Origin of the sequence: Rhizobium sp. 10PS4 (genome assembly GCF_032464805.1) — a bacterium.
In the GTDB taxonomy this organism is placed as follows: Bacteria; Pseudomonadota; Alphaproteobacteria; order Rhizobiales; family Rhizobiaceae; genus Rhizobium; species Rhizobium laguerreae.
Genome location: NZ_JAWDIW010000002.1, coordinates 55,295 through 167,233, shown reverse-complemented (window position 1 = coordinate 167,233; position 111,939 = coordinate 55,295). Strand labels below are relative to the sequence as shown.

At 61.0% G+C, this 111,939-nt stretch carries 114 protein-coding genes, 1 tRNA gene and 1 pseudogene (2 of these 116 only partly in view); 47 read left to right on the top strand and 69 right to left on the bottom strand.

Annotated elements, in window-relative coordinates:
* The 3 genes from RWJ89_RS03760 to RWJ89_RS03750 all read right to left on the bottom strand — a co-directional run.
* A protein-coding gene (locus RWJ89_RS03760; RefSeq protein WP_131666314.1) for a glutamine synthetase family protein crosses the window boundary here: on the bottom strand, positions 1–911 show its 5' portion. Its footprint begins 454 nt before the window's first position; only the first 911 of its 1,365 coding nucleotides appear in the window; its start codon is at positions 909–911; its stop codon lies beyond the left edge, outside the window.
* A gap of 145 nt (positions 912–1,056) precedes the next feature.
* The gene (locus RWJ89_RS03755; protein WP_131666315.1) at positions 1,057–2,607 is read right to left on the bottom strand and encodes an amino acid permease; all 1,551 of its coding nucleotides are present in this window, start codon (positions 2,605–2,607) and stop codon (positions 1,057–1,059) included.
* Positions 2,608–2,726: 119 nt separating this feature from the next.
* Positions 2,727–3,497 carry an N-formylglutamate amidohydrolase gene (locus RWJ89_RS03750; RefSeq protein ID WP_316030686.1) on the bottom strand — a complete coding sequence of 257 codons (771 nt, stop codon included), beginning with the start codon at positions 3,495–3,497 and terminating at the stop codon, positions 2,727–2,729.
* Positions 3,498–3,675: 178 nt separating this feature from the next.
* Here RWJ89_RS03750 and RWJ89_RS03745 point away from each other — a divergent pair, with 178 nt between their 5' ends.
* The 6 genes from RWJ89_RS03745 (at position 3,676) to RWJ89_RS03720 (ending at position 9,168) form a co-directional block, all read left to right on the top strand.
* A complete protein-coding gene (locus RWJ89_RS03745; protein ID WP_017961343.1) occupies positions 3,676–4,548 on the top strand; it encodes a MurR/RpiR family transcriptional regulator in 873 nt (290 codons plus the stop codon).
* 191 nt (positions 4,549–4,739) lie between these two features.
* On the top strand, positions 4,740–5,843 hold the full coding sequence (locus tag RWJ89_RS03740; RefSeq protein WP_131666316.1) for an ABC transporter substrate-binding protein: 1,104 nt from the start codon (positions 4,740–4,742) through the stop codon (positions 5,841–5,843).
* A gap of 71 nt (positions 5,844–5,914) precedes the next feature.
* Positions 5,915–6,808, top strand: a complete 894-nt coding sequence (locus RWJ89_RS03735; protein WP_131639526.1) for an ABC transporter permease — start codon at positions 5,915–5,917, stop codon at positions 6,806–6,808.
* The gene (locus RWJ89_RS03730) at positions 6,805–7,593 is read left to right on the top strand and encodes an ABC transporter permease (RefSeq protein WP_131639527.1); all 789 of its coding nucleotides are present in this window, start codon (positions 6,805–6,807) and stop codon (positions 7,591–7,593) included. Before RWJ89_RS03735 ends, RWJ89_RS03730 begins: the two co-directional genes overlap by 4 nt.
* Positions 7,594–7,605: 12 nt before the next feature.
* Complete coding sequence (locus tag RWJ89_RS03725; protein ID WP_072637758.1) at positions 7,606–8,667, top strand: ABC transporter ATP-binding protein; 1,062 nt, start codon at positions 7,606–7,608, stop codon at positions 8,665–8,667.
* Between the two features lie 195 nt (positions 8,668–8,862).
* The gene (locus RWJ89_RS03720) at positions 8,863–9,168 is read left to right on the top strand and encodes an NIPSNAP family protein (RefSeq protein WP_131666318.1); all 306 of its coding nucleotides are present in this window, start codon (positions 8,863–8,865) and stop codon (positions 9,166–9,168) included.
* A 71-nt stretch (positions 9,169–9,239) separates the two neighbouring features.
* Here the strand turns inward: RWJ89_RS03720 and RWJ89_RS03715 are convergent, their stop codons facing one another.
* From RWJ89_RS03715 to RWJ89_RS03695, 5 genes are all read right to left on the bottom strand, one after another.
* Positions 9,240–10,241, bottom strand: a complete 1,002-nt coding sequence (locus RWJ89_RS03715; protein WP_131666319.1) for an ABC transporter ATP-binding protein — start codon at positions 10,239–10,241, stop codon at positions 9,240–9,242.
* Between the two features lie 10 nt (positions 10,242–10,251).
* Complete coding sequence (locus RWJ89_RS03710) at positions 10,252–11,310, bottom strand: Gfo/Idh/MocA family protein (protein WP_131666320.1); 1,059 nt, start codon at positions 11,308–11,310, stop codon at positions 10,252–10,254.
* The gene (locus RWJ89_RS03705) at positions 11,307–12,146 is read right to left on the bottom strand and encodes a carbohydrate ABC transporter permease (RefSeq protein WP_316030588.1); all 840 of its coding nucleotides are present in this window, start codon (positions 12,144–12,146) and stop codon (positions 11,307–11,309) included. The genes RWJ89_RS03710 and RWJ89_RS03705 overlap by 4 nt, the downstream gene beginning before the upstream one ends.
* A 9-nt stretch (positions 12,147–12,155) precedes the next feature.
* Positions 12,156–13,103, bottom strand: coding sequence for a carbohydrate ABC transporter permease (locus RWJ89_RS03700; RefSeq protein ID WP_027664208.1), 948 nt, complete (start codon positions 13,101–13,103; stop codon positions 12,156–12,158).
* A gap of 221 nt (positions 13,104–13,324) precedes the next feature.
* Positions 13,325–14,584 (bottom strand): ABC transporter substrate-binding protein, encoded by a 1,260-nt coding sequence (locus RWJ89_RS03695; protein ID WP_131666321.1) that lies wholly within the window; start codon positions 14,582–14,584, stop codon positions 13,325–13,327.
* Between the two features lie 527 nt (positions 14,585–15,111).
* Between RWJ89_RS03695 and RWJ89_RS03690 the strand changes: the two genes are divergently transcribed.
* Both RWJ89_RS03690 and RWJ89_RS03685 read left to right on the top strand, forming a co-directional pair.
* A complete protein-coding gene (locus RWJ89_RS03690; protein ID WP_221942396.1) occupies positions 15,112–15,996 on the top strand; it encodes an N-acetylglucosamine kinase in 885 nt (294 codons plus the stop codon).
* Positions 15,993–16,757: a GntR family transcriptional regulator gene (locus RWJ89_RS03685; protein ID WP_131666323.1), complete on the top strand. Its 765-nt coding sequence runs from the start codon at positions 15,993–15,995 to the stop codon at positions 16,755–16,757. The genes RWJ89_RS03690 and RWJ89_RS03685 overlap by 4 nt, the downstream gene beginning before the upstream one ends.
* A gap of 3 nt (positions 16,758–16,760) precedes the next feature.
* Here the strand turns inward: RWJ89_RS03685 and RWJ89_RS03680 are convergent, their stop codons facing one another.
* The 3 genes from RWJ89_RS03680 to metH all read right to left on the bottom strand — a co-directional run bounded on the left by RWJ89_RS03680 (position 16,761) and on the right by metH (position 21,474).
* The gene (locus tag RWJ89_RS03680; RefSeq protein ID WP_131666324.1) at positions 16,761–17,162 is read right to left on the bottom strand and encodes a type II toxin-antitoxin system VapC family toxin; all 402 of its coding nucleotides are present in this window, start codon (positions 17,160–17,162) and stop codon (positions 16,761–16,763) included.
* Positions 17,159–17,392: a type II toxin-antitoxin system Phd/YefM family antitoxin gene (locus tag RWJ89_RS03675; RefSeq protein WP_020050887.1), complete on the bottom strand. Its 234-nt coding sequence runs from the start codon at positions 17,390–17,392 to the stop codon at positions 17,159–17,161. The genes RWJ89_RS03680 and RWJ89_RS03675 overlap by 4 nt, the downstream gene beginning before the upstream one ends.
* 308 nt (positions 17,393–17,700) lie before the next feature.
* On the bottom strand, positions 17,701–21,474 hold the full coding sequence (metH, locus tag RWJ89_RS03670) for a methionine synthase (RefSeq protein WP_168284617.1): 3,774 nt from the start codon (positions 21,472–21,474) through the stop codon (positions 17,701–17,703).
* A 271-nt stretch (positions 21,475–21,745) separates the two neighbouring features.
* Between metH and RWJ89_RS03665 the strand changes: the two genes are divergently transcribed.
* On the top strand, positions 21,746–23,005 hold the full coding sequence (locus RWJ89_RS03665; RefSeq protein ID WP_131666326.1) for an AGE family epimerase/isomerase: 1,260 nt from the start codon (positions 21,746–21,748) through the stop codon (positions 23,003–23,005).
* A 111-nt stretch (positions 23,006–23,116) separates the two neighbouring features.
* On the opposite strand, the gene RWJ89_RS03660 is transcribed toward RWJ89_RS03665, so the two are convergent.
* The 7 genes from RWJ89_RS03660 to RWJ89_RS03630 all read right to left on the bottom strand — a co-directional run bounded on the left by RWJ89_RS03660 (position 23,117) and on the right by RWJ89_RS03630 (position 29,344).
* Entirely contained in the window at positions 23,117–23,503 is a 387-nt protein-coding gene (locus RWJ89_RS03660) for a hypothetical protein (protein WP_131666327.1), read from the bottom strand.
* A 1-nt stretch (position 23,504) separates the two neighbouring features.
* Positions 23,505–23,993 carry a heme-degrading domain-containing protein gene (locus tag RWJ89_RS03655; protein WP_131666328.1) on the bottom strand — a complete coding sequence of 163 codons (489 nt, stop codon included), beginning with the start codon at positions 23,991–23,993 and terminating at the stop codon, positions 23,505–23,507.
* A gap of 220 nt (positions 23,994–24,213) precedes the next feature.
* Entirely contained in the window at positions 24,214–24,948 is a 735-nt protein-coding gene (locus RWJ89_RS03650; protein WP_131666330.1) for an aspartate/glutamate racemase family protein, read from the bottom strand.
* Between the two features lies 1 nt (position 24,949).
* A complete protein-coding gene (locus RWJ89_RS03645) occupies positions 24,950–25,771 on the bottom strand; it encodes an ABC transporter permease (RefSeq protein ID WP_131666331.1) in 822 nt (273 codons plus the stop codon).
* Position 25,772: 1 nt separating this feature from the next.
* Entirely contained in the window at positions 25,773–26,687 is a 915-nt protein-coding gene (locus RWJ89_RS03640; protein ID WP_003561140.1) for an ABC transporter permease, read from the bottom strand.
* Positions 26,688–26,902: 215 nt separating this feature from the next.
* On the bottom strand, positions 26,903–28,201 hold the full coding sequence (locus tag RWJ89_RS03635; protein WP_131664658.1) for an ABC transporter substrate-binding protein: 1,299 nt from the start codon (positions 28,199–28,201) through the stop codon (positions 26,903–26,905).
* Between the two features lie 54 nt (positions 28,202–28,255).
* Positions 28,256–29,344 carry an ABC transporter ATP-binding protein gene (locus RWJ89_RS03630; protein WP_168284031.1) on the bottom strand — a complete coding sequence of 363 codons (1,089 nt, stop codon included), beginning with the start codon at positions 29,342–29,344 and terminating at the stop codon, positions 28,256–28,258.
* A 267-nt stretch (positions 29,345–29,611) separates the two neighbouring features.
* Here RWJ89_RS03630 and RWJ89_RS03625 point away from each other — a divergent pair, with 267 nt between their 5' ends.
* Positions 29,612–30,322 carry a GntR family transcriptional regulator gene (locus RWJ89_RS03625; protein ID WP_316030587.1) on the top strand — a complete coding sequence of 237 codons (711 nt, stop codon included), beginning with the start codon at positions 29,612–29,614 and terminating at the stop codon, positions 30,320–30,322.
* Positions 30,323–30,384: 62 nt separating this feature from the next.
* Here the strand turns inward: RWJ89_RS03625 and RWJ89_RS03620 are convergent, their stop codons facing one another.
* The gene (locus RWJ89_RS03620) at positions 30,385–30,798 is read right to left on the bottom strand and encodes a DUF4174 domain-containing protein (RefSeq protein WP_131664656.1); all 414 of its coding nucleotides are present in this window, start codon (positions 30,796–30,798) and stop codon (positions 30,385–30,387) included.
* 220 nt (positions 30,799–31,018) lie between these two features.
* Entirely contained in the window at positions 31,019–31,402 is a 384-nt protein-coding gene (locus tag RWJ89_RS03615; RefSeq protein WP_017988998.1) for a hypothetical protein, read from the bottom strand.
* Positions 31,403–31,760: 358 nt separating this feature from the next.
* On the opposite strand from RWJ89_RS03615, the gene RWJ89_RS03610 reads away from it, so the two are divergent.
* Complete coding sequence (locus tag RWJ89_RS03610) at positions 31,761–31,967, top strand: hypothetical protein (RefSeq protein WP_131664655.1); 207 nt, start codon at positions 31,761–31,763, stop codon at positions 31,965–31,967.
* A 24-nt stretch (positions 31,968–31,991) separates the two neighbouring features.
* Entirely contained in the window at positions 31,992–32,231 is a 240-nt protein-coding gene (locus RWJ89_RS03605) for a DUF2934 domain-containing protein (protein WP_025395376.1), read from the top strand.
* A gap of 18 nt (positions 32,232–32,249) precedes the next feature.
* On the opposite strand, the gene RWJ89_RS03600 is transcribed toward RWJ89_RS03605, so the two are convergent.
* Positions 32,250–34,175 (bottom strand): DUF5054 domain-containing protein, encoded by a 1,926-nt coding sequence (locus RWJ89_RS03600; RefSeq protein ID WP_168284030.1) that lies wholly within the window; start codon positions 34,173–34,175, stop codon positions 32,250–32,252.
* A 336-nt stretch (positions 34,176–34,511) separates the two neighbouring features.
* Positions 34,512–34,706, bottom strand: a complete 195-nt coding sequence (locus RWJ89_RS03595) for a hypothetical protein (RefSeq protein ID WP_131664654.1) — start codon at positions 34,704–34,706, stop codon at positions 34,512–34,514.
* Positions 34,707–34,829: 123 nt separating this feature from the next.
* Here RWJ89_RS03595 and RWJ89_RS03590 point away from each other — a divergent pair, with 123 nt between their 5' ends.
* From RWJ89_RS03590 to RWJ89_RS03580, 3 genes are all read left to right on the top strand, one after another.
* Entirely contained in the window at positions 34,830–35,555 is a 726-nt protein-coding gene (locus RWJ89_RS03590; protein ID WP_020050903.1) for a LuxR family transcriptional regulator, read from the top strand.
* A gap of 157 nt (positions 35,556–35,712) precedes the next feature.
* Positions 35,713–36,378: an acyl-homoserine-lactone synthase gene (locus RWJ89_RS03585; protein ID WP_003541559.1), complete on the top strand. Its 666-nt coding sequence runs from the start codon at positions 35,713–35,715 to the stop codon at positions 36,376–36,378.
* Positions 36,375–36,578 carry a hypothetical protein gene (locus tag RWJ89_RS03580; RefSeq protein ID WP_131664653.1) on the top strand — a complete coding sequence of 68 codons (204 nt, stop codon included), beginning with the start codon at positions 36,375–36,377 and terminating at the stop codon, positions 36,576–36,578. Before RWJ89_RS03585 ends, RWJ89_RS03580 begins: the two co-directional genes overlap by 4 nt.
* A gap of 100 nt (positions 36,579–36,678) precedes the next feature.
* Here the strand turns inward: RWJ89_RS03580 and RWJ89_RS03575 are convergent, their stop codons facing one another.
* Complete coding sequence (locus tag RWJ89_RS03575; RefSeq protein WP_131664652.1) at positions 36,679–37,047, bottom strand: response regulator; 369 nt, start codon at positions 37,045–37,047, stop codon at positions 36,679–36,681.
* A gap of 198 nt (positions 37,048–37,245) precedes the next feature.
* On the opposite strand from RWJ89_RS03575, the gene RWJ89_RS03570 reads away from it, so the two are divergent.
* Both RWJ89_RS03570 and RWJ89_RS03565 read left to right on the top strand, forming a co-directional pair.
* Positions 37,246–37,321, top strand: a tRNA-Ile gene (locus RWJ89_RS03570).
* Positions 37,322–37,903: 582 nt separating this feature from the next.
* Entirely contained in the window at positions 37,904–38,113 is a 210-nt protein-coding gene (locus RWJ89_RS03565; protein ID WP_012558428.1) for a hypothetical protein, read from the top strand.
* Between the two features lie 146 nt (positions 38,114–38,259).
* Here RWJ89_RS03565 and RWJ89_RS03560 read toward each other — a convergent pair whose 3' ends face one another.
* Positions 38,260–38,451 (bottom strand): hypothetical protein, encoded by a 192-nt coding sequence (locus RWJ89_RS03560; RefSeq protein ID WP_077978844.1) that lies wholly within the window; start codon positions 38,449–38,451, stop codon positions 38,260–38,262.
* 253 nt (positions 38,452–38,704) lie between these two features.
* Between RWJ89_RS03560 and RWJ89_RS03555 the strand changes: the two genes are divergently transcribed.
* The gene (locus tag RWJ89_RS03555; RefSeq protein WP_018242953.1) at positions 38,705–38,851 is read left to right on the top strand and encodes a hypothetical protein; all 147 of its coding nucleotides are present in this window, start codon (positions 38,705–38,707) and stop codon (positions 38,849–38,851) included.
* Positions 38,852–38,950: 99 nt separating this feature from the next.
* Here the strand turns inward: RWJ89_RS03555 and RWJ89_RS03550 are convergent, their stop codons facing one another.
* Entirely contained in the window at positions 38,951–39,397 is a 447-nt protein-coding gene (locus RWJ89_RS03550) for a GNAT family N-acetyltransferase (protein ID WP_131664651.1), read from the bottom strand.
* A gap of 196 nt (positions 39,398–39,593) precedes the next feature.
* On the opposite strand from RWJ89_RS03550, the gene RWJ89_RS03545 reads away from it, so the two are divergent.
* The gene (locus RWJ89_RS03545) at positions 39,594–40,334 is read left to right on the top strand and encodes an SIMPL domain-containing protein (RefSeq protein ID WP_316030586.1); all 741 of its coding nucleotides are present in this window, start codon (positions 39,594–39,596) and stop codon (positions 40,332–40,334) included.
* A gap of 145 nt (positions 40,335–40,479) precedes the next feature.
* Here the strand turns inward: RWJ89_RS03545 and RWJ89_RS03540 are convergent, their stop codons facing one another.
* From RWJ89_RS03540 to RWJ89_RS03520, 5 genes are all read right to left on the bottom strand, one after another.
* Entirely contained in the window at positions 40,480–40,827 is a 348-nt protein-coding gene (locus tag RWJ89_RS03540) for a hypothetical protein (RefSeq protein ID WP_011652868.1), read from the bottom strand.
* Between the two features lie 178 nt (positions 40,828–41,005).
* Positions 41,006–41,311, bottom strand: a complete 306-nt coding sequence (locus RWJ89_RS03535) for a hypothetical protein (RefSeq protein ID WP_003541573.1) — start codon at positions 41,309–41,311, stop codon at positions 41,006–41,008.
* Positions 41,312–41,434: 123 nt separating this feature from the next.
* Positions 41,435–41,857 (bottom strand): secondary thiamine-phosphate synthase enzyme YjbQ, encoded by a 423-nt coding sequence (locus RWJ89_RS03530; RefSeq protein WP_222010281.1) that lies wholly within the window; start codon positions 41,855–41,857, stop codon positions 41,435–41,437.
* A gap of 108 nt (positions 41,858–41,965) precedes the next feature.
* Complete coding sequence (locus RWJ89_RS03525; protein WP_168284028.1) at positions 41,966–42,715, bottom strand: carbonic anhydrase; 750 nt, start codon at positions 42,713–42,715, stop codon at positions 41,966–41,968.
* 176 nt (positions 42,716–42,891) lie between these two features.
* Complete coding sequence (locus RWJ89_RS03520; protein ID WP_130763676.1) at positions 42,892–43,245, bottom strand: DUF1428 domain-containing protein; 354 nt, start codon at positions 43,243–43,245, stop codon at positions 42,892–42,894.
* A gap of 189 nt (positions 43,246–43,434) precedes the next feature.
* Between RWJ89_RS03520 and RWJ89_RS03515 the strand changes: the two genes are divergently transcribed.
* Complete coding sequence (locus tag RWJ89_RS03515; protein WP_316029360.1) at positions 43,435–44,100, top strand: hypothetical protein; 666 nt, start codon at positions 43,435–43,437, stop codon at positions 44,098–44,100.
* Here RWJ89_RS03515 and RWJ89_RS03510 read toward each other — a convergent pair.
* From RWJ89_RS03510 to RWJ89_RS03500, 3 genes and pseudogenes are all read right to left on the bottom strand, one after another.
* On the bottom strand, positions 44,078–44,677 hold the full coding sequence (locus tag RWJ89_RS03510) for a DUF922 domain-containing Zn-dependent protease (protein WP_131664648.1): 600 nt from the start codon (positions 44,675–44,677) through the stop codon (positions 44,078–44,080). The genes RWJ89_RS03515 and RWJ89_RS03510 overlap by 23 nt on opposite strands.
* 74 nt (positions 44,678–44,751) lie before the next feature.
* Positions 44,752–44,911, bottom strand: a pseudogene (locus RWJ89_RS03505) (MFS transporter); the annotation flags it as partial.
* A 76-nt stretch (positions 44,912–44,987) separates the two neighbouring features.
* Positions 44,988–45,707, bottom strand: coding sequence for a Crp/Fnr family transcriptional regulator (locus RWJ89_RS03500; RefSeq protein WP_131664647.1), 720 nt, complete (start codon positions 45,705–45,707; stop codon positions 44,988–44,990).
* A gap of 295 nt (positions 45,708–46,002) precedes the next feature.
* On the opposite strand from RWJ89_RS03500, the gene RWJ89_RS03495 reads away from it, so the two are divergent.
* Positions 46,003–46,248 carry a DUF6894 family protein gene (locus tag RWJ89_RS03495; protein ID WP_131664646.1) on the top strand — a complete coding sequence of 82 codons (246 nt, stop codon included), beginning with the start codon at positions 46,003–46,005 and terminating at the stop codon, positions 46,246–46,248.
* Positions 46,249–46,417: 169 nt separating this feature from the next.
* Here RWJ89_RS03495 and RWJ89_RS03490 read toward each other — a convergent pair whose 3' ends face one another.
* From RWJ89_RS03490 to dnaG, 16 genes are all read right to left on the bottom strand, one after another.
* On the bottom strand, positions 46,418–46,651 hold the full coding sequence (locus RWJ89_RS03490) for a DUF6894 family protein (RefSeq protein ID WP_025395393.1): 234 nt from the start codon (positions 46,649–46,651) through the stop codon (positions 46,418–46,420).
* Positions 46,652–46,724: 73 nt separating this feature from the next.
* Positions 46,725–47,123, bottom strand: a complete 399-nt coding sequence (locus tag RWJ89_RS03485) for a DUF427 domain-containing protein (RefSeq protein WP_077978853.1) — start codon at positions 47,121–47,123, stop codon at positions 46,725–46,727.
* Between the two features lie 78 nt (positions 47,124–47,201).
* The gene (locus RWJ89_RS03480) at positions 47,202–47,918 is read right to left on the bottom strand and encodes a B3/B4 domain-containing protein (protein ID WP_316030585.1); all 717 of its coding nucleotides are present in this window, start codon (positions 47,916–47,918) and stop codon (positions 47,202–47,204) included.
* 3 nt (positions 47,919–47,921) lie between these two features.
* Positions 47,922–48,818 carry a DMT family transporter gene (locus RWJ89_RS03475; protein WP_132610244.1) on the bottom strand — a complete coding sequence of 299 codons (897 nt, stop codon included), beginning with the start codon at positions 48,816–48,818 and terminating at the stop codon, positions 47,922–47,924.
* A gap of 83 nt (positions 48,819–48,901) precedes the next feature.
* Positions 48,902–49,708, bottom strand: a complete 807-nt coding sequence (locus tag RWJ89_RS03470) for a helix-turn-helix transcriptional regulator (RefSeq protein WP_132610321.1) — start codon at positions 49,706–49,708, stop codon at positions 48,902–48,904.
* Positions 49,709–49,787: 79 nt separating this feature from the next.
* Complete coding sequence (locus RWJ89_RS03465; protein ID WP_316030584.1) at positions 49,788–50,585, bottom strand: APH(3') family aminoglycoside O-phosphotransferase; 798 nt, start codon at positions 50,583–50,585, stop codon at positions 49,788–49,790.
* Positions 50,586–50,690: 105 nt separating this feature from the next.
* Positions 50,691–50,852 (bottom strand): hypothetical protein, encoded by a 162-nt coding sequence (locus tag RWJ89_RS03460; RefSeq protein WP_164986508.1) that lies wholly within the window; start codon positions 50,850–50,852, stop codon positions 50,691–50,693.
* A gap of 101 nt (positions 50,853–50,953) precedes the next feature.
* Positions 50,954–52,078: a DUF930 domain-containing protein gene (locus RWJ89_RS03455; protein ID WP_316030583.1), complete on the bottom strand. Its 1,125-nt coding sequence runs from the start codon at positions 52,076–52,078 to the stop codon at positions 50,954–50,956.
* A gap of 84 nt (positions 52,079–52,162) precedes the next feature.
* Positions 52,163–52,456, bottom strand: a complete 294-nt coding sequence (locus tag RWJ89_RS03450) for a GYD domain-containing protein (RefSeq protein WP_017965212.1) — start codon at positions 52,454–52,456, stop codon at positions 52,163–52,165.
* Between the two features lie 322 nt (positions 52,457–52,778).
* Complete coding sequence (gene rpoD, locus RWJ89_RS03445) at positions 52,779–54,836, bottom strand: RNA polymerase sigma factor RpoD (RefSeq protein ID WP_131664637.1); 2,058 nt, start codon at positions 54,834–54,836, stop codon at positions 52,779–52,781.
* A gap of 222 nt (positions 54,837–55,058) precedes the next feature.
* Positions 55,059–55,319 (bottom strand): hypothetical protein, encoded by a 261-nt coding sequence (locus RWJ89_RS03440; RefSeq protein ID WP_316030582.1) that lies wholly within the window; start codon positions 55,317–55,319, stop codon positions 55,059–55,061.
* Positions 55,320–55,328: 9 nt separating this feature from the next.
* Positions 55,329–56,366 carry an L-threonine 3-dehydrogenase gene (gene tdh / locus RWJ89_RS03435; RefSeq protein ID WP_011652887.1) on the bottom strand — a complete coding sequence of 346 codons (1,038 nt, stop codon included), beginning with the start codon at positions 56,364–56,366 and terminating at the stop codon, positions 55,329–55,331.
* Between the two features lie 211 nt (positions 56,367–56,577).
* Positions 56,578–57,765, bottom strand: a complete 1,188-nt coding sequence (locus tag RWJ89_RS03430; RefSeq protein ID WP_131664636.1) for a glycine C-acetyltransferase — start codon at positions 57,763–57,765, stop codon at positions 56,578–56,580.
* Positions 57,766–57,831: 66 nt separating this feature from the next.
* On the bottom strand, positions 57,832–58,560 hold the full coding sequence (locus RWJ89_RS03425; RefSeq protein WP_131664635.1) for a class I SAM-dependent methyltransferase: 729 nt from the start codon (positions 58,558–58,560) through the stop codon (positions 57,832–57,834).
* Between the two features lie 20 nt (positions 58,561–58,580).
* Positions 58,581–60,449 carry a DNA helicase RecQ gene (gene recQ, locus RWJ89_RS03420; protein WP_316030581.1) on the bottom strand — a complete coding sequence of 623 codons (1,869 nt, stop codon included), beginning with the start codon at positions 60,447–60,449 and terminating at the stop codon, positions 58,581–58,583.
* A complete protein-coding gene (gene dnaG, locus RWJ89_RS03415; RefSeq protein ID WP_131664633.1) occupies positions 60,449–62,458 on the bottom strand; it encodes a DNA primase in 2,010 nt (669 codons plus the stop codon). The genes recQ and dnaG overlap by 1 nt, the downstream gene beginning before the upstream one ends.
* 670 nt (positions 62,459–63,128) lie before the next feature.
* Here dnaG and RWJ89_RS03410 point away from each other — a divergent pair.
* A complete protein-coding gene (locus RWJ89_RS03410; protein WP_316030580.1) occupies positions 63,129–64,019 on the top strand; it encodes a hypothetical protein in 891 nt (296 codons plus the stop codon).
* A gap of 3 nt (positions 64,020–64,022) precedes the next feature.
* Here the strand turns inward: RWJ89_RS03410 and RWJ89_RS03405 are convergent, their stop codons facing one another.
* Positions 64,023–64,478 carry a GatB/YqeY domain-containing protein gene (locus RWJ89_RS03405; RefSeq protein WP_316030579.1) on the bottom strand — a complete coding sequence of 152 codons (456 nt, stop codon included), beginning with the start codon at positions 64,476–64,478 and terminating at the stop codon, positions 64,023–64,025.
* A gap of 273 nt (positions 64,479–64,751) precedes the next feature.
* On the opposite strand from RWJ89_RS03405, the gene carA reads away from it, so the two are divergent.
* Together carA and RWJ89_RS03395 are read left to right on the top strand one after the other, a co-directional pair.
* Positions 64,752–65,957: a glutamine-hydrolyzing carbamoyl-phosphate synthase small subunit gene (gene carA / locus RWJ89_RS03400; protein WP_316030685.1), complete on the top strand. Its 1,206-nt coding sequence runs from the start codon at positions 64,752–64,754 to the stop codon at positions 65,955–65,957.
* Between the two features lie 279 nt (positions 65,958–66,236).
* Positions 66,237–66,557, top strand: coding sequence for an antibiotic biosynthesis monooxygenase family protein (locus RWJ89_RS03395; RefSeq protein ID WP_131664631.1), 321 nt, complete (start codon positions 66,237–66,239; stop codon positions 66,555–66,557).
* Between the two features lie 17 nt (positions 66,558–66,574).
* Here the strand turns inward: RWJ89_RS03395 and RWJ89_RS03390 are convergent, their stop codons facing one another.
* Both RWJ89_RS03390 and RWJ89_RS03385 read right to left on the bottom strand, forming a co-directional pair.
* A complete protein-coding gene (locus RWJ89_RS03390) occupies positions 66,575–67,978 on the bottom strand; it encodes an MATE family efflux transporter (RefSeq protein WP_221942419.1) in 1,404 nt (467 codons plus the stop codon).
* A 142-nt stretch (positions 67,979–68,120) separates the two neighbouring features.
* Entirely contained in the window at positions 68,121–69,365 is a 1,245-nt protein-coding gene (locus RWJ89_RS03385; protein ID WP_316030578.1) for a TCR/Tet family MFS transporter, read from the bottom strand.
* Positions 69,366–69,774: 409 nt separating this feature from the next.
* Between RWJ89_RS03385 and RWJ89_RS03380 the strand changes: the two genes are divergently transcribed.
* The gene (locus tag RWJ89_RS03380; protein ID WP_131664628.1) at positions 69,775–70,770 is read left to right on the top strand and encodes an aldo/keto reductase; all 996 of its coding nucleotides are present in this window, start codon (positions 69,775–69,777) and stop codon (positions 70,768–70,770) included.
* Between the two features lie 50 nt (positions 70,771–70,820).
* On the opposite strand, the gene ypfJ is transcribed toward RWJ89_RS03380, so the two are convergent.
* Both ypfJ and RWJ89_RS03370 read right to left on the bottom strand, forming a co-directional pair.
* A complete protein-coding gene (gene ypfJ / locus RWJ89_RS03375) occupies positions 70,821–71,741 on the bottom strand; it encodes a KPN_02809 family neutral zinc metallopeptidase (RefSeq protein WP_168329940.1) in 921 nt (306 codons plus the stop codon).
* Between the two features lie 76 nt (positions 71,742–71,817).
* Entirely contained in the window at positions 71,818–72,348 is a 531-nt protein-coding gene (locus RWJ89_RS03370; RefSeq protein WP_168322857.1) for a DUF2306 domain-containing protein, read from the bottom strand.
* A 47-nt stretch (positions 72,349–72,395) separates the two neighbouring features.
* Here RWJ89_RS03370 and RWJ89_RS03365 point away from each other — a divergent pair, with 47 nt between their 5' ends.
* Together RWJ89_RS03365 and carB are read left to right on the top strand one after the other, a co-directional pair.
* Positions 72,396–73,172, top strand: coding sequence for a LytTR family DNA-binding domain-containing protein (locus RWJ89_RS03365; RefSeq protein ID WP_316030577.1), 777 nt, complete (start codon positions 72,396–72,398; stop codon positions 73,170–73,172).
* A 269-nt stretch (positions 73,173–73,441) separates the two neighbouring features.
* Positions 73,442–76,930, top strand: coding sequence for a carbamoyl-phosphate synthase large subunit (carB, locus tag RWJ89_RS03360; RefSeq protein WP_316030576.1), 3,489 nt, complete (start codon positions 73,442–73,444; stop codon positions 76,928–76,930).
* Between the two features lie 76 nt (positions 76,931–77,006).
* Here carB and RWJ89_RS03355 read toward each other — a convergent pair whose 3' ends face one another.
* Together RWJ89_RS03355 and RWJ89_RS03350 are read right to left on the bottom strand one after the other, a co-directional pair.
* Positions 77,007–78,461: a UdgX family uracil-DNA binding protein gene (locus tag RWJ89_RS03355; protein WP_316030575.1), complete on the bottom strand. Its 1,455-nt coding sequence runs from the start codon at positions 78,459–78,461 to the stop codon at positions 77,007–77,009.
* On the bottom strand, positions 78,461–79,693 hold the full coding sequence (locus tag RWJ89_RS03350; protein ID WP_316030574.1) for a putative DNA modification/repair radical SAM protein: 1,233 nt from the start codon (positions 79,691–79,693) through the stop codon (positions 78,461–78,463). The genes RWJ89_RS03355 and RWJ89_RS03350 overlap by 1 nt, the downstream gene beginning before the upstream one ends.
* A 253-nt stretch (positions 79,694–79,946) precedes the next feature.
* On the opposite strand from RWJ89_RS03350, the gene greA reads away from it, so the two are divergent.
* Together greA and RWJ89_RS03340 are read left to right on the top strand one after the other, a co-directional pair.
* Positions 79,947–80,423 carry a transcription elongation factor GreA gene (gene greA / locus RWJ89_RS03345; protein ID WP_012758398.1) on the top strand — a complete coding sequence of 159 codons (477 nt, stop codon included), beginning with the start codon at positions 79,947–79,949 and terminating at the stop codon, positions 80,421–80,423.
* A 27-nt stretch (positions 80,424–80,450) separates the two neighbouring features.
* On the top strand, positions 80,451–81,509 hold the full coding sequence (locus RWJ89_RS03340) for a glycosyltransferase family 4 protein (RefSeq protein WP_316030573.1): 1,059 nt from the start codon (positions 80,451–80,453) through the stop codon (positions 81,507–81,509).
* 72 nt (positions 81,510–81,581) lie between these two features.
* Here the strand turns inward: RWJ89_RS03340 and RWJ89_RS03335 are convergent, their stop codons facing one another.
* Complete coding sequence (locus RWJ89_RS03335; protein ID WP_316030572.1) at positions 81,582–82,916, bottom strand: dicarboxylate/amino acid:cation symporter; 1,335 nt, start codon at positions 82,914–82,916, stop codon at positions 81,582–81,584.
* A 224-nt stretch (positions 82,917–83,140) separates the two neighbouring features.
* On the opposite strand from RWJ89_RS03335, the gene RWJ89_RS03330 reads away from it, so the two are divergent.
* Together RWJ89_RS03330 and RWJ89_RS03325 are read left to right on the top strand one after the other, a co-directional pair.
* Positions 83,141–85,009, top strand: a complete 1,869-nt coding sequence (locus tag RWJ89_RS03330; RefSeq protein WP_316030571.1) for an ATP-binding protein — start codon at positions 83,141–83,143, stop codon at positions 85,007–85,009.
* 4 nt (positions 85,010–85,013) lie between these two features.
* On the top strand, positions 85,014–86,360 hold the full coding sequence (locus RWJ89_RS03325) for a sigma-54-dependent transcriptional regulator (protein ID WP_077978871.1): 1,347 nt from the start codon (positions 85,014–85,016) through the stop codon (positions 86,358–86,360).
* 32 nt (positions 86,361–86,392) lie between these two features.
* On the opposite strand, the gene RWJ89_RS03320 is transcribed toward RWJ89_RS03325, so the two are convergent.
* Entirely contained in the window at positions 86,393–86,860 is a 468-nt protein-coding gene (locus RWJ89_RS03320) for an Lrp/AsnC family transcriptional regulator (RefSeq protein WP_003541645.1), read from the bottom strand.
* 229 nt (positions 86,861–87,089) lie between these two features.
* Here RWJ89_RS03320 and trxB point away from each other — a divergent pair, with 229 nt between their 5' ends.
* From trxB to RWJ89_RS03290, 6 genes are all read left to right on the top strand, one after another.
* Entirely contained in the window at positions 87,090–88,064 is a 975-nt protein-coding gene (gene trxB / locus RWJ89_RS03315) for a thioredoxin-disulfide reductase (protein WP_065280788.1), read from the top strand.
* Positions 88,065–88,086: 22 nt separating this feature from the next.
* A complete protein-coding gene (locus tag RWJ89_RS03310) occupies positions 88,087–88,983 on the top strand; it encodes a LysR family transcriptional regulator VtlR (protein ID WP_018446649.1) in 897 nt (298 codons plus the stop codon).
* Positions 88,984–89,539: 556 nt separating this feature from the next.
* Entirely contained in the window at positions 89,540–89,833 is a 294-nt protein-coding gene (locus RWJ89_RS03305) for an ArsR/SmtB family transcription factor (protein ID WP_168284013.1), read from the top strand.
* A gap of 1 nt (position 89,834) precedes the next feature.
* A complete protein-coding gene (locus RWJ89_RS03300) occupies positions 89,835–91,001 on the top strand; it encodes an MFS transporter (protein WP_168284012.1) in 1,167 nt (388 codons plus the stop codon).
* Between the two features lie 24 nt (positions 91,002–91,025).
* Entirely contained in the window at positions 91,026–92,150 is a 1,125-nt protein-coding gene (locus RWJ89_RS03295) for an alkene reductase (RefSeq protein WP_316030570.1), read from the top strand.
* A gap of 74 nt (positions 92,151–92,224) precedes the next feature.
* The gene (locus tag RWJ89_RS03290) at positions 92,225–93,025 is read left to right on the top strand and encodes an aminoglycoside phosphotransferase family protein (RefSeq protein ID WP_316029859.1); all 801 of its coding nucleotides are present in this window, start codon (positions 92,225–92,227) and stop codon (positions 93,023–93,025) included.
* Here the strand turns inward: RWJ89_RS03290 and RWJ89_RS03285 are convergent.
* On the bottom strand, positions 93,022–94,044 hold the full coding sequence (locus RWJ89_RS03285; RefSeq protein ID WP_316030569.1) for an NAD(P)H-binding protein: 1,023 nt from the start codon (positions 94,042–94,044) through the stop codon (positions 93,022–93,024). The genes RWJ89_RS03290 and RWJ89_RS03285 overlap by 4 nt on opposite strands.
* A 94-nt stretch (positions 94,045–94,138) precedes the next feature.
* Here RWJ89_RS03285 and RWJ89_RS03280 point away from each other — a divergent pair, with 94 nt between their 5' ends.
* Entirely contained in the window at positions 94,139–95,038 is a 900-nt protein-coding gene (locus RWJ89_RS03280) for a LysR family transcriptional regulator (RefSeq protein ID WP_316030568.1), read from the top strand.
* 106 nt (positions 95,039–95,144) lie between these two features.
* Positions 95,145–95,660 carry a GrpB family protein gene (locus RWJ89_RS03275; RefSeq protein WP_316030567.1) on the top strand — a complete coding sequence of 172 codons (516 nt, stop codon included), beginning with the start codon at positions 95,145–95,147 and terminating at the stop codon, positions 95,658–95,660.
* Here RWJ89_RS03275 and RWJ89_RS03270 read toward each other — a convergent pair.
* On the bottom strand, positions 95,657–95,944 hold the full coding sequence (locus RWJ89_RS03270; protein WP_077978879.1) for a DUF2188 domain-containing protein: 288 nt from the start codon (positions 95,942–95,944) through the stop codon (positions 95,657–95,659). The genes RWJ89_RS03275 and RWJ89_RS03270 overlap by 4 nt on opposite strands.
* Positions 95,945–96,175: 231 nt before the next feature.
* Between RWJ89_RS03270 and RWJ89_RS03265 the strand changes: the two genes are divergently transcribed.
* Positions 96,176–97,273 (top strand): calcium:proton antiporter, encoded by a 1,098-nt coding sequence (locus RWJ89_RS03265; protein ID WP_131639585.1) that lies wholly within the window; start codon positions 96,176–96,178, stop codon positions 97,271–97,273.
* A 106-nt stretch (positions 97,274–97,379) separates the two neighbouring features.
* Here the strand turns inward: RWJ89_RS03265 and RWJ89_RS03260 are convergent, their stop codons facing one another.
* From RWJ89_RS03260 to RWJ89_RS03240, 5 genes are all read right to left on the bottom strand, one after another.
* Positions 97,380–98,249, bottom strand: a complete 870-nt coding sequence (locus tag RWJ89_RS03260; protein ID WP_316030566.1) for a 3-deoxy-manno-octulosonate cytidylyltransferase — start codon at positions 98,247–98,249, stop codon at positions 97,380–97,382.
* A 46-nt stretch (positions 98,250–98,295) separates the two neighbouring features.
* Complete coding sequence (locus RWJ89_RS03255; protein WP_316030684.1) at positions 98,296–99,282, bottom strand: glycosyltransferase family 8 protein; 987 nt, start codon at positions 99,280–99,282, stop codon at positions 98,296–98,298.
* 100 nt (positions 99,283–99,382) lie between these two features.
* Positions 99,383–99,769, bottom strand: coding sequence for a type II toxin-antitoxin system VapC family toxin (locus RWJ89_RS03250; protein WP_077978882.1), 387 nt, complete (start codon positions 99,767–99,769; stop codon positions 99,383–99,385).
* A gap of 2 nt (positions 99,770–99,771) precedes the next feature.
* On the bottom strand, positions 99,772–100,032 hold the full coding sequence (locus RWJ89_RS03245) for a type II toxin-antitoxin system Phd/YefM family antitoxin (protein ID WP_011652922.1): 261 nt from the start codon (positions 100,030–100,032) through the stop codon (positions 99,772–99,774).
* 101 nt (positions 100,033–100,133) lie between these two features.
* Positions 100,134–101,336 (bottom strand): pyridoxal phosphate-dependent aminotransferase, encoded by a 1,203-nt coding sequence (locus RWJ89_RS03240; RefSeq protein WP_077978883.1) that lies wholly within the window; start codon positions 101,334–101,336, stop codon positions 100,134–100,136.
* 384 nt (positions 101,337–101,720) lie between these two features.
* On the opposite strand from RWJ89_RS03240, the gene RWJ89_RS03235 reads away from it, so the two are divergent.
* The 3 genes from RWJ89_RS03235 to RWJ89_RS03225 are packed head-to-tail and all read left to right on the top strand — an operon-like array spanning position 101,721 to position 106,073.
* Complete coding sequence (locus tag RWJ89_RS03235) at positions 101,721–104,108, top strand: marine proteobacterial sortase target protein (RefSeq protein WP_131664616.1); 2,388 nt, start codon at positions 101,721–101,723, stop codon at positions 104,106–104,108.
* The gene (locus RWJ89_RS03230) at positions 104,098–104,871 is read left to right on the top strand and encodes a class GN sortase (RefSeq protein ID WP_131664615.1); all 774 of its coding nucleotides are present in this window, start codon (positions 104,098–104,100) and stop codon (positions 104,869–104,871) included. Before RWJ89_RS03235 ends, RWJ89_RS03230 begins: the two co-directional genes overlap by 11 nt.
* Positions 104,872–104,930: 59 nt before the next feature.
* The gene (locus tag RWJ89_RS03225) at positions 104,931–106,073 is read left to right on the top strand and encodes a PQQ-dependent sugar dehydrogenase (RefSeq protein ID WP_131664614.1); all 1,143 of its coding nucleotides are present in this window, start codon (positions 104,931–104,933) and stop codon (positions 106,071–106,073) included.
* Between the two features lie 4 nt (positions 106,074–106,077).
* Here the strand turns inward: RWJ89_RS03225 and RWJ89_RS03220 are convergent, their stop codons facing one another.
* Positions 106,078–106,548 carry a DUF3052 domain-containing protein gene (locus tag RWJ89_RS03220; protein WP_131664613.1) on the bottom strand — a complete coding sequence of 157 codons (471 nt, stop codon included), beginning with the start codon at positions 106,546–106,548 and terminating at the stop codon, positions 106,078–106,080.
* 98 nt (positions 106,549–106,646) lie between these two features.
* On the opposite strand from RWJ89_RS03220, the gene RWJ89_RS03215 reads away from it, so the two are divergent.
* The 3 genes from RWJ89_RS03215 (at position 106,647) to RWJ89_RS03205 (ending at position 108,835) form a co-directional block, all read left to right on the top strand.
* Positions 106,647–107,537: a DMT family transporter gene (locus RWJ89_RS03215; RefSeq protein ID WP_316030565.1), complete on the top strand. Its 891-nt coding sequence runs from the start codon at positions 106,647–106,649 to the stop codon at positions 107,535–107,537.
* Positions 107,538–108,023: 486 nt separating this feature from the next.
* Complete coding sequence (locus RWJ89_RS03210; protein WP_003561293.1) at positions 108,024–108,239, top strand: cold-shock protein; 216 nt, start codon at positions 108,024–108,026, stop codon at positions 108,237–108,239.
* A gap of 140 nt (positions 108,240–108,379) precedes the next feature.
* Positions 108,380–108,835, top strand: coding sequence for a BA14K family protein (locus tag RWJ89_RS03205; protein ID WP_017961454.1), 456 nt, complete (start codon positions 108,380–108,382; stop codon positions 108,833–108,835).
* A gap of 60 nt (positions 108,836–108,895) precedes the next feature.
* Here RWJ89_RS03205 and RWJ89_RS03200 read toward each other — a convergent pair whose 3' ends face one another.
* Positions 108,896–109,768, bottom strand: coding sequence for an oxidoreductase (locus tag RWJ89_RS03200; RefSeq protein WP_316030564.1), 873 nt, complete (start codon positions 109,766–109,768; stop codon positions 108,896–108,898).
* Between the two features lie 34 nt (positions 109,769–109,802).
* Between RWJ89_RS03200 and RWJ89_RS03195 the strand changes: the two genes are divergently transcribed.
* Positions 109,803–110,261, top strand: a complete 459-nt coding sequence (locus RWJ89_RS03195) for a winged helix-turn-helix transcriptional regulator (protein ID WP_170268445.1) — start codon at positions 109,803–109,805, stop codon at positions 110,259–110,261.
* Here RWJ89_RS03195 and RWJ89_RS03190 read toward each other — a convergent pair.
* Both RWJ89_RS03190 and RWJ89_RS03185 read right to left on the bottom strand, forming a co-directional pair.
* Positions 110,258–111,634: an ATP-binding protein gene (locus RWJ89_RS03190; RefSeq protein WP_017961457.1), complete on the bottom strand. Its 1,377-nt coding sequence runs from the start codon at positions 111,632–111,634 to the stop codon at positions 110,258–110,260. The two genes, RWJ89_RS03195 and RWJ89_RS03190, sit on opposite strands and share 4 nt — an antisense overlap.
* 24 nt (positions 111,635–111,658) lie before the next feature.
* On the bottom strand, positions 111,659–111,939 hold the final stretch of the coding sequence (locus RWJ89_RS03185) for a response regulator (RefSeq protein WP_011652933.1). 421 nt of this gene lie beyond the right edge of the window; only the last 281 of its 702 coding nucleotides appear in the window; its start codon lies beyond the right edge, outside the window; it ends in the stop codon at positions 111,659–111,661.

Here is a 111,939-nt window from a genome sequence, read left to right as displayed (position 1 = left end):
TAGGTGATCTCGCTCGCATGGGCGAGAAGTCCGGCGACGTAATTGTGCATCAGCGGCGACATGCCGTATTTGCCGGTATGATCGAAGAATAGCGGCTTTTCCTCCAGGCTCCAGAGCGACTGGTGGATATGCGAGGAACTGCCAGCGGCATTGTAATTCCACTTGGCGAGGAATGTGATGGCCTTGCCCTTCGACCAGGCAATCTCCTTGCAGCCGTTCTTGATGATCGCGTGCCGGTCGGCCATGGCCAGCGCATCGGCGTAGCGCACGTTTATCTCCTCCTGGCCGGCCGAAGCCTCGCCCTTGGAGTTCTCGACCGGAATGCCGGCGCCCTGCAGCCCGGTGCGGATCGCCCGCATCACCTCTTCCTCCTTGGTGGTCTGGAAGATGTGGTAGTCCTCATTATAGGCGCTGGCGAGCTTAAGATTGCGGTAGCCAGAAGCCTGCGCCGACTCGTAGGTCTGGTCGAACAGGAAGAATTCGAGCTCGGAGGCCATATAGGCCTTCATGCCCATATCCTCGAGGCGCTTCACCTGCTTCTTCAGGATCGCGCGTGGAGAATGGGCGACCTCCTCATGCGTGTGATGATCGAGCATGTCGCACAGCACCAGCGCCGTGCCTTCGAGCCAGGGAATGCGACGCAACGTCGAAAGATCCGGCTTCATCGTGTAGTCGCCGTAACCCTTCTCCCAGCTCGTCGCCTTGTAGCCGGAAACGGTCTCCATCTCCATGTCGGTGGCGATCAGGTAGTTGCAGCTGTGCGTTTCCTTCCACGCACTCTCGACGAAATATTCCGCCTGGAAACGCTTGCCCATCAGCCGGCCCTGCATATCCACCTGGCAGGCCAGAACCGTGTCGATGCGCCCTTCGGCAACATCCTTTCTGAGATCGTCGATTGTGTAGCTGCTCATGATTGATCCGCCTGAACTGGGATTGAAAAATCGGGGCAACGAAATCGCATGCGCTCGGCCGGACTTTGCGGCCCGATGCCTTTTCGTTGAACCGGTGATGGGGCCGCAGGATGCGGCCCCGCCATTTGAGAGGGAAGCTTGTTTCTCAGGCTTCGCCGACCGCCGCTTCAGCCGCGGCGATTTCAGCCTGACGCTTCGCGATATCGGCGCCGATCGGCGGGCCCTTGAAGCGGCGGTTTTCAAATGCGAACCAGACGATGCCTGTCAGCACGAGGAAGCCGACGGTAATCTCCAGCGCCCAGTCGTTCGGCGGCTGGATACCGATATAAAAGATCAAGATCATCGAAATAATGGCAAGAACTGCGATCACCTTGTACAGCCCGATTCCCATATTCCACGGCCCCATCGTCGGCCATTTCGCCGTTCCGATCGAAACAAGGCCGAGCGCAATCGGCACCGCGAAGGACAGGAACAGGAAGATGACCGTGCACGACACGACGATCGAATAGGCCGGCGTGCCGGCAATGGTGATTGCCGAGGTGAACCAAACGAAGAGGACCGAAAGGATCGAGCCCGTCCAGATGGCGGCGACCGGCGTGCGGAAATTTGGGCTGACCTTGGCGAGGGCAGACGATGCCGGAAGGCCCTTGTCGCGCGAGAAGGCGAAGATCATGCGCGAAACCGAGGTGACGGTCGCAAGCCCGCAGAGGAACTGCGAGACGAAGATCAGGAAGTAGAGGATGCTCTTGATCGCCGGGTTCGTCTGCGCGTCCATCGCCCAGAAGAACACGTTCCAGCCCTGCTTTGCCGCATCGTCCATGTTCGGGATCATCAGCACGAAGGCGCACAACATGATGTAACCGAAAAGCGCCGACCAGAGTACCGCCGAAACCATGCCGCGCGGTACGGAGACGGCGGCCTTGACGGTCTCTTCCGAGGTATGCGCCGAGGCATCGTAGCCGGTGATGGTGTAGATCGGCAGCAGCAGGCCGAGCAGGAATGCCATGCCGGTCGAGACGGTGCCCGGCCAAACCAGCGATGCGCCTTCGGTGCCGGTATAATTAGCAAAGGTGAACAGGCGCGAAATATCCCAGCTAGGAGCAGCCGCCAGGCAGACGATCGTCAGCAGCAGCGCCGTCGCGAAGATCAGATACCCGGAAAAATCGGTGAGCTTGGCGGTGAGACCAATGCCGAAATGGTTGATGCCGGCCTGCAGCGCCGTGATGATCGCCACGAAGACGACTCGGTGAAGAAGCGTGTCCTCGATGCCAAACTGCGGACCGAAGGCGCCGAAGAAGAAGTAGAAAGTGCCGACATTGATGGCACCGAGCACGGTGACGAGACCGAGCAGGTTGAGCCAGGCAGACAGCCAGCCGGTGAAGCGATTGCCGAGGATCGAGCCCCAGTGATAAAGCCCGCCGGCCGTCGGATAAGCGGAGCCGATCTGTGCGAGGCCGAGGGCGAAGATGAACGATATTAGGCAGCCGAGCGGCCAGCCGATACCGATCGCAGCACCACCGGCGCCCGAAGTCGCCTGCCCGAGCGAATTGATGCCGCCGGAAAGGATGCAAATGATCGAAAACGAGATTGCGAAGTTCGAGAACGAGCTCATGCGTCGTTCGAGTTCCTGGGCATAACCCATGGAATGCAGGATGTGCACATCCTGCTTCTTGTCCAGTTCGGTATAGTCCGACATGACTTCCCCCTGTTCACGATCGGCCGCGGGATTGCGGGCCGATTCAGTGCCAATTGCCCGCGGCATTTGCGCCATGCAGACGTTCGCAGTTAAACTGCTCCCTCGGGTCTTCTTTTTCTTCAGCCGTCCAGACTTTGCTGGAGCAACCCTTTCAAATAATCGGCCATGACCCCTTGGCCGATATCGTCTGCGATGAGGTCGTTGCGGACCTCGATCATCACATTGCGCAAGCCATTCGAAAGCCCGTGCAGGATCAGCGTGTGGGTCACGCCGTCCTCGGGTCCGTAAGGCTCGTTGCGTTCCGTCCTGTAAAGCGGCGCCTTGGCCGCGACCTCCAGCATACGATCCGCGAGCCGGCTGTCCTCGTCGTGCAATATGCCGAGTTCGACGGCGCGTTCGCGGCCGTGATAGACCGCCGTGAAGCTGTGCATCGTCACGATGATGCTGTCCTGCCCCCTAGCCCGGCGATCACGGATCAGCCCGCGAATGGCGTCGTGGAAAGGCACGTAGAGCGAGTCGGTGCGCGCAAGCCGTTCTTCCGGGCTCAAATCCCTGTTGCCGGGAATGGCGTAGATCTCGCTGGTCTCCGGCATCGCGCCGGGTGAACTGGGCGGCCGGTTGCAGTCATAGATAAGCCGCGAGAACCGCTGGAAAACGAGCGTCGCGTCGAGCGCTTCCGATATGTTGCGGGCGACCGCAAGCGCGCCCGGGTCCCAGGCAATGTGACTGGAGAGCGCTTCGCTGGGCAGGCCGAGATCGCCGAAAACGGCTGGAAGCGCATTCGAAGCGTGCTCGCAGATCAGAAGCACCGAGCTCCGGCCTTGGGTGCGTTCGATCCCGACGCAGTCGCCGTCCGCTTCGCTGAGGATTTTCGGCCGGGCCAGCACCAAAGGCGCCACTCCTATCCCTTAACAAATTCTTGATGAAGAAAAGAATTCTTCAGGTTTCGGCCAGTGTCAAGCATGGACTGAAAATTTCTTTTCATGACAGCGGTTGACATGGATTGTGACAGCGTTGTTAACTTTGAGTGGGAAAGTGGCGCCAGACCATCCCGGGGAGCATAGTTACGTGACAGTTGCGTCGAAGACGGTTTCGGACGTCATACACTCGCATTTGGGGGTGTTGACGCGCGCCGAGAAGCAGTTGGCCGAAAGCCTGCTCGACAATTATCCGGTTTCCGGCCTCGGCAGCATCACAACGATCGCCGAAAACGCCGGCGTCTCGACGCCGACCGTCGTGCGCATGGTGCAGAAGCTTGGCTTTAAGGGCTATCCGGACTTTCAGGCGCATCTGCATCAGGAAGTCGAGGCGACGATCTCGAACCCGATCGCCAAGCACGACCGCTGGGCGCAGAACGCACCAGGCACCCATATTCTCAACCGTTTCGCCGATGCCATCATGGGCAATCTGCGCCAGACGCTGACCGATCTCGACACCGCGACGTTCGACAGCGTCGCCGCGTTGCTCTCCGACCGCAAGCGCGGCCTTTATTTCGTTGGCGGCCGCATCACCGGCGCGCTTGCCGAATATTTTTTCACGCATATGCAGGTGATCCGGCCGGCAACGACGCTGCTATCGTCGAATTCCAGCAGCTGGCCGCAATATGTCCTCAACATGAATGCCGGCGACATCCTGATCATCTTCGACATCCGCCGCTATGAGCAGGAGATGGTGAGCCTTGCGACCGCCGCCCGCAAGCGCGGCGCCGAAATCATCGTCTTCACCGACCAGTGGGGTTCGCCCGCGGCCAAGCTCGCCAGGCATGCCTTCCGCGTCCGGATCGAGGCGCCGTCGGCCTGGGATTCCTCCGTCGTCACCCTTTTCATCGTCGAAGCGCTGATCGAGGCCGTGCAGAATTCGACCTGGGACGAGACGAAGGAGCGCATGAAGACACTGGAAGGCCTGTTTGAGCAGACCAGGCTTTTCCGCAAACCGGGTTAGGAGGACAAGACTAAAACAGAAGAAAAACAATGACGGATTTTTCGCGGAAACAGACGGCGTTGTCGCAAATAAAGCATTTGTCGCAACCCTCGCTATTCACAGCAGAATTAACGTCACCGAACTGTCACACAAGCTTCATGTAATCTCATTAACAGCATCGCCAGACACTGAAAACCCGAAGGAGAACAACAGTGATCTCTAACATTTCTCGACTTCTGTCGCTTTCTACTGCGATGATCGTGGCCTCGACCGCGATTGCCGCCGCCGAGCCGAGCGCTGAACTTATCGCCGCCGCCAAAAAAGAAGGAAGCCTGACGACGATCGCTCTGCCGCACAGCTGGTGCGGCTATGGCGACGTCATTGCCGGCTTCAAGGCCAAGTACGGCCTCGAGGTCAACGAACTGAACCCGGATGCAAGTTCGGGCGACGAAATCGAAGCCATCAAGGCCAACAAGGGCAACACCGGCCCGCAGGCTCCTGACGTCATCGACGTCGGCCTCTCTTTCGGCCCGTCTGCCAAGAAAGACGGCCTGATCCAGCCTTATAAGGTCTCCACCTGGGATTCCATTCCGGATACCGCCAAGGATGCTGAAGGCTACTGGTACGGCGACTATTACGGCGTTCTCGCGCTCCTGGTGAACAAGGATCTCGTCAAGGAATCGCCGGCCGACTGGGCCGACCTGAAGAAGAGCGACTATGCAAACAGCGTCGCCCTCGCAGGCGATCCGCGCAGCGCCAACCAGGCTGTCCAGGGCGTCTACGCCGCTGGTCTTTCCGCATCCGGCGGCGACGCGGCCAAGGCAGCCGAGGAAGGCCTGAAATTCTTCGCCGAACTGAACAAGAGCGGCAATTTCGTGCCGGTCGTCGGCAAGGCTGCTCCCTTCGCGCAGGGCTCCACGCCGATCGTCATCGCCTGGGACTACAACGCCCTCTCGTGGGGCGAAGGCCTGAAGGGCAATCCTCCCTTCGAGGTCGTCGTTCCGAAGACCGGCGTCGTTGCGGGCGTCTACGTCCAGGCGATTTCCGCCTTCGCTCCGCACCCGAACGCTGCCAAGCTCTGGATGGAATATCTCTATTCCGACGAAGGTCAGCTCGGCTGGCTGAAGGGCTATTGCCACCCGATCCGCTTCAACGATCTTGCCAAGAACAACAAGATCCCGAAGGAACTGCTCGACAAGCTGCCGCCGGCAGCAGCCTATGAAAAGGCTGTCTTCCCGACGCTGGAAGAGCAGGCCGCCGGCAAGGAAACCATCACCAAGAACTGGGATTCCGTCGTCGGCGCCAACGTTCAGTAAAGTTTGATCCTGCCTCCCCGCTGCAAGGCGGGGAGGTTTTCTCACTCCGACGCCCCAGGATGAGCTTTTCCATGAGCACCGTTTCAACGCCGATGGCGAGCAGTGCCCCCTTGATCAACAAAGACCGCGTGATCGACTGGCTGGGCATCGCACCCTTCATTATTTTCTCCCTGCTATTCCTGATCATCCCCACGCTTTATCTCGTGGTGGGCGCGTTCCTGACGCCCGAGGGCGATGTCACGCTGAAGAATATCGGCGATCTTTTTACGCCATCGATCATGAGCGCTTACTGGATTAGTATCCGCATCTCGGTCGCCTCCGCCCTCGGCGGCGCGTTGATCGGCTTTTTCCTTGCCTGGGCCGTCGTGCTCGGCGGTCTGCCCGCCTCCGTGCGCTCGACACTGCTGACCTTCTCCGGCGTCGCCTCGAATTTCGCCGGCGTGCCGCTCGCCTTCGCCTTCCTCGCAACGCTGGGCCGCACCGGTCTTGTGACGATCTTCCTGCGCGAATGGTTCGGCTTCAATCTCTACGGCACTGGTTTCAATCTGCTGTCCTTCTTCGGCCTCACCATCACCTACATGTATTTCCAGATCCCGCTGATGGTGCTGATCCTGACGCCGGCCCTCGACGGCATGAAGAAGGAATGGCGCGAAGCATCGCAGATTCTCGGCGCCACCAACCGCCAATACTGGACGATGGTCGCGCTGCCGATCCTCTGGCCGAGCCTGCTCGGTACGACGCTGCTGCTTTTCGCCAATGCCTTCGGCGCCATCGCCACAGCCTTTGCGCTGACCGGCAGTTCGCTGAACATCGTGCCGATCCTGCTTTATGCGCAGATCCGCGGCGACGTTCTGCACAATGCCAACCTCGGTTACGCCATCGCGCTCGGCATGATCGTGATAACCGGCGTCTCCAACGTCCTTTACCTCCTGCTGCGCATGCGCGCCGAACGGTGGCAGAAATGAAAGCTCAACGTCTCGGAGCCTGGATCGCCGTCATTCTAGGTGCATCCTATTTCGTCATTCCGTTGATCGGCACCATCGAGTTTTCGCTGCGCATGCGCCGCGGCGAATACAGCCTCGACGCCTATCAATCGGTCTTCTCGGACATTCAGTTCCGCGAGACCTTCGGCTATTCCATGCTGATGGCGCTGCTGACCATCGTCTTCGGCATGCTGCTCGTCGTGCCAACGGCCTATTGGGTGCGGCTGCGATTGCCGCAGATGCGCCCCGTCGTCGAATTCATCACGCTGCTGCCGCTTGTCATTCCGGCGATCGTCATCGTCTTCGGTTACCTCAGGATGTACAATTCGTCGTCCTACCTGCCGCTGACGGGTTCAACGACTGGCACCAACATCCTGCTGGTCTTCTCCTATATCACCCTGTCCCTGCCCTACATGTACCGCGCCGTCGATACCGCCATGCGCGCCATCGACGTCCGCACCCTGACGGAGGCAGCCGAAAGTCTCGGCGCCAGCTGGACGACCATCATGTTCAAATGCATTTTCCCCAACGTCATGAGCGGCGTGCTTTCAGGCGCCTTTATCACGCTCGCGATCGTCATGGGCGAATTCACCTTCGCCGCACTGCTCAACCGTCCGGCCTTCGGTCCCTACCTGCAGCTCGTCGGTGCCAACAAGGCCTATGAGCCTTCGGCGCTCGCCGTCATCGCCTTCTCGATCACCTGGCTCAGCATGGGCCTGCTCAACATCGTTTCCCGCGTCGGCAAAGCCCGCCCGGCAAAGGCTTAAGGTATCTGGTTCATGTCTTTTCTCACGCTGACCAACATTCAGAAATCCTTCGGCCCGGTCCAGGTCGTCAAGAACTTCAACATGACGATCGAAAAGGGTGAGTTCGTCTCCTTTCTCGGCCCGTCAGGCTGCGGCAAGACGACCGTCCTGCGCATGATCGCCGGCTTCGAAACGCCGACCGGCGGCACGCTGACCATCAATGGCAAGGATCAGAGCTCGCTGAAGCCGAACCAGCGCAACATCGGCATGGTCTTCCAGGCCTACGCGCTGTTTCCCAATATGACCGTGCACGACAATGTCGCCTTCGGCCTCAAGGTCGCCGGCGCGCCGAAGCCCGAGATCGACGCCCGCGTCAAGGAAATGCTCGGCCTGATCAAACTCGATCATCTGGCCGACCGCTTCCCCTATCAACTATCGGGCGGCCAGCAGCAGCGTGTCGCCCTTGCCCGCGCGCTTGCCGTCAAGCCGCAGGTGCTGTTGCTCGACGAGCCGCTCTCCGCGCTCGACGCCAAGATCCGCGTCTCGCTGCGCGAGGAAATTCGCCAGATCCAGCAGCAGCTCGGCATCACCACGGTCTTCGTCACCCATGATCAGGAAGAAGCCCTGTCGATCTCCGACCGCATCGTCGTCATGAATGCCGGCAAGGCTGACCAGATAGGTTCGCCCTTCGAGATCTACAACACGCCGGCGACGCGCTTCGTCGCCTCCTTCGTCGGCACGCTGAACCTCATCGAAGCCACGGTCGTCGATCCCGACACCAACCGCATCCAGATCGGCGATCAGGGTATCACGCTGAAGCAGTCGGTCGCAGCTCACAAGACTGGCGAAACCATCTCGCTGGCCCTGCGTCCGGAAGCCGGCTCGCTCTCCGACAGCGTCAAGAGCGACACGGCGCTGACCGGCCAGGTCGTTTCGGCCCACTTCCTGGGGTCGGTCATTCGCACCCGCATGAATGTTGGGGGCAACGTCATCTCCTTCGACATGTTCAACAGCCCCGGCATCACCCCGCCGCAGGCCGGCGAAACCGTAACCCTGCGCTTCATGGCAGCCGACCTGCTGATCATCCGCGACTGATTTCGCCAATACTGCTGAGGCAAAGGCGCCGCGAAACGGCGCCTTTTTCATTTCAGGTGGTCCGACCCGTCAGCAATCGTGATGCAGCCATCACCATAAGGCACTTGAACTCTCCGAGGCCGGTGCCAGAAGTTGAGCGAACCAAATGAGCCGGGTAGCCCTCTGCTTGGCACTTTAAGAAAATGGGATATTTCAATGATTACCTGCCACCTGCGCTATGTGATCGATCCGTACAAGCTTGCCGAATTCGAGGAATATGCCCGGCTCTGGATTCCGATCGTCAACAGGATGGGCGGCACCCATCACGGTTATTTCCTGCCATCCGAAGGCGCCAACAATATTGCCATTGCACTGTTTTCCTTCCCGAGCCTTGCCGCCTACGAGGACTATCGCACACGCATGGCAAGCGATCCGGAATGTCAGGCGGCTTTCGAACTCGACAAACGTAACCGCAGTATCGTCAGCTATGAACGCAGCTTCTTGCGGCCCGTGCTCGGCTGATCAAACCCACACCCGACTGGAAACGAAAACCCCGTCGGGTTGGCTGGCGGGCTTTTCGTTCTGTCATGCGCTTAACGGATCGCCTGGTCGTCGGCGTCGAAACGATGGACGTGCGCCTGATCCGGCGTCGCATAGACGATCTCGTCCGGCTCGTACTGATGCTCGCCAAACAGACGTGCGGTCAGCAGGCCGCACTGGTCGGATTCCAGATAGATGATCGTGTCGGCGCCGAGATGCTCGACATGCACGACCTTCGCAGCCCAGGTCCCCTGTTCGCGCGACAACGTCAGGTGTTCGGGACGCACGCCGATCGTCTTGGCGCTGTGGTCGCCGACCTTCTCGGCTGCGATGAAATTCATCTGCGGCGAGCCGATGAAGCCGGCAACGAAGACATTGGCCGGTCGTTTGTAGAGTTCCATCGGCGAACCGATCTGCTCGATCGCGCCGGCATTCAGCACCACGATCTTGTCGGCGAGCGTCATCGCCTCGACCTGGTCGTGGGTGACATAGATCATCGTTGCCTTCAGGCTGCGGTGCAGCCGGGCGATTTCGAGGCGGGTCTGGACACGCAGCGCCGCATCTAGGTTCGACAGCGGCTCATCGAACAGGAAAAGTTCCGGTTCGCGCACGATGGCGCGGCCGATGGCGACGCGCTGGCGCTGGCCGCCGGAGAGCTCGGCCGGCCGGCGCGCCAGATAAGGTTCCAGCGAAAGCATGCCGGATGCCTTGCCGACACGCCTTTCGATCTCGTCCTTGGCGGTGCCGGCCTGCTTGAGACCAAGCCCCATATTGTCTTTGACCGTCAGATGCGGATAGAGCGCGTAGGACTGAAACACCATGGCGATGCCGCGCTTGGCCGGCGGCGTCAACGTCTCATCGCGGCCATTGATGACGACGGCGCCTGACGTGACGTCTTCGAGGCCTGCAATGCTGCGCAACAGCGTCGATTTCCCGCAGCCCGACGGCCCGACGAAGATGACGAATTCGCCGTCCTTGACCTCGAGGTCGATGCCTTTCAGCACTTCATGCGTGCCATAGGTCTTGCGGATGGATTTGAGTTGAAGCGATCCCACGGGTCTTTCCTTATAATCTGACCGGCTGGCCGGTGCGCACGCTCTCGTCGGCGGCAAGGCAGATGCGCAGCGACGCCACCGCATCCGCCATATGGCGGTCGAGGTCCAGATCCTCGCGGATCGCCCTCAGCATGAAGGCCTGTTCCAGGTCGCAGAGCGCCTGATGACCGGGCTCGCCCGTCATCGTCATATCCTGGTCAGGCCGGATGAACTTGCCGTCAGGCCCAGTCTCGGCCGTGTGCAGGCGGATCACCGAGGTCTTGGTGTGCGTGTCGATATCGTCGGACCTCGCGTTCGGATCCATGACGATCGACACCGCCCCCTTCGGCGACATCACATCTTTCACGAAGAAGGCTGTTTCCGAGATCATCGGGCCCCAGCCGGCCTCGTACCAGCCGACGGAACCGTCCTCGAACAGCACCTGCAGGTGACCGTAATTATACATGTCGGCAGCGATCTCGTCGGACATGCGCAGTCCCATGCCGCGTACCTCGACGGCCCTCGCATCGGTGATCTGGCACATGACGTCGACATAATGCACGCCGCAATCGACGATCGGCGAGGTCGTGCGCATCAGCGACTTGTGCGTCGCCCAGGTCGGGCCGCTGGACTGCTGGTTGAGGTTCATGCGGAAGACGTAAGGCGGGCCGAGCTTGCGCGCCTCCTCGATCAGCTTCATCCAGGAAGGATGATGGCGAAGGATATAACCGATCACCAGCTTGCGCCCCGCCTTCCTGGCTGCCGCGACGACGCGCTCGGCGTCGGCGACGGTGGTCGCCAGCGGCTTTTCCACGAAGACATCACAGCCCGCCTCGAAGGCGGCGACCGCATAATCGGCATGGCTGTCGGAATAAGTGTTGATCGAGCAGAGGTCCGGCTTCAGCTTGGCCAGCGCCGTCGTGAAGTCGGGATGGATCGTATAGTCCTGCAGCTCAGGCCCCAATTGCGGCGTCGAGCGGTTGACGAGACCGACGATCTCGAAGCCTGGATTGTTATGATAGGCGAGCGCATGGCTGCGGCCCATATTGCCGAGGCCGGCAACGAGCACGCGGATCGGTTTTTCGGTCACTTGACGGCTCCTGACGTGATGCCGCGGATCAGCTGCCGCGAGAAGATGACATAGAGGACGAGGATCGGCAGGATCGCCAGCGACAGCGCCGCCAGCACCGCATTCCAGTTGGTGACGAACTGGCCGATGAAGATCTGCGAGCCGAGCGTCACTGTCTTGGTCGCCTCGGAGGGCGCCAGGATCAGCGGGAACCAGAGATCGTTCCAGATCGGGATCATGGTGAACACCGCGACCGTCGCCATGGCCGGGCGCACCAGCGGCAGCACCAGGCGAAGGAAGATCGCATATTCGGAAAGCCCGTCGATGCGGCCGGCATTCTTCAGATCGTCCGAAACCGTGCGCATGAATTCCGACAGGATGAAGATCGCCAGCGGTATGCCCTGCGCGGTATAGACGAGGATCAGCGCCGTCAGCGTATTGACGAGGCCGGCCGCCACCATGCCCTGCAGGATCGCCACCGTGCCGAGACGGATCGGGATCATGATGCCGATCGCCATGTAGAGCCCGAGCAGCATATTGCCGCGGAAACGGTATTCGGAAAGCGCAAAGGCCGCCATGGCGCCGAAGAGCAACACCAGCAGGATCGAGACGATCGTGACGATAAAGCTGTTCTGGAAATAGGTGGCGAAATCGCCCTGCCCGAGCACCGTCTGATAGCCGACCAGACTGAAGGTCGACGGCGTCGGGATCATCAGCGGCTCGCGGAAGATCGAAGCACGATCCTTGAACGAGTTGACGATGGTCAGGAACACCGGAAACAACGCGACCAGCGTATAGGCGCTCAGCGCCAGATGTACGAGGCCGGTGCGGATGGGAGATGTGCGTGCCTTGGACATGCGCGCTCCTCAGAACTGGTAGCGACGCATGCGCCGCTGGATGACGAAGAGATAAAGCGAGACGCCGGCGAGGATGATGAGGAACATCACCGTGGCAATCGTCGCGCCCATCGAGCGGTCGCCGAGCTGAAGCTGGAAACCGAAGAAGGTGCGGTAGAGCAGCGTGCCGAGAATGTCGGTCGACATGTCAGGCCCGGCCAGCGCCCCCTGCACAGTATAGATCAGGTCGAAGGCGTTGAAATTGCCGACGAAGGTCAGGATCGAGATGATGCCGATCGCCGGCAGAATGAGCGGCAGCTTGATTTTCCAGAACTGGGCCCAACCGGTAATGCCGTCGCATTCGGCCGCCTCAATCACCTCTTCGGGGATGCTGAGCAGTGCGGCATAGATCAGCATCATCGGAATGCCGATATATTGCCAATTCGAGATCAGCGACACCGCGATCAGCGCCGAGCCGGACTTGCCGAGCCAGGGCGCGAACAGGAATTTCAAGCCGATGAGATCGAGCATCCAGGGCGCCACGCCCCAGATCGGCGAAAGGATGAGCTTCCAGATGAAGCCGACGATGACGAAGGACAAGAGCGTCGGCAGGAACATCGCCGTGCGGTAGAAGGCGACGCCGCGGAGCTTCGGCACCGAAAGCAGGGCGGCAAGCGCCACACCGATCGGGTTCTGCACGCACATGTGGATGGCAAAGAAGATCAGGTTGTTGACCAGCGCATTCCAGAAATCGCGCGCCCAGCGCGCATCGCCGAACAGCACCTTGAAATTCGCCAGTCCGACGAAGGCCGGCTGCCCGTCGACCGTATTGTAGAGCGAAAGCCTGAGCGTTTCGATGAGCGGCAGCACCATGACGGCAGAATAGACGATCAGGGCTGGCAGCATGAAGACGAAGATATGCCAGCGCACCGGGCGCCTGATCGGGACGATATCGACCGTGTTGTCGGTTTCGCTCATGGCTTTTGCCTGTTCTTGTCGACTGGCCGCAAGGTGCAGCGCAGATGGAAACATTGCGCCTCACCCCTGACCGTCTCTCCGGCTGCCGGGAGAAGGAACGTGCCCTGCTTTGATGCCAAGTCGGGCTGGGAGGTCGCTGCGAGTCTCCTTCTCCTCTGAAGTGGGAGAAGATGGCCGGCAGGCCGGATGAGGGGCGGCAAACGCCGCCCCTCCACACGCTATCACTTGGCCGGCTTGTACCAGCTGTCGAGGCCGTCCTGCAGCTTCTTGGCGGCAACCGCAGGCGTATCCGTGCCGTTGATCACGTTGGCCGATTCGACCCAGGTCTCGTTTTCGAGGTTCGGCGTGCCACGCGACAGGATCTGGTAGGTCGAGCGCACCGTCGACTTGTACGGGCCGCGCCAGGAAACGAATTCCTGAGCGAGCGGATCGGACATCTTGACCGGGGTGGAGTTCAGGCTGAAGAAGCCCGGCAGCGAGTTGGCGTAGATATCAGCGAACTCCGGCGAAGCGACCCAGCTGAGGAACTTCTTGGCTTCCTCGGCATGGGTGCTCTTTGCGTTCAGGGCAACACCGATATCCGGATGGTCGGAGATGTAGCCCGTGTCGCCTGCCTTCGGAACCGGAGGCGGGAAGGCGCCCATCTTGAACTGGGCCTGGCTGTTGAACAGCGCGATTTCCCACGAACCGGCCGGATAGATCGCTGCACGGCCGAGCGTGAACAGGTTCTGGCTGTCGGAGTAGGTCTGAGCTTCGAAACCGTCGCCGAGATAGGGCTTCCACTTGGCAAGCTCTTCATAGGGCTTGACCCACTCGGCATCGGTCAGCTTCTGCTTGCCGGCGATCAGGGCTTCGCGGCCCTCTTCACCCTTCCAGTAGTTCGGGCCGATGTTCTGGTAGCCCATGGTGGCGGCCTCCCAGAGGTCCTTCGTGCCCATGGCGAGCGGGATGTAGGTGCCGTCGGCCTTGATCTTGTCGAGCGCTGCGTAGAACTCGTCCTGCGTCTTCGGCACCGAGATGCCGAGCTTGTCGAAGGCGTCCTTGTTGTAGATGAAGCCGTGGATGACCGAAGCCATAGGCACGCAGAAGGTCGACTTGCCGTCGTCGGTGCTCCAGGCGGCCTTGGCGACCGGCGAGAAGTTCTCCATGCCAGGAAGGCTGGTGATGTCGGCGAGCTGCTTCTTGTTGAAGAGTTCGAGCGAGGCATCGAACGGACGGCAGGTGATGATATCGCCTGCGGAGCCGGCATCGAGCTTGGCGTTCAGCGAGGCGTTGTATTCGGTCGGCGCAGTCGGTGAGAAGACGATCTTGATGCCCGGGTTCTTCGCTTCGAAGGCCGGGATGATCTTTTCCTGCCAGATCTGCAAGTCGTCGTTACGCCAGCTTTCGACCGTCAGCGTGACGTCGGCGGCATGGACGAGGCCCACTGAAGTCAGCAGACTGGAGGCAAGCAGCAAGCTTTTCAGAGCAGTGTTTTTCATTTCCCTCTCCTGTTTTAAGCACCTGAAGGCGCTGTTTTCGATCTGAAACAAGCAGTTGGCGTGTTTGAGGTAACACCCAACGCCCCTTCGAGGACCGCCAGCAATGCCGGTCCCGAAAGCTCAACGGACACGAAGGCGGACGCCTGCGGCCGAACTGCGCGCCTTCCCGGCGTCTGCACCGGGAGCGGCGAAATGATGGGGAAAGCCGATGGATGCCTGACCTTCGCCACCAGCTTGACGGGCCGGCGGGTCGTCATCTCGATCATCCTCGAAGCGGTTCCGGCTTGGTTTAACTGCCGGTTTTCGTAGACCTCGAAGCGCTGTTCCCTTTTGCCGAATTAAGGCCAAAAAAATACCAATTGTCCAGCCGAATTTAACTTTTTGGCCGGCTAAAATTGATTAAAAAATTTTAGCTAATAAAATCAACATGATAAAAAGATGAATTTTCTCCATCATTCCCACTTGGTAAATGGTATTTTTTTGGTATTGTATTAAAAACCATGGGGAACGGCATATTCGGAGGCCCGATGACGGAGCTTGCAATCGGCATAGACGGCGGCGGAACGAGCTGCCGGGCCGCAGTCGCGGACAGGAACGGCAATGTCATCGGTCGCGGCAAATCAGGCCCTGCCAACATCCTGTCGGATCTCGAAAACTCTCTTCTCAACATCGTCGAATCCGCCCGGCAGGCGCTCCGCGATGCCGGGCTTGCCGCTGAAACCCTTTCCTCTGTCGCAGCGGTCGTCGGCGTCGCCGGGGCGAACGTCGGCGATTACGGCAGGCGAATCGAAAAGGCCCTGCCCTTTGCCGAAGGCCGCGTCATCACCGATGCGCTGATCGCCCTGCAGGGTGCGCTCGGCGATGCCGACGGCATCGTTGGCGCCTTCGGCACCGGCTCGGTCTATAATGCCCGCAAGAATGGCCGGCTGAACGGCATCGGCGGCTGGGGTTTCGTTGTCGGCGACCAGGCAAGCGGTGCCCGCCTCGGCCGCGATCTCCTGGAACGATCACTGCTTGCCCATGACGGGGTGCGTCCGGCATCGCCGATCACCGACGTGGTCATGACTGAATACGGCAATGATCCCGAGCGCATCGTCGAATTCGCCCATTCGGCAAGACCGAAGGATTTTGCCAGTTACGCCCCCACCGTCTTCGAACATGCGGCTAAGGGCGATGCCGTGGCAGTCGGCATCGTCACGGATGCGGCAGCGGCGATCGGCGAAAGTCTCGAAGCGCTGCTCTGGCCCGAATGCCCATCGATTTGCCTGCTCGGCGGTCTTGCTGAAGCTTATGAGCCGTGGCTTTCCGAGCGCTACAGGCCTTTGCTTGCCAGACCGAAAGGCGATGCCCTGCAGGGCGCGGTGGAACTTGCGGTCAAGCTCTTGAACGACAAGCAGAGAGGTGCGGCATGACCGACGACCTCGCCACCCTCCTTTCCCTGGAGCGCCTGCAGGCAGCCGGCACAGGTCCGCTCTACGTCAAGCTGCGCCGCACGCTCGAAGGAGCCGTGCGCACCGGCACGCTTGGGCACGGCGATGCGCTGCCGCCGGAACGCGACATCGCCGAATTCGCCGCCGTCAGCCGCGTCACCGTGCGCAAGGCGATCGACGAACTCGTCGCCGATGGCCTGTTGGTGCGCCGTCACGGTTCAGGCACCTTCGTCGCCAAGCCGGTCTCCAAGGTCGAGCAGCGCCTGTCGCAGCTCACCTCCTTCACCGAGGATATGGCGCGCCGCGGCATGTCCTCCCGCTCCGAATGGCTGCACAAGGGCGTCCACACCCCCTCGCCCGACGAGATGATGATCCTTGGCCTCGGTACCGACGTCAAGGTTTCGCGCCTTTCCCGCCTGCGCATCGCCGACGACCAGCCGCTGGCGATCGAGAATGCCAGCGTCTCCGGCGAATTCCTGCCCGATCCCTCGGCCGTCACCAATTCGCTCTATGCCGAACTCGAACGCCTCCAAGTCCGCCCGGTGCGCGCCGTGCAGCGCATCTCCGCCACCAATATGAAGGAAGCCGACGCCCAGCTTCTCGGCGTCTCCGCGGGTGCGGCCGGCCTGTCGATCGAGCGTATCTCCTATCTGGGCTCCGGCCGCGCCGTCGAATTCACCCGCTCGCTCTATCGCGGCGACGCCTATGACTTTGTCGCGGAGCTGACGATCGCAGTGGCGTAAGCCCTACCAGAAGCGGGCGATCCAAAGCTGATTTCCGACAAGATCATCGAAGATCGCATCGGCGGAGATAAGCGGTATCCCATTCTGCATGGCGGTCGCGGCAAGAAACCGGTCGAACGGATCGCGATGTGTCCAGTCCATCATGGCTGCGGTCAGACAGATTTCCGGTGTCAATGCCGCGGCAATGCCACCCTGCTCGTGCAGCAGTTCCGGCAGCCGGCCGATGAAAGGCTCCATCTCCGGCCATTTGCCGAGACGAACCTTCTGCCCGACTTCAAATAGGGATATTGGGCTGACGAAAATCGTCTCCGCCTTTTCGATCAGAGCGATCGCCTTGGCCGAGAGCCGCCCGTCGCCGGTCAGCGACCATGCCCACGCATGGGTGTCGAGCAAGAGCGAGTTCACTCGCCCCCTTCCCAAGCCGCAAGCTCGCCCTGATCCATGGGCTCAAAAAAGTCGGGTCCATTTCCAACAACTTGCCCTTTGAGCAACCCGATCTTGAAGGAAGACTGCACAATCGGAATGATCTTCACGACAGGCTTGCGCCCCTTGGCGATCACCACTTCCTCACCGGAAAGGGCAGCGTCGATCAATTTCGACAGATTGGTCTTTGCGACATGGATAGTAACTTGCATCGTCGCCCTCATTAGCTAACTTGGCTAAGCATACCACCTCATCGTCAATTCCGCTATCAAATTCAAACAGCCTGAATGCGGGCAATTATTGAGCCGAATCAAAATCATAAAGCCGGAAGGTGAACCCTTCCGGCTTTTCATTTATCGAATCAACCTCTGAGGACGCCGCTATAGAACAGGATGATTTTAGGCCGGGTCGGCCTAAAATCTGTATCCTATCCTAAATTAAATAGTGAGAGCATGATGTCGTCCGAAAACCGCTCACACTTTTCGGCATCATGCTCTAAGCGACCGCGAAGCCTCGGCAATCAGGCCGCGTCTTCGATCTGCTCGTCCGTCTTGCGCGGCACGTAGTTCAGCACCGGCCCGAGCCAGCGCTCGACTTCAGACACCGCCATCTGCTTGCGCGCCGCATAATCCTCGACTTGATCGCGCTCCACCTTGGCGACGCCGAAATAATAGGAGTCGGGATGGCCAATATAGAGGCCGGAGACCGAGGAACCGGGCCACATCGCATAACTCTCCGTCAGCTTCACGCCGGCCGCTTTTTCGGCATCGAGCAGTTTGAAAAGTGTTGCCTTTTCGGTGTGATCGGGCTGGGCGGGATAACCGGGTGCCGGGCGGATGCCGGCATAGGCTTCGGTGATGAGATCCTCCTTGCTGAGCGTCTCGTCCTTGGCATAGCCCCAGTATTCGCGCCGCACCTGCTCATGCATACGCTCGGCAAAAGCTTCGGCGAAGCGGTCGGCCAGCGCCTTGACGAGGATTGAGGAATAATCGTCGTTCGCCCGCTCGAAACGCTCGGCGATGGCGATTTCCTCGATGCCGGCCGTCACCACGAAGCCGCCGACATAATCCTGAACACCGCTTGAAACCGGCGCCACGAAATCGGAGAGCGCCACGTTCGGCCGCCCGTCCCGCTTCGAAAGCTGCTGGCGCAGCGTATAGAAGGTGGCAAGCTCGTGCTTCCGGCTCTCGTCCGTGAACAGCCGGATATCGTCGCCAACGGCGCCGGCGGGCCAGAAGCCGATGACGGCGCGCGGGCGGAACCACTTCTCGTCGATGATCTTCTTCAGCATCGCCTGCGCGTCGGCCCAGAGCGCGCGCGCCGCCTCGCCCTGCTTCTCGTCGTCGAGAATGGCGGGGTAGCGGCCGCGCAACTCCCAGGTCTGGAAGAACGGCGTCCAGTCGATATATTTGGCAAGCTCGGCCAGATCGTAATCCTCGAACACCCGCGTGCCGAAGAATTGCGGATTGGTCGGTTGGTGGGCAGACCAGTCGATCTTGTGGGCATTCTCGCGAGCCCGCGGCAACGGCAGGCGCACCTTCTCGGCCTCGCTGCGCGCATGGGCGGCCGCCACCTTGGCATATTCGGCTCTTACATCGTCGACATAGCTCTGCCGCGTTTCCGGCGACAGCAGTGCGGAGACGACGCCGACGGCGCGGCTCGCATCGGTCACGTAAACCGTCTGCCCCTTGTTGTAGCCGGGATGGATCTTCACGGCCGTATGCACGCGGCTGGTCGTCGCCCCGCCGATCAACAGCGGGATCTCGAAGCCCTGCCGCTCCATCTCGGCAGCAACATGCACCATCTCGTCGAGCGACGGCGTGATCAGGCCGGAGAGGCCGATGACGTCGACCTTCTCGGCAATGGCCGTTTCGAGGATCTTTGTCGCCGGCACCATGACGCCGAGGTCGACGATCTCGTAATTGTTGCAGGCAAGCACGACGCCGACGATGTTCTTGCCGATATCGTGCACGTCGCCCTTGACCGTCGCCATCAGGATCTTGCCGGCTGACCGACGCTGGTCGCCACCATTGAGGCGCTTTTCCTCTTCCATATACGGCAGCAACACGGCCACCGCCTGCTTCATCACCCGCGCCGACTTGACCACCTGCGGCAGGAACATCTTGCCCGAGCCGAACAGATCGCCGACGACGTTCATGCCGGCCATCAGCGGCCCTTCGATGACGTGCAGCGGCCGGGCGGCCTGCAGGCGCGCCTCTTCGGTATCGGCCTCGATATATTCGGTGATGCCGTTGACCAGCGCATGCTCGAGACGCTTCTCGACGCTCCATTCGCGCCAGGAAAGATCTTGGACGCGGCCTTCGCGTGCGGCGCCGCCACGGAATTTCTCCGCCACTTCGAGCAGCCGCTCGGTACCATCAGGACGACGGTTCAGCACCACGTCCTCGCAGGCCTCGCGCAGCTCGGGATCGATATTGTCGTAGACGGCAAGCTGGCCGGCATTGACGATGCCCATGTCCATGCCCGCCTGGATGGCGTGATAGAGGAACACGGCATGCATCGCCTCGCGCACCGGCTCGTTGCCGCGGAACGAGAAGGACAGGTTCGACACACCGCCCGAAATATGCACCAGCGGCATGCGCTCGCGGATCGTCCGCGTCGCCTCGATGAAATCGACACCGTAATTATTGTGCTCTTCGATGCCGGTCGCGACCGCGAAGATGTTCGGGTCGAAAATGATGTCCTCCGGCGGGTAGCCGATCTTTTCGGTCAGCAGCTTGTAGGCGCGCGTGCAGATTTCAACCTTGCGCTCATAACTGTCCGCCTGCCCCGTCTCGTCGAAGGCCATGACGACGACGGCCGCACCGTAATTGTGCAACAGCCGAGCCTGAGCGAGAAAATTCTCTTCGCCTTCCTTCAGCGAGATCGAGTTGACGATCGGCTTGCCCTGAACGCGCTTCAGGCCGGATTCGATGATCGAGAACTTCGACGAGTCGATCATCACAGGCACACGTGCGATGTCAGGCTCGGCGGCGATCAGGTTGAGGAACTCGACCATCGCCTTTTCGGAATCGATCAGGCCTTCGTCCATGTTGATGTCGATCACCTGCGCGCCGTTCTCGACCTGGTCGCGCGCCACATCGAGCGCAGCCGTGAAATCGCCGTTGGTGATCAGCTTGCGGAAGCGGGCCGAGCCGGTGACGTTGGTGCGCTCGCCGACATTGACGAAGGGGATGTCCTTGGTCAGCTCGAAGGGTTCGAGGCCCGACAGCGACATGAACGGGCGATGCTCGGGAATCGGACGTGGCTTGTATTTCGCAACGGTCTCGGCGATCGCCTTGATATGCTCCGGCGTCGAGCCGCAGCAGCCGCCGACGATGTTGACGAGGCCCTCGCGAGCGAAGCCGTCGATCTGCGCCGCCATCAGCTCCGGCGTTTCGTCATACTGGCCGAACTCGTTCGGCAGGCCGGCATTCGGGTAGGCGCAGATGAAGGTATCGGCAACACCCGAAAGCTCCTGCAGGTGTGGGCGCATCGCATTGGCACCAAGCGCGCAGTTGAGCCCGATCGTGAAGGGATTGGCATGGCGCACCGAATTCCAGAAGGCAGATGGCGTCTGGCCGGACAGCGTGCGGCCGGAAAGGTCGGTGATCGTGCCCGAGATCATCACCGGCAGGCGCACGCCCTTGGCCTCGAAGCGCTCCTCGCAGGCGAAGATCGCAGCCTTGGCGTTCAGCGTGTCGAAGATTGTCTCGATGAGGATGATGTCGGCGCCCCCGTCAATCAGCCCGTCGATCTGCTCGCCATAGGCGGAACGCAGATCGTCGAAGGTGACGGCACGGAAGCCGGGATTGTTGACGTCGGGCGAGATCGAGGCGGTGCGGTTGGTCGGCCCGATGGCGCCGGCGACGAAGCGGCGGCGGCCGTCCTCGCGCTCGGCGCGCTGTGCCGCCCGGCGCACGATTTCGGCGCCTTCCTTGTTGAGGTCGTAGACCGCACCTTCCATCTCATAATCGGCTTGCGCGATGCGGGTCGAGGAGAAGGTATTGGTCTCGAGAATATCGGCGCCGGCCTTGGCGTATCTGTAATGGATCTCTTCGATCGCGTCCGGCTGGGTCAGGATCAGAAGGTCGTTATTGCCCTTCTGGTGACAGGCGCAGCCGATGAAGCGCGTCCCGCGGAACTGGTCTTCATCATAGCCGAGGCCCTGGATCTGCGTGCCCATGGCGCCGTCCAGAACAAGGATGCGTTCGCTCGCGGCTTGTCTCAATGCTGCGAAAACTTCACTGCCGTCACGTTTGCCCGTTTCCGGACCAAAGAGATTGTCAAACACGGGAGGGCTCCTTGACGTCGTAAGACCAGGCTTCCAAATCACATAAAGATATCTTTATGTCAATATATGCCTGTCGATTTAGTGCTTTGCAAATCAACAGTGCCGCGCGTCTCTTCAGACGCGCAAAGGACGCTGTAGCGTTTGAATCTTGGCGTCGTGCTTTCCGAAAATCGATCCCGATTTTCGGGCCGATGCGATAGCCGGATGACAGACTCGCACGACGCCTATATAGGCGTTTACGACGCTTTGTGCACGAAATCGGAGGAGCATCATGGCACCCGCAACCGGCAACGCCGTGCTTGGAAACTGGACGACCCGCGCCTATCACCGCAGCTGGCTGCTGACCCAGGCGAATGGTCTCTTCGATTTCTTCCAGCACAATTCGGTCAACCCAAAGGGCGGCTTCTACGATCTCGACGACAAAGGTAGGCCTCTCGACGCCGATGGCCAGGTCCGCGGCATCCATATCGCGGCGCGCGCGGTGCATTGCTTCTCGATCGGCGCGCTGCTCGGCCGCCCCGGAGCCTCCGACGTCGTCGACCACGGCATGGACTATATCTGGAACCATCATCGCGACCGGAAAAACGGCGGCTATTTCTGGTCGCTCAACAATGACGGTCCGGTCGATTCCAACAAGCAGGGCTATGGCCATGCTTTCGTGCTGCTCGCCGCCTCAGCGGCAAAGACGATCGGCCATCCGCTTGCCGACGGCATGCTCGCCGATATCACCGAGATCCTCAACACAAAATTCTGGGAAGCGAAGCACGGCGCGATCGCCGAGGAATTCACCGCCGACTGGCAGCCACTCGACGGCGGTGCCTATCGCGGCCAGAACTCCAACATGCACCTGACCGAAGCGCTGATGGCGGCCTTCGAAGCCACCGGCGACAGGGAATACCTGACCAAGGCCGAAAGCATCGCCGATCTCGTTATCCGCCGCGCGGCGGGTTCGGTCGACTGGCGCGTCGCCGAGCATTTCGATGCCGAATGGAATCTCGACAAGGCTTACTATCATTCGAATGAAATGTTCCGCCCGGCCGGCACGACGCCCGGTCATTGGCTGGAATGGGCCCGCCTCATCCTGCAGCTTTGGGCGCTCGGCGGCAAACGGATCGAGTGGATGCCGGATGCGGCCAAGGCGCTGTTCGCGCAATCCATGGCGCTCGGCTGGGACAACGACAAGGGCGGCTTCTTCTATACGCTCGATTGGGACGACAAGCCTGCCAAGCGCAACAAGCTCTGGTGGCCAGCCTGCGAAGGTGCGGCTGCCGCACATTTCCTCAGCGAGCACCTGCCGAGCGATTTCCATGAAGAGAGCTACCGCAAGATCTGGAACGTGATCGAGCGCGCCTTCATCGACCACAAGAACGGCGGCTGGCATGAGGAGCTGACGGAGGATCTCGTTCCCTCGCACTCGCTCTTCCCCGGTAAGGGCGATATCTACCACGCGCTGCAGGCCTGTCTCATCCCGCTTTTCCCGGCGACGGGCAGCCTGACGAAGGGCATCACTGAGGCTGGCGGCAAGCTCTGAGGCGAACGGCCTCACCGGCAAGAGACGTCATTCTCAGCCTTGTGCCGAGGATCTACGGATAGCGCGGCAGATGCTCGGCACAAGGCCGAGCATGACGAGCGAAAAGCATCGTCAGCGCTCCTGCGCCAGATCCAGACGAATATAATGTTGCAAACGAATATTGTGCCGGCGGTTCACGGCCTCGATCATCCGCTCCACGTCGTCGACCGGCGAATGCAAAATCTCCAACAAGAGCGCACGAAAATCCGCTTGCGATATCTTCCCGGCCATGCCGGTGATCGTGGGCTGAAGCTTGGTGTGAAGAACCCAATGCAGGACCGCCCGGCGATAGGCGTCATCGAGCAGCACAGCCAGATCGCCGGCCTCGATCTCATATTCGAAAGACAGGCTGACATGCCCCGAATCGACAGGAAGCGAATAGATCAGCCTCCCCTCGATATCGTCGACATGCGGCTCGTAGCCATCGCCCATCCGGCGCTTGCCGGAAATTGCAGCCATCTCAGGCGAGCCGCAGCGTATCCAGATCCTTGGCGAGCATCAGCGCCAGCGCCTCGACCGCGAGATTGTGGTCGTCACGCTGCGGCAGTCCCGAGACGGTGACGGCGCCGATACAGCCGGTACCCTTGACGTTGATCGGGAAACTGCCGCCATGCGGCGCATAGTCGGCGCCGGAAAGTCCGTTATCCTCGACCGTCTTGCCGTCCTTCTGCAGCTTCAGACCGGAGGCATAGCTGCTGCGGAAATAACGCAGCACCATGTTGCGCTTGCGGCGGACCCAATTGACGTTGTCGGGCGTCACACCCGGGAGGGCAGCATAGAAAACGGGCATCGAATGCAGGGTCACGTCGATCGCGATACCGAGGCCGCGCTCGGTGGCGAGTTCCTGCAGGAGTTTGCCGAGCTGCCATGCCGTCGTCAGGTCGAAGGCGTCGAAGCTCAGCACTTTCTCCTGCTCCACGATCCGGCTGAGATCGTCCTCGATTGTCATGATGAGCGTTCCTCTTCCGCGATGATCCGTGCAGACCATTCTCGCGGAGAGCAAAAAAGTAAAGCAAAAACTTGGGCCTACCGCTGGAGCAATTCCAGCAAAACTGCGCGGCGGTCTTGCGTCAGGAATTGCGCGAAGACAAAGAGATGGAGCATTTTTGTCACTCGAAGAAAACGGAAATGCTCTTCGTCAGAGCTTCGGCGTCAGCATCTCGAAACGGTCACAGGACCGGCGAGAAACCGCCCATCGCCCCGATGAATGGTTTCGGCAGCGGCGGGGCGTAGGAGCCGCGCTTGCTGGTGGAAAGCCCGAGCGACACCAGCGCTTCGGCCTGCTTGACGGCGGCGGCAACGCCGTCGACGACGGGCACGCCGTAGATATCCTGCAGTTCGCGCGCCAGATCGGTCATGCCGGCACAGCCGAGCACGATCGCCTCGGCGCCGTCTTCCAAAAGCGCCCGCTCGATCTCGGTCCTCAGCTTGCCGATCGCGCCGGAGGCCGCATCTTCCAGCTCCAGCACCGGGATATCGGAAGCGCGCACCTTGGCGCGGTCGCCCATGCCGTAGCGGCGCACCAGATTGTCGATCAGCACCCGCGAGCGCTCCAGCGTCGTCACCACGGTGAAGCGCTGCGCCAGGAAACCCGCCGTCACCACGGCGGATTCGCAAAGCCCGAGGATCGGCACATCGGCAAAGCTCCGAGCCGCTTCGAGCCCGGTATCGTCGAAACAGGCGATGACAGCCGCGTCATAACCCACCGCCTGCCGCTCCCTGAGTTCGGCGAGCAGGCCGGGGATCGCTAAGGCTCCGTCGTAATGCCCTTCGATGGAAACCGGCCCCATGCGCGAGGTGGCCGCGACGATCTCCGTGCCGGATGCCGCCACCGCACGCGCGGCGGTAGCGGCCTTCTCGGTCATGGAGGCCGTGGTGTTCGGATTGACGATGAGGATGCGCATGTCAGTTTATCTTTGCCTGCCGCCGGCTGAGCATCGTCATGATGCCGAGCGCGAGGAGAATGATAGTGAAGGAAAACAGCGTCGTCACCGTGCCGAGCGCATAGAGCACCGGCGTCGTGACGTTGGTGGTCATGCCGTAGATTTCGAGCGGCAGCGTATTGTAGGTGCCTGATGTCATCAGCGTGCGGGCGAATTCGTCATAGGAGAGCGTGAAGCCGAACAGGCCGACGCCGACCAGGCTCGGGGCGATCATCGGCAGCACGACGTGGCGGAACGTCTGCCAGGAGCTGGCGCCGAGGTCGCGCGCCGCCTCCTCATAGGCTGACGAGAAACGGTTGAAGACGGCAAACATGATTAGCACGCCGAAGGGCAGCGTCCAGGTGAGATGGGCGCCGAAGGCCGACGAATACCAGGCGGGCTTGAGCCCTCCCTGCTGGAAGACGACACCGATGCCGAGCGAGATGATGATCGACGGCACGACGAGACTTGCGACCGTGGCGTAGAAGAGCGCCGTCGAACCGCGGAAACGGCGGCGGAAGGCAAGGCCGGCGAGCAGCGAGACGACGACGGTCACCACCATCACCATTAGCCCGAGGGTGAAGGAGCGGCGGAACGATGCGCCGAAATCGCCGACCGCCTGCTTCTCGAACAGGTTGAAGAACCAGTGCGTGGAAACGCCGTTCATCGGGAAGGTCAGACCGCCGTCCGGACCCTGGAAGGAGAGGATCAGAATCGCCGAAAGCGGCCCGTAGAGGAACAGCACGAAGATGATGAAGAAGAGCGCCAGCAGATAGAATTCCAGGCCGCGTTTTTCGTGGCTCATCTCAAAGCTCCTTGCGGATATCGACGACGCGCAGGATGGCCGCGACCATCAACAGCACGACGGCGAGCAGCACCACGGCATTGGCGGCAGCGGCCGGATATTGCAGCAGCGACATCTGGTTCTTCATCATCAGCGCCACCGACGCGCTCTGGCCGCCGGACATCACCTGCACTGTCGAAAAGTCAGCCATCACAAGCGTCACGACGAAGATCGTACCGATCGCCATGCCGGGTTTGGCGAGCGGGAAGACGACATTCCACAACACCTGCCAGCCGGAGGCGCCGGCATCGCGCGCCGCCTCGAACAGCGACCGGTCGATGCGCATCAGCGTATTGAAGATCGGCGTCACCATGAACAGCGTATAGAGATGCACCATGGCGAGCACGACGGCGAAATCGGAATAGAGCAGCCATTCGATCGGCTGCGGGATGATGCCCATCTTGATCAGCGTCGAATTGACGAGGCCGTTGCGCCCGAGCACCGGTATCCACGAAATCATGCGGATGATGTTCGACGTCATGAACGGCACGGTGCAGACGAGAAAGAGGATCATCTGCGTCGACGTCTTGCGGATGTGGAAGGCCAGGAAATAGGCGACCCAGAAACCGATGACGAGCGTCAGCGCCCAGACGATCGCGGTGAATTTCAGCGTGTTGAGATAGATCTTCCACGTCACCCACGAACCGAGCGTGTCGGTGTAGTTCATCGTCAGGAAGTCGGGATAGAGGCCGGCAAAGTCGTAGTCCCAGAAGCTGACGACCGCGATCATGGCGATCGGCAGCAGGAAGAACAAGCCGAGAATGACGAACAGCGGCGTCGCCTGGAGATAGGATATCGCCGATGGGGAAAGCCTCAGTCCGCGCCCGCCGCGCGCGCCCTGGCCATCCTCCTCCGTTTCCGCTGCGATGGTCGCCATCCCTTACCCTTTCGGAAGCTCGTCATTCGTCCGGTCGTTAAAGAGAGGGCTCGAGAAGACCCCTCCCCAACCCTCCCCACAAGGGGGAGGGAGTATCTTTGCCGCGCCGCCTCCGAACCTCCTCCCCACAGGAGGAAGGAGTGTCCTTGCCGCACCGCCTCTCCAGGCTCCCTCCCCCTTGTGGGGAGGGTTGGGGAGGGGAAAACGACAATCGCTTAGGCCGCGATGAACTCGTTCCAGCGGCGGACCATGTAGCGGTCTTCGTCCATCACCGAGTTCCAGCAGGCGACAGCACCCATGCGGGCTTCGAAGGAGCCGCCGTCGCGAACGGCGCCGGCCTTCTCCATGACCTTGCCCTCGGGCGACATGATGTCGCCGGTGGCAGCCTTACCCTCGATCCAGTAGCCCCACTCGTCCGCCGTCATGAAGTTCTTGGCGGTGTCCATGCAGGCGGAATAGTAGCCCTGGCGGTTGAGATAGCCGCCGACCCAGCCCGATGTGTACCAGTTGATGTATTCATAGGCGGCGTCGAGTTGCGCACCCTTGAGGTGCGAGGCAAGGCCGAGACCGCCACCCCAGGCGCGATAGCCTTCCTTGAGCGGCTGATACTTGCAGGCGATGCCCTTGGAGCGGACGGCGGCGACGGCCGGCGACCACATCGACTGGATGACGACTTCGCCCGACGCCATCAGGTTCACCGACTCGTCGAAGCTCTTCCAGAAGGCGCGGAACTGGCCCTCGCCCTTGGCCTTGATCAGGAATTCGATCGTCTTGTCGATCTCTTCCTTGGTCATGTTGCCCTTGTCGGCATATTTGATGTTGCCCATGGCTTCCATGATCATCGCGGCGTCCATGATGCCGATCGACGGAATATTGAGGATCGAGGTCTTGCCCTTGAACTTCGGATCCATGATGTCGGCCCAGCTGGTGATCTCGCGGCCGACGAGATCGGGGCGAATACCGAGCGTGTCGGCATTGTAGATGGTCGGAACCATCGTCATCCACTGTGTCGCTTCCTTGGCGAATTTCTTGGAATCCTGCGCTTCGACGAAGCCGACCGTGTGCGGCGCCGTGCCTTGCGCGATGACGCTCTCCGGCTTCAGCTTGCCGTTGATGAAGAGCGGTACGATCTTGTCGTAATATTTCAGCTTCTTGACGTCCATCGGCTGCATCACGCCGGTCGGGAACACCTTTTTGGCGATCCAGTATTCGATGTCGGCAATATCGTAGCTGTCAGGCTGGGTGACGGCGCGCTGGGCGGCGGCATCGGAATCGGTCGCCGTCATCTCCAGCGTGATGCCGAGATCGGCCTTGCACTTCTCGGCGATGGCATTGATGTTCGAAACGCCGGTGCCGAACTGGCGAAGCGTGATGTTCGTCTGCGCCCAGATGGTGGGAAAGCCGGTGATGGCGCCGGAGCCGGCGATGGCGCCGACGGCGGCAGCACCCGTCTTCAGCAGCGTGCGGCGGGAAAGTCCCTTCTCCGCCTTGGTCGATGTCGTTTCAGTCGTCATGTCAGTTCCCCTTTTCTTGGATATGGAAGGTTCAGTGTTCTTGATGGTGATCGCTCACGCGGACGAGCGGCCGAGAAGCACGGCGTCCTCGAGCGCCCAGCTGAGCGAGACGGTGTCGCCAACGGCGACCGGCCGGGCGAAATAGTCGCCGTCGTCGGCAATGACGGTGAAGTCGTCGCTGCCGGCGCCGATAACGGTGATCTTCACGGAAGAGCCGCGATATTCGATGTTGGAGACGATGCCGTCGAAGCCGAGCGTCCATTCGGTCGCCACCTGCAGGCGCACGCGGTCGGTGCGGATGCCGATATCGACGGGCTCGCCGACCTCCCTGCCCGTCCCGCGCACGGAAAAGCTCTGGCCTTCCGGCACGGTCATGACGAACACGCCGTTCTCGCTCGACGTCACCCGGCCGGACAGCACGTTGTGATCGCCCATGAACCGCGCAACGAAGGCCGTCGCCGGACGCTCGAAGACCTCGCGCGGGGCTGCCGCCTGCTCGATCCGGCCGTCATTCATGATGACGATGACGTCGGCGAGCGCCATTGCCTCTTCCTGGCTGTGGGTGACGTGCACGAAGGTGATGCCGAGCGACTTCTGGAGTTTCTTGAGTTCGGCACGCATGCGGATCTTCAGGAACGGATCGAGCGCCGACAGCGGCTCGTCGAGCAGCAACGCTTCCGGATCGGTGATCAGCGCGCGCGCTAGCGCCACGCGCTGCTGCTGGCCGCCGGAAAGCTGGGCCGGACGCCTGGCGGCATAGGCCTCCATCTGCATCAGCTTCAGCATCTCGAGCGCCTTGGCCCGCCGCTCTTGCTTGTCGACACCCTTCATCTTCAGGCTGAAGGCGACGTTGTCGATCAAATCGAGATGCGGGAAGAGCGCGTAGGACTGGAACATCATCGCCGTGCCGCGCCTGGCCGGCGGAAAATCGGTGACGACGGCATTGCCGAGGCGGATATCGCCCGACGAGATGCTCTCATGGCCGGCGATCATGCGCAGCGTCGAAGTCTTGCCGCAGCCCGACGGGCCGAGGAAGCAGCAATAGGAGCCGGCCGGAATCTTCAGGCTGATCGCATGAACCGCCGTCGTCGCGCCATAGACCTTCGAAACGGATACTATATCGATCTCTGCCGCTTTCGACATCATGCCTTCCCCTGTTTGGAAAAGACGATGCATCTGCCGTGCCAAACTCCGCTGCTTAAAGGAAGCCATTGCGAAATAACGATTTTATCAAAACCGCCATAGAGAGAGAAAATTATAGGCGCAACGCCATCTGCACATGATTTAGGCTATCGTGCGCAATTTGTGCAAAACATCGTATACAATCCCACCACCATTTCGGGCACAAATTCTGTTTAACTTTTGCTGCGAACACGGATATGCTTTGCCGACCATCGGGAAATAAATTTCATGAAATCCGCCGCGAAGGCTCAGCAGGCCGAAGACTCAGCCGAAACAGGCGCGCAACAGATCCGCGATGCCATTCGCGAAGCGATCGTCGAGCGCAGGCTATCTCCCGGCACCAAGCTTTCCGAAAGCGATGTCGGCAATCTCTTCAACGTTAGCCGCACGCTTGCCCGCGCCGCCCTGCAGGCGCTCTCCTATGAAGGCCTCGTCAGCGTCGAAAAGAACCGCGGCGCCTCCGTCGCCTATCCCTCGCCTGATGAGGCTCGCCAGATCTTTTCCGCCCGCCGCCTGGTCGAACCCGGCATATTGCGCGAGGCGGCAACGCGGATCACGTCTGACGATATTACCCATCTGCGACAGCTTCTACTGGAAGAAGGCCGCCTGATGAGCGAGCGTGGTCAGACGGCGCGCCGCGCTGAAATCAAGGCATCGGGCGATTTTCATCTGACGCTGGCGGTCATATCGGGAAATTCGATCATGCAGCGCTTCATGGAGGAGCTCGTCGCCCGCTCGTCTCTGGTGATTGCCCTTTACGGGCAGTCGACCGCATCGAGCTGCGGCCATTCCGAACATGGTGACATCATCTCGGCGATCGAAAGCAAAGAACTCGACCGCGCCTGCCAGCTGATGCTGCATCACATCGCCCATATCGAGGCAGATCTCGACCTGCGCGAACGCAAGAGCCTGGGCCTCAAGGAAGCCTTCGAACTCTGAGCATGCAAAAGATGCGGGCGAGGATGCTTCACCGCGCCCGCTTCAAACGAACTCTCGAAACCCTACCAGGGCGTCTTCTTTGGCAACATCTCGAAGGCCGCGAAGATATCCTCGGCGCTCATTGGCTCGCCCGAGCGCAGCTTCACGGTTCCGTCGCGTCCGATCAGGATCAACCCGAACTCGCCGGACGGCGGTCCCTGCAGCCGATCGCGAATATCGTCGGCATCGAGTTCCCAGTCATCGTCGAACAGCGCAAACGCGCCGCCGCCGGCAATACTGAACACCTCGACGTCTTCCTCGATCAAGCGCATATGCGCCTTGCGCAGCCATTCATCCTGGATGAGCGCGCGGTCATCTTGCGCATCGGCAAAGATGATCAGCACCCGTTTCCTGTCGCGAAACTGCTCGAGCGATTGCGGAAGCTCAGGCTCACGCTTGGGTGTGCCGATGATTTCATGAACAATAGATTTTAGCATGGTGCTTCATTCCTCGCCCGTCACCACTGCATAATTCTTAAATCGGGATCGATTTAAGGATAGATTATGCAGCAATTCGAAGTGCTACAGCGCCCTTTGCGACTCTCGAAAAGGGCGCTGTAGTGGCGGGCTGTGCCTGCCGAATTAAACGGCTGGGAATAAGCGAGGTTCCGCCAAAAAGCGGAAAAGGATCGCAGCCATGGCCGCGATCCTCACTTTGTCAGTCGCGGCCCTGGTCTTCGGACGCGTGGGCCGAAACGGCGACGAGATCCGCAGCCCCAGTGACGTGAAGGCGCTTGCGCACCAAAACGCGCATGACACGCGCCGCCGTCGAGAAAGTCATCTGGTCGAGCGGGCCTTCGCCCTCCCACGGCTTGGTCAGCCGCTCGGTGACAGCGCCGACGATGTTCATCGGCACGATGTCGGTGCATTCGCGCATGGCTTCGAAAACGAAGCTGATAGGGATGACCCGGCCTTCGTAGGTCACGATCGGCTCGGTCAATTCGCTGTCCCATTCCTCGAAGGCATAGAGCGCTTCGCGAAACAGCTGCTGGAGGTTGAACGGCGCGTGGCCGTCATGAAGTGGCGGCAGTGCATTCATCATGTCTGTCTCCTCTTGATGGGTTGAAGCCAAAGTCCTCCGGTATCGGTCGCGCCAACGCGGGGAACGGAGCGTTTGCTGCCCCTGCGAACCGAATAACACTATTGATTCTATAGAGTAACGCGCTGGGGTAAAGCCCATTTATCCGCGCGCATGGAAGCGAATTCCATAACGCCATGATATTCTTGCATGTTTTAGTGGAAATTTTCTCGGCATCCGCCATTCGTCAAATATTTTTGCCTCCCGCCTGAGATCGGTCCGGAATGGCACAAAGGGCAGAAATCGCTGCGAAATCACGGAACTTTTGGCGCTGTAATCTGTTTTGTTCTCACATTCGCCAAACCGACTGGGGTTACCACCAATGACGCAAATCCGTGAACCGGAGCGCCGGAGCAGAATCCTGCGCGGCCGTCCCTATAGCCTTGATGAATTCGCCTCCAAATACGGCCTCCGAAACGAGCAGGCTGAAAGCCTGTTCACCCGTTTCGGGCCCTCCTCGATCGAGCTCGACCTGCTGATGGCAGCCAAGCGCCGGCCACCGGTTCTGCAGGACAGAATTGCCGAATAACACTTTGTCGAACGGAACGGATAGATGAGCGACAGACGCCACGAATGGATTAGCAAAAGAGCTTACGCGATCTGGGAGGAACAGGGCCGCCCTGATGGCCGCGACGACGAACATTGGCGCCAAGCGGTTGCCGAACGCGATGCGCTGGAACGCACGCAGGCCTCCGTCGATGGCCGCGAGGTGCTAGTGAAGTTTCGTCCGAAACCGCAGCGGCCCGAAATGCCGCGTCAGGACTGGGTCAATCCTTCGACAAAGGCCGGCTGACCCTTCCCTCTTGCCGGCTCAGCCCAGGCTGAGCCGGAAGCGGGCTTGAAAATCTCCCTGCCACCACATTGGGAAATTGGTTCCCCATTTATTGTTGTGCAGATTGAAGCGGATGCCGGCGGTAAAATCCGGCAGCGTCTTGCAAAATGTCATGAAATCCGAGCTTTGCGGAGCAACCAGCGGCGCATCGAAGGTTTCGATCGTCAGCGGGCCATCGGCAAGATCACCACGTGCTGATGTCACCGCCTGCAATTGCCCGCCGCCGCTTGTCGCAATATTCCCGGATCGGTGCCAGAGGCCCATCTTGCGGAAATTCCAGTCCCCGGCACCATCAGGCGTGAACGAGAAGAAACTTGCCTCCGGCATGCGGTTGGCCGGCTTGTCAAGCAACGTCAGGCTGAGGTCGAGGTGATCGCCCTCGGCGGTGAAATGCAGCATCACCTGCGGCGGCGCGCCATATTTCTGCACGGCCTCGGCCGGCATCGACAGAAGGATGCTCGCCCCATCAGTTGCTTCCAGCGCCGGCAGAAAAATCTTCGAAAGTGTTGCCCCCGACCGGGCAAGCCCCGGCTTGTCATGGTCGAGCACCGCCCATTCCTGGCGATGGGTCAGGTAGGTCTCCATATGCCTGATAACGTCGCCGGCATCGTAGCTCTCATATCGATAGGCGATCAGCGAGCCATCGCGGCCGGAGATCGTCCGGCCGGAGGGAGAGGTGATTTCGGCCACATCGCCGCTCGCACCGTCGAGCCCGATCGACCAGCCGCCGGTCTGCAGACGGAGCTGCCGCCCACCGCCCTCGATCACGGCAGGCGTGGCGATATCGGCAAGCACCGCCTGGGCCGCCTTCCGGTCTGTCTCGTCGAGTTCCGAGACCGCCTGGTCGAGATAGGCGCGCTGCTCGTCCCATGAGGCTTCGGTATAGGCGAAGCGATAATCGGACCGGCGCGCGGCCTCGAAATCGGACCGCGACCATGCCTTGTCGTCACGCAGATAGGATTTGATATCGACGCCGCAGGTATGCTCGGCCACCATCGCCAGTCCGCGCCCGAAGGCGAGACGCCGCGCGTCGAGCCCATCCGCCGCGAAGCGGTCGTAGAGCCTCTGCAGCGCGAGGAACCGCGCCGTCTTCACCGGATCGCTGCCGCTGCCATGGATCCAGCTGTCGCCGAGTTCCAGCTCGACGACAGGGAAACGCTCACGCCCGCTCCAGAGAATGGCGCCGTAATCCTCGAGCGTCGCCGCGCGGATGACCGCATCCGGCTCGCGGGCGCGTAATTCGCGATAGGCCTCGGCCGTCTGCGGCACGCTCTGCGGCCCCATATTGTCGTTGGTATGGGCAAAGCTCAGCCCGTCCTCGAGACCGTCGGGGAAACAAGTCTCGCCGTAGGAGCGCTGGTACATGACCACCACTTCCTCGCCGCCAGGCGCCCGCCAGCGGAAGATGTCGGGCACATCAGGCGGCGGTGAGGCCGTATTGACGCCGAGATGCAGGAAGCGGATGCCCGCCTCGGAAAGCAGCGGCACCATGCCGAGCGTATGGCCGGGCACATCAGTCATCTTCGCCGCGATCGTCGTCTTGCCGAAGCGGCGGTCGAGCTCCTGCGAATAGGAAAGCCCGACCCGGAAAAGGTCCGGCGACATCAGCTCCGTATGCGTGGTGAACGGCAGGCCGTGCCAGCGGATCAGCCCGCGCTCGATCGCCTGTTCCAGCGCTGCCACCTCGGCGGCCGAGCGCGAATTCAGATGGTCCCAGATCAGCCAGGCGCCCGTCGTCCAGATGAAATTCGGCTCGTCGGGATTTTCGGCATGAAAATGCTTGGCCGTTTCGATCGCCTGCGGAATGAAGCGCTCGTGATATTGCCGGCGGACTTTCTCGGCATGATCGGTAAAGCCGATATCGAGATGGGTCTTGAAAACCAGATGCACGCGCTTTTCAGTCATTCCATTCCACGCATCGGTGATGACAGTCGAAACATTCTGCAGCCAGTGGCGGCACAGGTGAGGAGTGTAACCGTTTCCACAAACATCTTTGCTCCTGCCGCAAATTCTTCGTCAACCCGTTTTGGCACAAATCGATGAAATAGTGCGGGTTTATTAACCATATATCCGAAAACGCTATCGTCCGACGCTTTCATCGTAGAATCGAATCGCGACAAGAATGAAGACGTGTTCATCGATAATTACATAGAAAGGCGGCGGGACTTCTTTGCTGCCGTGCCCGGGTGGTGCGCTGTTTAGCCAAGGAGAAAAGCCCGAGCCTTTCGTGAAAGCCGATTATCAGAAGGGGCTGTTTTCCTGGCAGAGCGCACGGTGGACCTCGGTCCAGAATAGCGCCAGCGGCGTGTCGCCGTTGCGTTCGGCAACGAGGGCGCGGATCAGCGCTTCGGAGCCTGCCATGTCCTGCCAGCTGGATTTCAGGCCCTTGGCGGCCTGTTGGCATTCGGCAATCGCGAATGGTCTCTTGCTGTCCATATGAGGTCTCCTCATGAAAGGCGCTAGCAGATGGGACCCGGATTGTCATTCCCCGCATATGTGGGGATGCCTTGTATTTATGACAGCCCTCGCGGTAGGATTGAGGGGATTGGGGCAGTGGAAATGATTGAGAATACCTACAGCGAAAAATTCGAGTCCGCTTTCGAACAGATCAAGGCTGCGGCCAATGTGGATGCCGCCATCCGCATTCTCCAGGCGGAATATGGCCTCGATTTCGTCACCTACCATCTCGCCCAGACGATCGCGGCCAAGATCGATTCGCCCTTCGTGCGCACCACCTATCCGGATGCCTGGGTCTCCCGCTACCTCTTGAACAGCTATGTGAAGGTCGATCCGATCGTCAAACAGGGCTTCGAACGCCAGTTGCCCTTCGACTGGAGCGAGGTCGAGCCGACGCCGGAGGCCTATGCCATGTTGGTCGATGCCCAGAAGCACGGTATCGGCGGCAACGGCTACTCCATTCCCGTCGCCGACAAGGCGCAGCGCCGCGCGCTGTTGTCGCTGAATGCCCGCATACCGGCCGACGAATGGGCCGAACTCGTCCGCCGCTGCCGCAACGAATGGATCGAGATCGCCCATCTGATCCACCGCAAGGCCGTCTATGAGCTGCACGGCGAGAACGATCCGGTGCCGTCATTGTCGCCGCGCGAGATCGAGTGTCTGCACTGGACGGCGCTGGGCAAGGACTACAAGGATATTTCGGTCATCCTCGGCATATCGGAGCACACGACGCGCGATTATCTGAAGACCGCCCGCTTCAAGCTCGGCTGCGCCACGATCTCGGCCGCCGCCTCCCGGGCCGTGCAATTGCGCATCATCAATCCCTAGGTCTTTGTTGGCGCATGTCGTTCTCGCAAAACCGCTGCACACTTTTGCGCGACATGCTCTGCCCCCCTCATTTGAGGGGGCCCATCTGAGGGAATTTCCGAACCGGCCCGCTTGAACCATTGTGCTTTCCACGAACTTGAAAACGCTGGAGGGCAAAATGTTCGTTATCATTCAGGCACATGAGTATCAGAAATACGCTGCCGTACTCGACCAGATGTTTCGCCTGCGCAAGAAGGTCTTCGCCGATACGCTCGGCTGGGACGTTCCCGTCATCGGCCCTTACGAACGCGACAGCTACGATTCGCTCGCCCCCGCCTATCTCGTCTGGTGCAACGATAGCCGCACCCGCCTCTATGGCGGGATGCGCCTGATGCCGACGACCGGCCCGACCCTTCTCTACGATGTCTTCCGCGAGACTTTTCCAGATGCCGCCAATCTTATCGCCCCCGGCATCTGGGAAGGCACGCGCATGTGCATTGACGAGGAGGCGATCGCCAAGGATTTCTCCAATGTCGATGCCGGTCGCGCCTTCTCCATGATGCTGCTTGCGCTTTGCGAATGCGCGCTCGATCACGGCATCCATACGATGATTTCCAACTACGAGCCCTACCTCAAGCGCGTCTACAAGCGCGCCGGCGCCGAAGTGGAAGAACTCGGCCGTGCAGACGGCTACGGCAAATACCCCGTCTGCTGCGGCGCCTTCGAAGTATCGGACCGGGTGCTGCGCAAGATGCGCGCCGCCCTCGGCCTCACCCTACCCCTTTATGTCAGGCACGTGCCGGCCCGCTCGGTCGTGACCCAATTCCTGGAGATGGCAGCATGAACCGCCTCGCTGAAACCGCCCCGCAGACCGCAATGCAGAAGGATATCGGCGCGCTGGAGCGCCATGTTCTCGCATCCCGCGACATCGCCACGCAGATAGGGGATCCCTTCCTCTCCTATCTCCTTTCGATGGCGCTGTTCACGATCTACGAGAAGAAGGCCCATCACGAGAACGAGGCGCTGAAGAGCAGCTTCAGCTGAGGGTGTGGTTCCCCTCCGCCCCGCCTGAAGACGAGCAAGTCTCCCGGCGCCTCGCGCGCAGCCGCAAAAACAGTCCCCGTTTTGCGGCTGCGCGGCGTGTTTACGTCATCAGCGTATCGATCGTTGAAATCAGCGTGTCGTGCAGATAAGGCTTCGGCAGGAAGGCGGTATTGGCGGGCAGCGCCATCGGATCGAGCCGCACCATGCCCGAGGTGATGATGATGCCGATATTCGGCCGCATCGCTCGCACCCGCTTGGCAAGTTGGAGACCATCCATCGACCCGGCCATATTAACGTCGGTGAACAGGATATCGACATCCTGCCTGCCCTTCAGCACCACCAGAGCCTCGTCGGCGTTGGCCGCCTCCAGCACCACATGACCGACATCCTCCAGCACATCGAGGATATTGAACCGGATCAGCGGCTCATCCTCCACGATGAGCACCACGGCACTGTTCGAAGCCACCATCTGCGATCGCCCTCTTCATGCGGATGTGACTTGAGTAAGTGTAGCCCGCGCCAGAAGGTTCCAGTGGCTGCCCACGAATTATGCATCGTCCACAGATGCGTGCGCTCCCCGCTTGTGGCTCCCTCGGATTTGCGTTAGAGCGGAAACCGTGCTGCGGGAACCATTGCCCCGGCACCCAAGCGCCGGACACGGCGCCAAGGGCCTGTAGCTCAATGGTTAGAGCCGGCGGCTCATAACCGCTTGGTTGGGGGTTCGAGTCCCTCCGGGCCCACCATCTTTTGCATTAAGTGGTTCAAATCAATCTCCTTTAGCCGGACGCCAATTTCCGCAATTTTGACAGGAGGTTCCGGAATTTCGGAAACCTTTCGAAGCTCCCTTAAGCCGCTTCGAAGCATGCTCGATTTCTTTGCAAAGCAGGAGCGCTTCGAGATCATCCTGATCCGGACGACAGTACGCAAATAAAAGTCCGGCTTGCGCGGCTATCCCTAAAAAGTCGCGATTGTCTTTTGACGATGGGGTGGCCGTCACTGACGGCAATTTCCTCTAGAAACCCTCACAGCAGGACGAAACGCCGATACGGCAGAAGGATCGGTGCGTTGATTTTCTGCCTACGCCTGAGGGCTAGGAAGCGAGTTCGTGCTGATCGTCGCGTGAGACTGCGACAAGGAGTATGCACCACGGTTGCCAACCATCGGCTGGTCGAGATTTATTGAGAATGATCGGAAACTTCGCGTTCGTGCAGCGCTTTGCGGATTGATACGCGTATGATCAGCCTGATCGTCGAGCCACCTGCCTTTCGATAGAAGTTGTGGTACTTATTAATGGAAGTCGTTGTTCTCGGGAGGAGTAGCAATTCATGGTCGTACACAGGGATATGACTAGCGACGAATGGAAGTGGCTCGTGCGCCTTTGCCAACACGAAGCGGATAGCATTCCTAAGGAAATTGAAGCGCGGTTTACCGAACTTGGTCTGCTCGGGCCAAATGGTCTTTCGGACAATGCCAGGAATTTGGTTCAAAATGAACTGCTGGCAGAGCGGCGAAACAGACTGCAAGGGCTTCACTGAGTGATAACCTTGGACGCCAAGCAGGAGTTCAAGGTGGTGATGTTCATTGCGGTACGGCCCAAGCGGGTAACCGACCTCGGCGGCGGGCGTTTCCTGATCGTCCGTGCAGCTGTTAGCACGGCGTCATGCCCGATCTGCGCACATTTCTAATAGCTACAAGAACGCCCATCGCTCGGCCTGAACCCACCCCCACACGCCGGATTAAGCGGCTGACGCTCATAATAACCGCCGCCGATCGACGACGTCTGGTCGACGCTTCCGGACGATGTGCAGCCCGAAATGATCGTGGCAAGGCTGATCAGCGTTCCGGTCGCGACAAATGCGAAAAATCGGTTCATCTGAGCTTCTCCTTCGGAGGGGCTGGTTTTACCCCAAGCGGGCAATCTACCACCCACGGCGATTACCGACGAGGATTTATAGCAGCCGACCGCCCCCGGCGGCCCCTTCTAACGCCAATGTGATCACCTTTTAGGCCAGCCACCCTCAAGCCATGCACTGTCACATAACTGTCATGCAAAATTGCCCATTGTTACGGCAGTCTGGGCAAAATATATGCTGCCGGCTAACAAAAAAAAGAATGAGTGAACTGCCATGAGTGCCATACAGAAACTTTTCCACCGCAATCTCCTGACCCGCTTCGTCGCCGGTCTCGGTGCGGTTCCCCAGCGCATTCGCGACGCACGCGAAGAGCGCAAGCCCGCCATCCACCCATCCTTCATGGACGATTTCGGCGCCTAGTAGGACAATTGGCGAGTCAACAGACTCGTCTGCTCCCGCGATACGTCCTCCAATGTCATTTCAGTTGATATCTGATGGGAAGCCGCCAGCGGCTTCTGATCAAGCCGCGGCGGAAAATTCCTTCCGGAACCAGATCCGGTCAACGGGCCGGCCTCCGGCATGCCCGCTGACCCTGCCGAATTCGACGTATCCGAGCCTCGGGTAAAAATCCGGCGCCTGGGTCGAGAGTGTGTCGACGCAGGCCGCGACCGCCGCGCGGCGGCGGCCTTCTTCTTCCGCCGCCGCCATCAGTTTCCGGCCGATGCCGCTCAGGCGCAGCGATTGCGCGACCCACAGATTGCCGATGAAAAGAATCGAGAAGGAAACGGACGCCGTTATTCCGGCGATAAGCCTTCCGTTTTCCCGCCAGACGATGGCGAAGGCCTCGCGTCTGATCTCAGCGCTCTCGTTGAAGGCGTTCAGGCCATCGGAAATCGCGGTGGCGATCTCGGACGGGACGGGATCGAGCGTTTCGAACATTGTTTCCTCGTCGTCGATGATCGCCATATGATAGCGAGCCGTCGGTTCCGGTCCAGCCGTTTCGGCTTCTAACGGGCGGCGGACGCCCTCCGGGTTCAGCCCAAACGCATGCCCCCGCAGATTTTTCTCTCGCTACGCATGCGCCTGTCTTTTCTCGCCGTAATAGCTTCACAATCAACCGACAGAAAGCTGTTCCGGGAAACGACAACCAAGGAATGAAAACATGGCGCCGATCTATACCAAAACTGTCCTGATGACCGCCCTTCTGGCGCTGCCGCTCGCCGCCTCAGCGCCCGCCTTCGCGCAGGAGGCAAAGCCGCGCGAGCCGGTGATTTCGGTGACCGGCGATGGCGAATCCTCCGTCGCTCCCGATATGGCCGTCGTCAATCTCGCCGTCGTCAAACAGGCGAAAACCGCCCGCGAAGCGCTCGACGAGAATAACAAGGCGATGAACGACGTACTTGCCGCGCTGAAGAGCGGCGGCATCGCCGAGCGAGATCTGCAGACCTCCGGCTTTTCCATCCAGCCGCAATACAATTATCCGCAGCCGGTCGACGGCCAGCAGCAGCAGCCGCAGCTGATCGGCTACCAGACCATCAATTCCGTCACCGTCAGGCTGCGCGATCTCGCCAAGCTCGGCGCGGTGATCGACCAGTCCGTCAGCCTCGGCATCAACCAGGGCGGCGAAATCCAGTTCACCAACGACAAGCCGGACGCCGCCTTCGAAGAGGCACGCAAGGCCGCGGTCGCCGATGCCGTCAAGAGGGCAAAGACGCTGAGCGAAGCCGCCGGCGTCAAGCTTGGCCGCATTCTCGAGATCAACGAGAATGTGCCGCGCGCGATGCCGCAGCCGGCCTATCGCGCTACGATGATGAAAGAGGCCTCCGACGCTGCCGTTCCCGTCCAGGGCGGCGAGAATAACTACAATGTCAGCGTCACCGTGACCTTCGCGATCGAGCAGTAAACATGACAACGCCGCGCGTCTTTTCAGACGCGCGGGGCTGTAAAAAGATTTTCAAAAAGAAAACCGCCCTTGCCGATCGGGGAGACTGGCAAAGGCGGTTGTGGCCGCCGCATCGGGGAGACGGGGCGGCGTATTCTTCCAACGATTAGCGGCGGCGCAGGGCGGGGCAACCGCGCACATTGCCGAAGCTCATTTCATCAGGGCCGCGACGCGTCCAGCCCTGGACGATCACGCGGCGCGGGGTGATGTCGACGACGCGGGCGCGACGAAAGCCGTAGTCCCGGGCGAGGTTTTCGGCGAGCTGCGGATTGCAGCCGCGCGACGGCCGGCCGTAGCCCGGGCCCGGAGGCGGACGGCGGTAATCCTGCGGCGGACCACGGTCCGGCTCGCCAATAATGATATTCAACTGGGCGGCGGCCGGGGCCACCGTACCGGCCAGGGTGCCGGCTGTCAGCATGACGGCAAGACCCGCCTTTGCCAGAAACTGCATCATCGAAAAACCTTTTCGTTTGAAAGTCGGGCCGGTCAAGCCGCCCTCCCCATTAATCCGCATGACGCCGAAGCGTCATTTGGGAATCACTCATACAGGTCAGAGAAGAGACGGCTGAAAGTGTCACCGTCAAGGCAAAAACAGACCGGAAGCGCCGCATCGGCGCCTCCGGCTGCAGTCCTCAGCGCCGGATCAGCGGGCAGCCGCGGACATTCGCGAAGGTGATCCTGTCCCAGCCGCGGCGGTCGCGCCCGGCAACGACGACGACCCGCGGCGACATGCGGGTGATGTGGGCTCTCCGCAGGCCGAAATCACGCGCCTTGCGCACCGCGTGCATCGGCGAGCAGCCGCGGATCGGACGATGATATTGCGCCTCGACGACGAAGTTCGTCTGCGGTCCGGCGGCGGCCGCCGTGGAAACAGTGGCCGGAATGGTGCAGAGGGCGAGCAGAGCGGCAAGCGAAGCCTTGGTCAGGAAATGCGTCATGGGATGTCTCCGTCGATTGGTATTCCAAGCTCTCCCTTCAGGGATTGTCTCGACAGTAAACGCAGCAAACTGAACGGCGTTCGAACCGGGCATTCAGTTTGCATTCACAAGAATTAACCGATTTCAGGAGCTGAGATGCAACACGACTTCCCGCCGATGCGGCCGGTCGCGATGCTCGAAAAGATAAAGGCCCTGCCAGGTGCCGAGCATCAGCCGCCCCCTGGCGACGGGAATGCCGATCGAGACCTGCGTCAGCGCCGCCTTGATATGCGCCGGCATGTCGTCCGGCCCTTCGGCCCTATGCACGATCCAGCCCATGTCGGGATCGGAGGCCGGAGGCACGAGGCGGCGGAAGAAGGAGAGAAGATCGGTACGCACGTCGGGATCGGCATTTTCCTGAATGAGCAGCGAACAGGATGTGTGGCGTACGAAGACGGTCAGAAGCGCCTCCTCCCGCCCCGACGCGCTGACGAAGGCCTCCGCCTGGTGCGTGAACTCGTAAAGGCCCTGTCCGCGCGTGGACAAGGTGAGGATCGTCTGAGGCAAGGCGCTCTCCCGCTTCGAGATGACATCTCTCGCGAGTTGGCGCGTTGACTGGCGCAAGTCAAGCTTGCGCGTGCAAGTCAAGCTTGCGCGGGCAAACCACTGACCGCTTCAGAAAGAAGAAAGGATGAAGCGCCGGTTGGCGGCAAGCACCGGCCGGGCATTCATCGGATAGAGCGTCGTGAAGGCGCTTATATCGTTCTCGTCGGTCTCGATCGGCTGCCTGAGCACCATCCAATCGACAATCTCGCTGCAAGGCGGCGTCGTCAGCGACCCCTCATAGGACCAATAGGTGAGCTCTTTCGGCAGCAGCCCGTTCGGGTTGACATCGACCGCAGCCTCGCCGCCTGCCGTTTTAGGAAAGGCGGCCGCCAGCCGCGAGAAGCCGGGATTGGCGGCACCCGGTGTCACGAATACACCAAGCACCCCAAGCGTGCCGGTTTCCTTGTGCCTGTGGACGAAATGCGCCTCCATCGGGAAGCTCCTGCCGTCGACATGATGTTCGCTCGGCGCATGGAAATGATATTGCAGCAGCTCGTAGCTGTTACCGGCCCGCGAAAGCCTGCTGCCACCGGGCATGTTGACCTGTATCGTGTGGCCGTTGTTGACGATCCTGCCGCCAGCCTTCCAGTCGATCGCAATTGGCGGAAGCTCCGCCTTGACAGCACCCGTCAGATCGAGCGGCGATTGCTGCGAACCGGCTGAACAGGCGGTATTCTCCGGCGCCATCGCGCCCCAGTGGTCCGGGCCTGACTGGCCCTCATAGCTCCAATGCGCACCTTCGGCGGCAAAGCCAGCACCGGCACAGGCCGGGCAGGCGCCAAGCACGATCAGTCCCTTGATGAAATCACGTCGCTGCATGTCCGTCCCCCCACGGTGGCAGCCGGTAGCCTGCCGAGCCCCGCGGAGCGATTATGCGCTCGCGCAAGGCAGAAGGGAACATGGGAGGCCAAGCATCCTGCCATTCGCGCGCCTGGCCTAAAGTCTTGCATGCACATCGTCATTCCTGAGCGGCGGCAGAGTTTGAAAGTCAAGCTTCAGAGCCTGAGCAGCGTCTCGAAGCCGCCGTAGATCATCCGCTTGCCGTCGAAGGGCATCTGCCACTGGTCGCCCTTGAGCCTGGGATCATCCATCACCTTGGCATTGATATCGTCGCGCTCCTGGCGCGAGCCGTAGACGATCCAGGAAAACACCACCACCTCGTCCTCCTTCGCCTGCACGGCGCGGGGAAAGGAGGTCAACTCGCCATAGGGCACGTCATCGCCGATACATTCGACATATTCGAGCGCGCCATATTCCTTCCAGATCGAGCCGGCGAAGGTCGAGAATTCCTTGTAGGCCTCGATATTCCCCTTCGGAACCGCCACGATGAAACCATCGACGTAGGACATCTCGCTCCCCCTTTGCACTTGTCAGCAGAGAAAGATAGGAGAGCGGCCGGACAGGTCCAGGGACGAAGCACTTACAGATTTTCGCGGTCGATAGTACGAAATCGCGAAGTAGGAAATTGCACCGATATCAATGTGACGTATAAGTAGAAATCTTCAGATTCTACCCGTCATTTCATCCGCAGGTTTCCCATGCGTGTTATTGCTGCATCCGTTTTTTGTTTAACTCTGATCCAAATCGCAACCGTTCTGGGCGCGGAAGATAGTCGCTCTTTTCATCTGCAAGCGTTCAAAGGGGAGGATAAATCCTGCTATGCCGTTAACCGTGCATACGAAAACACCCACAATAGCGGGCGCTACAGCTTTACTGTATCGGAGTTGCAAGAAGATGGTCATCTCAGACCTTACATGGAGGCGCGGGCGATAGACGGTGTCTTCTATTCCAGAATCGAAAATGGTGTCTGGGATGAAGATAAGCGGCTGCCCATTCGTACCCCTCTCGATGCAAATTCGGGGCTGCCAATCTTTACGTCTTGTAAAGAGCTCGGGAACTCGCAAACCGAAGAAGGCCTGGCTTTTCACTATTCCGCATACTGGCACCGTTACAAATGGAGTGCGGCAATCGACATCTGGATATCGAAGACTTCAGGGAAATTCATCAAGACAATCAGCCGCTATGATCAGGGCGCGGGAGAGATGCCATTTTCAGTGGCTGTCCAAATAATGGATTATGACAGAGCCCACGCAATGAAACCGGTAGTCCCACCAACCTGTTGGGCCCTTAATCTGGAGGCTTCGCCAGCCATCTGCATCGATCTCACCTCTCCGACTCCAATCACGGCCCATTCACCAGTTTGAGGATGAGCTGCTGGATATTGCCGCCATCACCCATTTCGATCTTGTCGAAGTCGCGGCCGCGCTGGCGCTGTCTTTGCGAGATCTCGCCGAGCCGGCGGGTCAGCTCGATTCTGATCTTCTTGCAATCGGGATCGTCGGCAACGGTGAGGCCGATGCTCATCGCCTCGATTTCCTTGACCATCTCCTTGATGGTCTCGCCATGCACCCGCTCATGCGCCTGCACCCCTGATATGAAGCCCTCCCAGCTGCTCTTCACGGCGGCTGGCAGCGCAGCAGATGGTTTCGGCAGCGTATAGGTGATGATGAGCTTCGGCCGGTTGGTCACGATCACGCAGGCATTTGCCTGCGGTTCGTATTTCCTGGTCCAGGTCAGCTTGAACGTCGTATGCGCGATTGCCCGGCCGAAGCCGCCCGCCTTCGGCCCACGCTCGCCGATCGATGCATAGAGCCCGGCCCCCGACGTGCCTGATATCGAATAGGGCCGCACTTCTTCGACCGCCTGCCACTCGGCCAGCGCCACGGCCGGCACCGAGGTAAAAAACGCTGCAAGCACATAGGATAGAAAATTTGTCGTCACGCGCGGCTCCGCCGAATGATGTTTCGGGCCGAACCTAACGGGAGCGGTCGCCGCTTTCAACGCGTATAGATACGCTAGCCCTGCAGCGTCTTGACCTTGGTGAGATCCGGGAAGAGCCGCATCCACAGGGCGACGACGACGATCGTGCCGAGCCCGCCGACAACGCCGGTGGCAACCGGCCCGGGCTGCCGCCATCATGCCGGATTCAAATTCGCCGAGCTGGTTGGAGGTGCTGGAATAGATGGCTTGTCAATCGGAATGAGCTGCCGTCACCGGATTGTGCCATGCCTCGGCCCGCCTCGCACAACCTTTAGCGCGGCTCCCTGGAGATGCTGAGATAACCGGGATCGAATTCCGCGATCTCCTGCAGACGTTCCCAATCGACGATGGTGATCGTTCGGTTCTCCCAGGTGAACACGCCCTCGCGTCTCAGCGCCTGCAATGTCTTGTTGAGGTGGACGACGGAAACGCCGAGGACGTCGGCCATCTCGATCTGCGTCAACGGAAAGTGGAAGCTTGCGCCGCGCGTCCGCTTCACCACCTGCAGCCGCACGAAGAGTTCGCAGACGAGGTGAGCGATATGGGCGCGCTTGGAACGCCGGCCCATGGCAACGATCCGCTCGCGGTGGATGGCGCCGTCGACCAACGTATCGAGCCAGAGCAGCCGGGTCAGATGCGGCATGCCTTCGGTGATCGCCTTGAGATCGGCATGATCGGCGAAAGCGACGTGACAGGACGACATCGCAACGACGCCATGGTCCATCTTCTTGATCGGGAAAGCGTGCAGATCGACAAAATCGCCAGCGACGTGCAGCGCGGTGATCTGGCGACTGCCATCGGCCATCAGCCTGTAGCGCGCCGCAAAGCCATCGAGCAGCAGCGTGCTGTAGGTCGGACGGCTTCCTTCGGAGACGAGATCCTCTCCGGCAACGAAGTGCCTGTCTTTGACGATGATCGCTCTGAGATGGCTTTCCTCCTCGGCCGATAGCACATCGCGGCTTCCAAGGTTCAGCAGCAGAGATTCAATCATGGCCTTGCCCGCCGATATCGCAAAAGTTCCGGACCATTTCGATGCGACCTGTATTTTCTATAAGAATCAATGCCTAGAGCCTTTTCTGGTCAGATTGCAGCATTCTGTTGGCTGAAACGGGCCGGCTGATCGATCGGCCGGCTTGGCCGTAGAGCTGGGCTACGACGCGCGCCGGCCGGTCGACCATCCGACTCCGTTTGAGCCAACAGAATGCTGCAATCTGACCGGGAAAGGCTCTAGCCTCGGAACAATTGTCTTCATCTGTGATTTCTCCCTGTGACGCGCAGGAAAAAACATGGCTCGCTACTATTTCGATCTACACAACGGCGAAGGTCCCACGCGCGACGAGCACGGCACCGAGCTCAGATCTCGTGAAGACATTCCGAAAGAGGTGACCCGCATCCTGCTGGATGTGGCCCGTGACGAACTGCCCGCGGGTGATCGTATGACGATCGCCGTCACCGTTCGCAACGAGAAGGGCGTTCCTGTCACGGTTGCCAGTCTCGTCTTCAGCAATGAATGGCTCGACGTCTTACGATAGCGGCCGCCGTTTAAGGGCTGCCGCCGCTCACACATACGCATCAATCCGACTCGGTCGATTGTGATGCGAGACGCTAAGACCCGCCCTCATAGCCGGCAATTAACTTTGACATAGTCTTTCGATTGCTTCGGCTCGATCGGGCTACTCAAGGCATGCACGCCGATCACGGCTATTTCGAAATTTCTTCGAGAATCAGCCGGATTTCTGCCAGCGGCCGCCGGCTTTCATCGAACAGTTCCACCGACAGCATATTCAAAGGTGCAGCCGGCAAGCCTTCGGCGGCCATTTCCGCGAGAACGCGCCGCGCCTCCGCTTTCGCAGCCTCGACAGAGTCGAAATCATATCCCGTCTCGGTCGCCCCGACGCCATCCCGATCGAAAAGCTGAAAGTAGAATTTCGGCACCACACATCCCCGGCTAGATAACGCTAACGGTTCCGCGGCGAACATGTTCCGCCGGAACGGCTTCGATGCCGCGTCAGAAGGCGCCGGCTTCCGGAGAGGCCATTTCCTCGATGCCGTCGACACGGTCGGGATAGAAGGCAAGATGGTCTTTGATGCTGCTGACCGCCGCATTCGGCGCCTCGTAGGTCCAGACGGCATTCTTCGAGCGCTCGCCGCCCGGAATGATGCTGTAGTAGGAAGCGTCGCCCTTATAGGGGCAATGGGTGGCGTGGTCGGTGCGCTGAAGCAGCGACATGTCGACATCCTTGCGCGGAATATATTGCACCGGCGGATAGGAGGCCTCGCGCAGCGTCAGCGCATTGCGGGTATCGGCAATCGTCTTGCCGCCGAGCGTGACGACGACGCGGGAGGGATTGTGCTCGACGCTGATCGGATGATCCGGCCCCGGAATCTTGATCGACTTATCTGACATCTTTTCTGACATGGGGATTCGTCTCCAGGAGGTATCGATCCCACTGAGATAGGGCGGACATGTCGCCGGCCCAAGACATCAAGCGTCGTGAGCCTCAAATCCTCGGAATTCGAAACGTGGCGATGCCAGGCTCAGCATCGCCATCTTCGGCGCCGCCGGCCAGTGCCGTACAAGCGCATCCGCAACTGTTTCGATCAGCCTGGCGATGTCGTCGCTGGCGGAGGCGTGCAGGGCCTCGGCAACGATCAGGACCGAGCGCGTCGTCTCCCGCACCGCCGAAAGCCCGCTCTGCCGGTTCGTCCAACGCCGCGCATGCGCGTTCTCCCCGCCATCTGCGAAGATCACCTCGTTTGGCTCGGGATATTCGACTTCGCCGCCAAAGGTCAGATATGTCTCGTCACCCCTCGCCCGCCGGACCTGGAGATCGCCAGTGATCCTTTCGACGTCGAAGACGGCGATCGGAATGGCGAAGGCGAGCGAAATCGCGTTGCAGAGATCGATAAGCGGATGTAGGCGCGGCAGCGCATGCTCCTGGCGGAAGCGGCGCAGCAGCGCCTCGGACGCGCAGCGATATTGTGTCGGCTTCAGCCCCATGCGGGAAAAGCCGCGCCGCCAAGCCTGGATCTCGGGAAATTCGCTTTCCTGCGCTTTGGCTAGCCGGGCCTCGGCGAGCGCGTTGAAGCCCGCGATCGCCGCCTCGACATCGGCATCCCCATGGATCCCTCCCGCATGGAGCGCGCCGGCGCGAAGCTCCGGAAAGGCCTGCCATATGGCATCGGAATGGCTGAACTGCATGGTCTATCTTCCCCCGGCAAGTTTCATTCTACGACTCTCGGCAAAGGCAAGCCCGAGCACGGCCGCAAGCACGCAGGCGATGCCGGCGATCTGGTTGAGCCCGACTGGCTCGCCAAGGATGGCGAACGCAAGCGTCACGGCGGAAACCGGGGCCAGCGCGGTGAAAAGCGCGGCTTCCGTGCCGCTCACCCTTTCTGCTCCCGCATACCACAGCAGAAATCCGCCGACAGTCGGAACCAGCGCATAATAGACGACGGCGCCCAAAGCGCTTGTGGAAATACCATGTGCGAAAGGCGCTTCGAAAATCGCCGGGATGGCGGCGACGATGAAACCGATGCCGGCCATCAGCGTCGACTGTGCAAGCGGCGCAATCTCCGTCTTCAATCTTTTGTTCAGCAGGATGAACAACCCCTCGCAGACGACGGCCAGGAAGATCAGCACATTGCCGGAGAGCGCCCCTCCGGCCGCATCCGGCGTGGAGGCGATCGAAAGTACACCTGCCGTCGCAAGCGCCACGGCCAGAAGCAGGGCGGGCTGCGGCCGTTCGCGCAGCAGCAGGATGGAGATTGCAGTCGATACCACCGGCAACGTGCCGATGATGACGCCGGCATCGGCCGCCGAGGTCAGGCTGAGGCCGGAGATCAGCAGCGTCGTATAACCGACACTGCCGGCCCCGGCCTGAATGACAAGGATGAGGCGGTCTTGCCTGGAGAGTTTCGGCAGCCGGGCACCGGTCGCCCGCATCAGCAGGAGAAGGACAGGAAAGGCGATGGCGAAGCGCAATGCGGTGGCGCTGAACGGCGGCAGACCCGATGCGATGAGTTTGCTGGCGATGACGGTGCTTCCGACCGTCAGCATCGCCAGCGCCAGATAGACATAACCTTGAACCTGCCTCGACATTCAGCGCCTCCTGTTGGATGCGCCGAGAAAACAGCAGGAGCCTGTCGGGGTCTTGAACGAAATTGCAGCTGCAAAGAAGCTGCTCAGAGAAAGGCGCCGGCATAGAGGCGCGGCGACAGACCGTATTTGCGCACGAAAACCCGCGTCATGTGGCTCTGATCGGCAAAGCCGCTGGCAAAGGCCGCTTCCGCAAGTGGCATTCCCTGAGCAATCAGCCGCCGGGCGATGTGGATGCGGGCCTGGACGAGATAGGCATGCGGCGTCAGGCCGGTCGCCTTGGCAAAACCGCGCAGCACCTGGAAGCGGCTGAGCCCGCTTTCCCTAGAGAGATCGGCAAGAGAGACGGCGGCAAGCGGATCGTCGTCGATCAGATCTCGGGCCGCGCGGATCGGCGCCGGCACCGGTGGCCGCTCTTCGGTATCACAGCGCTCCCGCATGACATCGGCGACGAGCTGCAGAAGCAGTTCCTCGCGGAGCAACTCCGCCGCCGCCCTAGCGCCGGTCACCGCGCCAAACAGCGTTTCGAAGCGGGCGGCGATCGCCGCATTGCGAATGACGGGATGCGGGATTTCCGACCGCGCCGCGCCGCTTTCGCTGATCTCTCGCGACAGACCGGTGACGATGGCGGGATCGAAATAGAGGATACGCCACGACCGCCCCTCTCCGATCGGCGCCCCGTCGTGCACCTCGTTTGGATTGACCGTGATGATGTCGCCGGCCTCAGCCTCCACCATGCCGCGGCCACTGAGCGACGACTGCGCCCCGGCGGACATCAAACCGATGCCGAACTGCTCATGCGTATGACGCGCAAAGCTGTGATGCGTTTCCGCCTCCACCGCTTCGACGCCTGATAACGCCGAGCGCAGCATCCTGAACTGGTTTTTGGCCATCATCTGCCCGCAGGTCCAATCGCCGGCCACTCTGCCAGCCACCTTGAGATGACGCAATCGTGGCGGCTAAGATGCCTGCCTAGAAGAATTCGTCGAGCAGCTGGTAATAGTCGAGTCTGGTCGAATCCGTGGCCGGCATGCCGTAGCGATCAAGGAAGGCCTGCACCAGCGCCTCGCCGAAATTGTGGGCGATGCTCCGGCAGGCGAGCGCGATATCCTGATAGCGGTCGGCGACGCCGAGACGACTGCAGTCGATATAACCCGAAAATCCCTCTTCCGACGCGATGAAATTCGGGAGGCAGGCGTCGCCGTGGGTGACGACGAGATCCTCGCGGCCAGGCCTCCCGCTTTCGAGTTCGGCAAACAGTGCCTCAGCACTCTTTCCAAGCCGCGTCTCATCGAAATCGGTCTCGTCGACGATGCCGGCCTGCATCCGCGCTTTTGCCGCCGCGATACGCCTCTCCAGCCGGTGATCGAAGGGACAGGATGCGATCGGCAGGCGATGCAGGTCAAGAAGTGCCGCAGCCAGCAGCTCGACCCGCGCAAGCGGCGTCAGCACTGATGCACTGGCGAGATCACTCCCGAGCAGCGCGTTGATCAGCAACCGGTTGCGCGCACCGTCGCTGTCGTCTGCAATGACATCGGGACAGGGCAGACCGGAAGCCTTTAGCCAGCGAAGCCTGGCGGATTCATCAGCGAGTTCGCCAAAAGCACCGGCCTCTTCGACCTTCAGATAAAGCGTCGGTAATCGGAGAGCTTCCAGCCGAAAAACGCTCGCGGCAGAACGGCCGAGCGCATCGCGCTCGAACCGGTAACCGGCCAGACGGGCATCGAGCGCGCCCGCCGACGGCGGTTGATCCTCTTGGAAAATCGACATGATATCTAGGCCATTGATGCTGGCGCATTATCCCGACAGGGCGGGACAACACAAGCGGCGCAATCGCTCAGCGCACATTGGCAGACTGAACGGGCCTCCGCGACCTCAATGAACGGTTTCGGCGGGTGCTGCTTCGAGAAGGATTTCGAAAGCCTCTTCCAGAGCGGCTACCAGAATATCGGTCAGCTCATCGCCCTTGTTTTCCAGGAACAGCGCGCTCACGGCTTCGTCCTGATGCTCAAAGAAACGCTCGATCTCGTTCGACATATCATCTGTCCTTTTCTTCACCGGAATCATCACGGCCATGAAAAGAGGCTATGTGCGGTTCCTTGCGCGTGGCTTGTTGCAGTGGTCGAACTCTTTCCCCGTTAGTCTTCAGGAAAGCGACGGTTTTTCCATTCGCTGCGCGGAACCGAATTTCCGACATCATACTCGAAGGATATAACCTTCGTCGCATCATTATCCACTTCGCACCTGAATCTGACCTCAAACCATTCACTGCGGCTCTTGAAGGCCCCGCGCCGTGCATCAAGTACACTTCCGCTCAGAAGTGAATAGGAAGGTAGCCAACGCGGTTGATATTGCGCAGCCGAATGGATCAGTTGCTGCCTGAGTTCAGTCTGGCAAAGCTGGTTGATACGCTCACCTCGCGGCAGATTGCTGATCGCGGTCTTGATCATCGGACTGGCCATGGCCTTTTCGGAAAACAGCGTCTTCGCCTTGATCATTTCGTCCGCCTCCTTGGCCTCGGCTTTCGGCGGCGTCGAAGGCGCCGACATCGTTGTGTCCTCGGGTGGCTTCGCCTGCGCGAAATTCGTCTTTGCCTCATCCTGTCCTGTGGCAGCCGGCCCGTTCTTTTCCGGATTAGCCTCAACAGCCGCCACCTGTGGAAGCACAATATCCTGAGGCACCGGATTCGCCGCGGTCATTGTCTCCGAAACTCGAGGCTTTTCGGGCTGCGGCGGCTCGACCGGTGCCTCCTCCGGTTTTACATTAGCAATTGGTGGCTTTGGTGCTTCCGCCCGTTGCGGCTCTCCCTGTGCCTTTTCTTTCGGCGCTGAATCCTTGTCGGCAAATTCAAGCACCGGACGAAAAGTGCGCGACCTTGGAGGTTCTGCCTGAGGCTTTGCAGCTTCCGAAGGCGCCGGTGGTGGCGGAGGCGGCGGAGGCGGCGGAGGCGGTGGTGGTTCCTTCTTGGCCTCTTCCGGCGGCTTCGGCTCCGGTGGCTTTGGCTTGGGCTCCGGCTTTTTCTCCTCCGGCGGCGGGACGAGTTCCACCTTCACACTCTCGTCTTCGGGAGGCTTCGGCTCGATCTTCGGCAGCCCGAAAATCAGAAGAGCAACGATAGGAATATGGGCAGCAACGGACGCGACGACGCCCCAGCGGATTTCAGGCCGCTGCCTTCCCGTTTCGTGCTGCGCTTCCGCCGGTTCTACGTCTTCTTCTGTCACAGCAGCGATGTGGCCTCTAAAGCCGGCAGCATCAAGCCACAAAAGAAAAAAACCGCGTGATCGAGCAGCACGAGAGTTATTAGCTAACGCTCCGCAACCTTCAAGATAGACGATCTCCGGCTCCGGCTAACCGAGCGAGCCGATGAGATCCCGATAGGCGGCTTCCGGAAATGCCTTCAGCGTCTCCGTGCGGACATTGCCGCCCATCGCCAGCGAGAGGGTAAAATGCGCCATGACGGCGTCATCGGGCGCCTCGCAGACGGCGACCATGTCGTGCCCGCCCATCGTCAGAAAGAACTGATTGAAGGAGCCGCCGACGCCGGCGAGCAATTTCTTCGCGGCGTCGAGCCGCTTTGCCGAGTCGCGGACATTGCGGATGCCCTGATCCGTCCAATTGATCAAAAGAATGTAAGTGGTCATGTCGCACCTCCCAGAACATGGTGCCGAAAAGTCTCAGCGGTTTTCGGACGGCGTCATGCTCTATTTCTTCGATGTGGAGCCGGATTCAGATTTCAGGCCCGTCAGGCCTTAAATTATCCGGATCTAGCGGAGGATTGGTTCACACAAGCGCACGTCTGCCCTCGCTCATGCATCGCGATCGATGCCTTCCCCCGTGGCCGGATTATAGGCTTGTCACCATGGAGGGACAAGAAAGACACCGGGATCATTGGTATTAATCACAAAAGCAAAAGCCGGGCATGAAGCCCGGCTTTTCAAAAGTCAGAACGGCGTCGCCGAAACCCTAGCTGTCGAGGAAGCTTCTCAGCTTTCTGGAGCGGCTCGGATGCTTCAGCTTGCGCAGCGCCTTCGCCTCGATCTGACGGATACGTTCGCGGGTGACCGAGAACTGCTGGCCGACTTCTTCAAGCGTGTGGTCGGTGTTCATGCCGATGCCAAAGCGCATGCGCAGAACACGTTCTTCGCGCGGCGTCAGCGAGGCGAGAACGCGGGTCGTCGTCTCGCGCAGGTTCGCCTGGATGGCGGCGTCGATCGGCAGCAGCGCGTTCTTGTCCTCGATGAAATCGCCGAGATGCGAATCCTCTTCGTCGCCCACCGGGGTTTCGAGCGAGATCGGCTCCTTGGCAATCTTCAGGACTTTGCGGACCTTTTCGAGCGGCATGGCGAGCTTTTCGGCCAGTTCTTCCGGCGTCGGCTCGCGACCGATCTCATGCAGCATCTGGCGCGACGTGCGGACGATCTTGTTGATCGTCTCGATCATGTGCACCGGAATGCGGATCGTGCGGGCCTGGTCGGCGATCGAACGGGTGATCGCCTGACGGATCCACCATGTCGCATAGGTCGAGAACTTGTAACCGCGGCGGTATTCGAACTTGTCGACCGCTTTCATCAGGCCGATATTGCCTTCCTGAATGAGGTCGAGGAACTGCAGGCCGCGGTTCGTGTACTTTTTGGCGATGGAGATGACGAGGCGAAGGTTCGCTTCGACCATTTCCTTCTTGGCAATACGCGCTTCGCGCTCACCCTTCTGCACCATATGAACGATGCGGCGGAATTCCGAGATCGAGATGCCGGTCTCGGTCGCCAGATTCTGGATTTCCTGGCGAATGTCGCGGATCGTCGTGTTTTCGCCTCTGGCGAATTCCTTCCAGCCGCGAGCGGCCAGATTGCCGATCGACTTCATCCAGTTCGGGTCGAGCTCGGCGCCCTGATACTGCTCCAGGAAGGAGTCGCGCTTGACGCCGTAGGATTCGGCCAGACGCAGCAGGCGGCCCTCGTTGGAAACGAGGCGCTTGTTGATGTCGTAGAGCTGCTCGACGAGGGCGTCGATGCGGTTCTGGTTCAAGGACAGAGATTTGACGGCTTTGATGAGCTCATCTTTGAGTTCCTTGTAACGGCGCTCCTGGGCAGTGGACAGCGTGCCGGAAGCCGACAGCCGCTGCTCGACCTGCTGGTCCTGCAGCTTGCGCAGCTTCTTATAGGTCTCGGCGATCGTATCCAGCGTCTCCATCACCTGCGGGCGAAGCTCGGCTTCCATCGCAGCCAGCGAAAGGTTGGATTCGTCTTCGTCCTCTTCCTCCTCCTCGGGAGGCAGGCCTTCGCCGCCGACATCGGTGATGTCGTCGTCGCCGGAGCGGGCGCGACGGGTCTTTTCCTTCTCTTCTGCCAGCTTGCGATCAGCTTCGATCTTCTCCGGGCTCTGGAACTGCGGCGCAGCCTTGGCTTCAGGGCCGGAATAGGTCGTTTCGAGATCGATGATCTCGCGCAGCAGCGTCGTGCCCTCGTTGAGCTCGTCGCGCCAGATGATCAGCGCCTGGAAGGTCAGCGGGCTCTCGCAGAGACCCGCGATCATCGTCTCGCGGCCGGCCTCGATACGCTTGGCGATCGCGATTTCGCCCTCGCGGGACAGAAGCTCCACCGAGCCCATCTCGCGCAGGTACATGCGAACCGGATCGTCGGTACGGTCGGTCGGTTCTTTTTTCTTGGCGGTCGCAAGCGCCGTGCCGCTCGAAGGCGCGAGTTCGCCGCCTTCGCTCTCCTCGTCGCCGCCGGCGTCGTCGTCATCGCTGCCGCCGGAAGCACCGGTTTCCTCGGCTTCCTCGTCTTCGATGACGTTGATGCCCATGTCGGACAGCATCGACATCGTGTCTTCGATCTGCTCGGACGTTACTTCTTCGGACGGCAGGACCGCGTTGAGCTCGTCCATGGTCACATAGCCGCGCTTCTTGGCGGCCTTGATCATCTTCTTGACCGCGTCGTCGGAAAGATCGAGAAGAGGGCCGTCGCTTGCGCTGTCGCGTTCGACTTCCGCGTCTTCGTTCTCTTTGACCTTGGTTGCCATTTATATCGTCGCCTTCCTGACGCTATCCAATCTCGCTACGGTGAACGGGCTGTCTCAGGGCCTGACGCGCCGCACGCGCCGCCCTCGAATCACCTTTGCCCACCTAACGGGATGACATTTAAAGCCTGATTAACCACGATTGCCGGCACCGAACAGCAAAGCTTTCTTGCTTTTGGATTGCCGGCCATGGTTGCGCGATCCGCCTTGACCCAGTTCACCGTTTCAACAAGTCGAACGGTGATTCCCACATTTTTTGTTCTCGTCAAGCTTTTCCAGAAAAAAAGCGCACGAAACACCGGAAAAAGCCTTATCCACAGGCTTTGAACCGCGGCAGCGATTGCGAACCTTATTTAAGATGCCGTGAACAAAAGACAAGGGCAGTAAAGATTTTGCCCGCCGCGCGGTCTCATACGCAGGATTTTCTGCCGGTTTTGCCGTCAAGCCGGCGGCATACCTGCCGACCGGCACGACGGCGCAAAGCATTCACCCTTCTCACATCCAGTCCATGACCACTTTGCCCGAGTTGCCCGACCGCATCGCCTCGAAGCCGTCGCGAAAGTCGTCGATACCGATCCGGTGGGTGATGATGGGCGCAAGGTCGAGGCCGCCCTGGACGAAAGCGATCATCTTGTACCAGGTCTCGAACATCTCGCGGCCGTAGATGCCTTTGAGATTGAGCATCTTGAAGATCACCTTGTTCCAGTCGATTTCGAAGCCGGCCGGCGCAATGCCGAGAATGGCGATCTTGCCGCCATTGTTCATCTTGTCGATCATATCGCGGAAGGCAGGTGCGGCCCCCGACATTTCGAGCCCGACGTCGAAACCCTCCGTCATGCCGATCGCCTTCATCACGTCGGCGAGGTTTTCCTTCGATGCATCGACGACGTGATCGATGCCGAGCTTGCGCGCCAACTCCAGCCGGTGCGGATTGATATCGGTGATGACGACCTTGCGGGCGCCGGATCGCTTGGCGACGAGCGCGCCCATGATACCTATCGGCCCAGCACCGGTGACGAGCACATCCTCGCCGACGAGATCGAAGGAAAGCGCAGTGTGCACGGCATTGCCGAACGGATCGAAGATCGCGGCGATCTCGTCGGAAATATCATCCGGGATCGGCACGACATTGCTTTCGGGAATGCAGACGAACTCGCCGAACGAACCCGGCCGGTTGACGCCGACGCCGAGCGTATTTCGGCAGAGATGCCCCCTGCCCGCCCGGCAGTTGCGGCACTTGCCGCAGACGATATGCCCCTCGCCGGAAACCCGCTCGCCGACATGATAGCGGGTGACCGCCGAGCCGATCTCGGCGATCTCGCCGGAGAATTCATGGCCGACCACCATCGGCACCGGAATGGTCTTCTGCGCCCACTGATCCCAGTTCCAGATATGGACGTCGGTGCCGCAGATTGCAGATTTCTTCACCCGGATCAGCACATCGTTCGGCCCGACCTCGGGCACTGGCACATTCTCCATCCAGAGCCCGACCTCCGGTTTCGCTTTTACCAGCGCCTTCATCATGTTCGACATACTTGTCCCAACCCTTGCTTGGTGCTCGACTTCGCTACTCCCTCTTCTCCCCAGCGGGGAGAAGGTGCCCGATAGGGCGGATGAGGGGGCGGCACGGCACGCCGTCCAGATCAATTACCCTTCGCTCACGCTCAGGGTGTCGCTTCGCTCCGCCCCCTCATCTGTCCTGACGGACATCTTCTCCCCGCTGGGGAGAAGGGGGAAGCCTTTCTCAAATCACACCCAATTCCCGCCCTGCCTCGGCAAAGGCCGCGATTGCCCGCTCCACATCCGCCCGCGAATGCGCCGCCGACATTTGCGTACGGATGCGGGCCTGGCCTTTTGGCACGACGGGGAAGGAGAAGCCGATCACATAGATCCCCTTCTTCAGCATCAGGCTTGCCATATCCTGGGCGAGCTTGGCGTCGCTCAGCATGACGGGAATGATCGGATGGCCTTCGCCGGCAAGCGTGAAGCCGAGCTTGGTCATTTCGCTGCGGAAGAGATCGGCATTGTCCGAAAGGCGCTTGCGCAAGGCATCACCATTTTCGATGAGGTCGAACACCTTGAGCGAGGCGGCGGCGATGACAGGTGCTAGCGTGTTCGAAAACAGATAGGGCCGCGAGCGCTGCCGCAGCCATTCGACGACCTCTGCCTTGGCGGAGGTATAGCCGCCCGAGGCGCCGCCAAGCGCCTTGCCGAGCGTGCCGGTGATGATGTCGATCCGGCCCTCGACACCGCAATATTCCGGCGAACCGCGGCCATTCTTGCCGACGAAGCCGACGGCATGGCTGTCATCGACCATGACCATCGCGCCGTATTTCTCGGCGAGGTCGCAGACGCCGCCCAAATTGGCGATGATCCCGTCCATCGAGAAGACACCGTCGGTGGCGACCAGCTTGAAGCGGCTGCCTTCGGCCTTCTTCAGCTCCTCTTCGAGCGCTGTCATATCGTTGTTGGCGTAGCGGAAGCGCTTGGCCTTCGAAAGCCTGACGCCGTCGATGATCGAGGCGTGGTTCAATGCGTCGGAGATGATCGCGTCCTCTTCCGACAGCAGCGTTTCGAAGAGACCGCCATTGGCGTCGAAGCAGGAGGAATAGAGGATCGTGTCTTCCATGCCGAGGAAGGAGGAGATGCGCGCCTCGAGCTGCTTATGCTCTTCCTGTGTGCCGCAGATGAAGCGCACCGAGGCCATGCCGTAGCCGTATCGGTCGAGCGCCTGCTTGCCGGCCTCGGCCAGTTCCTCGTTGTCGGCAAGGCCGAGATAGTTGTTGGCGCAGAAATTCAGCACCCGCTCGCCGGTGGAAATCGCGATCTCGCCCGCCTGCTTGGAGCTGATGACGCGCTCGGATTTGTAGAGGCCGGCATCCTTCAGCGCTGAGATCTCGTTGCTGAGATGGGAGAGAAATTGCGAGGTCATGGATGGCCTTTCCCAGAGATTTCCATTTGCCCGCCGGGTTAGCATATTGCCGCCGGCTTGTCTTCTTCAGCGCTGGACCGCAATCAGCAGGAACATCGGCCGGTCCATCTCCTCCGCCCAATCTGGATTGTCGTGGAGCTCATCTTCGTTCGGGCTCCACTCCTCGACATGACGAATGGCAAACCCGGCCGCGATCAAGGTGTTGAGCGTGGTGCCGAGCTTGCGGTGCTGCTTGACCACACCCTTGGCGAGCCAGTCGGTGGTGCGCGGACCTTCGACGGAATAGCGGTCGAGCGGCCAGATGCGCAGCCCCTCGGCATCGACTGCCCAGGCGGGATTGGTCGGCGCCATGAAGATTGGATGCTCGATGGTGAAGACGAATTGCGATCCCGGCAAAAGCGCGCGATAGACCGTCGCGGCAAGACCGGCGAAATCCTCGATATAATGCAGCGCCAGCGAGCTGTAAGCGAAATCGAAGGACGCCTCGGCAAGCGTGAGATGCTCGAGATCGGCGATCTCGTAGGTGATCGCAGCATCCGCCGTATCGGCCCCCGCTCTGGCGATCATCTTTTCCGAGATGTCGAGCGCAAGCACGCTTGCAGCACCCTGGCTCACGGCAAAACGCGAAAACCAGCCGAAGCCGCAGCCGAGATCGACAACATGCTTGCCGGCAAGATCGGGCAGCAGCGCGCGCACCGCCGGCCACTCGGATGCTCCGTCGAGCCCGTGCAAGGATCGCCTCATGCCGCTATATCCAGCGAAGAATTCCGGTCGGTCGTAAATATTCTGGGCCATCGGCGCTCCTCCCTTGCCGCTCAGCTGTTGTCCTGCGCCAGGATGATCTCCAGGAAGGCATCGCCATAACGTTCGAGCTTCGCCTGCCCGACGCCTGATATGGCGAGCAATTCCTTGCGGGTGCGAGGCCGCTCCGTGGCGAAGGCGATCAGCGTCGTATCGGGAAAGACGACATAGGGCGGTACGCCGAGCGATTTGGCAATCGCCATGCGCTCGGCCCGTAGCGCCTCGAAGAGACTGCCGTCGGCGCCTGATAGTTCCGATTTGCGCTCGCTGCGCTCCGCTTTCTTCGTGCGCCGTTCCGAGGCCGGGCGGTCCTTGCGGAAGAACACCTGCCGCTCGTGCTTGAAGACGGAGCGCGCCTCCGGCTCCAGCTTCAGCGCCCCGAAGGCCTCGTGGTCGACGCGGATCAATCCCATGGCGAGCAACTGGCGGAAGACCGACTGCCAGACGCGTGCCGGAATATCCTTGCCGGCGCCGAAGACCGGCATTTCGGGATGGCCGAAACGTTCGGTCTTTTCGTTGACGTTGCCGAGGAGGACATCGACGACATGGCCAGCGCCGAAACGCTCGCCGGTGCGGTAGACGGCCGCCAACGCCTTGATTGCCGCGTCCGTGCCCTCCCAGGTCTCGACGGGCTTCAGGCAGGTGTCGCAATTGCCGCAATGGCCGGCATGCGCCTCGCCGAAATGGGCAAGGATCGCCTGGCGGCGGCAGGAGGCGGTCTCGCAGATCGCCAGCAACGCATTGAGCTTGGCGCGTTCGACCCGTTTGATCTCCGCGGCAGCACTGCCCTCGTCGATCATCCGGCTGCGCTGGATGACGTCGGCCATGCCATAGGCCATCCAGACTTCGGACGGCAGGCCGTCGCGGCCGGCGCGCCCAGTCTCCTGATAATAGGCTTCTACCGAGCCCGGCAGGTCGAGATGGGCGACATAACGCACGTTCGGTTTGTCGATGCCCATGCCGAAGGCGACGGTGGCGACCAGGCAAAGGTTCTCTTCTTTCAGGAAGGCATCCTGGTTGGCGTCACGAACCGCCCTGTCCATGCCGGCATGGTAGGCACGGGCGCGAATGCCCTGCCCGTTCAGCCATTCGGCCGTATCCTCGACCTTGGCGCGCGACAGGCAATAGACGATGCCACTGTCGCCCTTGTGGCGGGACAGGAACCGCAGCAGCTGCTGGCGCGGCTGGTCACGCTCGACGATCTCGTAGGCAATATTCGGTCGGTCGAAACTGGTGGTGAAGATTTCGGCAGAATCCAAACCCAGCCGCTCGATCATGTCGTCGCGCGTATGCGGATCGGCCGTCGCCGTCAACGCCACTCTGGGCACACCGGGATATTGCTCGCCGAGCCGCCCGAGTTCGCGATATTCCGGCCGGAAATCATGGCCCCATTGCGAGACGCAATGGGCCTCGTCAATCGCAAACAGCGCGATCTTCTCGTTGGCGATCAGCTCGCGAAACCCATCGGTCAAAATGCGCTCGGGCGTCACGTAGAGAAGGTCGAGCTGGCCTGCCGAAAGCGCGCGGCGAACCTCGACGAACTCCTCGCGCGACAGCGACGAGTTGAGTGCTGCGGCGCGGATGCCGAGCTGCTTCATCGCCTCCACCTGATCGCGCATCAGCGCGATCAGCGGCGAAACGACGATGCCGACGCCATCGCGGCAGAGCGCCGGGATCTGGAAGCACAGCGACTTGCCGGCGCCTGTGGGAAAGAGCACAACCGCATCGCGGCCGGAAACCACATGCTCGACCACCTGCTGCTGCTTGCCGCGGAAGGAGGAATAGCCGTAGACCTGCTTGAGAATATCGAGCGGCGAGCGGCCGGAAGAAAACAGCGCGCCGGAAGCAGAAAAGCCCGGTTCGTTTCGTTCGGTCAGCGACATCAGTGGTTCGCCGCCCCTTTGACGCGGCCGGAAAGCACGCCGAAGCCATCGATGATGGCCTCCTGGTTCTCAAGGCGCACCCCTTCGAAATGCACTTCCTGCTGCGCGCGCATCAGTTGAACGATCGCCTCGCCGTCACCGGCTTCGGTCGCCAGCGCAATCTCGCGCTCGAGCTCGATCTTCTGCCGGCGCAGCGCCTTCGCCCGCTTGTGGGAAGCCAGTGCCTGCCGGTATCCCTCACGCGCATCCTCCATCGCCGCCTCCTCGGTCGCGATCCACAGCCGGGCATTGCGCACCTGCTGGTCGAGGCTCTTGATGAGCGGGCCGAAGCCTTCGAATTCCAGCCTTTCGGTCAGATATTCGCGCGTCAGATGCGGGCCGGCGACGGCCGCGGCGGCTCCCAGCATCGCCGACCAGAGCCGCTGCAGCTCGCGGCTGTCATAGTCGATCGCGGCGATCTCGTCATAATCGTCGATCATCAGCGAGGGATGATTGACGACGGTCAACGCCAGCACGCTTTCGCGCAGCGCCGTATTGTTCTGGTGGCCGCGCACGGGACCCGAGCGGGCGAGCCTTTCGGAAATGACGCTGGGGCTTTTCGGCCCTGCCTTGCCCGCATTGTCGCGGCCCGTCCGGTAATTGCCGTTGCCGTTGAAGCCGCCGCGGCGATCGCCATTGTTGCGGTTCTGGAACTGCGGCTGGAAGAAGACGTTCAGCCGATCGCGAATATCCTGCTGGTAATGACGGCGGACATTTTCGTCGGCGATGACGGCGACCAGTTGCTTCAGCCGCGCCTCGAGCTCGGCGCGCGCCTCCGGCGTGTCGAACTTGCCGGTATTGACCTCCCGGCTCCACAGCATCTCGGAGAGCGGCTTTGCCTGGCTCATCACCTTGTCGAAAGGCGCGCGCCCGTCATCGCGCACCAGATCGTCGGGATCCTTGCCGTCGGGCAGAAGCGCGAAGCGAACGGAACGGCCGGGCTTCAGATGCGGCAACGCCAGTTCGGCGGCACGATTGGCGGCGCGGATGCCGGCGCCGTCGCCGTCGAAGCAGAGCACCGGCTGCGGCACCATCTTCCAGAGCAGCTCGAGCTGGTTTTCGGTGAGCGCCGTGCCGAGCGGCGCAACGGCATTCTCGATGCCCGCCTGATAGAGCGCGATCACGTCCATATAACCTTCGACGGCGATGATGGTGCCGGTCGCATTGTCGTCCTGAGGATCGCCGCGGCCCGGCCCCTGGATCGCGCGCCGCGCACGGGCGAAATTATAAAGGACATTGCCCTTGTGAAAGAGCTCCGTCTCGTTGGAGTTCAGGTATTTCGCCGGCGCATCGGCCGACATGGCGCGGCCGCCGAAAGCGATCACCTTTTCCCGCGACGACAAGATCGGGAACATGATGCGGTCGCGGAAACGATCGTAGGAGACCGGCACGTTTTCATGCACGACCAGACCACAGGCCTCGATCTGCTCCTTGGAGACACCCTTGCCGGCGAGGAATTCCTTGAGTGCATTGCGGCTGTCGGGCGCAAAGCCGAGACGGAAGGTCTCGATGGTGCGTCCCGTCAATCCGCGGTCGCGCAGATAGGCGCGCGCCCTCGCCCCATTCGCCGTCTGCAGCTGATCCTGGAAAAATTGGGTCGCCATTTCCATGACGTCGATCAGCGAGCCGCGCTCCTTCTCGCGCTTCTCCATCACAGGATCGGCAAGCGGCATCGGCACGCCGGCCATATCGGCGATCTGCTGTACCGCCTCGGGAAAACTCAGGCCCTCCAGCTCGGTGAGAAAGCGGAAATGATCACCGGTCACCCCGCAGCCGAAGCAGTGGTAGCGGCCCTTTCGGTCCTCGCAGTGGAAGCTCGGCGATTTCTCGCCGTGGAACGGGCAGCAGGCCCAGTAATCGCCGCGCGACACATTGGTCTTGCGTTTGTCCCAGCTCACGCGGCGCGCAATCACGTTCGAAATCGGAACGCGGTCGCGAATATCATCGAGAAAGGTGTTGGAAAAGCGCATTTATACCTCTTGGCCAGCCTCCATATAAGCTGCTTTTCCGCTCCATGCCACGAAACTTGTCATGAAAACCCGCTATTCACAGGCTATGCGGCCGTCATCGGCGGCTGCGGTTATCCAATCAACAACGCGTTATCGCGCCCTGCGACAGGGTGCGACATTATTGTCCCTTCGGAGCAGGAATTCCGCCGTCAGAAAAGCTTCCGCGAGAGCGTGGACCTCCAATAGAGTTGAGAAAAAATCTTTTGGAAACAATGGATTATCTCCTCAGGTGATTGCGCCTCATCATCCCTCGCGCCATCGCCCGAGAGTCCGCTTCGACGCCTCTCAAACCGCCGATTCCGGCAATTATTATTTTTTTGTAATTTGAATAAGCCGCCGCACCGCAATAGGTTCGATCTCAACAAAGCGATCCCCGAGCGAAGCACCATCCCTACCCCCGGCGCCGCTTCGCAAGGGTGCCTTTGCAAATACCCTCCGGCTTGGGCTTCGGCCCTGCGTGCCGGTGGAAGCAAAGAGCAAGAAGGCAGGAGCGCCCCCAGCTCCTGCCTTCTTAAATTTTGGCTCTCCTTGCAACAACTCTCCCTTTGAAATTAACCGCTTATTGACAAAACCGTTGACAGGCGGCGCCTGCATGAAAGATGTATGCGCCGAATTCCCTGGACCTCTCCAAATGGCTTTTACCGCGGATAATCTTGCAGCAGACGATCGCTTTCTCGCTGCCATCCTGCATTGCGCCGATCAGATGCTCGCCATCTATCGCGAGAGCCCGCGCATCGCCTCGATCTTCGCCGCGCAGCAGCGCTGGCTGATGGCCCATGCCGGCTTCGCGCTTCATTACGGTTATTCCGACGATGGGAAGAGCGGCGGCCTCTATTCCGGCCGCTTCATCGATTTTGCGGTCAGGAACAACATCGCCAGCCGCAACACAGCCGCGGCCTTCATGCAGGAAATGCTGGCCTATCGCTTCCTGCGACCGGTCCCCGGCCCCGATAAGCGCACACGCTACCTGGAGCCCACCGAAATCGCCGAGCAGCATTTCACCCGGTGGCTCGTCGCCCATATGATGATCCTCGACAGCCTCGACGGCGGCGAGCGCGCCGATAAGATCACCGCCGACCCCTCGGCGATGATGGCAGCGATCCAGCCGCTGATCGCAAGGGCGATCATAGGAAGTGAAGCGGTCCGCAATCCGGGCGCCACCTTCAACCTCTTCAACTGGGCGAATTCCGGCGGGCTGGTGATGGACTACCTGATCTCGCGCCTTCCCGAATTTCCAAGAACGGCCGACCGCGTCGCGCTCGGCCCTCTGTCGCTCAGGGAAATCCGCGAACAGTTCATGATCTCCAATACCCACCTGAAGCGGCTTCTGATGCAGGCAGCGACCATGGAGAGCATTGGCTGGACCGAACCCTCCCGCAAGGGCGACTTCTGGCTGTCGGGCCACTTCATCCGCGAATATTGGAATTATCAGGCGGCGAAATTCGCCATCATCGATGCCGCCGCCGAAGCGGCGCTCGGGCCTGCGGTCCGTGACGAACCGCAGGCAAGACGCGTTATCTGAGGCTTATCCGTTCAACAGTTCCTTGACGGTCGCCGACGCCTTGGCGAAATCCATCTGTCCGGCATAACGCTCCTTCAGCGCCGCCATCACCTTGCCCATGTCCTTGGCGCCCGCGGCACCCGTTTCAGTGATGATCGCCGAGACGTTGGCGCGCACTTCACTGTCCGAAAGCTGCTTCGGCATGAAATCATGGATGACGGTGATTTCGGCGCGCTCCTTGGCGGCAAGTTCCGGCCGGGAATTCTCCTCGTAGATCTTGGCCGATTCGTCGCGCTGCTTAACCATCTTGGCGAGGATCTGCAGGATCTCGTCGTCGCTCGCCTGCTCCTTGCCGGTGCCGCGGTTGGCGATATCGCGGTCCTTGACCGCGGCCTGAATCAGCCGGACGGTGGACAGCCGCTCCGCATTCTTGGCCTTCATCGCCTCTTTCAGCTGGGTGGCGAGTTGATCGCGCAGCATGGTCTTCACTCCTGTTTTGATGCCGCTTCATAAACCACGCTGATGCGGGGGATCAAATAAATTGCGCGGTCAGTGCGATAAAGCGCAGGAAAACGGCAGCAATCTCGGCTACAAAGATTGACCGCAAGCGATTGCGTGGCTATTTACCGCCACCTGCACCAAAATTCGTGATCAGGCCTGAAGCGCGCGGCATTGCCGCGTCCACACGCCTGCGAGATCAAAAGGCGGCCAGCCGCGGCAACGCGCGCACCGATCGCCGGAAACGGGATGAAGATGACCGCGACAGCACCCTGGACTATCGAAAAGCCGACCGCCCTGCTCGTTCTTGCCGACGGCACGGTCATCGAAGGCAAGGGCATCGGCGCCACCGGCAAGGTGCCGGCCGAAGTGGTCTTCAACACAGCGCTCACTGGCTATGAGGAGATCCTGACGGACCCCTCCTATCTCGGCCAGATCGTCACCTTCACCTTCCCGCATATCGGCAATATCGGCACCAATGATGAAGACATCGAGGACCTGACGCCTGCCGCCCGCCATGGCGCTGTCGGCGTCATCTTCAAGGCCGACATCACTGAGCCCTCGAACTACCGCGCCGCCAAGCACCTCGACCAATGGCTGAAGGCCCGCGGAGTCATCGGTCTCTGCGGAATCGACACGCGCGCGCTGACCGCCTGGATCCGTGAGAACGGCGCTCCGAACGCGGTGATCGCCTACGATCCGAACGGCGTCTTCGACATCGAGACGCTGAAGGCCGAAGCCAAAGCCTGGAGCGGCCTCGAAGGTCTCGACCTCGCCAAGATCGCCTCGTCGGGCCAGTCCTCGCAATGGACCGAAACGCCGTGGGTCTGGAATGAAGGCTACGGTGAACTCAAGGCGACGGACGCGAAATACCACGTCGTCTGCCTCGATTACGGCGTCAAGCGCAACATCCTGCGCCTGTTTGCCGGCCTCGACTGCAAGGTGACCGTCGTGCCGGCAGCAACGAGCGCCGAAGACGTGCTCGCCATGCAACCGGACGGCATCTTCCTGTCGAACGGCCCGGGCGATCCGGCGGCAACCGGCGACTATGCCGTGCCTGTGATCAAGACGCTGATCAAGACCGATATCCCAGTCTTCGGCATCTGTCTCGGCCACCAAATGCTGGGCCTCGCACTCGGCGCGAAGACCGAGAAGATGCATCAGGGCCATCATGGCGCCAATCACCCCGTCAAGGATCATACGACCGGCAAGGTCGAGATCGTCTCGATGAACCACGGCTTCGCGGTCGACTCGAAGTCGCTGCCGGATGGTGTTGAAGAGACTCATATTTCGCTTTTCGACGGCACCAATTGCGGCCTGCGCGTCCTCGGCAAACAGGTCTTCTCCGTCCAGCACCATCCGGAAGCCTCTCCAGGCCCGCAGGACAGCCACTATCTCTTCCGTCGCTTCATCAACATGGTGCGCGAGAAGAAGGGCGAACCGGCGCTGGCCGAACGCTGATTTCAAGCCTTAGCGATTTCCGACCGCCCAGGTCGGCCTTGAACTTGTCGACAAACCTCACTCTTCGTCGTCCTCGGCCCTGTGCCGAGGATCTGCCACCTATCGACCGAAGGCAGATGCTCGGGACAAGCCCGAGCATGACGAAAGAGGAGTTGGCCCGCGTTGTCAGTAGCCCAAAGGTTCACCCAGCCGGGTCTTTTTCTCTATTCGTATATTGACCTCAACTTAACTTGAGGAATTACAGATCTGCCTGCAGACATCTGATGCAGGAGAGAATGGATGAGCGGAGCTTTCTATCGAGTCGACAAGTTCATCGTGCCGGCGGCGGCGCGAGAAGAATTTCTCGTCAACGTGATGATGACCCACAAGCTGCTGGAGGCGCAGGACGGTTTCATCGATCACAGGGTGCTGGAGCAGGTCGCCTGTCCGGGCGAATTCAATTTCGTCACGATTGCCGAATGGGAAAATACCGAAGTCGTCGAGCGTGCACAGGCCGCCGTCGCAGCGGCCCACAAGGCCGCTAATTTCGATCCGCAGGAAATGTTTGCGCGTCTCGGCATTCACGCCGATATCGCCGGCTACAAGCCTGTCGCGGCCTGACGGCGGAGGCGGCCGGCTCAGGCGTGGGCCAGTTCCGCCTCGCGGCGAAGGAGAAGGTAGAAGCGCGCGCACAGCATGACGGCAGCGGCCGCCAGCCCGACAAGGAAGCCGAACCAGATGCCGATGCCGCCGAAACCGAGCGGGAAGGCAAAGGCCCAGGCGAGGAAGAAGCCGATCGGCCAATAGGCGATCAACGCCATGATCATCGGCACGCGTGCGTCCTTGAGGCCGCGCAGCAATCCATTGGCAATCACCTGCAGCCCATCGACGAGCTGGAAAAGCCCGGCAACGACGATCAGCGGTCCGGCATAGGCAAGCACCTCGGGCGCCTCGGGCGAGTTGACGTCGAGGAACCAGCTACCGAGGAATTGCGGCATGGTGGCAAAGAGCACCGAGCCCACCGCCGAAATGGCGCAGGCGAGAACGAGCACGGTGATCGAACCGCGCACCAGCCCTTGATAATCGCCCTGCCCATGCGCGACGCCGACGCGCACCGTTGCCGCCTGGCTGAGGCCGAGTGGGATCATGAAGGCGATCGAGGCCCATTGCAGGGCTATGCCGTGGGCGGCGAGCTCGATGGTGCCAATATAGCCCATCAGCAGTGAGGCCACAGTGAACAGACTGACCTCGGCGAGGATGGTGACGCTGATCGGGAAACCGAGCCGGATGACCTCCAGCAGCGCGTGCCAGTCGGGTTTCCAGAATCGCACGAAGATCTCGTAGCGCCGCGTCTCTTCCCGCCGCTGCACGAAGGCCAGGATGAAGAGGAAGCCGGCTGTCTGCACGACGACCGAAACGATCGCCGCCCCTTCGAGCCCCATTGCCGGAAAGCCGAAATGACCTAGCACCAGGGCATAGGCGAAGATCGCATTCATCACCAGCGTGACGATGGTGACGTTGAGGATGACGCCTGCCTTGCCGATGGCACTGACAAGCGAGCGCATGACGTTGAAGAGCAGCGCCGGCAGTACGCCGAACTGACCGATCATGATATAGCCGTGGGCGAGCTTGGCCACCTCGGGCTTCTGCTGCGCAAAAAGCAGGATCTGTTCCGCATTGAAGAAGGCCGGCTGCATGATGACCCAGTATGCGATCACCACCCACAGGCCCATGCGCAGCGACCGGCGCACCGAGACGAGGTCGCCGCGGCCATAGGCCTGCGCTACCAGCGGAATGACGGCGATGGCAAAGCCCGAACCGAAGATGAGGATCGTGAAGAGGAACTGGGCCGACAGCACCATCGCCGCCAGCTGCTCGGCGCCGAGACGTCCGACGATCATCACATCGGTGGTGTGGATGCCGAGCTGAGCGAGCTGGGCGCCGATCAGCGGAATGCCGAGCGCCAGCGTGGCGCTGAAATGTGCACCCCAACGATTATCGGTTGTCGGCGCAAGCCTGCGCGCGTCGATCGGCGTGTCCATGACACCAGTCCTGTGATTGAAATATGCGTCGCCGCAGCTTGCGGCGAAATATCATCCGGGCTTAGATCAAAGCCCTGCAAAGAACTACCCCAAATGAGGCAGATGATGAAAAATTCATCATCACATCAGCGTTTCTGATCGATCAGCCCGTCGCTTCCAGCGCCTTGGCCGGCTCCCTCACCCGAACCCTTGTGAGGAATACCCCTGCTGCCAGAAGGATGAGCACGGCGGCCGTGAGATACGGCGCGCCTGCAAAAGTGACGAGCGCCTCGGGCCGCGTGAAGTAGGAAAACATCTGCGTGAAGATGAGTGGCCCGACAATGGTGGTGATGCTGCTGAGGCTCGTCAGCGCTCCCTGCAACTCGCCCTGCGCCGACGGCGGCACCTTGCCGGCAGCGATGCTGCGCAGCGGCGGGTCGGCGACGTTTTCGATGACCGTCGCGACGATGACGACGTAAACCACCCAGCCCTCCCAGGCGAAGGCATAGCCGGTCAGTCCTGCAGCTGAAAAGCAGAGGCCGAGAAGAGCAGTCTTCCACTCGCCGAGCACCGGCACGATCCGCGGCAGAACCAGCCCCATGACGATCGCGGCGCCGATGCCGTAAATGCCGAGCGACAGACCGATCTGTCCCTCGCTCCAGCCATAGCGATAGGTCGCGACGAAGGACCAGACCGAGGGATAGACGGCATGCGCCAGGAAGAACAGGAACATGACGAGGCTGACCCAGCCGATGCCGGGATAATGGCGCATCTGGCGCAACGCGCCGAGTGGATTGGCGCGTTTCCATTCGAACCGGCGGCGGTTCTTCGCCTCCAGCGTCTCGGGCAAAAGGAAGCAGGCGGCGATGAAATTGACAAGCGACAGCGCAGCCGCGCCGAGGAACGGCACACGCGGGCCGAATTCGCCGAGGACACCGCCAACGACGGGGCCGATGGTGAAGCCGACGCCGAAGGCGATGCCGATCAGCCCGAAATTCTTCGCGCGGTTCTCCTCCGTGCTGATATCGGCGATATAGGCCGAGCAGGTGGCAAAGCTGCCGCCGCTGATGCCGGCGAGCACGCGGCCGACGAACAGCATCCAGAAGCTGGTGGCGATGCCGCAGATGAAATTGTCGACCGCGAAGGTCAGCACCGAAAACAACAGGATCGGCCGGCGACCGAAACGGTCGGACAGATTTCCGAGCAGCGGCGCGAACAGGAACTGCATGCCGGCATAGACGAGCATCAGCAAGCCGCCGTCGATCGCCGCATCACTGACGCTGCCGCCGGTCAGCTGCTCCAGATAGGCGGGCAGGACCGGCATGATGATGGCGATACCGATAATGTCGAGGAAGAGGATGATGAAGACCAGGAAAAGGCCGCGGCGAACGAATTTCGGGTCAAGCATGAGGCATCTCTACAGCGGTTGGTCCTGAAAAGACGATCTCGTCGCCGAGAAAGTGACATAGCTCAGAAAAGAAACCGAAACAATCCGTGAACATTTCAAAGTTTTTGATAATGCTCAACGGGAAATTCATGAGAGGCCTCAACCGGTGGCGCGTTGCCGTTCCAGCTTCAGATAATCAAGAGCCGCTCAGCGGATCGTCGGGCAATGCGTCCTCTTGCAATCGTCGCGACGGCATCCAGATCACAAGAGAGACCGGTCATTGTGCATTCCCCCGCACAGCCTGTTTGAAACTCTCCGATTATCGCCCGAATGCGAAAGCGGTAGAAAGGCAGCATCGATCACGACGCCCGGCGCGGATGTGCAATCGCGCCGCGGCGCAGAAGAAACGGCGCAGAAGAAGGAGAAGACAATGCAGACCTATCGTTTGGGAAAGACCGGACCCGATGTCTCGGCCATCGGCCTCGGCTGCATGGGCATGTCGGGCATGTACGGCCCCTCCGATCGCGCAGAAAGCATCGCGACGATCCATGCCGCGCTCGCTGCCGGCGTCAACCTGCTCGACACCGGCGATTTCTACGGCATGGGCCATAACGAAATGCTGATCGGCGAGGCATTGAAGGGCCGCAGGCGCGAAAACGCTGTCATCAGCGTCAAGTTCGGCGGCTTGCGTGATCCCGTCGGCGGCTGGAACGGCATTGACGCCCGCCCGGTCGCGGTGAAGAACTTCCTCAGCTATACACTGCAGCGCCTCGGCGTCGACTATATCGACATCTATCGTCCCGCCCGCCTCGATCCGAACGTGCCGATCGAAGACACGGTCGGCGCCATCGCCGACATGGTCAAGGCAGGTTATGTCAGGCATATCGGCCTGTCAGAAGTCAGCGCCGACACGATCCGCCGCGCCGCCGCTGTCGCCCCGATCGTCGACCTGCAGATCGAATATTCGCTGATCTCGCGCGGCATCGAGGAAAAGATCCTGCCGACGACACGCGAACTCGGCATCTCGATCACCGCCTACGGCGTGCTCTCGCGCGGCCTGATCAGCGGCCACTGGCAGAAGGGCCAGGGCGGAACGGCCGGCGATTTCCGCGCCTACAGCCCGCGCTTCCAGGAAGGCAATATCGAGCAGAACCTCGCTCTGGTGGAGAAGCTGCGCGAGATTGCCGAGGCAAAGAGCGTCTCTGTCGCCCAGATCGCCATCGCCTGGGTCGCCGCCAAGGGCAAGGATATCGTCCCGATCATCGGCGCCCGCCGCCGCGACCGGCTGACCGAGGCGCTCGGCTCACGCGCCGTCGACCTGTCACCGGACGATTTCGCCGTCATCGAACGCGCCGTGCCGAAAGACGCCGCCGCGGGTGGGCGTTATCCCGAGCATATGCTGCAGCACATGGACAGCGAGAAGTAAGCAAGGATAGAAGGGCGATGTGCTTTGTGCCATGCGCCCTTCATCTCTCCTCAAATCGGTCCCGAGAACGTATCACAGGCCGACAGTTGGCCGCTGTCGAAGCCGCGCTTGAACCATCTGGCCCGCTGCTCCGAGGTACCGTGGTTGAAGCTTTCCGGGACGACGTAACCCTGTGACCGCTTCTGCAGCGAATCGTCGCCGATCTGCTGGGCTGCGTTCAGCGCTTCCTCCAGATCGCCTGACTCGAGCAGGCCCTTCTGCTGGGTATATTTGCCCCAGATGCCGGCAAAGCAATCGGCCTGCAGCTCGACGCGCACCGACATCTTGTTGGCGTCGGCCTCGCTCATGCGCTGGCGGGCCTGGTTGAACTTCGGCAGGATGCCGAGCAGGTTCTGCACGTGATGGCCGACCTCATGGGCAACGACATAGGCCTCGGCGAAATCACCCGACGCGCCGAAGCGGTCGGAAAGCTCCTGGAAGAATTCGGTATCGAGATAAACCTTGTGGTCGCTCGGGCAGTAGAACGGACCTGTTGCAGATGATGCGGAGCCGCAGGCCGATGCCGTCGCGCCCGAAAACAGCACGAGACGCGGCTCCTCGTAATTCTGGCCCTGCGCCTGGAAGATGCCCTGCCAGGTATCCTCGGTCTCGGCAAGGACGGTGCGCATAAAGGCGGTCATCTCGTCATTGGCGGGCGCGCGCGTTCCGCCGGACTGGCTCTGCTCATAGCCCGGACCGCTCGTCGTGCCGCCGGTGTCGAGCACCTGCAGCAGATCGATGCCCATCATCTTGAAAATGAAATAGATGACGACAAGGAAAATGATCGTGCCGATGCTCAAGCCCCCGCCGGCGCGGCGAACGCCGCCGCCGGAGGGAAAATTGAAGCCACCGCCGCGGCCGAAACCGCCGCCGGTCGGACCGCCGCGGCGATCCTCGACATTGTCTGACTGACGCCGGCCTCTCCATTCCATTTTCGCTCTCCCCGCAACGCCCGTGCTTGCACTCAAGCAATCTATATATCCGTCGGCGGCCGGAATTCCAGCGACTTCATCGGGCAATCAGGCGCCCGCGTCGGCGGCGCAGCACGATCGCGACCAGGATCGAGCCGATCACCGCCGCGGCAAGCGCAGCCAGCCATTCCGCACCGGTGAAGACGACCGCATGCATGATCCGGCCAGGCAGGAAAGTGAACAGGCCGGCAAGGACGATACCGCCGAAATAAAGGCCGGCGACGATGCGCTTGTGCAGGCGGATATCGCCGCGACGAGCCGCCGCGATCGCATTCCAGCTGCCGAACAACGTTGCAATCGACAGAAGATGGATCGGGCTGAACCCATAGAAGAGATTGAGTTCATGAATGAAGAAGCTCGATACCGCCGTCACGACCATCAGCGCCATCCAGATCCTGCCGAGCAGCCGGTGCAGCGGCGTGCCCTTGGGACGCAGCAGGGTATAGGCGCCGAGAAGTGCCGCCGGCGCAACAGCAGTGACATGGATCTGAACGGCGAGCGGGGCGTCGAGGAGCGGTTCGAGGGTCATGAGCGGCATCCGGTTGAATTCGATCCCTGTTTCCGCCAAGACTCCATCTGCCTCAATCCGAACCGCGCGAACGGCAGGAAAACTTCGTGATTCACCCCTTCTTGCAATCCACGTTTCGCGAATTGCAGGTCTTTCTCCACTCCCGGCGCTTCTGGGGAACCTTTGCCGCGGTCGTCCTGCTCTTTGCCGTCACCGGCCCCTACGGCACGATGGAAAACATGGCCTTCGGCGAACGCCTCGCCTACTGGCTGACCCTGCATGCCCTTGCCTGGACGATCGCCATTCTCTGCGCGGTCACGGCCGAAAGACTGCTGTGGGGAATGATCGTTTCCATGTTCGCCCGCATGATGGCCGGTTCACTCGCCGCCGCCCTGCCGATCGGTTTTGCCATCGGCCTCGTCGACTATATCTTCGCCGGCGAAGCGACCACGCTCGAAAGCGGCCTGCAGCGCGCGCTTTTTGCGGTGCCGCTCTGCGCCCTCTTCTGCCTTTTGACCTATATGGCGATGAGCCAGAAAATCGCCGAAGCCGCAGCACCTCAGGAAACCAGCCCCGCAACCACGATCCTCGACCGGCTGAAACCTGAGAATCGTGGCTCGCTGCTGCGCCTTTCCGTCCAGGACCACTATACCGAGGTGGTGACCAGCCGCGGGCGCGAACTGGTGCTCTTGCGTTTCGCCGATGCGCTGAGGGAAACCGCCGCAACGCCGGGCCTTCGCGTCCATCGCTCGCACTGGGTGGCCGATGCCCATGTCGAAAGCCTGAAACGCGACAATGGCAGGCTGCTGATCCTCACCCGCGACGGCACGGAAATCCCGGTCAGCCGCAGCTATGCCGAGGATGTGCGCCGCCGCTTCACGTAAAAAAGTCGCGCCAAACGCTTGATGGGACTCCCGCTTTCGCACTTCCGGAAGCAGGGCGGCGGCGAAATCCGGCTGATGGTCGTGCCTGACGGGAAATAGTCTCTCGTGCCGTGTTGGATTCCTGTCGATTCCGCGATTTATGGGGTTCCGTTTGCAAATACATTTGCCTATAAGCCGCTTCTAGCCTGAAAAGACCCAGCATGCGCGACCCGACCCGGTGATCTCCCACCCTGGCCGGCTTTCTGCGCAGCCAGAAAACGGAAGCACCCATGCCGAAGCGCCAAGACATCAAATCGATCCTCATCATCGGCGCGGGACCGATCGTCATCGGCCAGGCTTGCGAGTTCGACTATTCCGGCACCCAGGCCTGCAAGGCGCTGAAGGAGGAAGGCTACCGCGTCATCCTCGTCAACTCCAACCCGGCGACGATCATGACTGATCCGGGCCTTGCCGACGCCACCTATGTCGAGCCAATCACCCCCGAAGTCGTCGCCAAGATCATCGCCAAGGAGCGCCCGGATGCGCTGCTGCCGACCATGGGTGGCCAGACGGCGCTGAACACCGCGCTTTCGCTGAAGCGCATGGGCGTTCTCGACCGCTACAATGTCGAGATGATCGGCGCCAAGCCCGCCGCCATCGACATGGCCGAGGACCGTGCGCTGTTTCGCGAGGCGATGGCCCGCATCGGGCTGGAAACGCCGCGCTCGATGCTGGCGAACGCCACCGACATCAAGGACCTCGACCGCAAGACGCACGAGGCCGAGCGCGTCAAGCTGCGTGAAAGCCTTTCCGGCCCCGACCTCGACACGGCGCTGGACGAGCTGGAAAACCAGTGGAACCTCGGAGAGAGCGATCGCAAGCAGCGTTACATGAGCCATGCCATGGCAATCGCCGCCCAGGCGATCGACCATGTCGGCCTGCCCGCGATCATCCGCCCCTCCTTCACGCTCGGCGGCACCGGCGGCGGCATCGCCTACAACCGCTCGGAATTCTTCGAGATCGTCGGCGGTGGCCTTGATGCCTCGCCGACCACCGAAGTGCTGGTCGAGGAATCGGTGCTCGGCTGGAAGGAATATGAAATGGAGGTCGTCCGCGACAAGGCGGACAACTGCATCATCATCTGCTCGATCGAGAACATCGACCCGATGGGCGTCCACACCGGCGATTCGATCACCGTTGCCCCGGCGCTGACGCTGACGGACAAGGAATACCAGATCATGCGCAACGCCTCGATCGCGGTGCTGCGCGAGATCGGGGTAGAGACCGGCGGCTCGAACGTCCAGTTCGCCGTCAATCCGAAGGACGGCCGTCTCGTCGTCATCGAAATGAACCCGCGCGTCTCGCGCTCGTCGGCGCTCGCCTCCAAGGCCACCGGCTTCCCGATCGCCAAGATCGCCGCCAAGCTCGCGATCGGCTATACGCTCGACGAACTGGATAACGACATCACCGGCGGCGCAACGCCTGCCTCCTTCGAACCGTCGATCGACTACGTCGTCACCAAGATCCCGCGTTTCGCCTTCGAGAAATTCCCCGGCGCCTCGCCGGTGCTGACGACCGCGATGAAGTCGGTCGGCGAAGTCATGGCGATCGGCCGCACCTTCGCCGAATCGGTGCAGAAGGCGCTGCGTGGCTTGGAAACCGGCCTGACCGGCCTCGACGAAATCGAGATCCCCGGCTTTGAAGAGGGCGAATCCAGCCAGAACGCCATCCGCGCTGCAATCGGCACACCGACGCCCGATCGCCTGCGCATGGTCGCTCAGGCGCTGCGCCAAGGCATGAGCGAAGCCGAAGTCCACGAAGGCTGCAAGATCGACCCCTGGTTCATCGCCGAACTGAAGGCGATCGTCGAGATGGAGGCCCGTATCCGCGAGCAGGGCCTGCCTGATGATGCCGCCAACCTGCGCATGCTGAAGGCCATGGGCTTTTCCGACGCGCGCCTGGCGACGCTGACCGGCAAGCGCCCGAAGGAAGTCGCCGAATTCCGCAACAGCCTGAATGTCCGCCCCGTCTTCAAGCGCATCGATACCTGTGCGGCCGAATTCGCCTCGCCGACCGCCTATATGTATTCGACCTATGAGACGCCCTTCGTCGGCGCCGCCCGCTCGGAAGCCGAGGTTTCCGACCGCAAGAAAGTCGTCATCCTCGGCGGCGGCCCGAACCGCATCGGCCAGGGCATCGAGTTCGATTATTGCTGCTGCCACGCCGCCTTCGCGCTGAAGGATGCGGGTTATGAGGCGATCATGATCAACTGCAACCCGGAAACCGTCTCGACCGACTACGATACGTCGGACCGGCTCTATTTCGAGCCGCTGACGGCCGAGGACGTGATCGAGATCCTGCGGGCAGAACAGGAAAAGGGCGAAGTCGTCGGCGTCATCGTCCAGTTCGGCGGCCAGACGCCGCTGAAGCTTGCCGAGGCGCTGGAAAAGAACGGCATCCCGATCCTCGGCACAGCGCCTGACATGATCGACCTTGCCGAGGACCGCGACCGCTTCCAGAAGCTGTTGATGAAGCTCGACCTCAACCAGCCGAACAACGGCATCGCCTATTCGGTGGAGCAGGCCCGCATGGTCGCCACCGAAATCGGTTTCCCGCTGGTCGTTCGCCCCTCTTACGTGCTCGGCGGCCGCGCTATGCAGATCCTGCATTCGGAAGGCCAGTTGCAGAGCTACCTGCTCGATACGGTGCCGGAACTGGTGCCGGAGGATATCAAGCAGCGCTATCCCAACGACAAGACCGGCCAGATCAACACCCTGCTCGGCAAGAACCCGCTGCTCTTCGACAGCTATCTCAGCAACGCCATCGAAGTCGATGTCGACTGCCTCTCCGACGGCACCGACGTCTATGTCGCCGGCATCATGGAGCACATCGAGGAAGCCGGCATCCATTCCGGCGACAGCGCCTGTTCGCTACCGCCGCGCTCGCTGTCGGTCGAACTGCTCGACGAACTGGAGCGCCAGGCCAAGGCTATGGCCAAGGCGCTCAATGTCGGCGGCCTGATGAACGTCCAGTTCGCCATCAAGGACGGCACCGTCTACGTTCTCGAAGTCAATCCGCGCGCCTCGCGCACCGTGCCCTTCGTCGCCAAGACCATCGGCGCGCCGATCGCCAAGATCGCCGCCCGCGTCATGGCCGGCGAAAAACTCGATGCGACCTTCGCCGCCTATGGCGAAAAGCCCGATCCGCGCAAGCTGAAGCACATCGCCGTCAAGGAAGCCGTCTTCCCCTTCGCCCGCTTCCCCGGCGTCGACACGCTGCTCGGCCCGGAAATGCGCTCGACCGGTGAAGTCATCGGCCTCGATACCGATTTTGCGCTGGCCTTCGCCAAGTCGCAGCTTGGCGCCGGCGTCGAGCTGCCGCGGGATGGGACGGTCTTTGTCTCCGTCCGCGACGCGGACAAGCCGCGCGTGCTGCCAGCGATCCGCATCCTCGTCGAGCAGGGCTTCAAAGTGTTGGCAACCGGCGGCACCGCCCGCTTCCTCGCCGAAAACGGCATTACCGCCACCAAGATCAACAAGGTGCTGGAGGGCCGTCCGCACATCGAGGACGCGATCCGCAACCGCCAGGTCCAGCTCGTCATCAACACCACCGATGGCAACAAGGCGATCTCGGACTCCAAGTCGCTGCGCCGTGCGACGCTGATGCAGAAGGTGCCCTACTACACGACAATGGCCGGCGCCGAGGCCGCCGCCCAGGCGATCAAGGCGCTGAAGGCAGGCAATCTCGAAGTGCGACCGCTGCAGAGCTATTTCGCCTGAGATACGGAACGCCATCGCTCGATCAGCGATGGTACCAGCCTTGCCATTGGGCATCACCGGCGACTTCTGAATCAGTTTATGCAACTGCCAGCATAAGGCGCTGAACTGTCAGCATATCTTCGCGAAATCGTGCCAGCTCATCCGCTTTCAACTGCTCATCGGGAATACGCAGCAGATAAGACGGATGCACTGTCACGAAGAGCGTGCGCCTTTCGTCGATCGCGATCGCCTTGCCCCTGACATCCTGCAGCCGCTGCTTCGTATCGGTCAGCGCTGCAAGCGCCGTCGCCCCCATGGCAACGACCAGCTTCGGCTTGACCAGCGCCATCTCCAGATCGAGCCACCAGCGGCAATGCTTCACCTCTCCCATATTGGGCTTCTGATGGATGCGACGCTTGCCGCGCGGCTCATATTTGAAATGCTTGACGGCATTGGTGACGTAAAGCGTCGAGCGGTCGATGCCCGCTTCAGTGATCACCTGGTCCAGCAGCCTGCCGGCGGGACCGACGAAGGGGCGCCCTGATATATCCTCTTGGTCGCCCGGCTGCTCGCCGACGAACATCACCTCTGCATCGCCCGGTCCCTCACCGAAAACGGTTTGCGTGGCCTTTGCATGAAGCGGGCAGCGGGTGCAGGCGGCAGCTTCCGCTCGCAGTGCTTCCAGCGTGCCCGCCGGCGCTTCGGGTTCAGCTGGAATGCTGCGAGCGGCTTCCTGCAGGCGATCGTGAAAGGGCAATGACTGGGTTGCCTCCCGTGCGGCCATGGCCCGCACCTTGCTCTCCGCCGATGCGATCAGCCCAGGGATGAGATCGGCTTCCGGCAGATTCTTCCAGTATTTTTTCGGCATCTCCGCCTGCATCGCCTTCAGCTTCAACCGCGCCGGATTGAAAATGCTGGCATAGTAGGTGCGCCAGAGGTCATCGGTAGCATCGGTGAGATTGGGTTTTTCACACGGTTCGTCGCTCATCGTCAGCCGCTCACCGTCCCAGGCGGCTGACCCCTTGGGCGTCGCGATCAGCCAGTCCATGTCGGTGAAGCGCCGTTGGAAGAAAGGCGCGGTGCGCCTGACGATATGGTGATCTGGCTCGAACCAGGCGAGGAATTTTCGACGGTCCGCCGATACCGCACCAACCTCCTTGAAGCGGACGAAAGCCGTCATCTTGTGCGCGTCGCGCCGAACGTTTTTCGCCATCAGCCTGGCACGGGCGACGTCCTCGTCGGAGGTCACTTCAAGCAATTGCCGGTCGAGTTGCAGCCGCCAGAGCAGACGGTAAAGCAGGGAAAAGCGCGCCGGGTCGGAATGGCAGAGAACTGTCTCTGCCAGCTCGATGAAGGTGGGCGGCACTGTCATCGGCTTGCGTGCTGCGGCAGACGCAGGCGGCATGGCGTCGTGTTGAAACGCAAAACCCGGCTCAGCGCGTTTTTCGCGCCACTCGATCTCCTCCGGCAGGATGCCGGCGACCGCGAAGGCGCGCGCGGCGTCACGCCATTCGGCAAGCTCCCCGTGTCCTGCCAGCACGACCCGGCGCATCACAGCAACGACAATTGTTCGGGTTGCGGTTCGAACATAGCGCGAAGGTCGGGGCGGTCGATCAATCGGCGCGGCGACCAGCCTTCCGCCGAGATGAAGGACTGAACCTTCTTGATCGAAACGCCGAGCCGCTGGAGATCGTCGAGCCGCAACCGGCGAAAACGCCGCGCCGAAACGATCGATTTGACTGTCTTGGTGCCGAGACCGGGCACACGCAGCAACCGCTCGCGCTCGGCCTTGTTGATATCGACGGGAAATTCGGCCCGGTTGGCGAGCGCCCAGGCAAGTTTGGGATCGAGGCTGAGATCGAGCATGCCTCCCGCCTGGTTCGCGGTGATCTCGTCGATGCCGAAACCGTAGAATCGATAGAGCCAGTCGGCCTGATAGAGCCGGTGCTCGCGCATCAACGGCGGCTTGATTAGCGGCAGATTTTTCGACGAGTCCGGGATCGGGCTGAAGGCGGAATAATAGACGCGCTTCAGGCCGTAGCTGCTGTAAAGCCGGCCGCTGGTCGCAAGGATCGTTGCGTCGTTCGCGCCATCGGCGCCGACGATCATTTGCGTGCTCTGACCGGCCGGCACAAAACGCTGACGCTTCTTCGTCCTGAGCGTCGGTTCGCCCGCGGCCTCGATCTTCAGCCTCAGATCCCCCATCGATCGCCTGATATTGGCAGGCTGCTTTTCCGGTGCAAAGCGTGTGATGCCGTTATCCGTCGGCAATTCGATATTCAGCGACAGCCTGTCTGCATGAAGCCCCGCTTCCTCGATCAGACGCGGTGAGGCCTCAGGGATAGACTTCAGATGGATATAGCCGCGGAAATTGTGGCTCACACGCAGTTCGCGAACGATGCGGACCATCTCTTCCATCGTGTAATCGGACGACCGAATGATGCCAGAGGAAAGGAACAGCCCTTCGATATAGTTGCGGCGGTAGAATTCCAGCGTCAGCCAGATGACCTCCTCCGGTGTGAAGCGCGCCCGTTCGACATTGCTCGACGAGCGATTGACGCAATAGGCACAGTCGTAGACGCAGAAATTGGTCAGCAGTATTTTCAGAAGCGAAATGCACCGCCCGTCCGGGGCATAGGCATGACAGATGCCGGATCCCTCGGTCGAACCGAGCCCGCCGCTTCCCCGGAAATCACGTTTCACCGTGCCGCTGGAAGCGCAGGAAGCGTCATATTTCGCGGCATCGGAAAGGATGGCCAAGCGTTCTGTGAGCGACTTCTTCATTAGTATGTTCACTATATGTTCTTATAGGTAGAGTCAATCAAGGCGATGTGATTTCTGCCCATTTTCAAGCCGCACCTCCCGATATCGGGGCGGGCCGCGTTTCTTTTATGCGAATTTTCTGGAAATCGGCCTTGGCGATCTGCTATAAGCGTCCGACTAAGATTGTGGCACGGTTCCGAAGCTCCCCTTCGGGACCTGTTTTCTTTTGTGTTCGCCGCTGATTGTGCGGATACGAGGATTGAAGGACAGAAAAATGGTTGAAAAGGTACCGATGACACCGGGCGGTTTCGTCAAGCTGCAGGAAGAGCTGCGCTGGCGTCAGCAGGAGGAGCGCCCTCGAATCATCGAGGCGATCGCCGAAGCCCGTGCCCATGGCGACCTTTCCGAAAACGCCGAATACCACGCCGCCAAGGAAGCTCAGAGCCATAATGAAGGCCGCATCAGCGAGCTGGAAGACCTGACGGCGCGCGCCGAGGTCATCGACCTCACCAAGATGTCGGGCGACAAGATCAAGTTCGGCGCCAAGGTGAAGCTCATCGACGAGGACACCGACGAAGAAAAGACCTACCAGATCGTCGGCGACCAGGAAGCCGACGTCAAGGCCGGCCGCATCTCCATCTCTTCGCCGATCGCCCGTGCTCTGATCGGCAAGGAAGTCGGCGATTCCATCGAGGTCAATGCGCCCGGCGGCTCCAAGGCCTACGAAATCCTTCAGGTTTCCTGGGGCTGATCGCCCGCCAGCCGCGAGCCCCCTCCCTTGCCGGATATTCGTGACGTCGAGATTATCGCGCCCAATTTCAAGCGCCGGCTCTCCGGCGTCACGTCGACCATCGTCCAGCTCATCCCGTGCCAGATCCGGCTCGGCATCAAGATCGCGACACTCGGCCCCGGCCTGCCGGAGGACCTGCCGAAACTTAAGGGACGGCAGCTCCTCGGCCTCTGGCGCCCGCCGGCGCGCCGGCGCCAGCGTGTCTGGCACGCCCGCCGCAACAACGAGATGGCCGTCGGCATCCTGCTGCGCCATCTGTTGCGTATGCCGCTGAAGCTTCTCTTCACCTCGGCCGCGCAACGCCGCCACACCGCCTATACGAAATGGCTGATCCGTCGCATGGACGCCGTCATCGCGACCAGCGATCGATCCGGCTCGTTCCTCGACGTGCCGCACGCGGTGATCCAGCACGGCGTCGATCTTGCCTTGTTCCATCCGCCGGAAACTGCGGAGGACGGCATCGCCGCCACCGGCCTGCCGGGCCGCCATCTCATCGGCTGCTTCGGCCGCGTGCGCCATCAGAAGGGCACCGATCTTTTCGTCCAGGCGATGATCGAACTGCTGCCGCAGCACCCCGAGTGGACGGCGGTCGTCTCCGGCCGGGTGACGGCCGAGCACACGACATTTGGCGACAAACTTAAAACGGATGTCGCGGCCGCCGGGCTCAGCGACCGTATCCTCTTCCTCGGCGAAGTGCCTGACATCAAAGTCTGGTATCGCCGCCTGACGCTTTACGTCGCCCCTTCCCGCAACGAGGGTTTCGGCCTGACGCCGCTCGAAGCCATGGCTTCGCGCACAGCGGTGGTGGCATCGGACGCTGGCGCCTATGCCGAGCTCATCGTCACGGGCGAGACGGGGTGCGTTGTCGCCGCCGGCGATGGCGAGGCGCTGACGCGGGCAATCGAGCCCTATATCGCAGATCCCGCTCTGGCGATCGCGCATGGCGAGAATGCCCTACGGCACGTCAGGACGAATTTTGCACTGGAGAAGGAAGTAAGTGCGATCGGCGCCGTTTACAACAGCCTTCTCGGCGGCAACCGCGGCTAAATCGGAAAAGAAAAACGGCCCGCCGGATAACGGGCCGTTTCAGGATTTTAGGACTGCGGACAGTCCGGTCAGTTATTCAGCCGGCTGAAGCCCGGCGGCGGGAGCACTCTCGCCGGTCTGGCCGCCCAGTGCGGCGGCGAGCTGCACCGTATCCAGCTCGTTTTCCCAACGTGCCACGACGATCGTCGCAACCGCATTGCCGACGAGGTTGGTCAGTGCCCGGCATTCCGACATGAAGCGGTCGATGCCGAGGATGAGCGCCATGCCGGCGACAGGCACGGATGGCACGACGGAGAGCGTCGCGGCAAGCGTGATGAAACCGGCGCCGGTGATGCCTGCGGCACCCTTGGAGCTCAGCATCGCCACCAGCAGCAGCAGGATCTGGTCACCCCACGAAAGCTGAATGCCGGTTGCCTGGGCAATGAACAGCGCTGCCAGCGTCATGTAGATATTGGTGCCGTCAAGATTGAAGGAATAACCTGTGGGGATGACGAGGCCGACGACCGAGCGCTTGCAGCCGGCCTTTTCCATCTTGTTCATCAGTCCCGGAAGTGCTGCCTCCGAAGACGAGGTACCGAGGACCAGCAGCAGCTCTTCCTTGATGTAGCGCAGCAGCGCCACGATCGAGAAGCCGTTGTAGCGGGCGACTGCGCCGAGAACGATGAAGACGAAGAGCAGAGACGTGACGTAGAAGGTGCCGATCAGCATGGCGAGGTTGGCGATCGACCCGACGCCGTACTTGCCGATGGTGAATGCCATGGCGCCGAAGGCGCCGATCGGGGCAGCCTTCATGAGGATGGCGACGAGCTTGAACACGGGCGCCGTCAGGGCATTGAGGAAGTTGACGACCGGTTCGCTCTTTTCGCCGACCATGGCGAGTGCGATGCCGAAGAGCACCGAGAAGAACAACACCTGCAGAATGTCGCCATCGGCAAAAGCGCCGACAATCGTCGTCGGGATGATGTTGGTCAGGAAGCCAACGATGCTCTGCTCATGCGCTTTCGCGGCAAAAGTGGCAACGGCGGCCGGATCCAGCGAGGCCGGATCGATGTTCATGCCGGCGCCGGGCTGAACGACATTGGCGACGATCAGGCCAATGATGAGCGCCAATGTCGAGAATGTCAGGAAATAGAGCATTGCCTTGCCAGCGACGCGGCCGACCTTCTGCAGATCGCTCATGCCGGCAATGCCGGTCGCAACCGTGAGAAAGATGACCGGCGCGATGATCATCTTGACGAGCTTGATGAAGGCATCGCCGAGCGGCTTCAGCTGGATGCCGAATTCGGGATAGAAATGCCCGAGCAGGATACCGGCGGCGATGGCGGCGAGAACCTGAACGTATAGATGGGTATAAAAGGGCTTCTTGCCCTTGCTGCCTGCGACTGCGTCGAGTGGTGCTGCGATCATGATGTCCTCCTAATGGCTCGTCCGGAACGAACTCCGGCCTCCCGAGCCGTTCGCTTCAAGTCCAACAGCTCAGCCGTTGTTGCCAAGTTCTTCGCAATCGTTGTGCCAGTTTTGCGTCGGCCATCAACACGTTGAATTCATTTCATAAAAATTTGCGGGGCTTCTGCTACCTCATTAAGCAATGCGGAAATCCGCACAAATCCATTTGCGTTTCGTGCAGAAAAGTGCACAAATCCGCCATGTCCGTGTCGCAGAAATTGTGGCCTTCCCTGCCCCTGCAACACCGCATCCGGCGGATGTGGTGGGCCTATGCCGTGCTCGCCCTCCTCGCTGTCGTGGCAGGCCTATGGGCCAGCGGCGAGATTGGCCGGCACCGGGCGCAGGCTGCCCTCGAGGAACAGGCCCGCATGGATGCAAGGCTGAATGCGGCTTTGCTGCGCACGGTTCTCGAAAAATATCGGGCGCTTCCCTTCGTGCTGTCGCAGGACGCGGCACTCGCCGCCGCACTAGCAGGAAACGATGCCGGCGCGTTCGAGCGGCTCAGTCAGAAACTGGAAATGCTGGCTGCGGGCACGAAGGCTGCCGTCATCTATGTCATCGACAAGGACGGCATGGCGGTTTCGGCCAGCAACTGGCGCGAACCGACGAGCTTCGTCGGCAATGACTATCGTTTCCGCGAGTATTTTCAGGGGGCGGTGGAACGAGGACAGGCCGAGCACTTCGCGCTCGGCACGGTCAGCAAGAAACCGGGCCTCTATATCTCCCAGCGGATTTCGGGCAGCAATGGCCTGCTGGGCGTCGTCGTGGTCAAGGTCGAATTCGACGACGTCGAGGCGGATTGGAATGCCTCCAACACCCCGTCCTACGTCGTTGACGAGCGCGGCATTGTCCTCATCACCAGTATTCCGTCATGGCGGTTCATGACGATCGGCCGGATCGCCGAGGACCGGCTGACGGCGATCCGCGAAAGCCTTCAATTCGGCGATGCGCCGCTTCAACCCCTGCCGCTCGACATGGTTCGAGACCTCGGTGACGGGCTCGATGTCGTCGGGATCGTCATGCCCGGCGATGCCGAGAAAACCAGGTTTCTCGATGTCGCAACGTCGGTGCCGGCGACCGGTTGGCATTTGCAGCATCTCGTCGCACTCGGACCATCCGTCGATGCGGGGATTCGTGAAGCCCGCATGCTGGCATTGCTGATACTCCTGCCGCTGCTGGCCGCAGCAGCCTTCCTGTTGCGCCGTCGCCATGTGATCAGCCTGCGAATCTCCAGCGAACAGCGGGCTCGGGAGGAACTGGAACGGCGCGTCGCCGAGCGGACGCTGGATCTCAGCCAGGCGCGGGACCGGCTGCAGGCTGAAATCGTCGGCCACAAGAGCACGGAGCAGAAATTGCAGGCGGTGCAGCAGGATCTGGTGCAGGCCAACCGACTGGCCATCCTGGGTCAGGTGGCAGCCGGCGTCGCCCATGAGATCAACCAGCCGGTGGCAACCATTCGTGCCTATGCGGATAACGCCCGCACCTTCCTCAATCGCGGCCAGACGGCGCCCGCCGGCGAAAACCTCGAAAGCATCGCGGCGCTGACGGAGCGCATAGGTTCGATCACCGAGGAGCTGAAGACCTTTGCCCGCAAAGGCCGAGGCAGCGCCGAACCAACCGGATTGAAGGACGTCATCGAGGGCGCGGTGATGCTGTTGCGCAGCCGGTTTGCCGGCCGCATGGATACGCTCGACATCGACCTGCCGCCCGACGAACTGCAGGTGATGGGAAACCGGATTCGTCTCGAGCAGGTGCTCATCAACCTGCTTCAAAACGCCCTCGAGGCGGTGGCGCCGAAGGCCGGAGAGGGTCGCGTCGAGGTCAGAACATCCACCGATGCAGGGATGATAACGGTGACGGTCGCCGACAACGGTCCCGGCATCCCGCCGGAAATCCGCAAGGGCTTGTTCACGCCGTTCAACACCTCGAAGGAAAGCGGCCTCGGCCTCGGCCTGGTGATCTCCAAGGATATCATCGGCGACTATGGCGGCCGGATGGAGGTTTTAAGCGACAGCGGCGGTACCCGGTTCATCGTTCAGCTGAGGAAGGCTTGAGGTCATGAACACACTGATGCCTGTTGCGCTGATCGACGACGACAAGGACCTTCGCCGCGCCACCGCCCAGACGCTCGAACTCGCCGGATTTTCCGTTTCCGCCTATGACGGTGCGAAAGCCGCGCTGGCGGATCTGCCGGCGGACTTTGCCGGCCCCGTCGTCACCGATATCCGCATGCCGGAGATCGACGGACTGCAGCTCTTCGCCACGCTTCAGGGCATGGATGTCGACCTGCCGGTGATCTTGATGACCGGCCACGGCGACATTCCCATGGCCGTTCAGGCGATCCAGGACGGCGCCTATGATTTCATCGCCAAGCCCTTCGCAGCCGATCGGCTGGTCCAGAGCGTGCGTCGCGCAAGCGAGAAGCGGCGGCTTGTTCTGGAGAACCGCATGCTGCGGAAGGCAGCCGAAGATGCGCAGGAGAATTTGCCGCTGATCGGCCAGACGCCTGTCATGGAAAACCTCAGAAAGATTCTTCGCCATATCGCCGATACCGATGTGGACGTGCTCGTCGCCGGCGAAACGGGCAGCGGCAAGGAAGTGGTTGCCCAGCTCTTGCATCAGTGGAGCCACCGCAGGAAGGGCAATTTCGTGGCGCTAAACTGTGGCGCCCTGCCCGAAACCGTCATCGAAAGCGAACTGTTCGGCCACGAGGCCGGCGCCTTTACCGGCGCCCAGAAGCGCCGCACGGGCCGCATCGAACATGCAAGCGGCGGCACGCTTTTCCTCGACGAGATCGAAAGCATGCCGGCCGCCACCCAGGTCAAGATGCTGAGGGTGCTGGAGATGCGTGAGATCACGCCGCTTGGCACCAATGAGGTGCGTCCGGTCGATCTTCGCGTCGTCGCGGCGGCCAAGATCGACCTTGGGGATCCCGCGGTGCGCGGCGATTTTCGTGAGGATCTCTATTACAGGCTGAATGTCGTGACGATCTCCATTCCGCCGCTGAGAGAACGCCGCGACGATATTCCGCTGCTGTTTTCCCACTTCGCCGCTCGCGCCGCCGAGCGCTTCCGTCGCGATGTCCCGCCGCTTTCACCGGATGTGCGGCGGCATCTCGCCTCGCACCCATGGCCGGGCAATGTCCGCGAACTCTCGCATTATGCCGAACGCGTGGTGCTTGGCGTGGAAGGCGGAGGAACGGCAGCGGTCGCTCCGCAGCCGACGGATGCGACGCTTCCCGAACGGCTGGAGCGCTACGAGGCGGAGATCATTCGCGACGCGCTGTCGGCCAATGGCGGCGACGTCCGCCGCACCATCGAGGCGCTCGGCATTCCGAGAAAGACGTTTTACGACAAACTCCAGCGCCACGGAATAAATCGGGGAGGCTATATATCACGCAAGTAATTGGCGATGGCGTTTGCTCTACCGAGGTGGTGTTAGACCTCCACCAGTCCCAGCTTCTTCACCTGCCGGATCGTCAACATGGTGCGCACGGTATCGACATGTTCGTTCGCCGTCAGTACCTCAATGACGAAATCCTGGAAACGTGTGAGGTTCTCCGCCACGCAATGCAGCAGGAAATCGCTGTCGCCGGAGACCATCCAGGCTTGGCGCACCAGCGGCCATTCGGCGGTGGCGGCGGCGAAGGCCTTGAGATTGCCTTCCGACTGGTGCTTGAGGCCGACCATGCAGAAAGCGACGAGGTCGAAGCCAAGCTTCGGGCTGTTCAGCATCGCGTGATAGCCCTCGATGATGCCGGCTTCCTCGAGCTTGCGCACCCGGCGCAGGCAAGGCGGCGCCGAGATGCCGACCCGATCGGCAAGCTCCACATTGGTCATGCGGCCATCGGCCTGCAGCTCCCGGAGGATCTTTATATCGATGACGTCGAGTTCCGCACGACCCACATCATTGCCTTTCTTTAATTCTCCGCGGGGAGCTTCTATATAAAGCCGCGGAATACGCAAGAAAGTTTCACGCCGATGACGGATTCTTGCACATCGGGCGATTTGCCTTGTTGGTAACGCAAGGCTGCCCTTGAATAAAAGCATTGGACGTTCATAAATGGCGCAGGGACGCGAAACGGCCGCAATCGCTATCTAGCCGCCGCCCTCCTGCCAGTCGAAAGGAAATGACATGCCCGCCCGCCATACCAAGGTGCTCATCATCGGTTCCGGACCTGCAGGCTATACTGCCGCGGTCTATGCCGCGCGCGCCATGCTGAAACCGGTTTTGATCGCCGGTCTCGAACAGGGCGGCCAGTTGATGATCACCACCGATGTCGAGAACTATCCGGGCTTTGCCGATCCGATCCAGGGTCCCTGGTTGATGGAACAGATGCTGCAGCAGGCAAAACATGTCGGCGCTGAGATCGTCAACGACCTCGTGACCGAAGTCGACATGAACCAGCGCCCCTTCGTCGCCCGCACCGACAGCGGCCAGGTCTGGACCGCCGATACGCTGATCATTGCCACCGGCGCCAAGGCCAAATGGCTCGGCATCGAGAGCGAGCAGCATTTCCAGGGCTTCGGCGTTTCGGCCTGCGCCACTTGCGACGGTTTCTTCTATCGCAACAAGGATGTGATCGTGGTTGGCGGCGGCAACAGCGCCGTCGAGGAGGCGCTCTATCTCTCCAACATCGCCAAGTCGGTCACATTAGTGCACCGCCGCGACTTCTTCCGAGCCGAGAAGATCCTGCAGGAACGCCTGTTCTCCAAGGACAATATCAAGGTTCTATGGAATACCGAAGTGGCTGAGATTACCGGCACGCCGGCCAAGCCGCCGATGCCGCAATCCGTATCCGGGGCGCGCCTGCGCGACGTCAGAACCGGCACGATCACCGAGATGGTGATCGATGGCGTCTTCGTCGCTATCGGCCATGCGCCCGCCACCGAGCTCTTCAAGGACAAGCTGAAGCTGAAGGATAATGGTTATCTCTGGACCGCGCCGGATTCGACTGCGACGAGCCTGGACGGCGTCTATGCCGCGGGCGATGTGACGGATGATACGTTCCGCCAGGCGATCACTGCCGCCGGGCTGGGGTGCATGGCTGCACTTGAAGCCGAGCGATATCTGACGGGCCACATGCCCGTCGCCGTGGCCGCGGAGTAAGATCGGCATGAGGGGTGGGGGAATGCCATTGGATTGGGACAAGCTGCGTATTTTTCACGCAGCTGCCGAGGCGGGTTCGTTCACGCATGCGGCGGATAAACTGCATCTGTCCCAATCCGCCATCAGCCGCCAGGTCAGCGCGCTGGAGCAGGATGTCGGCACCAAGCTGTTTCACCGCCATGCACGCGGCCTGATTCTGACGGAACAGGGCGAGCTGCTTTACCGCACCGCCCATGACGTGCTGCTGAAGCTCGAAACCGTGAAGATGCAGCTCACCGAGACGACCGAGACGCCATCCGGCAAGCTGCGCGTCACCACGACGGTCGGCCTCGGCCAGGGCTGGCTGACCGACAAGATCCAGGAATTCCTGCAGCTCTATCCCGATGTGCAGATCCAGCTGATCCTCGACAATGAGGAAGTGGATGTGAACATGCGTCATGCCGACTGCGCGATCCGCCTGCGCCAGCCACAGCAATCCGACCTCATCCAGCGCAAACTCTTCACCGTGCACATGCACGTCTATGCGGCCCCGTCCTACATCAATCGCCACGGCGAGCCGCAGAAGGTCGAGGATCTCGACAATCACCGCATCATCACCTTCGGCGAGCCGGCACCGAGTTACCTGCTCGATGTCAACTGGCTTGAGGTCGCCGGCCGCTCGTCCGACAACAAGCGTATTCCGCATCTGCAGATCAACAGCCAGACCTCGATCAAGCGCGCCGCCCTGCTCGGCATCGGCGTCGCCTGCCTGCCGGATTACATCGTCGGCCGCGACCCAGGCTTGATTCAGCTGGCAATCAATGCCGACGTCCCTTCCTTCGACACCTATTTCTGCTATCCCGACGAGATCAAGAACGCCGCCAAACTGAAGGCCTTCCGCGATTTTATCGTCAGCAAGGCCAGAAACTGGAACTTTTGAGCCCGGTTTTATTGATGAATTGCCGACTATGCAGAACGTGCATGACTGGCATGCACAAATGAGGGTTGCCGTTTGCCCAATAAACCACCATATCGCTTATAGCTGATGCACATGGTGGCTTTTCCTCCCAGTTCCACCGCATTAGCTGTTCCCCTCTGGAGGTTTTTGACCTTCACACTTATAAGGGCCCTGGTTTTCCAGAGGCCCTCTTTTTTTTGCCTTTCTTCCTCAGCGTAATGCCGCACCGCAAAAAATTTGTGCGGCGCATAGCAGACATGCACAAAAAAGCATTGAAACCTGCTCAAGGAAGCACCATATCCCTCTCAGCTGATGCATCTTGTGGTTTCTCTCCCAGTACCACCGCATTAGCTGTTCCCCTCTGGAGGTTTTTTGACCTTCACAATTATAAGGGCCCTGGTTTTCCGGTGGCCCTCTTTTTTTGCCCAAAATTTGCTCATTCAATAAAAATCCATCGCCTCACGCCTCCGTGATTTGCATATCGAAGCCTGACGATCGATATATCGGTCAGAGACGATTTATAGTTCGGCGAACGACGATGGACAAAGACGAAATTATCAAGGCGCTCGCCCATCCCACCCGGATGGACATTTTGAACTGGCTGAAAAGTCCCGAGGAGCATTTCCCCTCGCAGGAGCATCCTTTCGAAATGGGCGTCTGCGCCAGCCAGTTCGAGCGCTGCGGCCTGTCGCAGTCGACGGTCTCGGCCCATCTCGGGACGCTGCATCGTGCAGGCCTCGTCACCACCAAACGCGTCGGCCAGTGGATCTTTTACAAGCGCAACGAAGAAACCATTGCCGCCTTCCTCAAGCAACTGACGCAGGACCTTTAGAATGCCCCTCGCCCTCCTCGTTCTAGCCTTGAGCTCGTTTGCGATAGGCACCACCGAATTCGTCATCATGGGTCTGTTGCCGGAGGTCGCCGCCGATCTCTCAGTCAGCATCCCGCAGGCCGGGTGGCTGGTGACCGGTTACGCCCTGGCGGTCGCCATCGGCGCCCCTGTGATGGCGATTTCGACTGCGAAGCTGAGGCGCCGCACCGCCCTGATTGCGCTGATGGCCTTCTTCATCGCCGGCAACCTGCTTTGCGCTCTGGCGAGCGACTACTGGGTGCTGATGATCGCCCGTGTCGTGACAGCTCTTTGCCACGGCGCATTCTTCGGCATCGGCTCGGTGGTCGCCGCCGGCCTCGTTGCCGAAGATCGCAAGGCCCGCGCCGTCGCGCTGATGTTTACCGGCCTGACACTTGCCAATGTTCTCGGCGTGCCGCTCGGCACTGCGATCGGCCAGGCCTATGGCTGGCGCGCCACCTTCGGCGTCGTCACCGTCATCGGTATCGTCACCATATCAGGCCTGATCGCCATCCTGCCCAGGGACAAGCAGCAGGAAAACGGCAGCATCCTGCGCGAGATCGCAGCACTCAGGAGTGGCCGCCTGTGGCTGGCGCTCTCCACGACCGTCTTCTTCGCCGCCTCGATGTTCGCCCTCTTCACCTATATCGCGCCGCTGCTGCGCGACGTCACCGGCGTGTCACCGGAAGGCGTCACCTGGACGCTGTTCCTGATCGGCATCGGGCTGACCATCGGCAACCTCGTCGGCGGCAAGCTTGCCGACTGGCGGCTCGGCGCAACGCTTGCCGGCGTCTTCGCCGCGATCGCCATCACTTCGATCGCCTTCAGCTATACGAGCCGCTTCTTCATCCCGGCCGAAATCACCCTCTTCCTTTGGGCAATGGCAAGCTTTGCCGCCGTACCGGCGCTTCAGGTCGGCGTCGTCGGCTTCGGCAAGGACGCACCAAACCTCGTCTCGACGATCAACATTGGCGCCTTCAATACCGGCAATGCGCTCGGCGCCTGGGTGGGCGGCCTGGTCATCGACGCCGGCTTCGATCTCACCCGCGTTCCGCTCGCCGCGGCCTTGATGGCCCTGATCGGCCTCGGCGTGACGGCGCTCACCTATCTCTCCGCCAGGGGCCGGTCCGCCCTCGCCCCTGCCGAGTGATCCTCCCGCAAAGAAAGGACCATCATGGCCAAGCTTTTCGAACCCACGAAAGTCGGCGACATTTTAGTCAAGAACCACATCGTCATGGCGCCGCTCACCCGCAACCGCTCGCCGGGCGCAATCCCCAACGACCTCAACGTCGAATATTACCGCCAGCGCGCTACCGCTGGCCTGATCATCACCGAAGCAACCGCGATCACCCATCAGGGCCAGGGTTATGCCAACGTGCCTGGTCTCTACAGCAAAGAGGCTTTAGACGGCTGGAAGCGCGTGACCGACGCCGTTCACGCAGCCGGTGGCAAGATCGTCGTCCAGATGTGGCATGTTGGCCGTATCTCGCACACGACGCTTCAGCCGAACGACGGCAAACCGGTTTCCTCGACCAACCGCATCGCCAAGGCCAAGACCTATCTGGTCAATGCCGACGGCACCGGCAGCTTTGCCGACACCTCCGAGCCGCGCGCGCTGGAAACCGCCGAAATCCCCGGCATCATCGAGGATTACCGCAAGGCTGCCCGTGCGGCGATCGACGCCGGCTTCGACGGTGTCGAGATCCACGGCGCCAACGGCTACCTGCTCGACCAGTTCATCCGCGACGGTATCAACGACCGCACCGACCAATATGGCGGCTCGATCAAAAACCGCACCCGTCTGACCTTTGAAGTCGTCGATGCCGTGGTCAAGGAAATCGGCGCCGGCCGCACCGCGATCCGCATCTCGCCAGTGACGCCATCAGGCGAAAGCTACGATTCCAATCCGCAGGCGACCTTCAGCCATGTCGTCGAAGGACTGGCCAAATACGAGCTGGCCTATATCCATGTCATCGAAGGGCAGACTGGCGGCGACCGCGACTACAAGCAGGGCGACAATCCCTCCTTCGATTACAAGGCGCTGTGCCAGACTTATGAAAAGGCCGGCGGCAAGGCCGACTGGATGGTCAACAATGGTTACGATCGCGCTCTGGCGATCGACGCCGTCGAAAGCGGCCGCGCCGATCTCGTCGCCTTCGGCAAGCCCTTCATCGCCAATCCCGATCTCGTCGAGCGCCTGGAACACAACCTGCCACTCAACACGCCCGACCAGTCGACCTTCTATGGTGGCACCGGCAAGGGCTATATCGACTATCCCATTCTCGAAAAGGTCGCCTGACCTTTCACACGCGAATGCGAATCCCGCCGAAAGGCGGGATTTCCATCTTCGGCGGGTTTTTGTAGGGTGCCGCCATGTTTGCTCCCTATCTTGATCGCTGGTCGCTCATAACAGACGGCGAGCCCATCATCACCCACTCCAGCCGCCTGCTGCCGGTCCTCTGGCAGGACAGGCCTGCCATGCTGAAAGTGGCGGCCGATATCGACGAACGATACGGCGCGCTTCTGATGCAGTGGTGGGAGGGGGACGGGGCAGCCTATGTGTATGCCCATGAGGGCGATGCCGTGCTGCTCGAAAGGGCGACGGGAAAACGCTCGCTGCTTGCCATGGCCATGAACGGCGAGGACGATGAGGCAAGCCGCATCCTCTGCCGCACCGCGGCCCGGCTGCATGCGCCGCGCGATAAACCGCTTCCCGATCCCATCTCCCTTACCCGCTGGTTCCGTGATCTGGAGCCGGCGGCAGGCAAGCATGGCGGCACGCTTGCCGATTGCTCGGCGATCGCAAACGTTCTCCTTGCCGATCAGTGTGATCTCACCATCCTCCATGGCGACATCCACCACGACAATATCCTCGATTTCGAGGCGCGCGGCTGGCTGGCCATCGATCCGAAGCGGCTGTACGGCGAGCGCGGCTTCGATTTCGCCAATATCTTCGCCAACGAAGAACTGCCTGTCATCACCGATCCCGCCCGTTTCCGCCGCCAGTTGGCCATCGTCTCCGCGGAGGCGAAGCTGGAGCCGAAGCGGCTGCTGCAGTGGATCGTAGCCTATTCCGGTCTTTCCGCCGCCTGGTTCCTCGGCGATCCGAATATTCAGCAGGCAGAAACGGCCCTGACGGTCGCCCGGATCGCGCTGGCCGAACTCGAGAGCTAACCCGCGTTCCGCGACAAGTGCCCGATCAGGGCGTCCGCTGTGTCACGATGCGGTCCGGGCAGGCAGCCAAGCGCCACGAGCGAAGCCCTTACCGCCTCGTCGATCGGTGTCTGCGGCTCTTTGCCGAGTTCGGCCGTAAGCTTGTCGTTCCTCATCCGCACCGGCACCTTCCAGAGATAGCGCATCTCCTTGATCTCCCGCATCACGGGTACGAAGAGTGCAGCAAGCGGCAAGAACCACCAGGGGAAGTTGCCGATCTTTGCCTTACCGCCGGCAACGCGCTTGATCGCTTCGGCCATCTGCATGCCATCAGCATCCCAGAAGCCCTCCATGTGATAGACAGCGAAGGCCGGCAGCCGATCGGCCCGCTCGATGAGCTGGGCGATGGTTTCCGCCATGTCTGGCAGGTAGGCCCATTGATGACCGACACCGCGCCGACCCGGGTTCCTGATCGTGCCGACGGGCTTGCCTGAGGTCACGAGACCAGATGAAAACCAGCTATTGGCCGTCGTGCCTGGGCCGAAGAAATCGCCCGCCCTGACAATGATAACGCCGGCGCCGGACTGTGACGCCGCCTTCAGCCGCCTCTCCATTTCGACCCGGATCGTCCCCTTCTTCGTCACCGGATGCTGCGGGCTTTCTTCCGTCGGCGCCGGCAGGGCGTCGGGACCGAAATTATAGACGTTGCCCGGCAGCACGATGCGCACGCCGACAGCGCGAGCAGCGGCGATGGTATTGTCGAGCATCGGCAGCACCAGCGTTTCCCAGTCGCGATAGCCGGGCGGATTGACGGCATGGACGATCAGGCCGACCCCTTCGGCCGCCCTCAGGACGTCGCCCGCATTCATCGCATCGCCCTGCACCCATTCGAAAGCCGGCTCGCTCCTCGACGCCTTGGCGGCGTCACGGTTCAGCGCCCGGACGCGCCAGCCGCGCGCAAGCAGCTTGCGGGCAACCGCGCCGCCAATACCGCCTGTCGCGCCGAGAATAAGGGCCGACATCTTCATTTCGCTGCTCATGACAATCATCTCCTTCGATCGGATGAGAGGATCATGCCATCAGCATGGCATAAACGAAATTGACGAAAGAAGTACATCTGTTATACAAAAATGTATGAGCATGGAGCCGAGCTGGGATTCCTACCGCAGTTTTCTTACCGTGCTTCAGCAGGGGTCGCTTTCGGCGGCCGCCCGCAAACTGGGGCTAACCCAGCCAACCATAGGCCGCCATGTCGACGGACTGGAACTGGCGATCGGCGCCGAACTTTTCACCCGCTCGCCGAACGGCCTGCTGCCGACCGACGCCGCACTGGCCTTGAAGCCCTATGCCGAAACGCTGGCAGCAACCACCGCCGCCCTTTTGCGCACCGCATCCGGCCAGCGAGAGCGTGTGGCGGGAACGGTCAGGATCAGCGCCAGCGAAGTTATCGCCGTCGAAGTGCTGCCGGGGATTCTCGGACCGCTGCAGGAGACCTATCCCGAACTTCAGATCGAGCTCTCGGCTTCCGATACGATCGAGGACCTGGTAAACCGCGAGGCCGATATCGCCGTGCGCATGGCCGAGCCGCAGCAGGCTGCACTCGTTGTGCGCCGCATCGGTGATATCCCGCTCGGCTTCCATGCCCATCGCCGCTATCTCGAACGACACGGCATGCCGCAAACCCTGGCTGACCTCGCAAACCACCGGCTCATCGGCTTCGACCGGCAGACGGCCTATGTCCGCATGGCGATGAAACGCTATGCGGTGCCCGGCATCGATTTCTCTTACCGGACCGACAGCAATCTTGCCCAGCTTTCGGCGATCCGCGCCGGCGTCGGCATCGGTCTCTGCCAGATCGGACTTGCCCGGGGGAACCCCGACCTAGTGCACGTCCTGCCCGATGCCTTCGCCATACCGCTCGGCACCTGGGTGGCGATGCATGAGAGCCTGAAGACTTCGCCGCGCTGCCGTGCCACCTTCGACGCATTGGTCAAGGGCCTGCAGGACTATCATCGATATTCGGGCAGCGCGTGACCACGAAATCGGAATCGATTTTCGGAAAGAATCATGCGCAAATTTCAAATAACGGAACGTCCTCAGCGCACTCTTTCGGACGGATGCCGCTCCAGCGAGACGGGAAATGAGAACGCACAATCCGGTTGAACTCGTGCCCTATGATCCGCAATGGCCGCAAGCATTCCGGCATATTCGCGACAAGTTGCTGGCCTTGCTGCCGCAGGTTCTCTCCATCGATCACATCGGCAGCACGTCGATACCAGGCATGATCGCCAAACCGCTTATCGATATCGACATCGTTCTTCCCGGCCTCGGGCATATCGAAGACGCCACACGCGTGCTTCTGGCCGAAGGCTATGAACCGCGCGGCAACCGCTATGACGACGAAGTCTGGGCGTTTTTATCGAGAGGTTCAGTGCCGGCGGAACGGGTCTACCTCTGCCCTGAAGGTAACGGCACGCATCGAAACAGGCTGGCTTTCCGGGATTATCTCATCGCGCATCCGCAAGCATCGGCCGATTATGCCGCGCTCAAACGCAGGCTGGCTGCCGAATACAGGATGGACGGAGACCGCTATGCTGCGCATAAGCGCGAATTCGTCGATGCGATCGTCGCGCGGGCATTGGCGGGAGATGGTTAGCTGCCGATGCCTCGCGAGGCCTCGGCCGTGCGATCCTTCCACTGGCCGTCCACCACCTCGGTTTCCGGCCGGTCGCCGCCCTCGGCATATTCCTCATGCCATTTGCCGTTCTCGTCCTGCCAACTGATCTCGGCGGAATCGCCGCCGACCTGCTGTTCGGCCGCGACGATGCGCGCAGCTTCGAGCGCCTCGGCATGGGTCGGGAATGCCTCGGAATAGACACCCCCCAGCCTGTAGGCCCAGCCGCCGTCATGCGGCACGACTTCGTAGACCACCTTGATCATGCATCCGCCTCCTCATCTTCTTGTTGCGCATTCGCACGCTTCCGGAAAAGATCCGGATCATCGCGGCCGCTTGACGAGAATTCGAGGACGCCGCGATCTGCTTTCCGGCCCCGATGACGTTCAGTATTCCATTAAACGCCGAAGACTGCAAATGGCACTCGACCGGAGCTTGCTTGAGATACGAAATCAGTGACTTAGATAGAACGCATCAATCGGGGCAGGAGCTGAGGCTTGGGGATCGCGTCACGCTTTAAAGAGGAAAAGTTTCTGGTCGCCGCACTTGTCGTTGCAGCGATCGCTTATTTCTCGGAACATGCGGTGATCGAGATGGGGCGCGGCGTCGCGCTCATTGCCGCCGCTGCCCTGGTCGGCACCATCGTGCTCGCCTCGATCCGCGTTGCCCATCATGCCGAGCTGCTCGCCGTCAAGGTCGGCGATCCCTATGGCACGATGATCTTGACGCTCTCGGCCGTCGCCGTCGAAGTCATTATCCTCGCCATCATGATGAGCAGCGAGAGCTCGCCGACGCTGGTGCGCGATACGATCTATTCGGCGCTGATGCTCGATATCAATGGCATTCTCGGCCTCGCCGCCCTGCTCGGCGGCCTCAAGCACGGCGAACAGCCCTACAACGACAATTCCGGCAAGACCTACGGCGTGATGATCCTCACCGCCATGGGCATCTCGATGATCGTGCCGGAATTCGTGCCGAGCGACAAATGGCACTATTATTCCGCCTTCACCATCGTCGCGATGATCGCGCTTTATGGCCTCTTCCTGCGCATGCAGGTTGGCCAGCACAGCTATTTCTTCAGCTACAGCTATCCGCGCTCCGAACGGAAGAAAGAAAGTCCGCATGAGCATGACCACGACGCACCGGCCGCGATCTCGATTGCCACCATTCTCGCCGGCGTCGTCATTATCGGCCTGCTCGCGGAATTCATGGCGGCCTTCATGACCGAAGGCCTGCGCGACAGCGGCGCTCCGATCGCCGTAACCGCCGTCGTCGTCGCGGCGATTTCGGCCGCCCCCGAGATTCTGACCGCGTTGAGGGCAGCACTCAGGAACCGCATGCAGGCGACGGTCAACATCGCCATGGGCGCCTCGCTGTCGACGGTCATCCTGACGGTGCCCGTCATGGAGGCGATCGCGCTCTATACCGGCCAGCCCTTCATCATGGCGATGACCCCGGTACAGACGGTGATGGTGGCGATCACGCTGATTGCCGCCGCGATCAACCTCAACGACGGCGAGACCAACGCCATCGAGGGCATGACGCATTTCATCCTCTTCGCCACCTTCGTCATGCTGACGGCGCTGGGGCTTTGAAGGCTGCGTCTCCCCCGAAAGGGGGAACGGAGAGCAGTTATCCGCACGGTAACGTCAACTTACGGAGCGGCCTGACAGCCCGCCTTTTGAGGAGAGCTTTCGACAGTCATTCCTTCGACTTTTCGAGGAAACGCTGCTTGCGGGTTTTCGGCTTGAAGCGCCGGAAGAAACCCTCGATGGCGCGGATGGATTTGGTGACGGACATGAGCCTGTCGATCTGGCTATTTGCGTTGTGGAGCCGTTCCGACAGGACTTCGGCCGCCGTCATCGCGATCTCGATCGGCGGCACCTGTGGAAACCGTCTGGCAATTGCCGCATAGGGGCTGGCATCCACACCGCCCATCATTGAGATCGTTCCCATCCGTGCAAAGAGACGCAGGAAGATCTGCTCGAACGTCCAGTCGTGCACGTCGAAGACCTTCCACTTCTCGCTCCTCTTCGCCGAAAAACCGGCAAGCAGGACCTTGCCCGGCAGTTGCAGTTCGGCGAGCCACAGCGCCACTGCAAAACCACTCGTCGCGATCTTGCCCACCGGATAGAGGTCGACGAGCATTTTCGTCAGATCAAGGTGACGGGTTTCAGCGCCTTCGAAGCGGCCCTCCTCGCTGAAGTTTTCCTCCGGAGAGACTCGAATGTTGACGACGCCCAAAAAATCGTCGCCGGCAAAGAAGCGCAGGACACCCGCCGCCTCGCGCCGGTGGACGATATTGGCGCCCATCACGCCGCTGCGGGCAAACAGCACCGCATGCCCGGCGAAGGGTTCGTCGAGCACCTTATAGACATTATTGAAGAAGACGTAGAGCGCCGTCTCCGGCAATTCGCTTCGCAGCCGTTTGAAATCGACGGCTTCGCTGTTTGCCACCAGCACGACGTGGGTATAGTGCGACAACATCGCCTTCCACGCCTCCGGCGTCGGAAAATTGAAGCCGCCATCCGGGGCGGCCATGGTCTGCGTGTCGCTGGGGATTGCTTCCATATCGGCTCACATGCACTTTCCAAGGACGATGCGCTTTGCCGTCCCACTAGCTGTTGCTGAAATAAGCGCGTGTCCGCGCCAGCCGCGCCAGCCCGCCGATCCGCTTTCCCAAATGCGAAAGGAACCCCGCGATCCGGCCCGTCATCGATGGCTGTCTGCAGAAGGAAGCCCACGGCGTATTGGCGAGATCCTCTGCATAACGCTTCGCCATCCGGCGATGCACCCACGGCACAGTCGCCTGCCACGGCTTTTTCCGGCCGGTGAAATGGATGATCGCCGGCCGGCCAACGAAAGGCAGGAGGCCCGTCTGCGTGTTCCAGCGCGGATCGAGCACCAGCCAGTCGCCGTCGAAAGTGACGTTCAGCGCATCCTGGTCGTTATTCTCGAAAAGATGCGACCGCTCCTCGAAAATCTCCCGTGTCCTGGCAAAAAGCCCCCTCGCCTGGGAGGCCGACCAGTCGAACAGCAACACGCCGGCATTGAAATACCGGCCGCCCTCGCGCATGCCGATCTTCCGCTGCCGTGCGCCGGCCTTCTCGGGAAAGGCCATGACATAATCGTCTATGGCGGCAAGCGCCTTGCCTTGCAAATCCACGGCGAAGAGGTCGTCGACCGGCGCAACCGCAAGCACATCGGCATCGAGATAAAGCAGCCGCTCAACATGATCGGGAATGTGCAGATCCATGTAGAGCCGCGCCAGCGTCGCGCCCGACCAGCGACCCCGCGCCTGCAGCGCCGTATCCGGCGTATGGTAGGGCAACACCTTGATTGCCATGCCGTGCAGCCGCGCGAAATTTCCGACCTCGGCGATCTCGTTCGGCTTGAGGTCGATGCCGAGAAGCAGGAACTCCACAGTGGAATTTGAGAGATTGCGCTTGACGGAAAGCAGGGTGCAGCAGGCGGCCGGCAGCATGTTGACATCCGAACAGACGATCACGGCACTCTGCTGCAAAATCCCGGCCTCCCGAAGCGGCGACTTAAACTGATGCCGGATATCTAGTTGGTTTGATGCCAACCCGCAACCGCAGATCACCCGCCAGACCGTCACTCTGCGTCACGTTTTGAATCGGATTTCAACGACTTGCGAGGCGAAGCGGATTCAGATGAGGAGCATATTGAATCGGAACGTGAACTTAGAGCCGCAGCGCCAATGGATGATCAACGAGCAGCCGGTCGACTGTCGCAAGCTGCAGCCCCTCGACCTTGCATTGCGCAAGCAGCAAGCGATCGAAGGGATCGCGCGCCTCCGGCTCGGGGTCAGCGGCGGTGATGACGTGCGCGATATCGATGGGCAGGATCGTCAGCCCGATCTCCCCGAGATAAAAGGGAATGGTCTCGAGGGGCAATCCGGGCTGCAATTTTCCAAGCCTGGTCTTGATGGCAATTTCCCAGAGGCTGGCGACGCTGACGAAACCGATGGCGGCACCGTCCGAAAGCACCTGCTCGACACGCGGAAAACGCTCCGCCAGTTTCTTCTGAGCAATTGCAATCACCATGTGCGTGTCAAGCAGCAGACGCATGATCACGGCAGCGGCTTGAGAAGAAAATCTTCCGGCAAAGGATCGTCGAAGTCGTCGGCGATATACATCTCCGTGCGCGTGATACCCTTGGAACGAAGATAGGCTTCGCCGGCTTCCAGGTTCAAACCGCCGCGTTTTTGATGCGGCACGAGATCGAACACCGGCCGGCCGTTGCGTGTCACGACAATGGTTTCACCTTCCTCGACCTCACGGGCGAGTTCGGTCAGGCGGTTCTTCGCATCACGGATCGAAACGGTCTTCATGAGGGTAAATGTAGCTACATGCAGCTACATCGTCAACGTCGCCGCAAACAAAAAGGCCCGCCGTCGCCAGCAGGCCTTCGATTTGTGTTTTTGAGAACCGCTTACTTGCAGGCGCCGCAGAAGCGCTGGATGCGGCGGCAAGCTTCCTCGAGCAGCTCTTCCGAAGTCGCGTAGGAGATGCGGAAGTTCGGGCCGAGGCCGAAGGCCGAACCGTGAACGACGGCGACGCCTTCCGTTTCCAGAAGCTCGGAAACGAAATCCTCGTCCGTCTCGATCACCTTGCCCGACGGAGCCGTCTTGCCGATCAGGCCGGCGCAGGACGGATAGACATAGAAGGCGCCCTCCGGAACCGGGCAGACAATGCCCTTGGCCTGGTTCAGCATCGAAACGACGAGATCGCGACGACCTTCGAAGATCTTCTTGTTCGCAGGGATGAAGTCCTGCGTGCCGTTCAGCGCTTCGACGGCCGCCCACTGGGCGATCGAGGTCGCACCCGAGGTCTGCTGACCCTGGATCATGTCCATCGCCTTGATGAGCTGGATCGGACCGGCTGCATAGCCGATACGCCAGCCGGTCATCGCATAGGCCTTGGAGACGCCGTTCATCGTCAGCGTGCGGTCGTAGAGCTTCGGCTCGACTTCCACAGGCGTGACGAACTTGAAGTCGCCATAGGTCAGGTGCTCGTACATGTCGTCGGTCAGCACCCAGACCTGCGGATACTTCATCAGCACATCGGTCAGCGCCTTCAGCTCATCCTGCGTATAGGCCGCCCCAGTCGGATTAGACGGCGAGTTGAAGATGAACCACTTGGTCTTCGGCGTGATCGCCTTTTCGAGATCGGCCGCCTGGAGCTTGAAGTTATGCTCCTGGGTGGCCGAAACGAAAACTGGCGTGCCGCCGCACAGCGCCACCATCTCAGGATAGGAAACCCAGTAAGGCGCCGGGATGACGACTTCGTCGCCGGGGTTCAGCGTCGCCATGAAGGCGTTGAAAAGGATCTGCTTGCCGCCGGTGCCGACGATCGTCTGCTCCCAGGAATAGTCGAGGCCGTTCTCGCGCTTGAACTTGGCGGCGATCGCTTTGCGCAGTTCCGGGATACCGGAAACCGGCGTGTACTTCGTCTCGCCGCGGTTGATCGCGTCGATGGCGGCCGTCTTAATATTATCGGGCGTATCGAAATCCGGCTCACCCGCGCCAAGGCCGATGACGTCACGTCCTTTTGCTTTCAGCTCGCGCGCTTTCTGGGAGACGGCGATGGTGGCTGAAGGCTTCACACGGGAAAGAGCATCGGCAAGGAAAGCCATGATAACGGTCCTAATGGTTGAAACGGGCAGAAAGCCGGGACCGGAGTTCTGCGGTTAGCTCTATGTCCAATGTATGACGGCATTTCAAGCGGAAAGGCGTCATGGTGGCATGATTCTTATTGATCGGTTCGCCGCGCCACCAGCCCGGCATGCCATCCCCTTCGGAGAGGCTTGCGTCACGCGATCGAAACGCCATGCGAAGATCTTGAGTCAATCTCTGAAGTCACCCGGATTTATCCCCTGAAATCAGTAGCATCGTCGAATTCGGCCATTGCCACGAATAAGCCGCAACAAATGCCGCGCCACGCCGCAATTCCGTCGCGAGCGCGCCGAGATCGAAGCCGCATCATCCGGCATCCGAAATTGGTTATTGAGGGTATGCCGATGTTTCTGGAAGATGAGTTTGCCATAGGGCGCATTCGTGCGCGCCGAATATCCGTTTCAGTCCTTGTTGCCGTCACCGCCTTTGCCGCCTGCATCGCCGCGATCCTAGGGCTTGCCTCTGCCGCCCGCGCTGCCGAGACGCCGCAGGCATCCGCCCAGCTCGCAGCGCTTGTCCGACCGAACGACGTCAATAGCGGCTCGCTGCTCTTTCCTTCGAAGGAGCCGGGCTTCTATGTCGAAGCGCCGCGGCTGAAAACCGATGTCGCCATCGATGTCTCCGGCCCGATCGCCAGGGTGAAGGTGACGCAGCGCTTCCAGAATCCGAGCCAGGGTTGGGTCGAAGGCACCTATGTCTTTCCGCTGCCGGACAATTCCGCCGTCGACGCGCTGAAAATGCAGATCGGCGAACGCTTCATCGAAGGCCAGATCAAGCCGCGCCAGGAAGCCCGCGAGATCTACGAGCAGGCCAAGGCCGAGGGCAAGAAGACGGCGTTGCTCGAACAGCAGCGGCCGAACATCTTCACCAACCAGGTCGCCAATATCGGTCCCGGCGAAACCATCGTCGTCCAGATCGAATACCAGCAGATCATCCACCAGTCGGGCGACGAGTTCTCGCTGCGCTTCCCGATGGTCGTCGCTCCGCGCTACAATCCGACGCCGATCGTCCAGACTGTCGAGTTCAACAACGGTGCCGGTTTCGCCACGCCGCGCGACCCGGTGGAAAACCGCGACAAGATCGAAGCCCCTGTGCTCGATCCGCGTGAGAACGCCAGGCTCAATCCGGTTTCGCTAACCGTCGACCTCAAGGCCGGTTTCCCGCTCGGCGACGTCAAATCGTCCTTCCACGCGGTCGATATCAGCCAGGATGGCGACCAGGCGAGGACAATTAGCCTGAAGGCGGACGCCGTTCCTGCCGACAAGGATTTCGAGCTCACCTGGAAGGCCGCTCCCGGAAAGATGCCGAGTGCCGGCCTCTTCCGCGAAGTGATTGATGGTAAGACCTATCTGCTCGCCTTCGTCACCCCGCCCACGACCCCGGATACGGCAACGCCGCCGGCAAAACGCGAGGTGGTCTTCGTCATCGACAATTCCGGCTCCATGTCCGGCCCGTCGATCGAGCAGGCGAGGCAGAGCCTGGCGCTTGCCATCTCCAAGCTGAACCCCGACGACCGCTTCAACGTCATCCGTTTCGACGATACGATGACTGACTATTTCAAGGGTCTCGTTGCTGCGACGCCTGACAATCGCGAAAAGGCGATCGCCTATGTCAGAGGCCTCACCGCTGACGGCGGCACGGAAATGCTGCCTGCCTTGCAGGCTGCGCTGCGCAACCAGGGACCGGTCGCAACCGGCGCGCTGCGTCAGGTCGTCTTCCTGACGGATGGCGCGATCGGCAACGAACGGCAGCTCTTCCAGGAAATCACCACAAATCGCGGCGATGCCCGTGTCTTCACCGTCGGCATCGGCTCGGCGCCGAACACCTATTTCATGACCAAGGCTGCCGAGATCGGCCGCGGCACCTTCACGGCGATCGGCTCGACCGACCAGGTGGCAAGCCGCATGGGCGAGCTTTTCGCCAAGCTGCAGAACCCAGCCATGACCGATATCGCCGCGACATTCGAAGGCATCGAAGCCGAGAATATCACGCCGAACCCGATGCCGGACCTCTACAGCGGCGAGCCCGTCGTGCTGACCGCGGAGCTGCCTGAGGCGAAGCCCGCCGGCAAGCTGCAGATCATCGGCAAGACAGGCGACCAGCCCTGGCGCGTCGAGATGGATATCGCCAATGCCGCCGACGGCAGCGGCATTTCCAAGCTCTGGGCACGCCGCAAGATCGGCGATTTCGAGGCCCGTGCCTATGAGCGTCAGGATCCGGCCGCGCTCGACAAGGATATCGAGACCGTGGCGCTCGCCCACCATCTCGTCTCCCGCGTCACCAGCCTGGTTGCCGTCGATGTCACCCCGTCGCGCCCGGCCGATCAGCCACTCGGCTCGGCCAAGCTGCCGCTCAACCTGCCGGATGGTTGGGATTTCGATAAAGTCTTCGGGGAAAACGCTGCCCCTCTTGGCGGCGCAGAACGCCATGGCTCGGCTACGCCGGCAGAAAACGCCGGACCGGAGCAGGCTGCAGCCGAAACACAGGATCTCGCCGCATCGCCTGAGATCGCAAACATGATGGCCGCAGCCCCGACCGCCAAGGCGGCCACCATGATCGCGCAGAAGAGCTCGACCGTGAACCTGCCGCAGACGGCGACGCGTGCCGACGAGCAGATCATCCGCGGGCTGACCATGCTGCTCCTGGCGCTGACGGCGGCAAGCGGTTTGGCCGTCTGGCGCCGCCGCCTCAAGCGCATTATCGCAGTTGGAGCCAAGCGAAATGGTCTCTAGGCTCTCTGCAAGCCAGAACGGGGAAGTGGCCGAATTCGAGCCGCTTCCGACCTATCTGGAACTCGCCATGGCCGCCGCCACGGCCCACGACATGCCGAAGCCTCGCCAGCGGAAGGGCTTCTTCCTCTGGCGTCTTTCCTCGATCGAAAAGGCGATCGCTTTTGCGATCGCCGGCCTTGCCTTTTATGGCTTGGCGCTGATCGGCGACGGTTTCCTGCTGAAGGCGAAAGCGGAGCTCTCCCAAATCCTGCTGAAACGCGCCTTCGCCGCGGAGCTTCAGGGGAAAGAGACAAAACCCTGGCCCTGGGCGGATTTCACCACGGAGGCCAAGGTGCGCGCCCCGCGCCTCGGCAAGGAGGCGATCGTGCTCTCCGGCGCCTCTGGCGAGGCTCTGGCCTTCGGTCCGGCCTGGCTCGCCAACACGCCGCAACCGGGCGAGGAAGGCACCTCCGTCATCGCCGCCCATCGAGACACGCATTTCCGCTGGCTGCAATATATAAGGCCCGGCGATACGATCGAGGTCACTCGCCGCGACGGCAAACTATTGACCTTCAAGGCCGGCGAGGGCCGCATCGCCCCGTGGGATGCCAACGGCATCGATCCCTCCTCCGATGGCCACCGCCTGGTGCTGACCACCTGCTGGCCCTTCAATGCAACCGAACGCGGGCCGCTGCGCTACATCCTTGAGGCAGAACTGGTCGACGACCAGGCAACGGGCTCGGTTCAGCCGCCGAACACAAAGCCGTTATTGCAGACCGAATAAGGTTGAAGCTCTCCCCTGCCCGCTCCACGTTCAGCCTGGATAGACGACGGGGATGCAAGATGAAGAGAATGTCCGCCTTCCATTTCGCCGCAGCGCTGGTCCTGCTCGGCACCGTATCGGCGGATGCAGCCGATACCATCAACACGCAGGATCTCGCCGTCCGTGTCGACAAGCTCGCCGACGGCCTCGAACATCCCTGGGCGGTCGAGGTGTTGCCCGATGGCGCCTATCTCGTCACCGAGCGGCCTGGCCGCATGCGCATCGTCCGCGACGGCAAAGTCTCCGAGCCGATCGGCGGCGTGCCCAAAGTCAGCGCCCGCGGCCAGGGCGGCCTGATGGACGTGGCGCTCGCTCCGGACTTTGCGACATCTCGCAAGCTCTATTTCACCGCCGCCATCGCCAACAGCCAGGGCTCCGGCACCGAAGCCTTCAGCGCCACGCTTTCCACTGACGAGAAGACACTCGATGCCGTGACGCCTATCTTCAGCATGCGGCGTTTCACGTCAGGCAATATCCAGTACGGCTCGCGCATCGCGATATCAGGTGACGGAACGCTGTTCATCAGCGTCGGCGATCGCGGCAACCGCGACCGCTCGCAGAACTGGCAGGACGATGCTGGCTCGATCATCCACATCAATGCCGATGGCAGTATCCCCGCCGGCAATCTCTTCAAGGACGGCGGCAAGGCGCTGCCGGAAATCTGGTCGAAAGGCCACCGCAACCCGCAGGGCATCACCTTCGACGCAAAGGATGGCAAGCTCTATACCGTCGAACACGGCGCACGCGGCGGCGACGAGATCAACCAGCCCGAGGCCGGCAAGAATTACGGCTGGCCGATCATCAGTTATGGCCGCAACTATTCAGGCTCTGAGATCGGCGAAGGGACGGCCAAGAAAGGGCTGGAACAGCCGCTGCATTATTGGGACCCGTCGATCGCGCCTGGCGCCCTCGTCGTCTATCGCGGCGCCATGTTCCCGGAATGGGACGGCAATTTCCTCGTCGCGGCGCTGAAGTTCCAGCTGCTCTCCCGCATGCAGCGTGACGAAACCGGCGCCTTCGTCGCCGAGGAGCGCCTGTTCAAAGGCGAATACGGCCGCATCCGCGACGTCGTCGTCGCCCCCGACGGCGCGCTGCTGATGGTGACGGACGAGAACAACGGCACGCTGCTCAGGATCTCGAGAGCCCAAGCCCGTAACGGCTGAGACGTCATAACGCGCCGCGCAGTTCCTTGCGGATGACGAATTTCAACCCGGACCAGATCTCGTCGACGGCGCAGACCTTGACGTCGACCAGACCGGTTGGGAGCAGAACATCCCGCAGCACGTCCTCGGTGATATCGGTCGAAACCCGTGAACTCTTCTTCGGCCAGGAGATCCAGACCATACCGTCCGGTCTCAGGGCACAAAAAAGCGCGGGCGCGATGGCCTCCAGCGCCGCACGTTCCGTCGTAAACAGATGCACATAGTCGAATGCACGTTGAGGCGTCTCGGGAAGCGTGTGGACGACCGAAGCAAAGCCGTCGAAACCATTGATGTCGCCGATCGATTCGGGAATGCCGAGAAGAGCGGCTGCCTGCCCCTGTGCGAGGCCGAGTTTCCTGACGAGCGGCGTGCCGGAATAGCCTGCTGTCCCAGCTACCGCCGCATCGCCGGCCGGCTTCCGTTCCTCGCGTCGCATGTCTTCACCTCCGTCAACCGGCACGAAGTCTTCACCCTTGCCGAAAGCAAACGCAACTGCTAACCGCTCGGGCACATCTCCTTCCCATCGAGGATGACATGACGCGCGTTCAGGCGAACCTCCTCCTATTGCTTGCAGCTGCCATGTGGGGCGGCGGCTTCGTCGCACAGTCGACGGCGATGAAGGCGATCGGCCCCTTCTGGTTCATCGGCCTACGTTTTGCCGTCGCCACCCTGGCCGTGCTGCCTTTTGTCCTTTTTGAAGCGCGCAAGGCAACGGAGAAGACCAGTGCACGCCATGCCAAGCTCTTAATCCTGACCGGCCTTGCCCTTTTCGGCGGCGCAGCCACGCAGCAGGTCGGACTGCAGACGACGACGGTGACGAATTCCAGCTTCATCACCGGCCTCTACGTTGTTTTCGTGCCGCTGATCGCCGTGTTCTTTCTGCGCCGTGCCCCGCATTGGATCATCTGGCCGGGCGCGCTGATGGCGGTCACCGGCATCTATCTCCTCTCCGGCGGCCATCTCTCGGCGCTGACACCTGGCGATCTGCTGACCGTCGTCTGTGCCGTCTTCTGGGCGATTCAGATCACCCTTGCCGGCACGACCGTTTCCGAGACCGGAAGACCGCTCGCACTCTCCGCCACGCAATTTGCCGTCACCGCAGTCTGTGCGCTGGCCGTTGCCGCAGCCGTCGAACCAGTCAGCCTTTCGGCAATACAGGCCGCGGCGCCGGAGATCCTTTATGTCGGCATCTTCTCCTCGGGCGTGGCTTTCGTGCTGCAGGTGATCGGCCAGCGCTACACGACGCCCTCGCAGGCCGCGATCTTTCTTTCTTCCGAAGCGCTCTTCGGCGCCTCGCTTGCAGCCCTGCTGCTCGGCGAAACGATGCCGGCAACAGGTTATGCAGGCTGCGCGCTCATGTTTATCGCTATGCTTGTGGTCGAACTCGTGCCGGGACTGACCCGCCGACGCCTGCCAGCTACGTGAACACGCGTCCAAATATGGGTGAGTCACCCATCGGAAAAAAAATTTATCAGATGCGGGAGACGCGTTCACGTTGCATTTTTGGGAAAATCTGCTCGGAACTTATATTGCAGACGATATAAAACGTTAATCATTCCCTATCGGCGAAGGGAATTTTGCGTTTTTGCGCAAATTGGAGATCGAGAGGAGTGTGCCCCGAACGACACGTTAGAAAACTTTTGCTTGCCAAAATCCTTTAATCGCAGCACTCTCAGCGCGTTCGGGCATTTTGCGAGCATGGGAAGTCCTTAAGTATTTGCGCGCCGGGAACGCTAATATTCCGGTCAGCCGGTTCCAAAAATGGCGGGCGAAAGTCCTGCCTGGAACAGGCCGAGGTAGAGGGGACCTTTTTCTCAAATTTCAAGAATTGCCTGCCAACACCTCCTGCAAGGAGGCAATGCTATGATGCTGCCCGTGTGGATGGCGGGCAGAGAGAAAAGGACCTGAGGCATGGCAGAGACTGGCACTGTAAAATTCTTCAATACCGACAAAGGCTTCGGCTTCATCAAGCCGGACCGGGGCGGCGCCGATATCTTCGTTCACATTTCTGCCGTTCAGGCCTCCGGCCTGGCCGGTCTGACGGAAAACCAGAAGGTAAGCTTCGACACGGAGCCGGATCGCCGCGGCAAGGGGCCGAAGGCCGTCAATCTGCAGATTGCGGGCTGAACCCTTAACAAGGCTGGAGAATTCGAGTTGAAGCCCGGCAGCAATGCCGGGTTTTGTCGTTCAGCCTTCGTTCAGCTACAGGTCTGTACGACTGTGACCATCGAGAAAGGGACCGGCGTTCGGTTCCCGGGATTAGGATTATGCTTATGAACAGGCTCGCCAAGACCCTTTTGCTGACGGCAACCGCTGCCGCACTCACGCTTTCCGCCATCGGTGAAGCGTCGGCCCGCGACCGCCACTGGCGCCATGGCAATCACGGCAACAACGATGCGTGGGTCGGCGGCGCCGTCGGCCTTGCGACCGGCTTGATCGTCGGCTCTGCCATCGCCAATGCCAATAACGGTCCGGTTTACGAAGAGCGGCGCTACATCGACCCGGCCTACGAGCCGGATTACTACGAGCCCGCTCCGGTCTATCGCGCGCCCCGCCGCGTCTATGTCGACCAGCCGCAATATTACGCGCCGGTTCGCACGGCGGTTGAGCCCTGGTCGCCGCAATGGCAGCGCTACTGCTCCTACCGTTACCGCTCCTTCGATCCGCGCAGCGGCACCTACATCGGCTATGACGGCCGCAGCCACTTCTGCACCGCCGGCTGATTTCACAACAATCCCTGCTACAAAGCGCCGCTTCTCAGCGGCGCTTTTGTTTTTGCCTCGTCAACCGGCCTTCTTTTCCCAAGGCATCGGTCCTGCCTCGGCATCCGGCTCAAAATCGGTCGAGACGCTGACGGCGCGCCATTCACGATCGGCCTCGATACGCGCCGCATCCGCTTTCTCGACATTGCGCACGGCATCGCTGCCGAGCAGCAGCCGGAACGGCGGCTCGTCGAGACCGGCAATGTGGATGACGACCGCGGCCGCTTTGGCGGGATCGCCGGGTTGGCGGCCGTTGTACGCACGCTGGAAGCGCACCGTAGCACCGACCGTCTCCGCATAGTCCTGCCGCCCTTCGGCAAGCACCGTCGAGGAGCCGGCGAAATCGGTCCTGAAGCCGCCGGGCTCGATCACCGTCACCTTGATCCCGAATGGCGCGACCTCCTTCGCCAGCACCTCGGAAAAACCCTCGACACCGAATTTCGCCGCCGAATAGGCGCCGCGCCCGGCAGGTCCGATCCGGCCGCCGACGGACGAGAACTGGATGATGTGCCCCTCTCCCTGCCCGCGCATCAGGGCGATGACTGCCTTGGTCATGATGATCGTGCCGAAGAGATTGGTCTCGATCTGGGCTCGAAAATCGGCAAGGCTGGTATCCTCGATCGAGCCGACATTGCCGTAGCCGGCATTGTTAACAAGCACGTCGATGCGCCCGAACCGCTTCACACCCGCCTCGACTGCCGCCGCTGCCGCCGCCTCGTCGGTCACGTCAAGCGCCAGCGTCAGCACCTGATCGCCATACCGCTCGGAAAGATCGGCAAGCTGGCCGGGATCGCGCGCTGTCGCCACCAGATTGTCGCCGGAGCCCAAAACCGCCTCCGCCAGCGCCCGGCCGAGACCGCGCGAACTCCCCGTTATCAACCAGACCCTGGACATCGGAAACCCTCCTTCTTTGGTTCCCTGCTCATGTATGGTCTATTGTATCCAATCGAAAGAAGGTACCCAGACGATCTATACACACCTTGAGGTAACTGACGTGAGCAGCGACATGTTCGATTTCTGCAGCAGCATGACGGACGAACAGGATGCGCGGGCCCGCGAACTGATCGAGCGGGCGGCAGCGAAATGGCCACTGCGCATCCTGCATGTGCTCTCTGATGCCGGCGCACCCCTGCGCTTCTCGCGCCTTATGGAGAGGGTCGAGGGCATCAGCCAGAAAGTGCTGACGCAGACGCTACGCACCCTCGAAGGAGATGGCCTCGTCATCCGCACACTCTATCCCGAAGTGCCGCCGCGCGTCGAATATGAGTTGACGCCGCTCGGACGCGACCTCCTCATGCAGGTCGCCGCGCTCTGGCGCTGGATCGTCGAACACCTGGACGATTTCGATGCACGCAAAGCCGTGAAGCTGACGGCCGCCCGTGCCTAAGCGGGGATGCGGATCGTTGCCCTCAGCCCGCCGAGCGGGCTGTCACTGAGCGTGACGTTGCCGCCGTGGCTGCGGGCGATGTCGCGGGCGATCGCCAGGCCGAGCCCGGTGCCTGATGCATCGAGGTTGCGCGCCGTATCCAGCCGGAAGAACGGCTTGAACACGTCCTCACGGTTCTTTTCGGGAATGCCAGGCCCGTCATCGTCGAAGATGACGGTCAGCCATTTGGCATTGTGCTTGGCCTCGATGTCGAGCCTATCGGCATAACGGCGAGCATTCGAGGCAAGGTTGGTGACGAGCCGCATGAAAGCGTTCGGCCTGACGGAGATATCGTCATCGCCTTCGATCGAATAGCTGAATTTTTTGCCGTGCAGGGCGAAATCGGATTCTAGCTTGGCAAAGATCTCACTGAGTCTCAGCTCGCCGACATCCTCTTCGACCTCGCCGCGTGCGAAGGCCATGTAGGCCTCCAGCATGGTCTGCATGTCGTTGACGTCATCGTTGAGGCCATGCAGGTCGGGATTGTCGCCGGCCAGCGCCAGCTGCAGCTTGAAGCGGGTGAGGATGGTGCGCAGATCATGGCTGACGCCGGAGAGCATCGCCGTGCGCTGCTCGATCTGCCGTTCGATTCGTTCGCGCATCAGGATGAAGGCAAGACCGGCGCGCCTGACCTCGTCGGCGCCGCGCGGATAGAAATTGTCGGGCTTCTGCCCCTTGCCGAAGCTTTCGGCCGCACGCGCTAAGGTCAGGATCGGCCGGATCTGCCCGCGCAGGAAGAGGATCGAGATGCCGATCAGCACCAGCGAGGTTCCGACCATCCAGACGATGAAGATATGCGTGTTCGAGGCATAGGTCTGGCTGCGCTTGGTCAGCACCCGCAGGATCTTGTTGTCGAGTTTGATGCGGATCTCGACGAGGTTCGAGTTGCCGACCGTGTCGATCCAGAAAGGCCGATGGATCTCGTCAGTGATCTCGTCGCTGAGGATGCCGTCGAGGATCGAGAAGAACGGCTTGACGCGCGGTGGCGGCAGGTCGCCGTCCGGCTCGATCGAGATCTGCAGGCTGAGCTGGTCGCGGGCGATGCGGATGATCTCGCTATAGTCCGAATTCTGCGGATAGGTCTCGATGATCTCGATGATCGCGGCGATGTCACGGGTGACCGCAAGCGACAGCCGCTCCGTTACCATTTGCCAGTGGCGCTCCATGAAAACGGCGGCGACAACGGATTGCAGGAGCACCATCGGAATGATGATGATCAGCAGCGAGCGCGCGTAAAGTCCGGTCGGCAGCCGCCGGCGCAGCCAGCGGACGATCGAGCGCCAGCCCGGCGCAGAAGTGCGGTCTTCCCGCCGCAAGCTTTCGATCGTCACCATCAGCGCCGGTCCCGAACCTTGAGTTTAGTCGATGCTCAGCCTGTATCCGATGCCGCGCACGGTCTGCAGCCAGACGGGATTGGCGGGATCGTCCTCGATCTTACGCCTCAGCCGGTTGATCTGCACGTCGATCGTCCGCTCGCCGACTTCGGTATCGTTGCCGATCAGTTCATGGCGGGGGATCGTGTCGCCGGCGCGCCGCGCAAAGAGCAGCATGATCTCCTGCTCGCGGTCGGTGAGCCGGATCACCTCGCTGGCTTTCTTCAGCTCCTTGCGGGTCAGCGAGAAAGTGTAGGGGCCGAACA

Excerpts from the sequence above, each read along its gene's own strand:
- RWJ89_RS03755 (WP_131666315.1), bottom strand. The coding sequence starts at position 2,607 with ATGTCGGACTATACCGAACTGGACAAGAAGCAGGATGTGCACATCCTG.
- RWJ89_RS03735 (WP_131639526.1), top strand. The coding sequence starts at position 5,915 with ATGAGCACCGTTTCAACGCCGATGGCGAGCAGTGCCCCCTTGATCAAC.
- RWJ89_RS03730 (WP_131639527.1), top strand. The coding sequence starts at position 6,805 with ATGAAAGCTCAACGTCTCGGAGCCTGGATCGCCGTCATTCTAGGTGCA.
- RWJ89_RS03725 (WP_072637758.1), top strand. The coding sequence starts at position 7,606 with ATGTCTTTTCTCACGCTGACCAACATTCAGAAATCCTTCGGCCCGGTC.
- RWJ89_RS03720 (WP_131666318.1), top strand. The coding sequence starts at position 8,863 with ATGATTACCTGCCACCTGCGCTATGTGATCGATCCGTACAAGCTTGCC.
- RWJ89_RS03705 (WP_316030588.1), bottom strand. The coding sequence starts at position 12,146 with ATGTCCAAGGCACGCACATCTCCCATCCGCACCGGCCTCGTACATCTG.
- RWJ89_RS03700 (WP_027664208.1), bottom strand. The coding sequence starts at position 13,103 with ATGAGCGAAACCGACAACACGGTCGATATCGTCCCGATCAGGCGCCCG.
- RWJ89_RS03695 (WP_131666321.1), bottom strand. The coding sequence starts at position 14,584 with ATGAAAAACACTGCTCTGAAAAGCTTGCTGCTTGCCTCCAGTCTGCTG.
- RWJ89_RS03690 (WP_221942396.1), top strand. The coding sequence starts at position 15,112 with ATGACGGAGCTTGCAATCGGCATAGACGGCGGCGGAACGAGCTGCCGG.
- RWJ89_RS03685 (WP_131666323.1), top strand. The coding sequence starts at position 15,993 with ATGACCGACGACCTCGCCACCCTCCTTTCCCTGGAGCGCCTGCAGGCA.
- RWJ89_RS03675 (WP_020050887.1), bottom strand. The coding sequence starts at position 17,392 with ATGCAAGTTACTATCCATGTCGCAAAGACCAATCTGTCGAAATTGATC.
- RWJ89_RS03665 (WP_131666326.1), top strand. The coding sequence starts at position 21,746 with ATGGCACCCGCAACCGGCAACGCCGTGCTTGGAAACTGGACGACCCGC.
- RWJ89_RS03660 (WP_131666327.1), bottom strand. The coding sequence starts at position 23,503 with ATGGCTGCAATTTCCGGCAAGCGCCGGATGGGCGATGGCTACGAGCCG.
- RWJ89_RS03655 (WP_131666328.1), bottom strand. The coding sequence starts at position 23,993 with ATGACAATCGAGGACGATCTCAGCCGGATCGTGGAGCAGGAGAAAGTG.
- RWJ89_RS03650 (WP_131666330.1), bottom strand. The coding sequence starts at position 24,948 with ATGCGCATCCTCATCGTCAATCCGAACACCACGGCCTCCATGACCGAG.
- RWJ89_RS03645 (WP_131666331.1), bottom strand. The coding sequence starts at position 25,771 with ATGAGCCACGAAAAACGCGGCCTGGAATTCTATCTGCTGGCGCTCTTC.
- RWJ89_RS03640 (WP_003561140.1), bottom strand. The coding sequence starts at position 26,687 with ATGGCGACCATCGCAGCGGAAACGGAGGAGGATGGCCAGGGCGCGCGC.
- RWJ89_RS03635 (WP_131664658.1), bottom strand. The coding sequence starts at position 28,201 with ATGACGACTGAAACGACATCGACCAAGGCGGAGAAGGGACTTTCCCGC.
- RWJ89_RS03630 (WP_168284031.1), bottom strand. The coding sequence starts at position 29,344 with ATGTCGAAAGCGGCAGAGATCGATATAGTATCCGTTTCGAAGGTCTAT.
- RWJ89_RS03625 (WP_316030587.1), top strand. The coding sequence starts at position 29,612 with ATGAAATCCGCCGCGAAGGCTCAGCAGGCCGAAGACTCAGCCGAAACA.
- RWJ89_RS03620 (WP_131664656.1), bottom strand. The coding sequence starts at position 30,798 with ATGCTAAAATCTATTGTTCATGAAATCATCGGCACACCCAAGCGTGAG.
- RWJ89_RS03615 (WP_017988998.1), bottom strand. The coding sequence starts at position 31,402 with ATGATGAATGCACTGCCGCCACTTCATGACGGCCACGCGCCGTTCAAC.
- RWJ89_RS03610 (WP_131664655.1), top strand. The coding sequence starts at position 31,761 with ATGACGCAAATCCGTGAACCGGAGCGCCGGAGCAGAATCCTGCGCGGC.
- RWJ89_RS03605 (WP_025395376.1), top strand. The coding sequence starts at position 31,992 with ATGAGCGACAGACGCCACGAATGGATTAGCAAAAGAGCTTACGCGATC.
- RWJ89_RS03600 (WP_168284030.1), bottom strand. The coding sequence starts at position 34,175 with ATGACTGAAAAGCGCGTGCATCTGGTTTTCAAGACCCATCTCGATATC.
- RWJ89_RS03595 (WP_131664654.1), bottom strand. The coding sequence starts at position 34,706 with ATGGACAGCAAGAGACCATTCGCGATTGCCGAATGCCAACAGGCCGCC.
- RWJ89_RS03590 (WP_020050903.1), top strand. The coding sequence starts at position 34,830 with ATGATTGAGAATACCTACAGCGAAAAATTCGAGTCCGCTTTCGAACAG.
- RWJ89_RS03585 (WP_003541559.1), top strand. The coding sequence starts at position 35,713 with ATGTTCGTTATCATTCAGGCACATGAGTATCAGAAATACGCTGCCGTA.
- RWJ89_RS03580 (WP_131664653.1), top strand. The coding sequence starts at position 36,375 with ATGAACCGCCTCGCTGAAACCGCCCCGCAGACCGCAATGCAGAAGGAT.
- RWJ89_RS03575 (WP_131664652.1), bottom strand. The coding sequence starts at position 37,047 with ATGGTGGCTTCGAACAGTGCCGTGGTGCTCATCGTGGAGGATGAGCCG.
- RWJ89_RS03565 (WP_012558428.1), top strand. The coding sequence starts at position 37,904 with ATGGTCGTACACAGGGATATGACTAGCGACGAATGGAAGTGGCTCGTG.
- RWJ89_RS03560 (WP_077978844.1), bottom strand. The coding sequence starts at position 38,451 with ATGAACCGATTTTTCGCATTTGTCGCGACCGGAACGCTGATCAGCCTT.
- RWJ89_RS03555 (WP_018242953.1), top strand. The coding sequence starts at position 38,705 with ATGAGTGCCATACAGAAACTTTTCCACCGCAATCTCCTGACCCGCTTC.
- RWJ89_RS03550 (WP_131664651.1), bottom strand. The coding sequence starts at position 39,397 with ATGGCGATCATCGACGACGAGGAAACAATGTTCGAAACGCTCGATCCC.
- RWJ89_RS03545 (WP_316030586.1), top strand. The coding sequence starts at position 39,594 with ATGGCGCCGATCTATACCAAAACTGTCCTGATGACCGCCCTTCTGGCG.
- RWJ89_RS03540 (WP_011652868.1), bottom strand. The coding sequence starts at position 40,827 with ATGATGCAGTTTCTGGCAAAGGCGGGTCTTGCCGTCATGCTGACAGCC.
- RWJ89_RS03535 (WP_003541573.1), bottom strand. The coding sequence starts at position 41,311 with ATGACGCATTTCCTGACCAAGGCTTCGCTTGCCGCTCTGCTCGCCCTC.
- RWJ89_RS03525 (WP_168284028.1), bottom strand. The coding sequence starts at position 42,715 with ATGCAGCGACGTGATTTCATCAAGGGACTGATCGTGCTTGGCGCCTGC.
- RWJ89_RS03520 (WP_130763676.1), bottom strand. The coding sequence starts at position 43,245 with ATGTCCTACGTCGATGGTTTCATCGTGGCGGTTCCGAAGGGGAATATC.
- RWJ89_RS03515 (WP_316029360.1), top strand. The coding sequence starts at position 43,435 with ATGCGTGTTATTGCTGCATCCGTTTTTTGTTTAACTCTGATCCAAATC.
- RWJ89_RS03500 (WP_131664647.1), bottom strand. The coding sequence starts at position 45,707 with ATGATTGAATCTCTGCTGCTGAACCTTGGAAGCCGCGATGTGCTATCG.
- RWJ89_RS03495 (WP_131664646.1), top strand. The coding sequence starts at position 46,003 with ATGGCTCGCTACTATTTCGATCTACACAACGGCGAAGGTCCCACGCGC.
- RWJ89_RS03485 (WP_077978853.1), bottom strand. The coding sequence starts at position 47,123 with ATGTCAGATAAGTCGATCAAGATTCCGGGGCCGGATCATCCGATCAGC.
- RWJ89_RS03480 (WP_316030585.1), bottom strand. The coding sequence starts at position 47,918 with ATGCAGTTCAGCCATTCCGATGCCATATGGCAGGCCTTTCCGGAGCTT.
- RWJ89_RS03475 (WP_132610244.1), bottom strand. The coding sequence starts at position 48,818 with ATGTCGAGGCAGGTTCAAGGTTATGTCTATCTGGCGCTGGCGATGCTG.
- RWJ89_RS03470 (WP_132610321.1), bottom strand. The coding sequence starts at position 49,708 with ATGGCCAAAAACCAGTTCAGGATGCTGCGCTCGGCGTTATCAGGCGTC.
- RWJ89_RS03465 (WP_316030584.1), bottom strand. The coding sequence starts at position 50,585 with ATGTCGATTTTCCAAGAGGATCAACCGCCGTCGGCGGGCGCGCTCGAT.
- RWJ89_RS03460 (WP_164986508.1), bottom strand. The coding sequence starts at position 50,852 with ATGTCGAACGAGATCGAGCGTTTCTTTGAGCATCAGGACGAAGCCGTG.
- RWJ89_RS03450 (WP_017965212.1), bottom strand. The coding sequence starts at position 52,456 with ATGACCACTTACATTCTTTTGATCAATTGGACGGATCAGGGCATCCGC.
- rpoD (WP_131664637.1), bottom strand. The coding sequence starts at position 54,836 with ATGGCAACCAAGGTCAAAGAGAACGAAGACGCGGAAGTCGAACGCGAC.
- RWJ89_RS03440 (WP_316030582.1), bottom strand. The coding sequence starts at position 55,319 with ATGCTTTGCGCCGTCGTGCCGGTCGGCAGGTATGCCGCCGGCTTGACG.
- tdh (WP_011652887.1), bottom strand. The coding sequence starts at position 56,366 with ATGTCGAACATGATGAAGGCGCTGGTAAAAGCGAAACCGGAGGTCGGG.
- RWJ89_RS03430 (WP_131664636.1), bottom strand. The coding sequence starts at position 57,765 with ATGACCTCGCAATTTCTCTCCCATCTCAGCAACGAGATCTCAGCGCTG.
- RWJ89_RS03425 (WP_131664635.1), bottom strand. The coding sequence starts at position 58,560 with ATGGCCCAGAATATTTACGACCGACCGGAATTCTTCGCTGGATATAGC.
- recQ (WP_316030581.1), bottom strand. The coding sequence starts at position 60,449 with ATGTCGCTGACCGAACGAAACGAACCGGGCTTTTCTGCTTCCGGCGCG.
- dnaG (WP_131664633.1), bottom strand. The coding sequence starts at position 62,458 with ATGCGCTTTTCCAACACCTTTCTCGATGATATTCGCGACCGCGTTCCG.
- RWJ89_RS03410 (WP_316030580.1), top strand. The coding sequence starts at position 63,129 with ATGGCTTTTACCGCGGATAATCTTGCAGCAGACGATCGCTTTCTCGCT.
- RWJ89_RS03405 (WP_316030579.1), bottom strand. The coding sequence starts at position 64,478 with ATGCTGCGCGATCAACTCGCCACCCAGCTGAAAGAGGCGATGAAGGCC.
- carA (WP_316030685.1), top strand. The coding sequence starts at position 64,752 with ATGACCGCGACAGCACCCTGGACTATCGAAAAGCCGACCGCCCTGCTC.
- RWJ89_RS03395 (WP_131664631.1), top strand. The coding sequence starts at position 66,237 with ATGAGCGGAGCTTTCTATCGAGTCGACAAGTTCATCGTGCCGGCGGCG.
- RWJ89_RS03390 (WP_221942419.1), bottom strand. The coding sequence starts at position 67,978 with ATGGACACGCCGATCGACGCGCGCAGGCTTGCGCCGACAACCGATAAT.
- RWJ89_RS03385 (WP_316030578.1), bottom strand. The coding sequence starts at position 69,365 with ATGCTTGACCCGAAATTCGTTCGCCGCGGCCTTTTCCTGGTCTTCATC.
- RWJ89_RS03380 (WP_131664628.1), top strand. The coding sequence starts at position 69,775 with ATGCAGACCTATCGTTTGGGAAAGACCGGACCCGATGTCTCGGCCATC.
- ypfJ (WP_168329940.1), bottom strand. The coding sequence starts at position 71,741 with ATGGAATGGAGAGGCCGGCGTCAGTCAGACAATGTCGAGGATCGCCGC.
- carB (WP_316030576.1), top strand. The coding sequence starts at position 73,442 with ATGCCGAAGCGCCAAGACATCAAATCGATCCTCATCATCGGCGCGGGA.
- RWJ89_RS03355 (WP_316030575.1), bottom strand. The coding sequence starts at position 78,461 with ATGCGCCGGGTCGTGCTGGCAGGACACGGGGAGCTTGCCGAATGGCGT.
- RWJ89_RS03350 (WP_316030574.1), bottom strand. The coding sequence starts at position 79,693 with ATGAAGAAGTCGCTCACAGAACGCTTGGCCATCCTTTCCGATGCCGCG.
- greA (WP_012758398.1), top strand. The coding sequence starts at position 79,947 with ATGGTTGAAAAGGTACCGATGACACCGGGCGGTTTCGTCAAGCTGCAG.
- RWJ89_RS03335 (WP_316030572.1), bottom strand. The coding sequence starts at position 82,916 with ATGATCGCAGCACCACTCGACGCAGTCGCAGGCAGCAAGGGCAAGAAG.
- RWJ89_RS03325 (WP_077978871.1), top strand. The coding sequence starts at position 85,014 with ATGAACACACTGATGCCTGTTGCGCTGATCGACGACGACAAGGACCTT.
- trxB (WP_065280788.1), top strand. The coding sequence starts at position 87,090 with ATGCCCGCCCGCCATACCAAGGTGCTCATCATCGGTTCCGGACCTGCA.
- RWJ89_RS03310 (WP_018446649.1), top strand. The coding sequence starts at position 88,087 with ATGCCATTGGATTGGGACAAGCTGCGTATTTTTCACGCAGCTGCCGAG.
- RWJ89_RS03305 (WP_168284013.1), top strand. The coding sequence starts at position 89,540 with ATGGACAAAGACGAAATTATCAAGGCGCTCGCCCATCCCACCCGGATG.
- RWJ89_RS03300 (WP_168284012.1), top strand. The coding sequence starts at position 89,835 with ATGCCCCTCGCCCTCCTCGTTCTAGCCTTGAGCTCGTTTGCGATAGGC.
- RWJ89_RS03295 (WP_316030570.1), top strand. The coding sequence starts at position 91,026 with ATGGCCAAGCTTTTCGAACCCACGAAAGTCGGCGACATTTTAGTCAAG.
- RWJ89_RS03290 (WP_316029859.1), top strand. The coding sequence starts at position 92,225 with ATGTTTGCTCCCTATCTTGATCGCTGGTCGCTCATAACAGACGGCGAG.
- RWJ89_RS03285 (WP_316030569.1), bottom strand. The coding sequence starts at position 94,044 with ATGAGCAGCGAAATGAAGATGTCGGCCCTTATTCTCGGCGCGACAGGC.
- RWJ89_RS03280 (WP_316030568.1), top strand. The coding sequence starts at position 94,139 with ATGAGCATGGAGCCGAGCTGGGATTCCTACCGCAGTTTTCTTACCGTG.
- RWJ89_RS03275 (WP_316030567.1), top strand. The coding sequence starts at position 95,145 with ATGAGAACGCACAATCCGGTTGAACTCGTGCCCTATGATCCGCAATGG.
- RWJ89_RS03270 (WP_077978879.1), bottom strand. The coding sequence starts at position 95,944 with ATGATCAAGGTGGTCTACGAAGTCGTGCCGCATGACGGCGGCTGGGCC.
- RWJ89_RS03260 (WP_316030566.1), bottom strand. The coding sequence starts at position 98,249 with ATGGAAGCAATCCCCAGCGACACGCAGACCATGGCCGCCCCGGATGGC.
- RWJ89_RS03250 (WP_077978882.1), bottom strand. The coding sequence starts at position 99,769 with ATGCGTCTGCTGCTTGACACGCACATGGTGATTGCAATTGCTCAGAAG.
- RWJ89_RS03245 (WP_011652922.1), bottom strand. The coding sequence starts at position 100,032 with ATGAAGACCGTTTCGATCCGTGATGCGAAGAACCGCCTGACCGAACTC.
- RWJ89_RS03240 (WP_077978883.1), bottom strand. The coding sequence starts at position 101,336 with ATGGCTTTCCTTGCCGATGCTCTTTCCCGTGTGAAGCCTTCAGCCACC.
- RWJ89_RS03235 (WP_131664616.1), top strand. The coding sequence starts at position 101,721 with ATGTTTCTGGAAGATGAGTTTGCCATAGGGCGCATTCGTGCGCGCCGA.
- RWJ89_RS03230 (WP_131664615.1), top strand. The coding sequence starts at position 104,098 with ATGGTCTCTAGGCTCTCTGCAAGCCAGAACGGGGAAGTGGCCGAATTC.
- RWJ89_RS03225 (WP_131664614.1), top strand. The coding sequence starts at position 104,931 with ATGAAGAGAATGTCCGCCTTCCATTTCGCCGCAGCGCTGGTCCTGCTC.
- RWJ89_RS03220 (WP_131664613.1), bottom strand. The coding sequence starts at position 106,548 with ATGCGACGCGAGGAACGGAAGCCGGCCGGCGATGCGGCGGTAGCTGGG.
- RWJ89_RS03215 (WP_316030565.1), top strand. The coding sequence starts at position 106,647 with ATGACGCGCGTTCAGGCGAACCTCCTCCTATTGCTTGCAGCTGCCATG.
- RWJ89_RS03210 (WP_003561293.1), top strand. The coding sequence starts at position 108,024 with ATGGCAGAGACTGGCACTGTAAAATTCTTCAATACCGACAAAGGCTTC.
- RWJ89_RS03205 (WP_017961454.1), top strand. The coding sequence starts at position 108,380 with ATGCTTATGAACAGGCTCGCCAAGACCCTTTTGCTGACGGCAACCGCT.
- RWJ89_RS03200 (WP_316030564.1), bottom strand. The coding sequence starts at position 109,768 with ATGTCCAGGGTCTGGTTGATAACGGGGAGTTCGCGCGGTCTCGGCCGG.
- RWJ89_RS03195 (WP_170268445.1), top strand. The coding sequence starts at position 109,803 with ATGGTCTATTGTATCCAATCGAAAGAAGGTACCCAGACGATCTATACA.
- RWJ89_RS03190 (WP_017961457.1), bottom strand. The coding sequence starts at position 111,634 with ATGGTGACGATCGAAAGCTTGCGGCGGGAAGACCGCACTTCTGCGCCG.